This window comes from Pseudarthrobacter sp. NPDC092202 (assembly GCF_044755505.1).
Lineage (GTDB): Bacteria > Actinomycetota > Actinomycetes > Actinomycetales > Micrococcaceae > Arthrobacter.
Window position 1 is genome coordinate 513709 of the sequence record NZ_JBIVRG010000002.1, and the last position, 107052, is coordinate 620760.

Below are 107052 nucleotides of genomic sequence, written 5' to 3' on the forward strand. Positions count from 1 at the left end.
GAAGGAGGATCGCTGACACGTTACCTCGGTAACTTGTATAAGACTCTATGAGGGGCAGGGAACTGTTTCAAGTTGGCTTCCGAATTAAGACGCACTTTTACGTCCTGGTGGGGTGCCCCACGGAATTTTCTTCGTGCCGCTGCCCTACCACGGCCGGTCCGTGCCGGCAGAGTCGCCGGTGTCTTCCAGGTATTGCTCCCTTTCACGTCCGCTGTTGCGTTCACGCTGGGCCTGCCGGGCGCTGTCTTCCAGTTGTTCGAGCTTGCTCTGCCGGGCGGCATCCTGGCTGTCTTCACCCTGGCTTTCCTCCTGCCCGGTTTCCGGGGCGGGCTCCTGGTCCTGTTGCTGGCGGGTGCCGGCGAGCTTGTCCTGCAGCCGGGCTTCCGCTCCGGCCAGCCTGTCTCCCGTCCCTGCTGGAAGTCGGTCTGAAAAACAGCCTTCCGGCGCTGCTGCCACCGCTGCGAGCGCTTCCTCGAACAGGGCGGCGGCCGGGGCTTGGGCTCCCACGTCGAGCTTTTCGTCGCCGAGCCGCTCAATGGCCAGGACCAGATTCACCCTGATGGCGCAGGCCCCGGCCGATCCGGACTGGCGGGGCGGGACGAGGTGCAGTGCCTCCTCGAACCGGAGCCGCGCGGCGGCATAGTCCCCGGCGAGGACATGGGCGTCTCCGGCGGCGAAGGGGGCCTTGTGCGGTTCGATGAGGTTTGCGACGTGGAGGGCTTCGGCGGCAGAACGGACTGAGGCGGCATCGTTTGCTTCGTAGGCGCTGACCGCACGTGCTCCCAGCAGGCCAAGGCTCAGGAACTTGGCCGCCATGAACAGCACGAGGATCACAGGTATGGCGGACCACGCCAGGAGGCGGCGCCTTGCTGCCCCTCGGTCCGCGCCATCCTTGGCGGGCGTCACCGAATAACCGCCTTGTTGCCGTTGGATTGTTGGAAGCCGGATAGTCGGGGAGCCGCTGAAGCGGTGCGTGAGGCAGCTGCATGTGGAGAAGCCGTGTTTGAAGGAGGTCCGGCCGGGATCCTGCGGAGTTCGCGGAACTGGCGCAGGAGGAGGACCAGCTCCCCCAGGCCAAGGACGAAGGCCCCTGCTGCCGGAATCCAGTACAGCTGGGTCCGGGCAGCAAGGGAACCGTCCCGGCCATCGGGGCCGCCGGCATCCAGGGTGGCTGGGGTTGCGTCCTGCATCATCGGGGCGGATGGGTCCCCGGCCGAACGGTGCACGTACGGAACGCCCAACTGCCCTGAGATCTGCTGGAGCCGGCCTTCATCAATCCTGGACAGTGCATATCCGGCGCCGTCACCGCCGCCGTTCCGGAGATAGGGCGCCTCCGCTCCTGTGGAACCGGCGTCGTAATCCTCCCCGGTGTTCTCCCGCATCCTGCCGCCGCCGGCAGTGCCGTAGCCCAGCACCGCTCCCCCGGCCACCAGTCCATCCTCCAGGTCCATGGACTCCGGCGCTTTCGGGCTGGTCTGTTCGCCGTCGCCGAGGTAGTACACAAGCCGGGGCCGCCCGGGGTGGCTCTGCCGGGCAACGGTAAGGCGTTCAGACAACAGCTGGCGGGCCGCCGTGATGCTGCTTCCCTTTGCATAGGAGGTCACCTGCGGCTCGAGGACGGATGTGATGGTTTCAAGCGCCAGCGTATCGGTGGTCAGCGGCATCCGGACATGGGCAGTTGTGTCGAAGGTGATAACCGAGAAACGTGCACCGGGTAGTTCCTCGGCAATGGCCGCAATGTCCTGCCGGACACCCGCCATCCTTGGTTCCGCGTTGCCGTAGTCCTCGGCCACCATGCTGGTGGTGGTGTCCACCACGAAGAACACGTTGAGGTCAGCTGAAGCTGCCGGGGCCGTTCCCCCGGGGAGCCCGGGACGCAGCGCGGCCCCTGTAAGCAGCAGGACCAAGGTGGCGTGCCGAAGCCCGGCGCGGCGGCTTGATCCCATATGCCACTGCCGGCCTTTCCCCCGCCCGTCGTACAGCTGCCACCCCAGGAAGGCCATGGCAGCGGCGATGAGGGGAAGAAGCAGCCACCAGGGCAGCACCGGTTGGAAGGTCATGGCCGCAACCGCCAAACGGCGACCGCTAGGACCAGCCCGGACAGGAGGGCAGCGATCAGCGGCAGGCCAGGCTCATCGGACACAACTGCCCGGGGGGCGCCGCGAAGCGCTGCCTTTTCCGTTTCCTCCACACCGCGCACCACGCCCGGCACGGCTTCGGGGTTATCCAGCGCGTAGTAGGCCCCGCCGGTGGACTCTGCCGCGGCCCGCAGCTTCGCTCCGGGCTGGTCCGGGCCTGCGCCGTAATCGAGGTCCCCCGGATTGAGCGCGTACACGCGAACGGCCCTGTCCCGTGCCAGGGCTGCCGCTTCACCAAGGGTCATGATGGGCTCGCCGGAGAGGAAGTTGTCCGTCGCCAGGACAACAGACCGCGAGCGCGGCGGCTGCCCAGGACCCTGGGGAGAGGCAGGATCCTGGGCAGCGGCAGGGTCCTGCGCGGCGGCACCGTCCTTGCCTGCGGCAGAGTCCTGGGTGCCGCCGGGTACCGGGTCCCCTGCCTGGCCGGCGGTCCGCGGGAAGCTGTTGAGGCAGGATGCCAGGCCGTCCCCGATCAGGGAGGAACCGCGGCCGCTCCACGTTCCGTCCAGGAACCCGGAACTGCCGGGCTTACCGTCGAACGCGTCCCGCGCCAGCTGCAACTGCTCCTGGGCGTAGTGGTAGTCGTCGGTCAGCGGAAAGACCTGGATGGCCGTGCTGTCAAAGATGGTCAGGCCGATCCGCTCCCCGTCGAACTCCGCGGCAAGCTTCGAAAAGACATCCACCACCGCGGCGTCTGCGCTGCTCATGGACCCCGAGGTGTCCAGGCACAGCATGATGTCCCGGTTGTGGTGTTCGGGCCGCGTGGTTGCCACCCCGATTGGCCGGGCGGCTGCGACCGCCGTGGAGGCGAGCAGCGCGGCGCAGGCCAGCAGGGCGACGGCAAGCGAGCGGCGGTGCCGCCGCAGTGCCGCCTGGTATTCCGGAAGGAGGGTGAGCCGGTCCGCATGGGCCACCGGCCGCCGTCGTGCGTTGGCGTTCCCGTCCGTCCGTCCGGCCGCCCACCAGGCCGCGCCTGCCGCCGCCGCGGCGGGGGGAAGCAGCCACCACCACATCAGCTCCACGCCTGCACCGCCCTTCGGGCCGCGGCAGCGGACGAGGCAACGGAAGGAACGGGTTCGGGACCAAAGGCGGCGGGGTACAGCGCTCCGACGGCGGCCGCAGCCGCCGGAAGCGGATGGCTGGCCAGGTCCGCCTGCGTCATGCGGGGCGCGTCCACCCCCGTGGCGTCGCGGACGAACTTCCTCAGCAGGAGGCTGATTTCCTGGTGGGAGTCCCGGGCACCCCGCTTACCGGCGGCTGCGTCCCGTTCCACGTCATCGATCCGCTGCAGGTATGCCGCTTTCAGTGCCGCCAGGTCCGTCAGCTGGGCAGGACGCTTGACTTCCTGCGCCTCCCGGGGCCGGCGCGTGGCTGCAATTACGAAGGCGTACCAGGTGGCCACCAGGACCAGCAGCGCCACTGCCGCCCACATCCACACCGGGCCATACTGCAGCGGGCCGTAGAATTCGGGGTCAGCCTGCACGGCGGTGCCTTTCCAGGAGGGCGAACAGCGCGGCCAGGACGTCCTGACTGCCTGCCACCTCACCCTCCGTGATGCCGGCCTGGCGCAGCATGGCTTTCCGGCCGGCGTCGCGTTCGGCCATGGCTGTGGCGTAGGCCGAGGCAACCCCCGGGTCCCGGGCCAGGTGTGCAAGGAGCGGGTAGGAACCGGAAACGCTGTAGGAGTCCGCCTCCTGGTCCGGCGGCAGGAAGGGATCGTCCGGGACGAGCCCCGCATCGCGGACGGTGAGCCAGAGGATCTCGTGCTGGGCGCGCAGCCGGCGGAGCAGCTGGCCGGTCTCCAGGCCTGCCGCCACCTCATCGGCGACGACAAACAGCAGGTTGCGGCCCTTGACGGTCCGCGCCACGTGCTCCAGCTGGTCCTCGATCCTGCTGGGTGCGGCGTCCAGTGTTGCCGCCGAATCCACCTGCCGGAGGAGCCGTTCCAGGTGAGGCTCGCCGCCCTTGGCGGGCAACGCCGTGGTGCCCCCGGAATCGCCGGCCACCAGTCCCACCACGTCGCCGTGCCGGTGGGCGAGGTAGCCCATGACGCCCAGTCCCATCACGGCAATGTCTTTTTTGGTTTCCCCGCTGCGGGACGCCGCGGCCATGTTGCGGCCGGTGTCGGTGACAAGGATGACTGTCTGCCGGCGGACGGCCACGTAACGCCTGATCAGCGGCGAACCGTGCCGTGCGGACGCCTTCCAGTCAATGTCGCGGACCTCATCGCCCGGGATGTAGGCGCGGAGGTCATCGAAGTCCAGGCTGCGGCCGCGGAACACCGAACCGTATTCGCCGTCAAGCATGCCGCGGGCTTTGCGGTGCGCGAAGATGGCCATGCGGGATTTAACCCGCTGGAGGAGGCTGGTCACGCGGGCCTCAGGGGGTCTGGACGGCAGCGACGACGGCGTCAATCACCGTTTCCACCCGCACTTGTTCTGCCACTGCATCGAAGTTCAGGATCAGGCGGTGGCGCAATACCCGGTGGGCCAGCGTTTTGACGTCCTCAGGAATGACGTGGTCCCTGCCGTTCAGCAGTGCGACCGCGCGGGCAGCCTGGCTGAAGGCAATGCTGGCCCGGGGGCTGGCGCCGAACTCAATGAAACCCGCCAACCGGGAATCGATGTACTGGTGGGCGTTCCTGGTGACGAAGACCAGGCCCACAATGTAGTTGATCACGGCGGGATCGATGTACACCCGCCGGACCAGTTCCTGGGCGGCGGTGACGGCCTCCAGCGAGGCGGCAGCGGCCGGCACCTGATCCGGCGCGTACACCCCGGCATCGATGCGCCGGATGATTTCGGCTTCCTCTGCCGGGGACGGATAGTCCAGTACGTCCTTGAGCATGAACCGGTCCATCTGCGCTTCCGGCAGCTGGTACGTGCCTTCCTGCTCAATGGGGTTCTGGGTGGCGAGGACCAGGAAGGGCGAGGGCAGCCGGTGCTCCTGGCCGCCGATGGAGGTCTGGCGTTCCTGCATCGCCTCAAGCATGGCGCTCTGCGTTTTGGCGCTGGAGCGGTTGATTTCGTCCAGGAGCACAATGTTGGCGTGGACCGGGCCCAGCTGCGTGGTGAACGTGCCGTTGGCGGCATCGTAGACCTGGGTTCCCACGATATCGCTGGGCAGCAGGTCCGGGGTGCACTGGATCCGCCGGAAATCGGCGCTCACGGCCTCGGCAACGGCCTGGGCAGCCGTGGTTTTTGCCAGGCCGGGGACGCTTTCCAGAAGGATGTGCCCGCCGGTCAGCAGTGCCACCAGCAGCGATTCCCGCAGCCGGGACTGCCCCACCACCTTCGCGTCGAAGCTGGCGGCAATGTTCGCCGCCACCTGCTGCGCCCGGGCCAGTTCCGACGGTTCGATTCTGGCGGACGCACTGGTAGAAAGCACTGGTTTTCCCCCTGGTGGCTGAACTGGGCGTGGCTGCCGGCCGGCTGCACTCCGCCCGCCATCCTATCCAAGACCGGCCCGGCATTCGGGACAATGGGGACCCCTCCCCATCAGCGGTTGCCGGGTCTATCCTTTTGCCATGAGCGAGCTTCCAGCCAGTTACAAGGAGTTTCTCGCCGACAAGAGCGAGATGTTCATCAGCACCGTCAAGCCCGTCCTGCAGCAGTCCGCGGCGGACAGGCTTCACGGCGTCCGGGTGGTGTACAACCCGGGCTCCACCGGCCACCAGGCCCACCTCGACGATTCCATTCCGTTCGGAGTGGTGGTGGAGGACATCGACTGAAACCGTTCCTTCCCTTCCGGCAGCGGTGCCCGCTCAGCCCCGCACCGCTCCGGACAGGGCAAAGGAACCGCCGCCGCCCCTGGCCACAATGACGTAAAGAACCAGCACCGGCAGCGAATACAGGATGGAGAACGCGGCCAACTGGCCGTAGGCCACTGCACCATGCTGTCCAAAGAAACTGAAGATGGATACCGCTGCCGGTTGCCGAGCCTCGGAGAGGAGCAGCACGAACGGGACAAAGAAGTTTCCCCAGGCCTGGATGAACACAAAGATGAACACCACGCCGAGCCCCTGCTTCATCAGCGGCAGCACGATGGTCCGCAGTGCGGTCATCCGCGACGCGCCGTCTACCCAGGCCGCTTCCTCCAGCGACACCGGAACCCCCTCCATAAAGTTCCGGGTCATCCAGATGGCCATGGGCAAGGTGGTGGTGGCCATAAAGAAAATGGTGGCTGCCATGGAGTCGAGCAGTTCAAGCTGGACGAAGAGCCCGTAAACGGGGACCATGATGGCCGTGATGGGCAGGCAGGTCCCAAAAAGAACGGCGTACATGAACGGCCGGTTGAACCTGGACTGGTACCGGGACAGAGGGTAGGCCGCCAGGACGGCTGCCACGACGGTGACCGTGGCCGTTCCCCCGGAGAGCAGCACACTGTTCCACAGTGGGCGGAGCAGCAGCTCCGGCGTCAGCACCGCAGCGAAGTTATCCAGGCCGGCCCGGTCCGGAAGCTTCAGCTCATGTCCGGCTTCGGCGTCCAGGGAAGCCAGGATGAGCCAGAGCAAGGGCAGCAGGAAGCAGCCACCAATCAGCAGCAGCACCAGGTCAGCCGGAGTACTGCGGACGAGGCGCCGCCTGGCAGCCGCAGGCCGGACGGGAAGGGTGCGCAGCGTCTTCACGGGGGCGGTCACGGCTTGGGCTCCCGGAGCAGCCGCACGTAAGCCAGGCCAAACGCGGCACCAATCAGGATCAGCACCGATGCCACGGCCGTCCCGTACCCGATGTCCCCGAACTTGAAGGCCTCCAGGTAGGCAAGGACCGGCAGAGTGGTGCTGGCGTTCGCGGGCCCGCCCGCGGTCATCACCCAAACCAGTGTGAATACGGCCAGGGTCTGCAGGGTGATCAGCATCAGGTTGGTGGTGATGCTCCCGCGGATCATCGGCAGCGTAATGAACACAAACCGCTGCCAGCCGTGGGCGCCATCCATCTGCGCCGCCTCGGTCACCTCGGCCGGAACTTCATTCAATGCTGCCCGGTACACCAGCATGGAAAAGGCCGTCCCCCGCCACACGTTGGCGAGCGTCACGGCCACCATGGGAAAGGCGTACAACCAGTCCTGCCGGACAAGTCCCAGGCCGCCCAGCAGCTGGTTCAGGGTGCCGTCCCCGCTGAAGTAGGCATACGCGGCAAAGGCGGCCACGATTTCCGGCAGCACCCAGGCGGCCACCACGGCGGTGCCCACGACGGCGGACACCAGCGGCCGTGCCCTGCGCATCAGCACGGCCAGGGCCAGGCCCAGCAGGTTCTGGCCCAGCACCGCCGAACCCGCCACGAACACCACCGTGAGGAGGACGGACAGCGGAAACACCGGGTCCGCCAGCAGCCGCTGGTAGTTCTCCAGCCCCACCCACGAAGGATTGCGGGCACTGCGGCCGGTGAGGCCGGCGTCCGTGAGGGATGCGTGGAAGGCCCAGAGCACAGGGCCGGCAAGGAAGACGAGCAGGAGCAGGACAGCGGGAAGGACCGGAAGGTAACGGAGCAGTTGCCGTGCCGCCGCGGGAGACGCCACCCGCTACTTCCGGACGGTCTTGTCGGCGCCCACGATGTCCGCCACCGCGGCATCGTAGTCCGCCGCCGCCTCCTGGGGCGACCTGGTGCCTGTGATGACGGCCTCGGTGGCTTCCTGGACCGCGGCCGAAATGCGGGGGTAGTCAGCAGTTGCCGGGCGGTATCGGGTGACCGACACGAGCGCGGAAACATCCCTGACGAACGGGTTAGCGTCCAGGTAGCCGGGGTCCGCGGCCACGTCTTTCCGGACGGCAATCTGGGAACTTTCCACGGTGAAGGCGAGGGAGTTCTTTTCGTTAAGCGCCGTGGTCAGGAAGCCGAACGCCAGGTCCGGCTCCTTGGTCTGCGCCCCGAGTGCCAGCGTCCATCCTCCGGACATGCTCACAGCTCCCGGTGCCTGGCCGTCCCGGGTGGGAAAGGGGGCAACACCGATGTCCTGCTCGTAGCCCGGCCACTCATAGCTTCCACCGTCCTGCCAGAAGGACGGAGCGTAGGAGCCTTCCACGGTGGCGCCCATCTTTCCGTTCGGCAGCCACTCGCCAAACACTTTCTTCCACACATTGGCGTCCAGGGCCTCGGCCGGAGAAACGGCCAGCTGTTCGTCATAAAGGGTCTTGAGGAAGGCCAGCGAGTCCTGGAAGCCGGGCGAACCCACTACCCATTTCCCTGCCTCTTCGTCGTAGAGCGAGGATCCCGTGCCGTACAGCAGCTCGTAGAAGCTTTGCATGACCGTCCCCTCGCCGGTTCCCTTGCCCGCGTACATGTTGAACGGGATGACCGTGGGGTCGCTGGCCCTGATTTTCCTCGCGGTCTCCAGGATGTCCTGCCAGCTGCGCGGCTCCCAGGGAAGGGTGACCCCGGCAGCTTCGAGGACTTTGCGGTTGTACCAGATGGCGCGCGTGTCCGTGCCCAGGGGCACTGCGTAGGTCCCGCCGTCGTCCGCCCGCCCTGCCGCCTTGGCGCCGTCGTCGAACGTGTCCCATTCCTCCCAGCCCTCAAGGTGGCTGTCCAGCTTCAGGAGGTAGCCGGCGTCCACATCGGAGCGGACTTTGAAGGTGTCCTCGTAGAACACGTCCGGCGCCGTGGACGGCGAGCGGAGGGCAAGGGCGAGCTTGGTGCCGTAGTCGTCGTCGTTGGCCTGGATGGGCTGCAGCTCAACGGTCACCCCCTGGTTCGCCGCCTCAAACTCCTGTTTGGCGGCCTGGAGCATGGTATCCAGGGCGGTGAAGGAATCCGTCTTCTGGTAGGCCACTTTCAGGGTTGTGGACGACTCTCCGGGCTCGCCCGGGCTGCAGGCCGCCAAAGCTACCGTTGCCGCGGCAATCAGGGACATGGTCTTCAGTGCCCGGCGACGCATGGCGCTCCATTCGGTCGATGGCGGCGGCCCTGGTGTTGGCGGGCCCCAAACCGCACAGTATGCACATGCTAGATGGACGTCCTGCAGCAGGCAAGGTGCTGCCCGCTGCCGGTCCGGTCAGCTCTCGAGGAGCAGGCGCTGGGCCCGCGGCGCCAGCGTGTGTTCAAGGACCAGGGAGGCTGCCCCGATGGCGCCGACGTCCTCCCCCACGCCGGTGCCCACAACCTCGATGGGATGGATGAGGCGGGTGTCGCTGTGGGCATCCAGCAGCGCCGGCACCTTCTCGAGGTACCGGTCCGCGAGTCGGCTCCAGAACGGCCCGCCGAACACCACCCGTTCAACGTCCAGCGTGTTGGTCACCACGGCCACCGCGCGGGCCACCCGCACCGCCGACCTGTCGATGATGGCGAGGGCCTGTTCGTTGCCCTGGTCCGCGAGGTCGCACAGCCGGGAGAAGCTCTGCTGGATTTCCGCCCCGCTGTTTCCTGAACGGGAGCCGTCCAGGATGCCGGCATCTTCCGCTTCCGCCACCAGCACCTGCGGGATACACGTGGATTTCACGCAGCCGCGCAGGCCGCAGTCACAGGGGGCGCCGTCCGGGTCCACCACGATATGGCCGATCTCACCGGCATTTCCGGAGGTTCCCCGGACCACCTCATCATTGAGGACGATGCCGCAGCCTATGCCGGTGCCCATGTACATAAAGATGAAGCTGCCGGAACCGCTGGGGCCGCCGGCCCACGTTTCCGCGACGGCAGCGCTGGTGACGTCCTTGTCCACCAGGACCGAGTATCCGGTGGCCTCCGACAGGGCGCTGCGCAGTTCCACCCTGTCCCAGCCGGGAAGCAGCGGAGGATCCACCACAGTGCCGTTGTCCAGGTCGATGGGGCCGGGGGCGGCGACTCCCAGGCCGGCGATCCTCTCCCGGTCCACACCGGAAGCCTCCACCAACTGGTCGATCTCGTCCGCGATGGTGGTGATCACCGCAGAGGGGTCGTTGCCGCCGGGGGTCTTGATCCGCGAATGCCGTACCACCGAGCCCACGAGGTCCAGGACAACGAAGGTGGTCACCGCAGGATCGAGGTGGACTCCGAGGGCGAACACGCCGCCGGGGTTCAGCCGGAGGATGGTGCGCGGTTTACCCGGGCCGCTGCCTTCCTTGCCCGCCTCCACGATCAGGTTCTGGTCCAGGAGGCGCCGTGAAATGTTGGAGATGGTCTGCGGTGACAGGCCCACGATCTGGGCAAGTTCCACCCGGCTCAGGCCGCCGGAGGACCTGCGGATCGCATCCAGGATCACCGTGAGGTTGAAGTCCCCCATCTTGGGCAGGTTGGTTCCGCGCCTCGGTGAGGATTGGCGGATCTCAGTCACAGCGTCCCCTAAACGTCTTCGGCCACGTAGATATGGTGATGCTTGAATCGTACGTTACGCGTGGTCAGAGACCCATAGGAGGGTACGACGGCGCGGCGCGGCGGCAGTGCAGCGGGCAGGCCGCGTGCGGGCCAGGGCCTACGCCCCTGCCGGGCCCGTGATGCGGCGGGTGCTCAAGGTCACCGTGAACTTGGGGTTCCGGCCCTTCACCACGGTTGGCCCCACGTGCCGCTCCAGGGCCGGCAGGTAGGGCAGGTGGCGGTTGTAGACCGTCCACAGTTCCCCGTTGGGTGCGAGCACCCTGCCCGCGGCTTCAATCATTTTCAGTCCTGCTCCGGCATGGACGCCTGCCCCCACGTGGAAGGGCGGATTGAGCAGGACCAGGTCCACGCTGCCGTCCGCCATTGTGCTCAGGGCGTCGTCCTGCAGGACCGAGATGCGCCCCGCCAGGCCGTTGGCCTGCGCCGTGGCCTGGGCGGAGGCCACGGCGGCGGCGGACTGGTCCGTGGCGGTCACCTGCGAGCCGGGGTGCTGCCGCGCGTACATGGCCGCCAGGATTCCGGTGCCGCAGCCGAGGTCCACGGCGTGCCGCGCAGCTTTCATGTTGGGCAAGAACGTCAGTAGGAACCTGGTGCCGATGTCCAGTTTGGTGCCGGCGAAAACGGCACCGTGGGCAGCGACCCTGAGGTCCAGTTCGGTGAGGTGTTCGACCACGGGAAAGCGTTCCGGCTCCCCCGATCCTTGCGGCCCGTCCGCCAGGATGACCCGCGACTTCTGCCTGGCGAGCTGGGGCCGGACCGAGCGGAAGTGCCGTTCCAGCACGGCGTTCATGCCGAGCGACATGTGCTTGACCCGCCCGCCCGCGACCAGCGTGACGTCCGGGGCGGCATAGCGGGCCACGGCGGCAGCGATTTCGTCCAGTTCCGCCAGGGTCTTGGGCAGCTGCAGGAGCACGGCACCGGCGCCTGCCAGGAGCTCTGGGCCGAGCGGCACCTGCGTGAAGCCTGGCTCTTTCCCGGCGCCGCCGTCGGGCATTCCTGCTGTGGTGTCCGGCAGGAGGCCGGCGCTGCGGAGTGCGGCCGCGTTGAGCCGCAGGGCGCGTTCTCCGGTGACCAGGTCCTGGTGCACGCGCACCGCGCCCGGGCCGAGGGTGGCCAGGGCGCCGAGGGTCAGGGCGCCATACCGGTCCCCGATAACGGCGATGGTGCTTCCGCCCGGCACGAGTTCCACAGCTGTCTCCAGGAGGAGCCGGTCCGTGGCGTCCCACGCCTGGAGGTTGGGCGCTTCCACATCCGGCCTGCGCCGCAGTGCGCTGAAGACGTCATCAAGAGTGTCTGGTGACAATTGTTCCTGCCGCTTCCATTGTGGGCTTACTGTGTGCTTCTGCTTCCGGGCGTGGATCCGGCGCGGGGCCAAGGCCCCTGCCGTCAGCCCCAACTTACTGGTGTTGCCGCCGGACTGATCCCGGGCAGTTTCAGGATGGCCGCCACGGCGGCCCGTCCCGCCCGGTTGGCCCCGATAGTGGACGACGACGGTCCGTAACCTACCAGGTGGACGCGGGGTTCCGAGGCTACCCGGGTTCCTTCCATCACGATCCCGCCGCCGGGTCCCCTCAGGTGCAGCGGCGCCAGATGCTCCAGCTCCGCACGGAAACCGGTGGCCCACAGGATCGCGTCTGCCGGCTGGAAACCTCCGTCAGCGAGCCTGACGCCGCCGGGCTCTAAGGAGGTGAACATCGGCTGCCGGTCCAGGACGCCCCTGGCCGCTGCCGCTTTGAGTGCCGGCGTCCAGATCAGGCCGGTCACGGACACCACGCTCTGCGGCGGCAGGCCCCTGCGGACCCGTTCCTCCACCAGGGCCACGGCGTCGTGTCCTGCCTGGGCGTCGAACTCCTCGTCCCGCCACACAGGTTCCCGGCGGGTGAACCAGCTGGTGGTGGTGACGCGCGAGATCTCGTCAAGGAGGCCCACAGCCGAGATACCGCCGCCCACTACTATCACGTGCTGCCCGGTGAACTCCTCTGCGGAAACGTAGTCCGCCACGTGGAGCTGGCGTCCGCGGAAGGTGGACTGCCCGGGGTAGATGGGCCAGAACGGGCGGGTCCAGGTGCCGGTGGCGTTGATGACTGCCTTGGCTGTCCAGTCTCCGTCTGATGTGGAGATCCCCAGCAGGCCGGCGGGGTCTGCGTCCACCCGGCTGACCGACCGGACCTTCACGGGCCGCCGGACGGACAGCCCCAGCTCCTCTTCGTAGCCGCGGAAGTAGCGCGCCAGGAATTCCGAGCTGGGTTCCCGCGGATCAACCGCAGGCTTGGCTATTCCCGGAAGATCACTGATGCCGTTGACCGTTTCCATCCGCAGGCTCTTCCACCGGTGCCGCCACGCACCTCCGGGACCGTCCTCGGCGTCGAGGATTATGTGGTCCACGCCGCGGCGTTGAAGGTGGTACGCGGCCGAAAGCCCCGCCTGGCCTGCGCCAATGACCACGACGTCGGCTCGGGCGGAATTCACTCCCCCATGATAGTCGCGGGGCCTGTCCCGGCCTTAGTCTTGGCCCATGGAGACGGGAGGACCACCATGACCACAAGCAAAGGACACGCAGCGCGCCTGGCCCAGGCCCTGTCAGTTGTGCTGGGTACCGAAGAGATACCGTTGCGCCTGCGGGCCTGGGACGGATCAGAGGCAGGGCCGGAGGGTGCACCTGTGCTGGAGTTCCATTCCCGCCGCGCCCTCCGCCGGATCCTGTGGTCCCCGGGCCAGCTTGGCTTGAGCCGGGCCTACGTGGCGGGAGATATCGACTCACCCGGGGACATCTTCGCTGCCTTCACTGCCTTGAGTTCAGCGGGTAAGTTCGCGGAGCCCGGCCCATTCCGGCGGCCCACGGCCGGGGAAATATGGACACTGCTGCGCACGGCCGTCCGGCTGGGCGCGCTGGGCCCCCATCCGGCGCCGCCGCGCGAGGAAGCCCAGGTGGTAAAGAAAGGCAGGCTCCATTCGCGGCGGCGCGACTCGGCAGCCATCTCCCACCACTACGATGTGGGCAACGACTTCTACGCCCTGGTGCTGGGGCCCTCCATGGTCTACTCCTGCGCGGTCTGGCCGGACGGCAGCAGCGGCACGGAATCCGCGGAGCCCGGCAACCTGCCCGCCGCCGGGCTGGACGAAGCCCAGGAGGAAAAACTCGACCTGGTGTGCCGGAAGCTCGGACTGCGGCCGGGAATGCGGGTGCTGGACGTCGGCTGCGGCTGGGGAAGCTTCGCGCTCCATGCCGCCGGAAAGTACGGGGCAACAGTTGTGGGCATCACCCTTTCCACCGAACAGGCGAACCTTGCACGCAAGCGGGCGGCCGAGGCAGGCCTCACCGACCGGGTGGACATCCGGGTCCAGGATTACCGGGATGTCGGGGACGGACCCTTCGATGCCATCAGCTCAATTGGCATGTCCGAACATGTGGGCAAGGAGCAGACGCCGGCCTACGCGGCCGCGCTGTTCGGCCTGCTCCGGCCTGGCGGACGGCTTTTGAACCATGCGATTTCATGGAACGCCGGGCCTACCAAGCCTGATCCCGATTCCTTCCTTCCCCGGTACGTGTTTCCGGACGGGGAGATGATCAGCCTTGGCGAGATGGTGACCGCCCTGGAAGGCACGGGATTCGAGGTCCTCGATGTGGAGGCCCTGCGGCAGCACTATGCGCTGACCCTGCGTGCCTGGGTCAGCCGGCTGGAGGCCAACTGGGACCACGCCGTGAAGCTTACAAGCCTGGGCCGGGCACGGGTCTGGCGGCTGTACATGGCTTCGAGCGCGCTTGGCTTTGAAAGCGGCCTGACGGGCGTCAACCAGGTCCTGGTCCAGCGGCCCGGCGGTGATGAACCCCCGCTGCGGCGGACATCCTGGGTCTGATAGCCGGACGGCTTAACGCGGAAGGGACGGTCCCGATTGGGGACCGTCCCTTCCGATGCTCCTGCGCCTTCCGGCTTGTTGCAGGATGTGTGCCGGTGGAGCTGAGGGGACTCGAACCCCTGACCCCCTGCATGCCATGCAGGTGCGCTACCAGCTGCGCCACAGCCCCGGACGTGCCGCTCCCGGAGTAATTCCGCGAAGCAACCTGATCAGCTTAATGCACTTTCGCCCCGCACGCCAATCGTGGTGGAGTGCCGTTTGGCCAGGGTGGCGTTCGGGTCCTCAGCGGCGGCCCAACCAAAAAAATCCGCCGGAATCATGTGATTCCGGCGGATCATTTGGTGGAGCTGAGGGGACTCGAACCCCTGACCCCCTGCATGCCATGCAGGTGCGCTACCAGCTGCGCCACAGCCCCGAACTATTGCTGCCCTTGCGAGCTTTTTCGGCTTTCCCCGAAGCAACTCAAATATCTTAGAACAGCAATTCCGAAAATTCCAAATCGGGCATATTCCGCGCGATTCCGCCGATTTATTCGGTCTCGGACCCTGCCGCGGCTTTGGCGGATGCGTCGTCCCCGAGCTGCAGATCCACCACCGGGCAGTCCTTCCAAAGGCGTTCCAGGGCGTAGAACACCCGGTCTTCCTCGTGCTGGACATGGATGACGATGTCCGAGTAGTCGAGCAGCACCCAGCGGCCACCGGAACGGCCCTCACGGCGGACGGGCCTGAGGTCCTGCTTGGCGAGCTCTTCCTCAATCCCGTCAACAATGGCGTTGACCTGGCGTTCGCTGGGTGCCGAGGCAATGAGGAAAACGTCGGCCAGGGCGAGCCGCTCGCTGACGTCCAGGGCAACAATATCCTGGGCAATCTTGTCCGCGGCTGCCTTGGCGGCAGCGCGGGCTATGGTGATGGACGATTCTGATGCAGTCACGTGACTCCTTGTTGGGTTAAAGATGCGGGGGCCGGACCTTGCCGGCGGGCTGTTGGTGATCAGCGGGACATGCCGTTGATGATCAAGATGATTCCTGAGACCAGGGCCACGATGCCGAATGCCAGGATCAGGAACTGCAGGACCCTGGTCCTGTTCGCCCGGGCAAGTCCCGCCGTGGCCGCGTCCAGGGGATCCAGGCCATGTGCGGACGAGGCCGGGATCCGGGGCAGGTCTTCGAAGAGGTCGTCTCCGTGGTGCTCTTCAGCCACCGCCTGCTGCGGGCGCGCAGCGGCCCGGGCAGCAGCTTCGGCCCTCGCGATCACCTGCGAGCGGCCAGGGCCGGCATCCGCAGGGGCGGTGCGCTGGGATCCTTGGGAGCGCCGCTTCCTGGTGCCGGCCGGCGTCGCCTTTGTTCCCGGACGTGTGGTGACCGGGACATGGGAGGTGGCGGGCGGTTTCATGACCGGCCGGTCGATGCCGGGCACCTGCACAAACTCCAGCGGCGTGACCATGGCCAGGTTGCTGGCAGTGGAGGGTGCCGGACGCTGGCCGGGACCCGCCGGCTTCACGGCCTTGTCCTTCTTGCCTGCGTCCCCCGCAGGTTTTGCGGGGTCCCGCGGAGCTCCTTGGACGGCATTCTTTGGCGGGGCTGCGGGAACCGCCGGGGCCCCGGCCTGCTCGGCAAGCTTCTGCTTGGCCATGGCGCGGCGGTTCATGACAGCCGCGCGTTCCGCCAGGGCGATCTGCTCCGCCAGGATTTCCGGGTCAACCGCCTCAGGGTCCAGGGAGGCGATGTGCTCCATTTTGGCGATCTGGTTTTTGGCCTGCTCTGCAAGCAGGGCACGGGCCGCCAGCGCTTGTTCCACGGTCATGCCCTGGGAGGCCGGGGAGCCGGGTGTCACGCCAGGAGTGGATTTCCCGCCCTCAACGCACTGCTCCCCCGCACCTGCGTTTTTAACGACGGCTACTTTTCCGTCTGCATTTTTCCCGCCGGCAGACGGACCGCTGCCCTGGCTGATACCGCTTTGGCTCTTGTCCTGTTGGCTGCCGACGTCCTTTTGGCTGCCAACGTTCCGGGAACCTTCCGTTGGGCCTTGCGGAGCGCGGGCAGGCGGCACGATGGGGTTGGCCGCCGTCAGCGCCTGTTCCTTGAGCTGCTGGAGGCGGAGCTGGCGCCGGGTGGGAGGACCACCGGCGGCGAGCTGGCCTTCTTTTTCCTCCAGCTCCTTGATGGCACGCAGGGTTGCACGGTCCCGCGCCCGGATCTGGGATGACCTTTGGGCAGGGGCCTGCCCGGCTGCAGTTTCGGCGGCATCGGGTCCCGAGGGGGCAGCAGCAACCTTCTCTGGGGCAGGCGGGAGCTGCTCCGTGCCCTTTGAAGCAGCTTGCTGCTGGGCGTCCCTGGCCTTCCGGAGTTCCCGGCGGCTGCGGATGGGGGGCTGTTCCTGACTCATTGAGAACTCATTCAGTACTGGCTGGTTCACGTGCTAGGGACGGTGGGGCATCGGCTTCCGCGGCTTCTTCGTACAGGCCGTACTTGGCGATGTACTGGACCACGCCGTCGGGCACCAGGTACCAGACCGGATGGTTCGCAGCCACGCGCGCCCGGCAGTCCGTCGAGGAGATGGCCATGGCCGGCACCTCAAGGAGGCTGACGTCGTCGCGTCCCATGCCGTCTAGGACATGCCCGGGCCTGGTGACCCCGACGAAATGGGCCAGCGACCACAGTTCATCGATGTCCTTCCAGGAAAGGATCTGCGCCAGCGCGTCCGCGCCCGTGATGAAGAAGAGGTCGGCGTCGGGCCGCTGGGCCCGGAGGTCGCGGAGAGTGTCGATGGTGTAGGTGGGACCTGGCCGGTCGACGTCTACCCTGCTGACCGTAAAGCGCGGGTTCGATGCCGTGGCAATCACGGTCATCAGGTAGCGGTGCTCGGGTTCGCTGACGTGCTTGTGCGACTTTTGCCAGGGCTGGCCGGTGGGGACGAAAACCACCTCGTCCAAATCGAATTCCGCCGCCACCTCGCTGGCAGCCACCAGGTGGCCGTGGTGGATGGGATCGAATGTCCCGCCCATCACGCCCAGCCGCAGCCTGCCGCTGGCACCCGAGCGGTGCAAAACGCGGGAAATGTTAGTGGCCCTGCCCGTGATCGTGCTTGTTCGGGTGCTGGCGGTGCGGGTCCGCGTGCTCCTCCGTGGCTGTGTGGCGGTTGCCCAGGTTGGAGTAGGACAGCGTGATGAACATCATGACCAGCAGGATGGCGAAGATCACTACACCGAAGACCCACGGCTCAGCCCACAGCGGCGCGAGTTCGTGTTCTTCGCCTTCGGCGATGGACGTGGCAATCTGCTGGAACAGCATGTTCTCCCCTTGGGCTCAAACGATTGTGGCAGCGGAAAGCTCCGCCGTTTCTGGCTTCTGGTCTATGTTACCGTGCGCTACCCGCGGACCTGGCCCTCGCCCTGCACGATCCATTTCGTGGTGGTGAGTTCGGTCAGCCCCATGGGCCCGCGCGCGTGGAGTTTCTGCGTGGAAATGCCCACCTCGGCACCAAGCCCGAGCTCGCCGCCGTCGGTAAACCGGGTGGAGGCATTGACAATGACGGCAGCGGAATCCACCTCGGCGATGAAACGCTCGGCGTTGGAAAGGTCGTTGGTGAGGATCGCCTCGGTGTGGCCGGTGGACCAGGTGCGGATGTGCTGGACGGCTTCGTCGAGGCTGTCCACCGTGGCAACGGCAAGGTCGAGGTCCATGTACTCGGTTCCCCAGTCCTCGTCCGTAGCCGGTTCCGACTCGATGGAGTCAGGCAGGGCGGCGCGGGTGCGCGCATCGGTGTGCAGCCGGACGCCGGCCTTGCGCAGGGCGGCCGCCACGGCCGGGAGCACGCTTGAGCCGGAGTGGACCAGGAGGGTCTCCACCGTGTTGCAGACGCTGGGCCGCTGAGTCTTGGCGTTCAGGAGGATCTCCACCGCCATGTCCTCGCTGGCGGACTCGTCGATGAAGATGTGCACGTTCCCTTCACCGGTTTCGATGACGGGAACGGCGGAGTTGGTGACCACGGTCTGGATCAGCTCGCGGCCGCCGCGGGGAATCAGTACGTCCACCCTGCCGCGCGCCTTCATCAGGACGTTGGCGCCGGCGCGGCCGTACTGGTCCACCGTTTGGACGGCGTCAGCGGGCAGGCCCACGGATTCGAGAGCTTCGCGCAGAACCCGCACCAGCACCTCGTTGGTTGCCTGGGCGGCGCTGCCGCCGCGCAGGATCACGGCGTTGCCGCTCTTGAGGGCCAGCCCGGCGATGTCCACAGTGACATTCGGCCGGGCCTCGTAGATGGCCGCCACCACACCCATGGGAACGTTGACCTGACGGAGGCGCAGGCCGTTGGGGAGCGTCTGTCCGCGCACAACGTTGCCTACGGGATCGGGCAGGTTGGCCAGGTTTTCCAGCGCCGCCACGAGGCCCGCGATGCGTGTTTCCGTGAGGGTAAGGCGGTCCAGCATGGCAGCGGATGTGCCGTTGGCCTTTCCTGCTGCCACGTCCATGGCGTTGGCGGTGAGGATGGACTCCGTGTTTTCCTGCAGGGCGGTGCCTACTGCGCGGAGGGCACGGTCCTTCCAGGCACGGTTGGCCATGGCCATCCGCCGCGCCGCGTGGCGGGAACGGTCGGCGATGGCGTGCACTGCAGCCTCAACATCGCCGGAAGACAGGGGGACGTCAGCCGGGACCGGTGCTGCCGATGAACCAACGGGCTGCGTGGCAGCAGCAGTGTCTTCGGAATATGCAGCAGTCGTGTGGGTCAGGGCCTCAGTCATGTTCCAAGTTTAGGCGAGCGGGGAGCTCAGACCAGCACCAGGTCGTCAACATGAACAACTTCACGGTCATAGCCGGTTCCCAATGCTTCGCCCAGGTCCCTGGTGGACCGGCCCAGCATCTGGGGCAGTTCCGCGGACGAGTAGTTGACCAGTCCCCGTGCTACCACCGTTCCGTCCGCACCTGCTATTTCCACGGCGTCGCCCGCTTCAAAATCGCCCTGGACGGCGGAGATACCAGCCGGCAGGAGTGACGTGCGGTGGTGGCGGACAGCCTTCACGGCGCCGTCGTCCAGCACGAGCCGGCCCTGCACGGAAGCGACGTGCGCCAGCCACAGGAGGCGGACAGGCTTCCGGGCACCGTTGACCGTGAACCAGGTGCCCACGTCCTCGCCGTTAAGGGCAGCGGCGGCGTTGGGGGTGGACGTGACCAGGGCATGGATGCCGGACCCGGCCGCCATGGACGCTGCCTCCACTTTGGTGAGCATCCCGCCGGTGCCGACGCCGGCCTTGCCGGTCTTGCCGATGGAGACCCCGTCGAGGTCGCGTGGCCCCTCCACAAGAGGGATCCGCTTCGCGCCAAGCGACGGCGGGCCGTCGTAAAGGGAGTCGACGTCGGACAGCAGGACCAGCGCATCGGCGCGGACCAGGTGGGCCACCAGGGCAGCGAGCCGGTCGTTGTCGCCGAAGCGGATTTCGTGGGTGGCCACGGTGTCGTTTTCGTTGACGACGGGAACCACGCCAAGGCTGAGCAGCCGGTTGAGGGCACGGAACGCGTTGGTGTGCTGGCTGCGGCGCATCAAATCTTCAGCGGTGAGCAGCACCTGGCTGACCGTTACGCCGTGGGCCCCGAAGGCCTGCGTGTACCGGGCCATCAGCAGGCCCTGCCCCACGCTGGCTGCCGCCTGCTGGGTGGCCAGGTCGCGTGGACGCTTGGCCAGGCCCAGCGGTGCGAGGCCCGCAGCGATGGCACCGGAGGACACGAGGATAATCTCGGCCCCGCTGTTGCGCTTGGCGGCCAGCGCATCGGCAAGGGCAGTCAGCGCCTCTTCGGAAATCCCGCCCTTGATGCTGGTGAGGGAGGACGAGCCCACCTTCACCACGATCCGGTGGGCGTTCGCCAGCACGCTCCTGTCCACGGACCCGGCCAGCGGCTCCGCGGATGCAGCCTTAGAAGTCATCGTCTGCGCCCAGTCCACTCTCCTTGAGAGGCTTGGCAATCCTGCGGCTGCTCACGGATTCGGTCCAGATGCCTGCCTTGCGCTCCGCTTCCAGTTCGGCACGGGCAGCGGCCTTGGCGTCCTTGCGTTCCTGCTGCTCCTCGCGTTTCTGTCCACGTGTAGGGCGGTCGCCGATGTCCGCAAAACGGACGTCGGTGCCGCGCGGCGAGGCCAGCAGCTCGGCGCCCGCCATCATGGTGGGCTCCCAGTCGAAGACGACGCCGTCATCCTCGCCGATAACAACGGTGTCGCCGGGCTTGGCGCCCTGCTTGAACAGTTCCGTTTCCACCCCGAGCTTGGCCAGGCGGTCGGCCAGGTAGCCGATGGCTTCCTCGTTTGTGAAGTCGGTCTGCTTGACCCAGCGCACCGGCTTTTCGCCGAGCACGCGGAACAGCGGCTCAAGGCCCTTTTCCTCGCGGCGGATCCGGAAGCCGGTTTCGTTGACAGCACGGGGCTTGATGACAACAGGCTGGACCTTAGGCGGTGCGGCTGCCACTGCGTCCCGGGCCGCCTGGACAATTTCGGCCATCGCGAAGCCCAGCTGTCGCAGGCCCTCGTGGCTGGTTGCGGAGATTTCGAACACCCGGTATCCGCGGGACTCGAGTTCGGGGCGGACGAATTCGGCCATGTCCTTGCCGTCGGGCAGGTCCACCTTATTCAGGGCAACCAGGCGGGGACGGTGGTTCAGCGGAACCACCTCGCCGTCCTGGCCGGCGTAGCTCATGTCCACGGCGTACTTTTCCAGTTCGGCCTCGATGACGGCCAGGTCCGAGAGCGGATCGCGGTCGGCCTCGAGGGTGCCGCAGTCCAGGACGTGCACCAGGGCCGCGCAACGCTCCACGTGGCGCAGGAAGTGGTGCCCCAGGCCCTTGCCTTCGCTGGCGCCTTCGATCAGCCCGGGCACATCGGCAATGGTGAAGCGGACGTCGCCGGCCTGGACCACGCCGAGGTTGGGGACCAGCGTGGTGAACGGGTAGTCGGCGATCTTGGGCCGGGCCGCGGACATGGCGGCGATGAGGCTCGATTTTCCGGCGGACGGGAAGCCGACCAGCGCGATGTCCGCGATGGACTTCAGTTCCAGGACGACGTCGCTGGATTCGCCTTCGATGCCGAGCAGGGCAAAACCGGGCGCGCGGCGCTTCTGTGAAGAGAGCGCGGCGTTGCCCAGGCCGCCGATGCCGCCGGCCGCGGCCACGTATTCGGTGCCTTCGCCGACCAGGTCCGCCAGGACAGTGCCGTCCTTGGACTTGACCACGGTGCCGTCCGGGACGGGGAGGATGAGGGTCTCGCCGTTCTTGCCGCCGCGCCAGTCACCCATGCCGGGACCGCCGTTGGTGGCATGGCGGTGGGGTGCGTGGTGGTAGTCCAGAAGCGTGGTGGTCTGGTGGTCCACGCGAAGGATCACGTCACCGCCGTTGCCGCCGTTGCCGCCGTCGGGCCCTCCCAGCGGCTTGAATTTCTCGCGGTGGACGGAGACGCACCCGTGGCCGCCGGTACCGCCGGATACGTGCAGTACTACCCGGTCTACAAAGCTGGCCACGTGGATCTCCTCAGTGCTGTTTCCTGGACGCCCAAAAGCGCCAAGACGATTGTAATGCGGTTAAAAGAACAGTGGAGCGGACCATATGGCCCGCTCCACCGCTTCAGAACTGTTTGTTACTCTGCAGCTGCAGCAGCAACGATGTTGACGACGCGACGACCGCGGCGGGTACCGAATTCAACGGCGCCCGGGGTCAGTGCGAACAGGGTGTCGTCGCCGCCACGGCCAACGCCGGCGCCCGGGTGGAAGTGGGTGCCACGCTGGCGGACGATGATCTCGCCGGCGGAAACTACCTGGCCGCCGAAGCGCTTGACGCCGAGGTACTGTGCGTTGGAGTCACGACCGTTGCGAGTGGAGCTCGCGCCCTTTTTATGTGCCATCTGAAATGCCTGCCTCTAAATTCTGGGGAATCTGCTGAAAAACCTGAACAGTAACGGAAGGTTACTTGATACCAGTGATCTTGACCTTGGTCAGTTCCTGGCGGTGACCCTGGCGCTTCTTGTAACCGGTCTTGTTCTTGAACTTCTGGATCACAATCTTAGGACCACGGAGGTCCTGGAGGATCTCAGCCGTAACAGTTACCTTGGCCAGGTCAGCAGCGGCGGAGGTGACCTTGTCACCGTCAACCAGGAGCAGTGCGGGCAGCTGAATGGTGCTGCCAGCTCCACCGGCGACGCGGTTCAGGGTAACGAAGTCTCCAACGGAAACCTTCTCTTGGCGGCCGCCTGCGCGGACAATCGCGTACACCACTTGGGAACTCACTTCTCTCGACGTTTATTACAAATTTGCGTGCGGAACCCGGTTCCATAATTGGGTGGGCTCTCGCTGTGCCTCAACGCCGTGGGGTCATAACCCAAGTGTTGGCGTAAGCACCGAAGATCTAGAATACGCTAGTTTTGGCTTCGGCCGCAAATGAGGCTGGTTCCGGCGCGTTGTCTGTGATAGGAACCACAGCCCAGTCCGCACCCTTACCCGTGCCCCACCATAGTACCGGCGGGATGCCCGCCCCTGCGTCAGGAATGGAGGCGCGGCGCGTCGAAAAAGTCCACTTCGAGGCGGCAGGACTGCCTGAACGCCGTCACCATGGCGTCCCGGTCCGCCGCCGAAGCGCTGCGGCCGGCCCCGTCCACAATGGCGACCGCCCTGCGGGTGGCCGCCGCAAAGTCCTCGTCAGCGTACGTGCGCAGCCACTCTGCGTAGGGGTGGCCTGCCGGCTCCCCGCCGGCCACGAACTCGGCGTGCAGCGTTGCGCCCACCTCGGCGTACAGCCAGAAGCAGGGCAGGACGGCTGCGGCCAGGACGGCGTAGCTGCCGGAGGCCGACGCAGCGGCCAGGTGGTCCACGTAGGACTTGGTGACAGGTCCCAGCTGCGGCGTAACCGTCCGTGAACTGAGCCAGGAGCGGTGCAACTCGGACTCGACCTCCAGGCATTGTGCCGCGGAACGTGCCCAGAAGAGCTGCTCTGCCTCGGTGGGCGCCAGGGCACTGGTCCGCGCGAGCACACGTGAGTAACCGTTGAGGTAGATGGCATCCTGGGCGAGGTAGTAGGCAAAATCCTTCTCCGGCAGGCTGCCCGAAACCAGTCCGCGGATGAAGTCCAGCGCGTAGATGTCCGCCAGGTCCTTCCTGGCGTCCGCCCACAGCTGTGCAGCGAAGCTCGTCTCCCCATGCACTGCCGGCACGTGGTGGAAGTGGTGCACGGGTCCGTTGCCTGTCCCCACCTCCAGGGTTTCCGAGGCCTCCAGCGCGCCGGCCAGCCAGGGCTTGACCTCGCGGAGGGTGGCCTCCCAGTCCCCCAGCCGCGGCTGGACTGTGGCCATGGCCGAGGACAGCGAACAGCCGGTGCCGTGGCTGTTCCGCGTTGCCACCCGCGTCCCCGGAACCACCACCACTTCCCGGCTCAGCCTGCCGCCCGTATCGACCAATGCATCGGGGCACTGATCCCCTACCAGGTGTCCGCCCTTGACGAGCACGGTCGCCCCGGTGGCTGCCGAGAGCCGGCGTCCCTGTTCCAGGGCACCATCCCAGGTCTCCTGCACCTCGCCGCCAACCAGCATGGCGAGTTCAGCCAGGTTGGGGGTGATGAGGTGGGCCAGGGGCAACAGCTCGCGGAGGGCAGCCTCGGCGGATTCCTGGAGCAGCCGGTCACCGCTGGTGGCCACCATGACCGGGTCCAGCACCACGACGCCGGGACCCACCTTTTCGAGCCATGCCCGGACAGCTTCGATCACCGCGGCGTCGCCCAGCATCCCGATTTTTACGGCGTCGATGCTGATGTCGTCACTGAGGGCGTCGAGCTGCTGGGTGAGGAAGGCTGCGGGGGGAACATGGACGCCGCGCACGCCGCGGGTGTTCTGCGCTGTGAGTGCGGTGATGGCGGCCATTCCGTAGCCGCCGTGGGCTGCGATGCTTTTCAGGTCCGCCTGGATGCCGGCCCCGCCGGAGGGGTCGGAACCGGCGATGGCCAGGACCCGGGGCACGTCGCGGTACTGGCGTGCCTGCGCGCCAGGGGCAGAAGCAGCAGCAAATGCAGAAGAAGGCGCAGGTGTGCCCTGGAAGAAGGCAGTGGGCATTGCGAAAGTGGAAGACAAGAGACATCCCTTCGCCGGTGCTAGCCGGACAGGTTCAACGGGTCTGGATCTCAGCCGGCTCTCTGCGCGGCACCCCGTGTCGGTTCCCAAGCCTAGCTTTTTCGCGGTCCGCAGGGTGAAGGTGACGCAGTGCGGCCGCAGCGGGTTGAACGCGCAGTGTCCACGGCGGGTTGAACACGCAGCTTTAAGCAACGGATGCCCGGCCGGCCACTTCCTGTGGCTGGCCGGGCATCCGGTCAGTACTCCCTCTGCTGGAGATCCGGTACTTGGATCTCCGGTCCCTACAGCTCTGAGGCGGGAACCCCGACACCGAGGATGATCGGTGCCTCCGACGGCTTGTTGCTGGCCGGCTGGGAAGCAACCGCCTGGTCCGTTGCCGGTACCTTGGCTGCATGGGAATGCCCGGCCGCGGCGGCAGGAACATTTTCATGCTGCTGGACCGAGGTCTCGTTGGCGGCTCCCTGCGCGCGGCTGGCACTGCGGTTGCGGCGTGCCCTGCGCGGGCGCGACTGCTCCAGCGTGTGGTCCGAGTAGTCCTTCTCCGCCGCGGCAGGCGCCGGCGACTGCTGCCGGCCAGTTTCAGGCTCCCGCTGTTCCCTGTCCCGTTCGGGCTGGGGGGCCTGACGCGGAGCCTCTTCCGCCTCACGCCGGGCCGGCTGCCCTGCCGGCATTTCCGCCGGCGTTTCCACTGCCGTTTGGGCCGGCGTTTCAGCCGCCGGGGCGGGCTCGCCCAGCTGGGCGAAGGCCGCGGCAAGGCGATCCAGGGTAAGGGCAGGCTTTGCTTGCTGCTCCTCTGCGTGCTCCACGAAGGGCAGGACTACCTTCTCCCCGCCAAAGGTCAGGACGGCGGCGGGCCTGGACGCATCGCCGTCGTGCTTCTCCGTTTCTGCAGGCGCTGGAGGCTGGGCCTGCGTTGCCTGCCTGGCGGCAGCCAACTCATCGTCATGCAGGTGGGCAGCGTGCGCAGCCGCCGCGATGTTGGCAAGGGCCAGCCTGGTGGCCTCCGCTTTCGCGTGCCGCTCGGCGTCCGTCGGATCGGGGTGGACCGTGTGGACGTGGACGGCGACTGCCGGAGCGGCCTCCGGCTGCTGGCCGCCACGGCCGCGGCGGCGCTTCCGGTCAGGGCGGACACCGGGCTGGTTGCTGTCCGTGCGCTGGACCTCGGGGCGGTTGCCCTCGGCGCGTGCCTCCGGCCGGTGCTCGGAACGCTGCACGTGGTGCTCAGCGGCCACAATGTTGGCGCGGCGGTGCTCCACGGGGTCGTCATGGGTGACCACGCCACGGCCGGCACAGGCCTCGCACTGCTCGCCAAAGACCTCAAGGAGCCCCGTACCCATGCGCTTGCGGGTCATCTGCACCAGGCCCAGTGAGGTGACCTCGGCAACCTGGTGCTTGGTGCGGTCGCGGCCCAGGCACTCCACCATCCTCCGCAGGACAAGATCCCGGTTGGACTCGAGGACCATGTCGATGAAGTCGATGACGATGATGCCGCCGATGTCGCGGAGGCGGAGCTGCCGTACTACTTCCTCTGCGGCTTCCAGGTTGTTCTTGGTGACTGTCTCTTCCAGGTTGCCGCCGCTGCCGGTGAACTTGCCGGTGTTGACGTCCACCACGGTCATGGCTTCGGTCCGGTCGATCACCAGCGAGCCGCCGGAGGGCAGGAAGACCTTCCGTTCCAGGGCCTTATGGATCTGCTCATCGATCCGCCAGGCACTGAAGATGTCCTGGTCCTTGGTCCACTTCTCGAGCCGGCCCACCAGGTCCGGGGCGACGTAGGTGACGTATGCCTCGATGGTGTCCCAGGCTTCCTCGCCGGAGACGATCAGCTTGGAGAAGTCCTCGTTGAAGACGTCGCGGACCACCTTGATGGTGAGGTCCGGTTCGCCGTAGAGCAGCTCCGGGGCGAGGATCTTGGTGGACTTCGACTGGCTTTCGATGCCCTCCCACTGGGCACGGAGCCGGTTGATGTCGTGCGTCAGCTCTTCCTCGGACGCACCCTCCGCGGCTGTCCGCACAATCACGCCGGCGTGCTCCGGGAGGCGGTCCTTGAGGATCCGCTTCAGGCGGTTGCGTTCGACGTCGGGCAGCTTCCGGGAGATGCCGGTCATGGAGCCACCGGGCACGTAGACGAGGTAGCGGCCGGGCAGGGAGATCTGGCTGGTCAGGCGTGCGCCCTTGTGGCCCACCGGGTCCTTGGTCACCTGGACCAGGACGGTATCGCCGGACTTCAGTGCGTTCTCGATACGGCGTTGCTTGCCCTCAAGGTTAACGGCTTCCCAGTTCACCTCGCCGGCGTACAGGACGGCGTTGCGGCCGCGGCCGATGTCCACGAAGGCAGCTTCCATGGACGGCAGGACGTTCTGGACCTTGCCCAGGTACACGTTGCCGATCAGGGAGTCCTGCTGGGTCTTGGACACGAAGTGCTCGGCCAGGACGCCGTCTTCGAGGACGGCGATCTGGATTCTGTCGTCGCGCTGGCGGACGATCATCTGCCGGTCCACCGATTCCCGGCGCGCCAGGAACTCGGCTTCGGTGATGACGGTACGGCGGCGGCCGGTATCGCGTGATTCGCGGCGGCGCTGCTTCTTGGCTTCAAGGCGGGTGGAACCCTTGACGGATGTGACGCGGTTGTTCACCGCGGGTTCGCTCACGGCGCGCGGGGCGCGGACCCGTGTGACCGTGTTGGGCGGGTCGTCGTCTCCCCCGCCTGTCAGTTCAAGGTCCTGGTCGCCACGGCGGCGGCGACGACGACGGCGGGAGGTCACGCCTTCATCGGCGGGCCCGGCGGACTCCTCATCAGCGTCGTCGGCCTCGTCGCCGTCTGCGGCGCCGCCGGCATCTTCACCGTCACGCTCGCCCGTCCTGCTGCGGCCGCGGCGGCCGCGCCCGCGGCGCTTCCGGCGGCTGCCTGCGTCGTCTGAATCATCCTCGGCGTCGTCAGCCTCAGCCTCTTCGGCTGCTGCCGGTGCAGGCCGGACTACGGTACTCAGGTCCGGAGCCTGGAAGAGTACCGACGTGGCGGACCCTGGTTCCATGAACAGCGACCCAAACGGGCTGTTCGTGGCCGAAGCCGTGGTGGGCTCAGCGTCGGCTTCGGTGGAAGGCTCGACGGCGGAGGGTGCCTGCGCGGAATCGTCGGCGGCGGTGCCGGCTGCGGGCACCTGGGCTGCGGGCGCCTGGGCGGCAACCTCCGCTGTGGGTTCAGTGCCGGCGGGCGCTTCGGCGGGGGCCGTGCTGGCCGGCGCAGCGGGTGCGGTCTCGGCGGGGGCGGCCTCAGCTGAAACGGTCTCGCCAGGCGCAGCCGTCGCTGCCTGCGGTTCCGCTGCTTGGACGACGGCGGGGGCCGAGGTCTTGCGCGTGGCCACCCGGCGGCGCCGGACAGGCTTCGATTCCTCCGTGGCGGCCTCGGCAGGCGCCTGCTGAGCGCCGTCGTCGGTGGTGTTGGTGGTTGCCGGCGTTGCGCCGGCCTCCGCGGCAAAGACAGGAAGCGGTTCGGCGGTCTCCACCTTTTTCCGCGACCTGCTCCGGCGGGCGGGCGCCTTTGCCTCGGCTGCCTCAGCCTCTGCGCCTGGTGCGTCCACGGCGGCTTCTGCAGTTACCGCAGCAGGGGCGGCTTCGGCGGCCACCGCCTCGCCGGTTTTCGGAGCGGCCTTACGCCGCGTCCTCGTGGCCTTCTTCGGCGCCGAGTTGACATCCGCTGCTTCATCGTTAACGGCTAAAACTTGTTCATTATCCATATGTGGCAACACTCCTGCCCCTGACGTACCGCCACATCCGGCACCCATTGGGGCACATATTGTCAAAACCCGCAGGCGTTGACAGAAGTCAAGTGGATACCCCCAGGTTCGCACCGGCAGTGGGGTGCGGCAGCCCGTGGGGGCCGGCAGGATGTTCAAGAACCCGTTGTTCCACATGCCACAACCAGGTGCCGCCCAATGGAGTTGCGGGAGTCCGGATCGAAAATCCAAAGCCTGCGCTGCTCATCATTGGCGGTCTTGCGAACAAGCTGCCGGACCGGAGTCCGAATGTGGATCGGGTTCCAGCCACGTTCATTCTCTCATACCCCGGCTATTCCACGGCGGAAGCAGCAGCACTTGTTCCGTTCCCTGGAAGGTCTTCCCAGCGTCCGGCGTTACAATCGGGCAAGGACCACCCGACGAAAAGGACGCCTTGCCAATGCCCAGCATCTCCCCCTTGAGGGGCACCCACGCGCCCGAACGGACCGAGGATCCGGACAGCAGTGCAGCCGGAGCCCGTCCACCGATGACCCGCAACCGGCCGCTCGGCTGGTTGATGGTCATTACCGGGATCATCGGCTGGTTCGCCTCCGGAACGCTGGTCCTGGAGAAACTGGAGGTCCTCAAGGACCCCAACCACACCACCGTGTGCGACGTGAACCCGTGGATCTCCTGCGGCCAGGTAATGCAGACCTGGCAAAGCTCCCTGTTTGGCTTCCCGAATATGTTCATCGGAATCGTGGCATTCGCCATCACCATCACCGTGGGCATGTCGCTGCTGGCCGGCGCCAATTTTGCCCGGTGGTACTGGCTGGGCCTGCAGGCCGGCGTTACGCTCGGCTTCGCGTTCGTGGTGTGGCTGTGGTCCCAGGCCCTCTACGTCATCCACATCCTGTGCCCGTTCTGCATGGTTGTCTGGGCGGCCATGATCCCGCTCTTTGTCTGGGTGACCATCCGGAACATCAGTGCCGGGGTCATCCCCGTTCCCCCCAATGCGGCCCGCATCCTGGGCGACTCGGGCTGGATCATCACCGCCCTGCTGTATGTGGCCGTCATCGCCACCATCTTTTTCGCCTTTATCCAGGTGTTCGCCGGAACCTCAGGCTTCTAGGCCGGCTAGCAGCAAAAAGCCCCTGGTTCCGAAGAACCAGGGGCTTTTTGCTGTCCTTGGGCTGTTAGCCCTGGAACCAGATCTTGATCTCGCGCTCGGCGGATTCGGTGGAATCGGAACCGTGGACCAGGTTCTGCTGGACCTTCAGGCCCCAGTCGCGGCCAAAGTCGCCGCGGATGGTGCCGGGGGCTGCCGTGGTGGGGTCGGTGGTTCCGGCCAGCGAACGGAAGCCCTCGATCACGCGGTGGCCCTCGAAGATGGCCGCGACCACAGGTCCGGAGAGCATGAACTCCACCAGGGGCTCGTAGAAGGGCTTGCCTGCGTGCTCCTCGTAGTGCTGCTCCAGGAGTTCGCGGGAGGCGTCAACCTTCTTCAGCTCAGCCAGGGTGTAGCCCTTGGCTTCGATCCGGGCCAGGATGGCGCCGGTAAGGTTGCGGGCGACGCCGTCGGGCTTGATCAGGACGAGGGTGCGCTCAGTGGTCACAACTGCTCCAATGCGTTGGTAAGGGGTTTCGGGTCAAGTCTACGGGGCCTGCGGCTGCTGGCCGGGTCCGGACCCATCCGGGTGGGCTGCTTCCCAGGCGGCCTGCTCGCGGGCCCGTTCCCCTGCTTCCCGGTCCAGCCGGATTCCCGTGCGGATCCCGTACCACCACGCCGCTGCGAACAGGGCGCCCACCAGGAACATGGCCGGCTCGAAGATGCCGCTGAGGATCAGGACAAGCTGCAGGATCCATCCCAGCCCGATGCCCCAGGGCCTGGTAAGGAAGGCGCACGCGACGATCATCACCACGCACAGCGCAATCCCCACCCCCAGGATGACCACCGGCGGGAACTCCCCGCGCCGCAGGCCGAACACCGCAAGGGTGGCGAAGAACATCACGAAGGCTTCCAGCAGCAGGACCGTGGAAGCGAACATCACCTTGGTGGAACGGCGCTTCTTGGGCATGCCGGGGCGCCATTCGCGCTGCGCTTTGGTCAACTTGGCCATGGAATCAGGCCTCCGTCTTGCCGAGCAGGATCCGCGCCTCTGCCACCAGGGTGATGGAACCGGTCACCAGGACCCCGCCGGACAGATCGTCGTTCGCTTCGGCGCGTTCCACAGCCCATTCCAGGGCGTCGTCGAGCTTCTCCGCGATGTGCACGTTGTCCTCGCCAAAACCAAGCTCAACAGCCAGTTCGGCGAGTTCCGCGGCAGGCACGGCACGCGGGGAGTTGGACTGTGTGAAGCAGTACTCCTCAGCCATCCCGCCGAGGGACTCCTTGAGCTGGCGGAGGATCTCCTCGGCGTCCTTCTCTTTGAGCACTCCGACCACCGGGACCAGCCTGGTGAAGGTGAAGGCTTCCTGCAGTGCGGCGGCGGAGGCCTTGATGCCGTCCGGGTTGTGGGCCGCGTCCACCACGATGGTGGGAGCTGTCCGCACCACCTCAAGGCGGCCCGGTGAGGTGACATTCGAGAAGCCTTCCTGGAGCACCTCGAAATCGAGTTCCTTTTCGCCCCCAAAGAAGGCTTCGAGGGCCGCCACTGCCACCGCGGCGTTCTGCGCCTGGTGGGCGCCGTGCAGGGGAACCAGCAGTTCCGGGTAGCGGCCAGCGATCCCCTGGATGCTCACCACTTGGCCACCAACGGCCACGGTGCGGGATTCGACGCCGAATTCCACGCCTTCGAAGCGGAACGGCACCCCCACGTCCTTGGCCTTGTCCAGCAGGACCTGGGCGGCGTCCAGCGGCTGGGCGGCACTGATGAGGTAGCCGCCGGGCTTGATGATGCCGGCTTTCTCGTAGGCGATGTCCTCGGTGGTGTCACCGAGCAGGTCCGTGTGGTCCAGCGAGATGGGGGTGATGACGGAAACCTGCCCGTCGCCCACGTTGGTGGCGTCGGTGATGCCGCCGAGGCCAACCTCGATGACGGCCACGTTCACGGGCTGGTCCGCGAAGATCGCGAAGCCCAGGATGGTGAGGCATTCGAAATACGTGAGCCGGGGCTCGCCCGCAGCCTCCAGTTCGGAGTCGACAATCTGCAGGTAGGGGCGGATCTCGTCCCAGATGCGGACGAAGGTCTCATCCGGAACCGGGTGGCCGTCGATGCTGATCCGTTCCGTGACCTTGGACAGGTGCGGGCTGGTGTAGCGGCCGGTGCTGAGTCCATGCGCCCGCAGGACGGATTCGATCATGCGCGCGGTGGAGGTCTTGCCGTTGGTCCCGGTGACGTGGATGATCGGGAACGCCTTGTTGGGCTCGCCCAGCACGTCCATCGCCCGGAACAACGGGGCCAGCCGCGGCTCCATCTTGTTTTCCGGCGCCCGGCCCAGCAGCTCGGCGTAGACGCTCTCTACGGAAAATTCGTCTGTCATGGCTCAGGCCCCTACTTTTTCGACGGCGACGGCCGGCTCTGCGGCGTCCCCGGGTTCTGCCGTGAGTTCCACGGACAGGGTCTCGCCCTTCACCAGGGCGGCATTGGCCAGCAGGGCGTCGACGACGTTCTGCTGCGCGGTGACGGTGGTCCGGATCCGGTCGCTGACATTGAGTCCGCCGTCCTTGCGCGCCTGCTGGATGGCGCGGACCATGTCGCGGGCCAGGCCTTCCGCTTCGAGCTCAGGAGTGACCTCGGTGTTCAGGACCACGAACCCGCCGCCGGGCAGTACGGCGACAGCTTTGGCGGACGCGGCACGCCCCTCGGACTCAGCCACCACGGTTTCCAGCGTGTACTCCTGCGGCTCCAGCTCCAGGCCGCCGGCGGTGACCACGCCTGCCTCGGAAACGGACCAGTCACCGGACTTGGAGCCCTTGATGGCCTGCTGCACGTTCTTGCCCAGGCGCGGGCCCGCAGCGCGGGCGTTGACCACGAGCTTCTGCTGGATGCCGAACTCTTCCGGCGAGGCCGTGGCAGCATCGAGCAGCCGGACGGAGCGGAGGTTCAGCTCATCTGCGACGACGGCGGCGAAACCTTCGAGCGCATCCGCACCGGGTGCCACCACCGTGAGTTCCTGCAGCGGCAGGCGGACGCGGAGGTTTGCGGCCTTGCGGAGCGAAGAGCCCGTGGAGCAGATCTGCTGGACCTTGTCCATGGCCTGGACCAGGTCCGGGTTGGCGGGGAACAGTGCAGCGTCCGGCCAGTCTGCCAGGTGGACGGAGCGTCCGCCGGTGAGCCCGCGCCAGATCTCCTCCGAGACCAGGGGCAGCAGGGACGCCGCTGCGCGGGAAACAGTCTCCAGCGCGGTGTACAGCGCATCGAAGGCGTCCTGGTCCTCATCAAAGAAGCGCTGGCGGCTCCTGCGGACGTACCAGTTGGTGAGCATGTCCAGGTAGCTGCGCAGGGCATCGCAGGCACCTGAGATGTCGTATTCGTCGAGCCGTTCGGTCATGGTGCCGACCAGTTCGCCGGTGTTGGCCAGCAGGTACTGGTCCAGCGTGTCGGCGTAGCCGTCGTAGCGGAGCTTCGCGTCATACCCGTTGCCGCCGGCGGCGGCGTTGGTGTAAAGCGTGAAGAAGCTGTACACGTTCCACAGCGGCAGGATGACCTGGCGGACGCCGTCGCGGATTCCCTGCTCGGTAACCACCAGGTTGCCGCCGCGGAGGATGGGGCTGGACATCAGGAACCAGCGCATGGCATCCGAGCCGTCGCGGTCCAGCACCTCGGAGACGTCCGGGTAGTTGCGCAGGCTCTTGGACATCTTCTGCCCGTCCGAGCCCAGCACGATGCCGTGGCTGATGACGTTGCGGAAGGCCGGCCGGTCGAACAGCGCCGTGGAGAGGATGTGCAGCATGTAGAACCAGCCGCGGGTCTGGCCGATGTACTCCACGATGAAGTCTGCCGGGTTGTGGGTGTCGAACCAGGCCTCGTTCTGGAACGGGTAGTGGACCTGGCCGTACGGCATGGAGCCGGAGTCGAACCAGACGTCCAGGACGTCCTCCACGCGGCGCATGACGGACTGGCCCTCTTCGGGCGTGCGGGGATCGTCCGGGTTGGGCCGGGTCAGCTCGTCGATGAACGGCCGGTGCAGGTCAACCTGGCCGGCCTTGTTCAGCGGCAGCCGGCCGAAGTCCGCCTCGATCTCGGCGAGCGAGCCGTAGACGTCGGTGCGGGGGTACTCGGGGTCGCTGGACTGCCACACCGGAATGGGGCTGCCCCAGTAGCGGTTGCGGCTGATGGACCAGTCGCGGGCGTTTTCCAGCCACTTGCCGAACTGGCCGTCCTTGACGTTGCCGGGGATCCAGTTGATCTCCTGGTTCAGTTCGGACATCCGGTCCTTGAACTTGGTGACCTCCACGTACCAGGAGGAGACGGCGCGGTAGATCAGCGGGTTGCGGCAGCGCCAGCAGTGCGGGTAGCTGTGCTCGTAGCTGGCCTGCTTGACCAGCCTGCCCTGGGCGCGCAGCACCTGGGTGATGGGTTTGTTGGCCTCGAAGACCTGCAGGCCAACGATGTCGTGAAGGTCGCCGTGCTTGAAGAGCGGGAGGAATTTGGCGCCTTCGTCCACGGAGAGGACCACCGGGATGCCAGCTTCCTCACAGACTTTCTGGTCGTCCTCACCGTAGGCCGGAGCCTGGTGAACAATGCCGGTGCCGTCGGTGGTGGTGACGTAGTCGGCGACCAGGAAGCGCCAGGCGTTCTCCATGCCGTACTTTTCGTTGTCCGCGAAATCGCTCCACAGCGGCTGGTACGCCAGGCCTTCCAGTTCGGCGCCGGTGTGGGTGGATACAACAGCGGCCTGGGCGGCCTCGAAATCGTCATAGCCCAGGTCCTTGGCGTAGTTGCCCACCAGGTCCGCGGCCAGCAGGAAGCTGCCCGTGACGGGCGCGTCCGCGGCGGCGGCCTTGATGCCGTTGGGGCCTGCCGGCAGGACGGCGTAGGTGATGGAAGGGCCGACGGCGAGCGCGGCGTTGGTGGGCAGGGTCCAGGGCGTCGTGGTCCAGGCGAGGGCCTGGACACCGTCGAGCTGCTTGGACAGGTCCGACTCCCCTGCCGTGATGGGGAACGTCACCGTGACTGTCTGGTCCTGGCGGTTCTTGTAGACGTCGTCGTCCATGCGCAGCTCGTGGTTGGACAGCGGCGTCTCGTCCTTCCAGCAGTACGGCAGGACGCGGTAGCCGTTGTAGGTCAGTCCTTTCTCGTGCAGTTGCTTGAACGCCCAGAGGACGGACTCCATGTACTCGACGTTAAGCGTTTTGTAGTCGTTGTCGAAGTCCACCCACCGTGCCTGGCGGGTCACGTAGTTCCGCCACTCGTCGGCGTACTTCATCACCGAGGCCCGGCAGGCGTCGTTGAACTTGTCGATGCCCATGGCTTCGATCTGGGTCTTGTCCGTCATCCCCAGCTGCTTCATGGCTTCCAGCTCGGCAGGCAGGCCATGGGTGTCCCAGCCGAAGCGGCGCTCCACGCGCTTCCCGCGCTGGGTCTGGTAGCGGCCCACCAGGTCCTTGGCATAACCGGTCAGCAGGTGCCCGTAGTGGGGCAGCCCGTTGGCGAAGGGCGGGCCGTCGTAGAACACGAACTCGTTGCTGCCGGGCTCGCCGCCCGGCGCATCGGCGCTCCGCTGGTCGATGCTGGCCTGGAACGTGCCGTCCTGGTCCCAGTACTTCAGGATGCGTTCTTCGATCTCCGGAAACTTCACGGAGGCGGAAACGGTGGCGCCGCCGCTGGAGGAAGGTTCGGCGGAGGCTGAGGCCTTGGGGTAATACGACATGTCGACATCCTGGGTTGAGCTTGGCGAACTGCCGGCTTGCGCCTTCTGTTCCGTTCAGGATGCGAGGACGGCTGGTGTGGGTGTCCGTCCGGACCCCACGCTCACCGCGGTACCACCTCACTTACCGGCGTTGCACGCGTCCCCGGGGGAACATGTGCCGCGACGGCCACTCATTACTGCTGTGACGGGCTTACCCGTCCGGTTCTACTTGCGCGTGCCCACCTGCTGGTTCGCGTGTTCTTCCGGAAGCTCACCGGTGATTGCCGGGTCATAGCCTTTTTGAGTCTACTATTTCCGGGGCCGGGCCACCAATAATTGAACCTATGCAAGAGCACGGGGACGGGCGTCGAGGCGGTGGGCCACGCCCGCATGTGTCCCGGTGGTCCCTTGCAGCCGCCGTCCTGGCCCTGCCGGGTGCTGCGCTGGTGTTCCTGCGCCTGGTTCCCTGGGATGTCGGCACCCCATGGATCCAGATTTTGGCCCTGTTTCCAGCAGGGCTGTCAACAACGGCGGCGGCACTCGCTGCCGCCGTCGTCGCCTTTTGCCTCCGTGCCGAACCCCGCAGGGCTGTGTCTGCTGCCCTCGTAGCCATGCTGCTTGTCATCCAACTTGCTTGGGTACTGGACCGTGTCCTGCCTCCCGGCACCTCGGGTCCGGTGGCCTCCGGAAACATACAGCCGGCAACCGTCCAGTCCCCTGCCCCGTCCGGGGACCCGGCCCGGGAGCCGGTGGTGACGGTCATGGCGCTGAACGTGGGGTACACCGGAGTGGACCCCGGGGCCCTGCTGGCGGAGATCAGGAGCCGAAACGTGGACGTTTTGGCCCTGCCGGAGCTTGCACCGGCCAGCCTGAAGGCGCTCGACAGGGCAGGGCTGGCAGCCCTGCTGCCGTACCGGGCCACGGATGTGGACTGGGACAAGATTGGAAGCGCCCTTTTCTCGCGGTTCCCCCTCCAGCAGGTGGAGCGTGTGCCCGGTTCGGCGTTCCACCAGAGCCGCGCCGTGGCCAGCCTTCCCACCACCGCCGGGCCAGTGCACCTGACCGCCGTCCACGTCGACTCCCCGCGCCGGGGCCACATAGCGTCGTGGCGGGCCGAGCTGCGGCAGCTCGGCGAGCTGTGGCAGGCACTGCCGGACAGCCGGCATTCCATCCTGCTCGGCGATTTCAACGCGAGCGCGGACCATGGTGAGTTCCGGGAACTGCTGGCCACGGGGCTTTCCGACGCCGCGGAGGCGACCGGGAAGGGCCTGGCCCCCACCTGGCCGGTCAATTCACCGGCGCCGGCTTTCGTGGCCATCGACCATGTCCTGGTAAGCCCGGGGATTGAGGTGCTGGACTTCGACGTGGTGACGCTCCCGGGTACAGACCACGCCGCGGTGGCAGCGCGCCTGGTGCTGCCGTAGGTGCTAGCCCTTGCGGATGAGCTTGTAGTTTGAGGCCTGCGCCACCGGCCGGATGACGATCTGGTCCAGGTTTACATGGTGCGGAGCGGTGACGGCGTAGCGGACGACATCCGCCACATCACCGGCCGTGAGCGGCTTCTCCACCCCCTGGTAGACCTTGTCCGCTGCCTGCCGGTCACCGAGCCGGTTCAGGGCGAACTCTTCGGTCTGGACCAGGCCGGGCGCCACCTCGATCACGCGGACGTTATGCTCGGCTTCCTCCAGCCGCAGTGCCTCCGTCAGGGCCCGCTGGGCGAACTTTGCCGCGTTGTAGCCGCCACCGCCCTCGTACGACGCCAGCCCCGCGGTGGAGGTCAGGTTCAGGACCGTCCCCTCGCCGTTGGCCCGAAGCATCGGCAGGAAGGCTTTTATGAGTTTCATGGTGCCCAGCACGTTCACCCGGTACATCCATTCCCAGTCCCCGGCGCTGGCAGAGCTGATGGTGTCCGCGCCCCTGGCCCCGCCGGCAATGTTGACCAGCGTGTCGATTCCCCCCGCCTCCTTCACCTGCGAGACCAGCCGGGACACGTCGTCGTCCTCCGAAATGTCGGCGGGGAGCGCGACGGCGCCGGTTTCCTTTTCCAGTTCGGCCAGGCGGTCCGCGCGGCGCGCCACGGCAAAGACCTTCCAGCCTTCCGCCGCCAGGGCACGCACTGTGGCCTCCCCGATCCCGCTGCTCGCGCCCGTCACCAAAGCTGCCTTTTTCTGCGAAACGTCAGTCATGGCACCACCATAGCGGGACCGGCCGCCTGGCTGCCCCTGCCCGGTCCGCCCTCAGGATCGGTGCGGCCGGGGCCACCTGCGGCAGGCAGACATGCCCGGACATGAAACAATTGGCAGATGGCTGAAGACACGCAGGGTACAGACACGCCCACCACCGCCCCTATCAACGTTCCGGACAAGCCGGCCCTCGAAGGCCTCGAAGCTGCCCTCACGCAGCGGTGGCTGGCGGAGGGGACCTACAAGTTCGACCGCGAGACCACCCGGGACCGGGTCTATTCCATCGACACTCCCCCTCCCACCGCGTCCGGATCACTCCACGTGGGGCACATGTTCTCCTACACGCAGACCGACGTGCTGGCACGCTACCAGCGGATGACCGGCAAGAACGTCTTCTATCCCATGGGCTGGGACGACAACGGCCTGCCCACCGAACGCCGGGTGCAGAACTTCTACGGCGTCCGCTGCGACCCCTCCATCCCGTACAACCCCGACTACCAGCCGCCGGCGCAGCCCGCGAAGAACCAGCGGGACTTCGACGTCGTCTCCCGCCGGAACTTCATCGAGCTGTGCGAAGAGCTCGCGGTAGAGGACGAGAAGGTCTTCGAAAACCTGTTCCAGACGCTTGGCCTGTCGGTGGACTGGGAACTCACCTACCGCACCATCGATGACAACTCGCGGGCGGTCTCGCAGCGCGCCTTCCTGGCCAACCTGGCCGCAGGCGACGCCTACATGGCAGAGGCGCCCACGCTCTGGGACGTCACGTTCCGGACGGCCGTGGCGCAGGCGGAACTCGAGGACCGCGAGATGCCCGGCGCCTACTACCGCTACCCGTTCTTCACCGAGGACGGGGAGAAGATCTACATTGAGACCACCCGCCCGGAACTGCTGGCGGCCTGCGCCGCCCTGGTGGCGAATCCCGACGACGAACGGTACCAGCCGCTGTTCGGCAAGAAGGTCACGTCCCCCTTGTTCGGCGTCGAAGTTGAAGTCAAGGCGCATCCTCTCGCCAAGGCGGACAAGGGCTCCGGCATCGCCATGGTGTGCACGTTCGGTGACCTGACCGACGTCACCTGGTGGCGCGAACTGCAGCTGCCCACCCGGGCCATCGTGGGCCGCGACGGACGCATTGTCAGCGAGGCTCCCGAATGGATCACCACCGACATCGGCCGCGAAGCCTTCGCCGCCATTGCCGGCAAGACAGTCTTCAGCGCCAAGGAAGAGGTGGTGAAGCTCCTCACCGCCGCGGAACTGCTCGACGGCGAGCCCAAGAAGATCATGCACCCCGTGAACTTCTACGAAAAGGGTGACAAGCCCCTTGAAGTAGTCACCTCCCGCCAGTGGTACATCCGCAACGGCGGCAGGGACGAGGACCGCCGCGAACGCCTGATCGCACGCGGGCATGAGATCGACTTCCACCCGGCCTTCATGCGCTCACGCTACGAGAACTGGATTGCCGGCCTGAACGGCGACTGGCTGGTGTCCCGCCAGCGCTTCTTCGGCGTGCCCATCCCGGTCTGGTACCCGCTGGATGCCGACGGCAACCCGGACTATGACTCCCCCATCGTCCCGTCCGACGCGCAGCTCCCCGTGGACCCGGCCGCCGACGCCGCTCCCGGCTTCGACGAATCCCAGCGCGACGTTCCCGGAGGCTTCACGGGCGACGCCGACATCCTGGACACGTGGGCAACGTCCTCCCTGACGCCCAAGATCGTGGGCGGCTGGAAGCGCGACGAGGACCTCTTTGCCAAGGTGTTCCCCTTTGATGTCCGGCCCCAGGGGCACGACATCATCCGGACCTGGCTCTTCTCCTCCGTGGTACGCGCGGACGCCCTGGAGAACAGCGCACCGTGGAAGCACGCGGCCATCTCCGGCTGGATCCTGGACCCCGACCGCAAGAAGATGTCAAAGTCCAAGGGCAACGTGGTGGTACCCACCGACGTCCTGGAAGAGTACGGCTCCGATGCTGTGCGCTACTGGGCAGCTTCCGCAAAGCTCGGGGCCGATACGGCCTATGAGATTGCGCAGATGAAGATCGGCCGGCGCCTGGCCATCAAGCTCCTGAATGCGTCCAAGTTCGTCCTGAACCTGGGCGCCACGGAAGACTCCGTGCTGTCCACCGACCTTTCCGTCCTGGCCAACCCGTTGGACCGGGCTGTCCTGGCGCAGCTTTCGGAGGTGGTGGCCCAGTCCACCAAGGCCTTCGAGAACTACGACTACGCACGGGCGCTGCAGATCACGGAAAGCTTCTTCTGGCAGTTCACCGACGACTACGTGGAGCTGATCAAGGACCGGGCGTACGGTGCCGCCGGTGAGGCCGAACAGGCTTCCGTACTGGCAGCCCTGGCCACCACCCTGGACACCCTGCTGCGGCTCTTTGCGCCCTTCCTGCCCTTCGCCACCGAAGAAGTGTGGAGCTGGTGGCGCAAGGGCTCCGTCCACCGTGCCCAGTGGCCCGCGCCGCTGGAGGTCCCGGGCGGCGACACCGCCATGCTCGCAACGGTCGGGGTGGCCCTCAGCGGTGTCCGGAAAGCAAAGTCCGAAGCGAAGGTCAAGCAGCGCACCGAGGTTCTGACCGCGACCATCACGGCGCCGGAAGCTTTGACCGCGCAGCTGCAGGCCGGCCTGGCCGACCTGAAGGCAGCCTCCAACGCCCGCGAGATCATCCTTATGGTCGGTGAGGGCGAGCTGAGCGTCAGCGACGTGGCACTTGCTGCGACGGAAGAGCCCGCGAAGGCGTAGCCACACTTCGGGCCTCGTTTCGGGGCGCCCCGGTTTCAGGGCAAAGGGGAAGCCCCATCAGCGTTTTGCCGTTGGTGGGGCTTCGACTTTTCGGCCATCCGGTGACGTCTTGATGGTCTGGCAGGATCCGCTGATCTTCAGGTCTTCCTACCACGTCACTGGTAGCTTGCATCTGACTTTGCCGATGGCTGCGTCGGATGACATATCACTGAATCTTTGGTTCCTGCGTCCCGCTTCTTTCGAAGTGGGTAAGAACCATTGTTGTCCTGCCCGCCGGCATGCGCAAGAGCCCCGGAAGAACTACAAGAGGGTAGTTCTGCCGGGGCTCCTGGAGCCGTACAGTGCGGCTGGCCGGATTCGTCCTGGGCGGGTTGGGCCTAGCTGAATTCAGGCCGCTCTGTCCGGCTGCGCTTCAGCTCGAAGAAGTGCGGGTAGGCAGCAATCGCGGTAGTGGCGTCCCACAGCTTGCCGGCCTCCTCGCCACGGGGAATCCGGGTGAGGACGGGACCAAAGAAGGCGGTGCCGTTGAAGGCCACCACGGGAGTTCCGACGTCCTGGCCCACCAGCGAGATACCCTCCTGGTGGCTTGCCCGGAGCTGGTCATCGAAGGCGTCCGAGGAGGCTGCCGCGGCAAGCGTGGCGGGAAGCCCGCACTCCGCAAGCGCTTTGGTGATGACCAGGTCACGGTCCTGCTCGCCGGATTCGTGAATCAGGGAGCCCATGGCGTCGTAGAGCGCCTTGACTGTTGCATCGCCATGCTGTTGCTGGGCCGCAATGATCACGCGGACCATGCCCCAGGCGTTGTCCATGGATTCGCGGTAGGCAGGTTCAAGGTCGCGGCCCTCGTTGAGGACAGCCAGGCTCATGACGTGCCAGACCGTTTCGATGTCGCGGACGCCTTCGACTTCGCCGATCCAGCGGGAGGTGATCCAGGCGAAGGGGCACAGCGGATCGAACCAAAAATCGGCCCTGTTCTTTACTGGTTCAGTCATGGGATATTCCTTCGCTGGTTCCCGCGGCGCAGCATAGCCACGGTGTGGTCGGGTCTATAACGGGCGGGACTGTGCCAGGCCAATGAGCTGCGCCTGGGCCGCCCTGCGGACGAATCAGGCAGACTTACGGCGTTTGGTGACGTGCGGAACGATGGTGGGTTCGGCGCCCTTCAGGACAACGTCCTCCGTGATGACCACGCTGGCAACGTCCTCGCGGCTGGGAAGATCGAACATCACGGGCAGCAGGACTTCCTCCATGATTGCTCGCAGCCCGCGGGCGCCCGTTCCGCGCTCCAGGGCCTGTTCGGCGATGGCGTCAAGGGCGGTGTCGTCAAACACCAGTTCCACGCCGTCGATCTGGAACATCTTCTGGTACTGCTTCACCAGGGCGTTCTTGGGTGTGAAAAGGATCTGGATCAGGGCATCGCGGTCCAGGTTGGATACGGTGGTGATCACCGGCAGCCGCCCAATGAATTCGGGAATGAGGCCGAACTTCAGCAGGTCCTCCGGCATCACCTCTCCGTAGGAGTCCACCTTCTTGCTGGCCTCGTTGAGGGGGGCTCCAAAGCCGATGCCCTTCCGTCCGGACCTGGATCCGATGATTTCCTCAAGGCCCGCGAAGGCGCCGGCCACGATGAACAGCACATTGGTGGTGTCAATCTGGATGAATTCCTGGTGCGGGTGCTTCCTGCCGCCCTGGGGAGGAACGGAGGCAACGGTTCCCTCCAGGATCTTCAGCAGCGCCTGCTGGACGCCCTCGCCCGAGACGTCCCGGGTGATGGAGGGGTTTTCGCTCTTGCGTGAAATCTTGTCGATCTCATCGATGTAGATGATGCCCTGCTCGGCTTTTTTGACGTCGTAGTCCGCGGCCTGGATGAGCTTGAGGAGGATGTTCTCCACATCCTCGCCCACGTAGCCGGCCTCAGTCAGTGCAGTGGCATCGGCAACGGCAAACGGGACGTTCAGCCGGCGCGCCAGGGTCTGGGCCAGGTACGTCTTGCCGCATCCTGTGGGCCCGATCAGGAGGATGTTCGACTTGGCGATTTCGACGTCGTCATGGTGCCCGCCGTCAGCGAGGCTCCCGGACTTGGGTGCATGGCCGGCCTGGATGCGCTTGTAGTGGTTGTAGACGGCGACGGCGAGCGAACGCTTCGCGGGTTCCTGCCCGATGACGTATTCCTGCAGGAAATCGAAGATCTCGCGGGGCTTGGGGAGTTCAAAGCTCCCCAGGTCAGCAACTTCCGCCAGTTCCTCTTCGATGATCTCGTTGCAAAGCTCAATGCATTCATCGCAGATGTAGACACCGGGCCCGGCAATGAGCTTGCGCACCTGCTTCTGGCTCTTTCCGCAGAAAGAGCACTTCAGCAGATCCGTGCTCTCGCCAATCCGAGCCATATGTGAACCCCTTAGTATCTTGCTGCCAGGCAGCCTTGCACCGTTGCTGGAATCTCCACCAGCCTGCATGGACCGGTTGTGACAACATCCACTCTAGGTCACATTCGCTTCCCAGCGTGGAAGGAAAAGGCCGGTGGGGCCAAATGATTGGCTCCACCGGCCCATGACTTTACCGTGTGATTGCTTGCGGTTTGATCTTGCGCGAATCCAGGACCTGGTCGATCAGGCCGTAGGACTGGGCTTCCGCGGCCGTGAGGATCTTGTCGCGCTCGATGTCGTTGTTGACCTGCTCCGACGTCCGTCCCGAGTGGTGGGCAAGCGTGTCTTCGAGCCAGGAACGCATCCGCATGACCTCAGCGGCCTGGATTTCGAGGTCTGATGCCTGGCCGCCCTGGCCGCCGGACAGCGCCGGCTGGTGGATCAGGACGCGGGCGTTGGGCAAGGCAAGGCGCTTGCCGGGAGTACCGGCCGCCAGCAGGACTGCAGCGGCGCTTGCGGCCTGGCCAAGGCAGACCGTCTGGATCTCCGGGCGGATGTACTGCATGGTGTCGTAGATCGCCGTCATGGCGGTGAAGGAACCGCCCGGGGAGTTGATGTAGAGGGTGATGTCGCGGTCGGGGTCGGTGGACTCCAGGACCAGCAGCTGCGCCATGACGTCATCCGCGGAGGCGTCATCCACCTGGACACCGAGGAAGATGATGCGGTCCTCGAAAAGCTTGGTGTAGGGGTCCTGGCGCTTGAAGCCGTACGGCGTGCGCTCTTCGAACTGGGGCAGGACGTAGCGGCTGGTCGGAAGGTTACCGGCAGTCGATCCGAAGTTGTAGTTCATTTTTGGTGCTCCTGATCTAAGTGTTCTAAATGCCGGGTTACTTCTCGGACGCTGACTCGCCGGAGGAGGCATTCGCGGTTCCGCCGCCACCGGACACCGAACCGGCGTGGGCGGCGATCTTGTCGAAGAAGCCGTACTCGAGAGCTTCGGTCGCCGTGAACCACTTGTCACGGTCGTTGTCCTTGAGGATGGTTTCCACAGTCTGCCCGGTCTGCTCTGCGGTCAGCTCGGCCATAACCTTCTTCATGTGCAGGATGAGCTCCGCCTGGATCTTGATGTCCGAGGCGGTACCGCCGATGCCGCCCGAGGGCTGGTGCATCAGGACGCGCGCGTTCGGGGTGGCGTAGCGCTTGCCCTTGGTACCGGACGAGAGCAGGAACTGCCCCATGGATGCAGCCAGGCCGGTAGCAACCGTCACGACATCGTTCGGGATGAACTGCATGGTGTCGTAGATGGCCATGCCGGCTGTCACAGAGCCGCCCGGGGAGTTGATGTAAAGGTAGATGTCCTTGTCCGGGTTCTCAGCGGACAGGAGCAGAAGCTGTGAGCAGATGGCATTGGCGTTGTCGTCACGCACCTCTGAGCCGAGCCAGATGATCCGCTCCTTGAGGAGCCGGTTGTAGATGTAGTTGTCCTGGGCTGCAGGATCGACAGTCGCCATCCGGGGGGACTCGGGGTGCTGTGACATGTGTACTAACCTCTCGCTGGTGACGGTGACATCACTGAAAATCACTACTTGGACACTAACCGGTTTCACCGGCGTTTTGTTCGCACACCGGCGGCTGTTCGCTGACGGCGCACGATCGGCCGGGCCGGGCGGGCAGTGGCCGGATATTAACGCAGAGGGCCCCCGGATCGGGTGATCCGGGGGCCCTCTGGCGGCGCGTCCTAGAGCCTAGGCCTTGGCCTCTGCCTTGTCTTCGTCAGCGGCGGCCTCTGCGGTTTCAGCTTCCACAGCTTCGGCTGCAGGAGCTTCCTCTTCGCCGCCGGGGCGTACGAAGTCGCTGAGGTCAACGGCCTTGCCCTCGGTGTCGGTGACCTCGGCCTGGCCAAGGACAACGGCCAGCGCCTTGCGGCGGCGGACCTCGGAGACCATCATGGGCACCTGGCCGCTCTGGTCGATGATCTGGGCGAACTGGTTCGGGTCCATGCCGTACTGGCTGGCCGTGGTGACGATGTAGTCGATCAGCTCGTTCTGGCTGACATTGACTTCTTCCTTCTCGGCAATGGCGTCGAGGATGATTTCGTTCTGGAAGGCACGGGCGGTGTTGGCGCGGACCTCTTCGCGGTGCTCCTCGGTGTCGTGCTCGCCTTCACCGTGTCCGTTGCCCTCCTTGAAGTGGGCCTCGAGCTGCTCTTCGACCACGGAGTCCGGGACGGGAACCTCAACGAGCTCAACGAGCTTGTCCAGGACCTTGTCGCGGGCCTCTACGCCCTGCTCCACTACCTTGGAGTCGGCGGCCTGCTTGGCCAGGTCTTCACGGAGTTCGGCCAGGGTGTCGAACTCGGAAGCCAGCTGGGCGAAGTCGTCGTTGGCCTCGGGGAGTTCGCGCTCCTTGACGGCCTTCACTACAACCTTGACCTGGGCCTCTTCGCCGGCGTGGTCGCCGCCCACAAGGGTGGTGTTGAAGATGGCATCTTCATCGGCGCTGAGGCCGGTGACGGCTTCATCGAGCCCGTCGAGCATGGTGCCGGCGCCAACCTGGTAAGACAGGCCCGCAGCCGAGTCCACCTCTTCGCCGTCGATGGTTGCGGTGATGTCGATGGTGAGGAAGTCGCCGTCAGCAGCGGGGCGCTCGACCGACTTGAGCGTGCCAAAGCGGCCGCGCAGTTCGTCAAGGGCCTTGTCCACGTCTTCTTCGGACGACTCGGCGGCTGCAACCTCAACCTTGATGCCGGCGTAGTCCGGGAGTTCGATCTCGGGGCGGACGTCCACCTCGGCGGCGAACTTCAGGCCGCCGTCCGTAGCCGACGGGTCCGGAACCTCGGTGATCTCAACCTCGGGACGGCTCAGGGGGCGGATGCCGGATTCCTGCACGGCAGTCTGGTACCAGCCGTTGAGGCCCTCGTTGATGGCAGTCTCCAGGACGTAGCCGCGGCCAACGCGCTGGTCGATGAGCTTTGCAGGTACCTTGCCCTTACGGAAGCCAGGGACCTGGATCTGCGAAGCAACGGTCTTGTAGGCCGAGTCGATGCTGGGCTTCAATTCCTCAAAGGGGACCTCAACATTGAGCTTGACCCGCGTGGGGGTGAGGTTCTCGACAGCGCTCTTCACGGTCTAAGTACTCCTGGGTTTGTGGGATGGGTTTCTGCAAACGCAATGTTTTGTCCAGGCCAACAGGTCCGGGCCGCAGAGTCGGGGTGACAGGATTTGAACCTGCGACTTCCTGCTCCCAAAGCAGGCGCTCTAGCCAAGCTGAGCTACACCCCGTAAGTGCACAGGCAAGTCTACGGTCATACGCGGCGAGTTTGCACATTTGACACGTAGGCCATGGATTAGGTTTAGTTGTATCCGGCTTGAACAGCCAGCCCGAAGTCGCAGGCCTGCTAATGTTGCAGATGCAGCTTCCTCGGGGACGTAGCTTAATGGTAAAGCCTCAGTCTTCCAAACTGATTACGCGGGTTCGATTCCCGTCGTCCCCTCCAGACACAAAGGGCCCCTCATCCGAGGGGCCTTTTTTCGTGTATCGCGCCTTTTTGTGTATCGCCAGGACGCCGTGCCGGGAGGCCATCGCGGGGCACTTTGACGGCGCCGGGGCCCCAACCAGCGTCTGTGGCCGGAGTGTCCGCGTCGAAGTGCCCCGGTTCGGTTTGCCGTAAGCCGGCGGTCCTGTTCAGCTCTGGCAGTACGGGCACCAGTAGAGCTTGCGGCCCACCAGTTCTGCGGCCAGCACCGTGGTGCCGCAGACCCGGCAGGGCAATCCGTCACGCTTGTACACAAAATGCGCGTTGTCCCGGGCGGGGAAGGTTCCGCTCTTCATCGCGGCGGCTTCGGCTGCGGGTTTGGCCGCCCTGCCGTTTCCCGTCCAATACCTGGGCGTCGTAGTGATGATCCTGCCGTCGGCGACGCCATCGTTCATCACGGAGACGACGTCGCGCCACAGCTTCCGTGCCTCACCGTCATGGAGGTTGTTGCCCGGCAGCCAGGGGTCCAGCCGACGCCGGAACAGGACTTCCGCGCGGTAGACGTTCCCCACGCCGGCAATGATTTTCTGGTCCATGAGCAGCGCAGCCACGGGTGCCTTGCGGCTTTGGAGGTTGGCGGCGAACCGGCCGGCATCACCCCTGCGGTTGACCAGCGGGTCAGGCCCCAGCCGAGCCCGCACCACGTCAGTCTCGGCCAGGGTGATGGCCTCGCATGTGGTGGCACCCCGCAGGTCTGCCCAGCCGTTGCTGCTGGCCAGCCTGACCCGGACGGCACCCACCGGAGCCGGCGGTCCGGCATAGGAGCCGTCCCCGTCGCTGCCCGCGCCTGCGCCGTCGTCGCTTCCTTCCGCAAAGGTTTCCCGCTCCCCCACGCGGCGCGGCGCTCCAATGCTGGAAGAACCGGCGAAGGTGCTGTCACCGCCAAAGCTCCAGGCCCCGTACAGCCCCAAATGCACATGCAGCACCAGCGCGTTGTCGAAGTGCAGGAACAGGTGCTTGCCGTGCGCGTCGGCCGCGAGGAGGGTGTGCCCGTCCAGCAGCGCGGCGCCTGCGCTGAACCTGCCCTGCGGACTGGACACACTCAGCCGGCGGCCGCCGAAGACGTCCCCGAACTGGCGCGCGAGCCGACGGACGGAATGCCCTTCAGGCACTACTCGATGACCTCGCCGGTTGTTTCGTAGGCGGCAATCTTGCCGATGCGGCGCACATGGCGTTCGTCGTTGCTGAAGGGCTCCGCCAGGAAGGCCTCAATGAGCCCGGTTGCTTCCTCCACTGTGTGCTGGCGGCCCCCCACGGCAACAACATTGGCGTCGTTGTGCTCGCGGGCCAGGACGGCTGTGGAGTGGTTCCAGGCCAGTGCCGCACGAACGCCCTTGACCTTGTTGGCGGCAATCTGCTCCCCGTTGCCCGAGCCGCCGAGGACGATGCCCAGTGCGTGGACGCCTGCCTGCTGGTCCGCAACCACCGCAAGGGCGGCATTAATGCAGAACGACGGGTAGTCATCCTGCGCGTCGTAGGCCTTGGGACCGTGGTCCACCACCTCATATCCCTTGGCGGACAGGTGCTGCACCAGGTGGGCGCTGAGCTCCATGCCTGCATGGTCGGTGGCGATGTGGACCCGCGGGAAGGCAGGGGAAGAAGTCACGAGCAGAATCCGTTCGGTTGGGGCGCCGGCAGCCGGCCGGGACGGCGCAGGCCAGGGTCAGGACAACAGGGTCAAGGATACTAGGACTCCGGCGGAGCGGCTGGTGGCTGGCTTCCGCCTCCGCCGCGCGCCCTTGCGGCCACACGGGTCAGGACCTCGGCCAGCCTGGCAGCGGAAGCGGGGCTGCCGCCGCTCACCGCGAGGCGCTGGCCGTCAGTCCTGCTGACGACGACGGCGGGACCGCTGCTGACGAGCATTGCCGAAGTTCCACCGTGGTGCCGGTAGCCCCACCCGCCATAGTCTGCCGCCTTCACATCTGCCGCGGTGGCGCCGGAGATGGCTCCCGCCGGCACGTTCATGACCGGCACGATGCCGGCCAGGAGGACCTTCAGGCCCTCGCGGTCCGCTTTGATCCGCGCGAACAGGAAGGCGGCGCCCACCACCGCGAGGAGCACTAGGAGCATCCCGAGCCAGGGCACGGCGACGGTGATCAGCGCCGAGGGAAACAGCGACGCTATGGCGATCATGATGAACACCGAGCTGCGGGCGTGCACCCAGAAGCGGATGCTGTCCCGAGCCAGGTCCGGGTCCGCTTCCTTGGCCAGGGCCAGCTGGAGCGCGCGGTCGTCGTCGAGCGACCACTGCTGGTCGGCCTTGAAAACAAAGGCGATGATGACGCCAAGCGATACGGCCGCACCGCTGCCGAGGGCGAGGACGGTCATGTCCACGTGGGACTCACGGGCGTCGGCCAGTCCTGCCTGCCCCACCAGGCCTGCTGCGAGGGCGCTGGTGACGAAAAGGCTGAGGAACATTCCGGCGCCCATCATGATCCGGCGCATGATTGCAGGCCGGTTAAGAGTGACGGCCTGGGAGAGGACCAGCCAGCCCGCCACCACGATCGCCGCCGCGCCCACGCCCACATAGGTGCCGAAGGGCGCGAAGGCCGCGCCGCCGTCGTCCGTCCACCGGATGGCGAGCGGCTCCGGAAGGTCCGGCCGGAGCAGGAACGCGCATACGACAAAACCGGCGGCCAGGAGCACCGGGAACCCTGCGGCGAAACGCAGCGCCCTGGCGTCCACCGAATCCATAAGCTTGCCCATGCTCCAACGCTACTCCGGCAGCAGGCAGCTGGCGCCCTGCCCCTTTTCCCCATCCGCTGTGAGCCGCGCTACGTGCCCAAGGGCCAGGGAATGCAAGAATGAGCAGTGCCGCCGCTGGGCACCGCCAGCTGCGCAGACGCAATCTTTCTGGAGGGCCCACTGTGCCAGGTATGAATCTCACGCGCGTTGAAGCCAAGGAACGTGCCCAACTGATCTCCGTGGAGTCCTACGATGTCAGCCTGGACCTGACCCGGGGCGCAGACGAGTTCGGCACCAGCACCACCGTGAAGTTCAGCGCCAGGCCCGGATCCTCCACTTTCATCGATGCCGTCACCTCCGCAGTCCACAGCATCACCCTCAACGGCAGGAGCCTGGATCCTGCCACCGTGGCGGACGGCGTCAGGATCCAACTGCCGGACCTCGCTGAGCAGAACGAGCTCACTGTCGTGGCCGATGCGCCGTACATGAACACCGGTGAAGGACTGCACCGCTTCGTGGACCCGGTGGACAACGAGGTCTACCTGTACACACAGTTCGAAGTTCCGGATTCCCGCCGGATGTTCGCCGTGTTCGAACAGCCCGACCTGAAGGCGACGTTTACCTTCACGGTGACCGCACCCTCGCATTGGGACGTCATCTCCAACTCGCCCACGCCGGCACCGGTGGAAACCACGCCCGGCGATGACGGCGGCGCCCGCTCTGTCTGGTCCTTCTCCCCCACGCCCAGGCTGTCCTCCTATGTCACGGCCCTGATCGCCGGCCCCTACCAGTCCATCCGCAGCGAAGTGGTGAGCTCCGACGGGCGGACCATTCCGCTGGGCGTCTTCGCCCGGAAGTCGCTGATGCAGTACCTCGACGCGGACAACATTTTTGAGCTCACCCGGCAGGGCTTCGCCTTCTTCGAGGCGCAGTTCGGCTGCCCCTACCCGTTCGAGAAGTACGACCAGCTGTTTGTTCCGGAGTTCAACGCCGGCGCCATGGAAAATGCCGGCGCGGTGACCATCCTGGAAGGCTACGTTTTCCGCAGCAAGGTCACGGACGCCCAGGTTGAGCGCCGAGCCATCACGGTGCTCCACGAGCTCGCCCACATGTGGTTTGGGGACCTAGTGACGATGCGCTGGTGGAACGACCTGTGGCTGAACGAGTCCTTTGCCGAGTACATGTCCCACCTCGCGGCGGTGGAGGCGACGTCCTTCACCAGCGCGTGGACCACCTTCGCCTCCGTGGAGAAGTCCTGGGCCTACCGCCAGGACCAGCTGCCCACCACGCACCCGATTTTCGCCGAGATCAACGATCTCCAGGACGTGGAGGTCAACTTCGACGGCATCACCTACGCCAAGGGCGCCTCCGTCCTCCGCCAGCTGGTGGCGTGGGTGGGCCCGGAACAGTTCATGGCCGGCGTCCGTGAGTACTTTGCCAAGCATTCCTGGCAGAACACCGAACTGCGCGACCTCCTGGTGGAGCTGGAGAAAGCAAGTGGCCGCGACCTTGACGACTGGGGCCGGCAGTGGCTGGAAACCGCCGGTGTGAACACCCTGAAGCCGGAGCTTGAGGTGGACGGCGAGGGCCGCCTCACGTCCTTTTCGATTGTCCAGTCGGCCGTGGACGAGTGGCCAACCATCCGCCCCCACCGCCTGGCCGTTGGCTTTTACAACCTCAGTGGCTCCGGCAAGCTTGAGCGGGTGCACCGCGAGGAGCTGGATGTCGACGGCGGACGCACCGAGGTGCCCGGCCTGGTGGGGCTCGCTCGTCCGGACCTGATCCTGGTCAACGATGACGACCTCGCCTATGCCAAGGTAAGGCTCGACGAAAAATCCCTGCTGACGGCTACGGCGCACCTGAAGGACTTCAGCCAGAGCCTGCCGCGGACCCTGGTCTGGAACTCGGCCTGGGACGCCGCGCGCGACGGCGAGACCCCGGCACGTCGGTACGTTGACCTGGTCCTCGCCAATGTGGCGGCGGAGTCGGATTCCTCTGTGATCCTGGTCCAGCTCCGCCAGCTGGCCACTACCCTGAATTTCTATGTGGCGGAGAAGCACCGGGAAGCCACTACGGTGGCGGCGGCGGACCGGCTGTGGGACCTGGCGTCCGGGGTTGCCGGTGGATCCGATGCGCAGCTGCAGTTCGTCAAGACCTTTGCGCTGCTTGCACGCAGCGGGTCGCAGCTGGACCGGGTGACGGGTCTCCTGGAAGGTTCGGCCACGCTGGAGGGGCTGGCCGTGGACCAGGACCTCCGCTGGGAACTGGTGGCGTCCCTGGTGGCCGGCGGCCGCCTCGGCCAGGAGGGCATCGACGCTGAACTCCAGCGCGACAACACCTCCAGCGGCCAAAATGCCGCGGCCCTGGCCAAGGCAGCCATCCCCACCCCCGAAGCCAAGGCAGCGGCCTGGGACTCCATCGTGGTCAAGGGCGAGCTGTCCAACGCGCTCCAGGGCTCGGCGGTTACCGGCTTCATGCGGGTACTGGACCGCTCCCTGCTGGAACCCTACGCCGAAAAGTACTTCGAGGCCGTGCCGGGCATCGTTGACACCCGCACGCACGCACTGGCCCAGCAGATCGTCGTCGGCCTCTACCCTGCGCTGCTGACCACCCAGGCGACCATCGACCGCACGGATGGTTTCCTGGCGGCGCTTCCGCCGGCCAGCGCCGCGCTGCGGCGAATGATGCTGGAAAACCGCGACGGCGTTGCCCGGGCCCTGCGCGCCCGTGCGGCTGATGTCCTCCCGGGCGAAGCATAGGAGCGCCGGATGGGACTCAGCGAACACCGGTACGGGCTGACCGTCCAATGGACCGGCAATACCGGTGGGGGGACGGCGTCCTACCGGGGCTACTCCAGGGACCACGACATCCTTATTCCGGGGCTGCCGGTCCTGAAGGGCTCGGCGGACCCCACTTTCCATGGGAACAGGGAGCGCTACAACCCGGAGCAGCTGCTCCTTGCGGCCCTGGCCCAGTGCCACATGCTCTCCTACCTGCACGTGGCCGTGAAGCACGGCGTGGTGGTCACGGACTACCGCGACGAGGCGTCCGGGATGCTGAAGCTGAACCGGGACGGCAGCGGCCAGTTCGAGAGTGTCACGCTGCGCCCGACGGTTACTGTGGCGGATCCGGCGCACGTGGAGCTGGCCGGCCGGCTGCACCATGAGGCGAACCAGGTGTGCTTCATTGCCCGCAGCGTGAACTTTCCGGTGGAGCATGAACCCGTGACGCTCACGGCCTGATGCCGGACTTAAAGGCTCCGGGACAGCTTCTTGGCCAGCCGAGCCTCAGCCTCCGGGGACAGGCCTGCTTTTCGGGGCCGGTCGAGTCCGCGCGTGCGCTCGTCCGTCAGCGTCCCCGCCAGCGTTTCCTGCCAGGGCCGGAGCTGCAGGCCGGCGTTAATTGCTGCACTGTTGTTCCGGGCCATGAAGCCACCGTGCCCGGGCGGAAGCCACAGCGGCAGTGAATCCGGACCTGCCCAGTAGTTGACGCCCTGGCCGGCCAGCCAGGCTTCCGCTGCGGGGATCACCGGGCCGCGGTGGTCCGCGGCGTCCCTGCAAGCCGCAATAAACGTCCCGAAAGGCACCTGGCCTCCCACGGCATTCAGCGGCCCGGTTATGCCCTTCTCTGCGGCGAGCAGGATCCAGGCTGCCAGGTCGCGGACGTCGATGACCTGGACCGGGTGGTTTGCGATGGCCGGAACGACGACGGGCTTGGCGTCCCGGGCAAAGCGGGCGGGCCAGTAGCCGTAGCGGTCCGAGCTGTCCCCTGGTCCGGCGATCAGACCGGCACGGCACAGATGGACCCTGCCATCGGTTGCCGCGACGCTGGCATGCTCAATTGCCACCTTCGACTCCCCATAGTTTTCCCCTGTTGATTCTTTTCCGGGCGGCAGCGGGGGAAGAAGCTCCGCGTCCTCGTCCGCGCCGGGAACCGAAGCGTCCGCATACACGGAGCAACTGGAAATGAACGTCCAGTGTGCTGCACGGCCCGCGAGTGCCTCGAGCGCCTCGGTGGCAGGCACCGGGTCGCGGGCGACGTCGACCACCGCGTCCCATTCCCCCTCCGCATCCGCGTAGGCGTTCGCGCCCAGTGAACGGTCGGCCCTCAGCCAGGATGCGCCCGGCGGCGGAACAGCCGCGGAGCCGCGGGCCAGGCAGGTGACATCGTGCCCGGCCGCCACCGCGCTGCGGACGATTTCTGCGGAGAGGAAGGCCGTTCCGCCGAGGACAAGGATGCGCATGTTGAGAGGCTACGGCGATAGTGTTGAAGGAGAACAGAGCCGTCCGCGCCGGGCGTAACCGGCAGCACGGCCCCCCCCCTTCCCGGCACAGCAGGAGTACTCCCCCCTTATGGTCAGCACGTTGTCCATCCTTCCTTCCGCCGCCAGCGAGCCCGACGGCATCAGCGTCACCGGCATCGTGATCAGCCTCGGCGTCGGCGTTGCCGTCTGGTTGGTGGCCACCTTCGTCATCTCCCGCATCACCAAACGCGTGGCGGCAGGCAGCAACTTCTTCAAGAAACCCACGTTCCGGTGGGCCGCCCCGGCCTTCCGGGCGCTGGACCATGAACGGCGCGTACAGCGTGCGGAAACCATCGGTTCGCTGCTGAACAGCATCGTGGGAGTCCTGGTGGTGGTCATCACCGGCATGTACGTGCTGCAGAACCTGGACATCAATATCGCGCCCCTGCTCACCAGCGTCGGCATCCTGGGTGTGGCCATTGGCTTCGGCGCCCAGCAGCTGATCCGTGACTTCCTGGCAGGTATCTTCATTACGATTGAAGACCAGTTCGGCATTGGCGATGTGATCGAGACCAGCGAGGTGGTGGGCGTGGTGGAATCCATGGGGCTCCGGATCACCCGGGTCCGGTCCGACGACGGCGCCATCTGGTACCTGCGCAACGGTGAGATCCTGCGTGTGGGCAACCGCTCGCAGGGTACGTATGTGCCGCTGCACGAGTCGCCGGACGGCACCACGGACCAGGGCTCCGACCACGGTGCCGAGAACACGAAGACCGAGCAGAAAGCCGGAGAATAGCGATGACGATCCCCATCGAGCCGCAGCGGCCTCAGCTGATGCAGAACGATCCGTTCAGCAAGCCCGGCTACACGGACAACTTCTACGATGCCGTGGGCGGGCACGAGACGTTCGTGAAGCTGATCGACGTCTTCTACGACGGCGTGGCGACAGATCCGGTGCTGCGCCCGATGTATCCAGAGGAAGACCTTGAGCCGGCGAAGCGGCGCTTCCTGATGTTCCTTGAGCAGTACTGGGGCGGGCCCACCACCTACGGCGAGGAGCGCGGCCATCCCCGGCTTCGCATGCGGCACATGCCGTTCAAGGTGACTCCAGAGGCCAAGGACCGCTGGCTGTTCCACATGCGGACCGCCGTGGACGCCCTGGCACTTCCGCCGCTGTACGAGGGCACCCTGTGGGACTACATGGAGCGCGCTGCGCTGTCCATGGTGAACAGTCCCTCTGCACCCTGACCCGTCACGGAGTGACCGGGAACTAGAGGAGTCCGCTGCCGGTCCGCGCCAGGACGTGGCCACGGGTACCCGTGAGGCGGAACCAGCGGCCGGCCCGGTAGAGCTTCTGGTCGCCGTCGGCCAGGAATCCCAGGGCCAGTGCTGCGAAGGCGGCTCCGGCGGGCAGCCCTGACTCATCGAGTTCCCTGCCCCACACCGCAGAGCGGGCGTTATTGACGATCAGCGCGCCGGGCTTGTCCGGCACGATTCCGGCTACCTCGGCAATGCCGGCCTCGGCTGCTTCCCGCAACCCGGCGTCGGAGCGGGAGCCGATCAGCTCCCAGCCGCTGCGCGGGGCGCCCACTCCTGTCCAGGACTCGGTGATGGTGGACGGCGGCACGGGCAGTTCGACGTCGTCCTGGCCGGCGCGGGCCAAACGGTCCAGGACAGCGGACAGGGCCACCGTCACATCGGTCGCGGAGGGTTCTGCCAGGGCCATGGTCCGCAGCCCCAGGATCGTCGGGGTCGACTCGCCCAGGAGCCTCGGCCGGAGCACGCACACATACGCGGCGAGGACGGAACCTGCCGCCTGAAGCCGGATGGCGCCGTCGTCAATGGCTTTTGCCCGCGTGGCGAAGGTCTTCAGGTCGGCGAGGTCCTGGGAGTCGGCAAAACGGAAGGACGAGGTGAGGAGATCAGACACACCAAGAACACTACCGGCTGGGGCTTTGTTGAGCAGTGCCGGGGTGCCGTCTAGAGTCGAACCATGACTGAAGCCGACGCCGAACTGCTGGCGCTCCCCAGCGAAGACCCCACCGCATCACTCATCTCCCTCCTTGACCTTGGTGAGCTGGAGGGGGCACGGACGGATGAGGACATCTTCCTGGGACCTTCCCAGCAGCAGCCCCACCACCGGGTATTTGGCGGCCAGGTGCTGGCGCAGTCGCTCATCGCGTCCATCAGGACTGTGGCCCCCGACCGTTTTGTGCATTCCATGCACGGCTATTTCCTGCGCCCGGGCGACGCCAACAAGCCGATCACCTTCGGCGTCCAGCGGCTCCGGGACGGCCGGTCCTTTTCGGCACGCCGGGTCCACGCCTACCAGGAAGGCACGCCCATCCTGTCGATGATTGCCTCCTTCCAGGGCGAGGATGAAGGGATTGAGCACCAGTCCACGATGCCCAGCGGCATCCCGGACCCCGAGTCCCTGCCCAGTACCGCCGACCTGCTGGGCAAATTCGACCATCCCGTGGCGCGGCACTGGGCTTACGAGCGTCCTTTCGATATCCGGCATGTGGATCCGCCGCTGTACGTCTCCGCCAAGGGCCAGCGGGAAGCGCGCAATGCAGTCTGGATGAAGACTTTCGGGCCAATGCCGGAGAACCCCAACCTGCACCGGGCGGCGCTGGCATATGCCAGTGATTACACCCTTCTAGAGTCCATCCTGCGGCGCCACGGCCTGAGCTGGATTACCCCCGGAATGAACGTGGCCAGCCTCGACCACGCGATGTGGTGGCACCGCCCCGCGCGCGTGGACGAGTGGCTGCTGTATGTCCAGGAGTCACCGAGCGCGCAGGGTGCCCGCGGGCTGGCGACCGGGAAGATCTTCAACCAGGCGGGGCAGCACGTGGCCTCCGTGGCGCAGGAGGGCATGGTCCGGGTGCCCACGGACCTGAAAAACAAAGTGGTGGGCGCCTTCCAGTCCAAGGTGATGGAGCATCAGATCCGCAAAGCCGGACGGGACTGACCGGGAATCCCGCCGCCGGGCGTTAAACGCGGAACAGGCCGGCGCCCAGTGGGTGCCGGCCTGTTCCGTACTGCCTCTGCCTGTCAGTCGCGGGTGAGGCGGCGGTGCGTGACGCGGTGCGGCTTGGCGGCATCCGGGCCGAGGCGTTCCACCTTGTTCTCCTCGTAGGATTCGAAGTTGCCCTCGAACCAGTACCACTTGGAGGGGTTCTCCTCGTCGCCTTCATAGGCCAGGATGTGGGTGGCCACCCGGTCCAGGAACCAGCGGTCGTGCGAAACCACCACGGCGCAGCCGGGGAACTCGAGCAGTGCGTTTTCCAGGCTGCTGAGGGTTTCGACGTCGAGGTCGTTGGTGGGCTCATCCAGGAGCAGCAGGTTGCCGCCCTGCTTGAGGGTCAGCGCCAGGTTCAGGCGGTTGCGCTCACCACCGGAGAGCACGCCGGCCTTCTTCTGCTGGTCCGGGCCCTTGAAGCCGAAGGCGGCCACGTAGGCGCGGGACGGCATTTCGACCTGTCCCACCTGGATGAAGTCGAGTCCGTCGGAGACAACCTCCCACAGGGTCTTGTTGGGATCGATGCCGCCGCGGCTCTGGTCCGCGTAGGAGATCTTGACCGAGTCACCGATCTTGAGGTCTCCGCCGTCGAGCGGCTCCAGCCCAACGATGGTCTTGAAGAGCGTTGTCTTGCCGACGCCGTTGGGGCCGATGACGCCCACGATGCCGTTGCGGGGCAGGCTGAAGGACAGTCCGTCGATCAGGGTGCGGTCCTCGAAACCCTTCTGGAGGTTCTTGGCTTCCAGCACCAGGCCGCCCAAGCGGGGTCCCGGCGGGATCTGGATCTCCTCGAAGTCCAGCTTGCGGGTGCGGTCCGCTTCTGCGGCCATCTCCTCGTAGCGGGCCAGGCGGGCCTTGGACTTGGTCTGGCGGCCCTTGGCGTTGGAGCGGACCCACTCAAGTTCTTCGCTCAGGCGCTTGGCCTGCTTGGCATCCTTCTTGCCCTGGATTTCCAGGCGGGCACGCTTCTTCTCCAGGTACGTGGAGTAGTTGCCTTCGTACGGGTACAGGTGGCCGCGGTCTACCTCGGCGATCCATTCGGCCACGTGGTCCAGGAAGTACCGGTCGTGGGTGACGGCAAGGACAGCGCCCGCGTAGGAGGACAGGTGCTGCTCGAGCCACAGCACGCTCTCTGCGTCAAGGTGGTTGGTGGGCTCGTCCAGCAGCAGCAGGTCGGGCTTCTGCAGCAGCAGTTTGCACAGGGCAACCCGGCGGCGTTCACCACCGGAGAGGTTGGTCACGTCAGCATCCGCCGGCGGGCAGCGGAGGGCATCCATGGCCTGCTCCAGCTGGGAATCCAGGTCCCAGGCATCGGCGGCGTCAATGGCTTCCTGCAGTTGTCCCATTTCCTCGAGGAGGGTGTCATAGTCAGCATCGGGGCTGGCCATTTCCTCGGAGATTTCGTTGAAGCGCTGGATCTTGCCGTAGATCTCGCCGACGCCTTCCTGGACGTTGCCCAGAACGGTTTTTTCTTCGTTGAGCGGGGGCTCCTGCAGCAGGATGCCCACGGTGTAGCCGGGGCTCAGCCGGGCCTCACCGTTGGAGGGGGTGTCCAAACCAGCCATGATCTTGAGGATGGTGGACTTACCGGCACCGTTCGGGCCCACGACGCCGATCTTGGCGCCCGGGAAGAAGGACATGCTTACGTCGTCAAGAATTAGTTTTTCGCCAACGGCTTTGCGGGCCTTGGTCATTGTGTAGATAAATTCCGCCATGGTTCCAAATCTAGTGGGTTGGCAGGCATATCTCACATTCCGCGCGACTTGCTTAGGTGCCTACAAAGCACTTGCCGCTGGCAAGGACAGGCAGCACGGTCACCGCCACGGCTCCGTCGCGGACCTGGCCGATCACGCAGTCACCTCCTTGGAGCACTGCCGCCTCGATGGCATCTGCTTCCAGGCCGGTGGGGGTCCGGCTCTGAGAGACCTCAAGCACACCGGGTGCGATGCCCGCTCCAGTCAGCGCGTCACTTACCTGGGCAGTGGCAGGTTTGGGTGTTCCCGCCGCCAGCCGGCCCAGGGCGTCGCTGACGGTCTGGCGGACAGTTTCCGTGGCGGCAGCTTCAGCGGCAACGTTCGGGGCCCCCGCGGAGGTATCGGCCAGCGGCTCGGAGGCCTGAGGCCCGGGCGCGCCGGGGCCGGCCCCTGAATCTGCAGCGGCTGGGCCGCTGGCCTCTGGCGCTGCGAGTCCTGGCGCCGCTGATCCAGGTTGATTGACCGAAGGCGTCCCGCCCACGCAGCCTGCCAGCGATCCGGCCAGGACGGCGGCGGACAGCACAGCTAGAAAACGATGGGCCCGCCGCTGCGGTGACATCAGCACGGTTTTCCCTGAATCGGAGCGTTCAACCCGGGAGGCGCCGGCCGTGACAATCTGCCGGTGGTCGAGGGGAAGCTGCATGCAGTCATTCTGCCACGAGCCGCTGAATCTCCTTCACAACCTGGACGGGCAGGACACGGCCGGGGGGTGCCTGGTCCTGCCCGCCAAGGCGGCCATGGGAGCGACGACAACAGCTCTTCTACACTCCTGATCCGGCGAGCTCCCCCGTTTCAAGGTCCAGGGGGACCACTTCGCCGTTTGTGTCCTCGATGAAGGCAACAGCCGGATCCGCGTCGCGGTCCGGGTCTTCGTCGCTGTCTTCAGGTTCGTCCAACGGTCCGTCGGCGGCACGGTGTTCGCCCTCCGCCAGGGGAGGCGCCTGGTCCACGAGCGAGAGGATCGGCTTTACGGAGGAACGGATGAAGTTGGCCGTGCCCCATGTAAGGTCGTGACCCACGGCTTCGGCATCAATGGTGTGTGAGTAGTAAACCCGGCCATCCCTTTCCCAACTGCGGATCTTCAGCGTGCCGACCACTATGACGGGCTGTCCCTTCCTGATGCTGCAGCCTATGCTTCCCGCCAGGTGGCGATAGCCCTGGACAAGGAACCAGTTTGTGTGGCCATCCGACCAGGTGCCGGTCTCCTTGTCACGCCGCCGCGAGGTGGACCCCATCCGGAAGGAAGCGGTGGCCACTCCCCCTGGTGTTGTGGAGCTCTTGATCTCGGTGGCAACGAAGCCCCGGACCGTTATGGTGTCGCTCATCTCTACTTCCTGTCTTCAATGGTGGTGCCTCTACCAGGCAGAACCAGCATCTCCGTCGCCCTCTTCGGGGTCGAGGGCGCGGCGCATATATGTGGACAACCCGGCTAGAGCCCTGCCTGTGGAGGAAAAGTCGGCCGGCCAGCGGCGGTTGACTGTGCCGGCACTCCGGGCAATGTAAACTTTTTGAGGCGCCGGAGATCAGCTCCGGAAGGCCATGCCTCAGTAGCTCAGGGGATAGAGCAGCGGCCTTCTAATCCGCCGGTCGGGGGTTCGATTCCCTCCTGGGGCACCAAAAGGAAACACCCCGGTCCACAGACCGGGGTGTTTCGCTTTTCCCCGCTGACCTCGCTTTTACGGCGCCTTGAGGCGGCGGCGAAACGAAAATGAGTAACGCGCATCGGCGGGCGTGTTTCAGGCCTGGAGCCGGTGCGGCGCCTCCACCAGCGCGCGGACCACGCTGCCGGCCGCCCCCAGGAGTGCCCCGGCCTCCCCCACCGTGGACGTGATGACGTGCTCAGGGGAAAGTGCTCCGGGCGCGTACCTTGCCAGGCTTTCCAGGAGCGGCCCATGGAGCCACTGGTCAAGGACGGCGAAGTGCCCTCCGAGCACCACTGCGCGGACATTGACCACGCGGGATGCTGATGCCACGGCAACCCCCAGCGCCGTACCCGCACGCTGAACAGCTGTCAGCGCCGCAGGACTGCCGGCAGCCAGGGCGCCCAGCAGGTTCGCCATGCTTTCCGACCTTGACCGGCCCTTCACAGTGATTCCTGCGGCAGAAAATATCGCGTCCTGGCCGGCCACCGTCTCCAGGCACCCTGTCCCGCCGCAGGAGCAGGTGACGCCCCCCGGGTCCACCACAATATGTCCCACCTCGCCCGCGTTGCCTTCAGGACCAGTGAAAAGTTCCGAATTCAGGACCAGCCCGCCACCGACGCCCACTTCGCCCGAAACGAACAGGAAGTCCCTCCGTTGGGGGCCATGGGCAAGCTCTGCGAGCGCGGCAGCGTTGGCCTCGTTGAAGAGGGAGACTCCCAAAGGGACCCCCGGCAGCAGCCGGGCCACGTCCAGTCTGGTGTCCACCCAGCCCAGGTTGGGGGCAACGGTGACAGTCGAAATGCCGGCTTCAACAAGGCCAGGAACTGCAAGTCCTCCGCCCAGGACGTCGACCCCTTTGACGGAAGCCGCCTCCCGCACCCCCGATGCCAGCAGTGCGAGGGCGGACATCACGGCTTCGCTTGAGCTGTCACGGTTATCCCGCTCCCGGATCTCTTTCACCACCAGTTCCCCGGACAGGCTTGTCACGCCGGCAGCAATGTAGTCGACGTTGATTTCCATGCCCATGACGCCCCGCGAAGGATTCAGTTCCAGTCCCACGCCCGGCCGGCCCCGCTCCCCCTGCCTGCTCAGGCCGACCTCGCGGAGGATGCCGGCCTCCAGCAGATCCAGAACGATGCTCGAAACGGAGGCCTTAGTCAGCCCCGTGGCAGCGGCAAGCTGCGCCCGGGTGAGGTGGATTCCGGACGGTGACTGCGCCACCCTGGCCAGGACCAGGGCGAGATTGTTCCGCCGCACGTCCCCCATGTTTCCCGGCGCCCCGGCGTCGGACGGGGAAGTAGCAGATGCCGTACTCGCCATGGCGCTCTCCTTGGATTCGATGCGGGTCCGTCTCCGGCCCCTATTGACCCTAGCGTAATCACGCTTATATAGTTCAAGCGATAAACTAACTTGCCGAACCGGCGGCAAACTGACTGCAAGGACGCATCATGACTCTCACTCCGACGCCCGCTGACAAGTTCACTTTCGGTCTCTGGACCGTTGGCTGGACCGGCGCCGATCCGTTCGGCGTCGCCACCCGCGCAGCCCTGGATCCGGTGGAGGCCGTGCACCGCCTGGCCGAACTCGGCGCCTACGGCATCACCTTCCACGACAACGACCTGGTGCCCTTCGATGCCACGGTGTCGGAGCGGGAGCTGATCCTCAAGAACTTCAAGGCAGCCCTTGCCGAGACGGGGCTGAAGGTTCCGATGGTGACCACGAACCTGTTCAGCCACCCGGTGTTCAAGGACGGCGGCTTCACCTCCAACGACCGCTCCATCCGCCGCTTCGCCCTGTCCAAGGTGCTGCGCAACATGGACTCCGCGGCCGAGTTCGGCGCTGAAACCTTCGTGATGTGGGGCGGGCGTGAAGGCAGCGAGTACGACGGGTCAAAGGACCTCTCCGCAGCGCTGGACCGGATGAAGGAAGGCGTGGACACCGCCGCCGCCTACATCAAGGACAAGGGCTACAACCTGCGCATCGCCCTTGAGCCCAAGCCCAACGAGCCGCGCGGCGACATCTTCCTTCCCACCGTCGGCCACGGCCTGGCGTTCATCGCCCAGCTCGAACACGGCGACATCGTGGGCCTGAACCCCGAAACCGGACATGAGCAGATGGCCGGGCTGAACTTCACCCACGGCATCGCCCAGGCCCTGTGGGCCGGCAAGCTCTTCCACATCGACCTCAACGGCCAGCGCGGCATCAAGTACGACCAGGACCTCGTGTTCGGCCACGGCGACCTCACCAGCGCCTTCTTCACCGTGGACCTGCTCGAGAACGGCTTCCCGGGCGGCGGTCCCCGCTACGACGGCCCCCGCCACTTCGACTACAAGCCTTCCCGCACCGACGGCTACGACGGCGTCTGGGAATCCGCGAAGTCGAACATGTCCATGTACCTCCTGCTCAAGGAACGCGCCCTGGCCTTCCGCGCCGACCCCCAGGTCCAGGAAGCCCTCACCGCCTCCGGCGTCTTCGAGCTCGGCGAGCCCACCCTCGCCGCCGGCGAAACCACTGCAGACCTGCTGGGCGACGCCACCGCCTTTGAGGACTTCGACGCCGACAAGGCCGCCGAACGCTCCTTCGCGTTCGTCCGCCTTAACCAGCTCGCCATTGAGCACCTCATGGGCGCCCGCTAGAGATATGGCACTCGTAGCAGGCATCGACAGTTCCACCCAGTCCTGCAAAGTGGTGATCCGTGATGCGGACACCGGAGCAATGGTCCGCCAGGGCAGGGCCAGCCACCCTGAGGGCACCGAAGTCCACCCCGACCACTGGTGGACTGCCCTTCAGGAGGCAGTTGCGGCGGCAGGCGGGCTGGAGGAGGTGGCGGCAGTGTCCGTTGGCGGCCAGCAGCACGGCATGGTCTGCCTGGACAGCGAAGGTGGAGTCGTCAGGCCCGCGCTGCTGTGGAACGACACGCGGAGTGCCGGTGCGGCGCTGGAACTGACCACCGCCGCGGGCGCCGGCGACGCTGCCGCCGGCGCCCGCTACTGGGCAGGCGCCACGGGCACCGTTCCGGTAGCGTCGCTGACGCTGACCAAACTGCACTGGCTGGCTGCGAACGAGCCGGACAATGCGGCGAGGACAGCCGCCGTGTGCCTGCCGCACGACTGGCTGACCTGGCGGCTTCTGGGCCACGGCCCCGGCAGCGGCCCCGGAAACCTGGACGCCCTGGCAACGGACCGTTCGGACGCCTCCGGGACGGGTTACTACTCGACGGCGGAGGGCAAGTACCTGCCGGAGGTCCTGAAGGCCTCGCTCGGGCACGTTCCACACCTTCCCGATGTCCTGGGTCCGCTGGAGGTGGCCGGCAAGGCTTCCTCCGGTGCCCTCGTTGCCGCCGGGGCCGGAGATAACGCGGCGGCGGCGCTGGGCGTCGGCGCGGGCGTAGGCGATGTGGTGATGTCGCTGGGCACCTCCGGAACGGTCTTTGCCGTCTCCGGCACTCCGGCCGCCGATGCGTCCGGGCTGGTGGCCGGGTTCGCCGACGCCGCAGGGCACTACCTCCCCCTGGTGTGCACGCTGAACGCCACCCGCGTTTTTGATGCCACCGCTGCACTGCTGGACGTCAGCATCACGGAGTTCAACGACCTGGCGCTGTCCGCCGGAAGCGGTGCGGGGGGCCTGACCCTGGTGCCCTATTTCGACGGCGAGCGCACGCCGAACCTGCCGGATGCCACCGGCTCCCTGCACGGGATTACCCGCGGGAACTACACGCCTGCCAACCTGGCGCGCGCCGCCGTCGAAGGCGTCGTGTGCTCCCTGGCGGACGGGCTGGCGGCGCTGCAGGGCCAGGGGGTGGAGGCGCGGCGGATTATCCTGGTGGGCGGCGGGGCACAATCGGCTGCGGTGCAGGAGGTGGCGGCACAGCTGCTGGGGATCAACATCACCGTGCCGCGTCCCGGCGAGTACGTGGCCGACGGCGCCGCCCGCCAGGCCGCAGGGGTACTCACCGGGCACTTCCCGCAGTGGGCGCTTGACGCCGTCGACCTCCCCGCAGGCAAGGACGACGCCGGCGTGCTGGCCCGCTACCGCCGGTACGCCTCGCTGTACGCCTGACGACCCGAAACGTGAAAAGACCCGGACCGCACACGCGGTCCGGGTCTTTTTGGTGGGGCGCAGGCTCCTGCCGTGACGTTAGCAGGAGCCCGCGGTCTGGTCAGGACATCCAGAGTGGGTCAGGCGTACGGGAGGACAAGCTCCGCGTAGCGCTCCTTCACCGTGGACAGGACCGTGTTGCCGTCCGTGTCCCAGATGTCCTGGTTAAAGATTTCCACTTCGATGTCACCGGTGTACCCGGCGTCGCGCACCCAGGTGCCGATGGTGGCGAAGTCCACCACGCCGTCGCCCATGTATCCACGGGAAAGCAGCGGATCGGCGGCGATGGGCATGTTGAAGTCGCACACCTGGTAGGAAGCGATGCGGCCTTCCCGGCCGGCGCGTTCGATTTGCGCCTTCAGTTCGGGGTCCCACCAGACATGGAAGGTGTCGACGGCGACGCCCACGGTGGCGGCGTCGAACGGCGCCGCAAGGTCCAGGGCCTGGGCCAGGGTGGAGATCAGGGCGCGGTCCGCGGCGTACATAGGGTGCAGCGGCTCCAGGACCAGGCGGACCCCGTTCTCCTCTGCGAAGGGAACCAGGTCGGCCAGGCGGTCAGCGACCCGGCGGCGTGCAGCCACCACGTCCTTCTCTCCCGCAGCCAATCCGCCCACCACCAGGAACAGTTCCCGGGTGTCCAGCGCGACGGCTTCGAGGATGGCGGCCCGGTTGTCCGCCAGCGCCGCAGTCTGGCCCTCTGCGTCAGGTGCGGTGAGGAAGCCGCCCCGGCACAGTGAGGAAACCCGAAGGCCGGCGTCCTTGATCAGCCGGGCCGCCTTGTCCAGGCCGGCCTCCTCCACGCGGTCGCGCCAGGGACCGATGGCGGGGATCCCGGCGTTGACGCAGCCGTCAACCACCTGGGCGAGGGTCCACTTCTTGGTGGTGGCGCTGTTGATGGAGAGGCGTGAGAAGTCGCTCATACTCCCACTCCATTGATCCGCAGGTAGTCGGACATCCGGAACGCAGCCAGTGCCGGGTCCCGCAGCAGGCCGGCCTGGTCCGCCAGTTCGAAGGTTTTGGCCAGGTGGCAGACGGACCGTCCGGAGTGCAGGCCGCCCACCATTTGGAAGCCGGGCTGCTTGCCGTTGAGCCAGGACATAAATGCGATGCCGGTCTTGTAGTAGAACGTGGGGGCGCTGAAGATGTGCTTGCCCAGTTCGCGCGTGGAGTCCAGGATTTCGCGTGCCTTGGCGGTGTTGCCGGCGTCGTAGTTCTGCAGTGCAACCGAGGCTGCCGGGTAAATGGCTGCGAAGATCCCCAGCAGGGCGTCCGAGTGATGGGTGCCGTCGCCGTCGATCAGTTCGGGATAGTTGAAGTCGTCGCCGGTGTAGAGGCGGACGCCTTCGGGGAGGGCAGCCCGGAGGGCAACCTCGTGGCTGGCATCCAGCAGCGAGACCTTGACGCCGTCCACCTTGTCCGCGTTGTCCTTGATGAGGCCCAGGAACGTCCCGGTGGCGGTGGCAACATTGTCGGATCCCCAGTAGCCCGCGAGGGCGGGATCAAACATGGTGCCCAGCCAGTGGAGGATCACCGGCTGGTCCACTTCCTGCAGCAGGGTGGAATACACCTTCAGGTAGTCGTCAGGCCCGGTGGCAACCTTGGCAAGGGCACGCGATGCCATCAGTATGACTTTGGGACCGGCCTCGGTGATCACGGCAATCTGCTCGCGGTACGCCTCAAGCACAGCCTTGATGCCGGCTTCGCCGACCGGCAGGGAGTCGATGTCCAGCTGGTCCGTGCCGGCGCCGCAGGAAACCAGGTCCCGGACCGACTTCCCGGCTGTCGCCGCGTTTCCGGCCGCGACCACCGAGGCCGCTTCAACGCCGGTCCGCTTGATGAGCTGCTGCGTGGCTGCCCAGTCAAGGCCCATGCCCCGCTGGGCGGTGTCCATGGCGTCTGCCACACCGAGCCCGTAGGACCACAGCTCATGGCGGTAGGCCATGGTCGCGTCCCAGTCGAGCCGGGCCGGGGCTCCGGGGGTGTTGTCAGCGAGGACCTCGGGGATGACATGCGCGGCAGCGTAGGCGCGCCGGGCAGTCAGCGGGGCCGTCGGGCGGGCCCAGGAGGTGCCGCCCTGCAGCCGGTATTCGCGGGTGCCGCCGTCGTGGGAGGGAAGGATGAGCGAGGTCATTAGAGGGTGATCTCCGGGATGTCGAGGGTGCGGCGTTCATCGTTGGACTTCAGGCCGAGCTCGGCAAGCTGGACGCCGCGGGCGGCGGACAGCAGCCCGAAGCGGTGCTCGCGGCCGGCCACGACGTCGCGGAGGAACTCTTCCCACTGAAGCTTGAAGCCGTTGTCCAGCTCGGCGTTGGCGGGGACTTCCTGCCACTGGTCGCGGAAGGACTCGGTGACGGGCAGGTCCGGGTTCCAGACCGGCTTGGGGGTGTGGGCGCGCTGCTGGGCAACGCACTTGTTCAGGCCGGCGACGGCGGAGCCGTGGGTACCGTCCACCTGGAACTCCACCAGTTCATCGCGGTACACGCGCACTGCCCAGGACGAGTTGATCTGGCCGATGACTTCGTCGCCGCCCGGGGTCTCGAGCTCGAAGATGCCATAGGAGGCGTCATCCGCCGTGGCCTTGTATTCCTTGCCGGCTTCGTCCCAGCGTGCCGGGATGTGGGTGGCAGTCTTGGCATTGACGCTCTTGACCTTGCCGATGATGCCCTCAAGGACGTAGTTCCAGTGGCAGAACATGTCCGTGGTCATTCCGCCGCCGTCTTCCTTGCGGTAGTTCCACGAGGGGCGCTGCGCTGCCTGGATGTCGCCTTCGAAGACCCAATAGCCGAACTCACCGCGGATGGACAGGATGCGGCCGAAGAAGCCTTCGTCCACCAGGCGGCGGAGCTTGACCAGGCCGGGAAGGTAGAGCTTGTCATGGACGACGCCGGCCGTGACGCCGGCTTCCTTGCCGATGCGGGCCAGTTCGATGGCCTCTTCAAGGGTTTCGGCCGTGGGCTTCTCGGTGAAGATGTGCTTTCCGGCGAGCATTGCCTTCTTCAGGGTGGCTGCGCGGAGGCTGGTCATGGACGCGTCGAAGATGACATCCACGGTGGGATCGTTGATGACCGAGTCCAGGTCCGTGGTCCATTCAGCGACCTTGTGCTTTTCGGCCAGTTCGCGGATCTTGGCCTCATTGCGGCCAACCAGGATGGGTTCGACCTGGACGCGGGTGCCGTCCTCCAGGGTGAACCCGCCGGCATCGCGGATGGGCAGGATGGAACGCAGCAGGTGCTGGCGATAGCCCATCCGTCCGGTGATGCCGTTCATGGCGATGCGGATGGTTTTAGTTTCGAAGCCCATGTGTCCTCCACGGTGAGTGAGCAGTTGTACTCAAGCTGGTCTGGGAAAGCGCATTCCCGCTATGTCCATGATGCACCGTGCGGGTAACAGTTGGCAAGCGCTTTCCGGAAGAACTTCAAACTGCCATAATGTGGTGACCCCTTATTGGCCCCCGTTATCCAGGAGATCCCGTGGCTGCAAGTACCCTGACCGAGGTGGCCCGGCTGGCCGGAGTCTCCCCCGCCACCGCATCCCGGGTCTTGAACGGCTCGGCGCGCAAGCCCGGCAAGGACATTGCGGACCGGGTGCGCCAGGCGGCCGACTCCCTCGGCTACATTCCCAATGCCCAGGCCCAGGGGCTTGCGAAATCCAGCTCGGGCCTCATCGGCCTGATCGTCCACGACATTGCCGACCCCTACTTCGCCGCCATCGCCAGGGGCGTCCAGGCTGCCGCCCGGGAACAACGCAAGATGGTGCTCCTGGCCACCACCGGCGGGGCCCCCGGCGAGGAGCGCGAAGCCGTTGCAGCCTTCGCCGCCCGGCGTGCGGACTCGATCGTGATCGCGGGCTCCCGTTCCTGCAGGACCGAGGACCAGGGCGATAATGCTGAACTTGCGGCGGAGCTTGACCGGTACTGCCGCAACGGCGGCCGCGTGGCTGTGGTGGGGCACTCAGTGGTGGGCGCCACCGCTGCTGAGGGCTACCACGTGGTGGCCGTCCCCAACCAGGAGCTGGCAGGGGCCCTGGCCGGTGAACTTGCTGCCGGGTGGGACGGTGACTTCGTCATCATCGGCGGCCCTGAAGGCCTCCTGACATCCGACGACCGGGTCCGCGGCTTCCAGGAAGGCCTGGCCCGGGCAGGCCGCCCACCCGCCGAAATCCTGCGCACCGCATTCAACCGTGCGGGCGGCTATGAAGCCGGCCTCACCCTGGCAGCCAGGATCAAGGCCGGCGGGAAGGATGGTGAAGGGGCCGCGGCCCCAAAGCTGTGCATCTTCGCCGTCAACGACGTCATGGCCATCGGCGCCTCTGCTGCACTGCGCGCTGAAGGACTGCGGATACCCAGGGACGCCACGATCGCCGGCTTCGATGACATCGAGACCCTGCGGGACTTCCGCCCGGCGCTGTCCACCGTCCGGCTGCCGCTGGAGGAGATTGGCAGGCTTGCAACGCAGGCCACGGGACGCGCCACCGGCAGCAGCGATGCCGATGGGGACGAAGAGCAACCGACCGTCAGCGGTGAAGTGACGCTCCGGCGCAGCACCGAGGCGGTGGCCTAGGCATGGCGGCCGCGCTGACCGCCGTCCCCGCATTCAACTCCGCCGGACCCAAGGGTGCCGGGACGAACAGGCCAGCCATCCTGGTCCTGCCAGGCGGCGGCTATGCCCGCCAGGCGGACCACGAGGCGGAGCCGGTGGCCGAGTGGCTCGCCGCGCTGGGAATCCATGCATTCGTGCTGAGGTACCGCGTTGCACCGGACCGGCACCCCGCACCCTTGGAGGACGCCAAGGAAGCCATGCTGCACATCCGCAACGGAGCCCACGGCCTCGCCGTGGATTCGGACCGCGTGGGCGTCCTCGGATTTTCCGCAGGGGGGCACCTTGCCGCCACGCTGTCCACCGCCACGCCAACCGGAAGCACCCACCTGGACGTCCCGGAGGCCGTCCCGGCCCTAACGGTGCTGTGCTACCCCGTGGTGTCCTACACACAGTCCGTACACCAGGGCTCCGTGGACAACCTCCTCGGCAGCGCGCCGCCGTCGGACCTCCTTGCCCAACTCTCCGCCGAACAGCACGTGGGCGCAGCAACCCCTCCGGCATTCCTCTGGCACACGGCCGATGATGCCGCCGTCCCGGTCAGCCACAGCCTGGACTACGCGAGGGCACTCATGAGCGCCGGCGTTCCTGCTGAACTGCATGTCTTTCCCCGCGGGCGCCACGGCCTTGGCCTCGCGGTGGAGGAGCCCGGGCCGGACCAATGGACACAGTTGTGCGCCACCTGGCTGGACCGTGCGGGCTGGACCTCCGGACCTTCTACAGCGGACAGCCCGAACTAGGGCAGCCCGGACAAGGCCAGTGCCCTGATGGTCCAGGACGCCGCATGCGACTCCCCGGGCTTGAGGTGGAGCAGGTCGGTCCCCGAGTTGAAGGCATCCGGCGGGCAGGTCATGGGCTCCACGGCCAGTCCCAGCCGGTCCGGCCCCACGGGCTTGTCCGCGGTGTGGACCTGGACCCAGGGCCACTCGGCGCCCCACTCCAGTTCCACGCCCGTTCCCGCTGGATCCTGCACGCGGACGCGGGCCATCCCCTGCTGGTCCCGTGAGACTCCGGTGAAAGCGTGGTCGATCTTCAAGGAACCGATCCCGCGGGGGCTGCGGAAGTCGAACTCATGCCGCTCCACGCTCTTCATCCCCGTGGGGAGCAGCCTGTCCGGCGTCACCTCAAGGAATTCGGCTGCCGGCAGTTCAAGGATCCAGTCGTCCAGCTTTCCTTCCCCCGCCACCAGGTAGGGATGGGGGCAGGCGCCGTAGGGGGCGGTTGCCCGGCCAACGTTGATGGCCTCTACGGTGCTGCGCAGGCCGTCAGGACCCAGCGAATAGGTAACGGAGACCTCAAGGTCCGACGGATAGTGCGGCCCGGCTTCCACCCTGCAGGCAAGCACCACGGAGTCCGCGGCTGCCTGCTGCAACTTCCAGTCCAGTTCGGTTGCGAGCCCATGCAGGGCGGAGCCGCGCTCGGGTTCGTTGATCGCGGCTTCGAAGTCCTTGCCCGCGTAGGTGTACTTGCCGTCCGCCAGCCGGTTGGGCCAGGGCACGCAGATGACGCCCCGGTAGTCCGGGATACGCCCCTCCGAACCAAAGCCCACCACCAGGTCCCGTCCCTGGTGCCGCAGCTCGCGCAAAGCGCCCCCGCGGGTTGTCACCACCGCAGTATAGGGGCCATTGGCGATGCTGAGTTCCGTGGATGGCATGGGATTCCTCTTGGCAGCCGGTTCGTTGTTGTTAGCGCTAACCAGCCTAGCGTAAATCTTCTCCAGCGCGGATCTGCAGAACCGCCTGCCGCGGGAGCGCGGCGCCCGCTGCTGCCGCTCCCCTGCGCTGGCTAAGGTTGAATCATGAACCACGGGGAGGCCATGAATGGCCGCGTGCTCGCTGCCGTCCGCACCGGACTGCGGGAACGGGCCGATCCCGTACGGGCGGCCGGCGCGGGGGCCTACCTGAAATCCACAATTCCCTGCCTGTGCGCGTGCCCGAGGTACGGCATATCGTTTCAGCGGCGGCGGCCGGGGCTCCGTTCGACTCACCGGACCAGCTCCGGGCCACCGCCCTGGAGCTGTGGCGCGGCGCCGCTGCCAGGGAGGAGCGGTATGCCGCGATCGATCTCACCGCCAACCGCATGGTCAGCGGCGACATGGGGATGCTGCCTGTCTACGAGGAATTCATCCGCAGTGGCGCGTGGTGGGACCTTGTGGACGGCACAGTTGGACGGCTGTGCGGGCTTCTGCAGGCCAACCGCACCGAGATGACAGCAGTACTGCTTGGCTGGAGCACTGATCCTGACTTGTGGATCCGGCGGGCGGCCATCCTGTCGCAGCTCAAGGCGAAAGCTGCAACTGATGCCTCACTGCTGGCGCGCATAGTGGACGCGAACCTGGCAGACCCGGAGTTCTTTATCCGAAAGGCCATCGGCTGGGCGCTGCGCGAGTACGGCAAAACCGATCCTGCGTGGGTTGCCGCGTTTGTGGGTGCACACGCTGCCGCCATGAGTCCCCTGTCGCGGAGGGAGGCAGTCCGCCACCTGGCGCCTGTTAGATGACGGGGCGTTCGACGACGTTCTCGTGGGTCTTCCGGAACAGCCGGCGGGTGCGGGGATCCCAGAAGATCAGGTACAGGCCGAACAGCAGGCCGGTCACCGCAGCAGCCACGCGGGCCAGGGCGAGCGCAAATCCCAGGTCCTCGGTCTGCAGGTACGGGAAGACTTCCAGCTGGTCCGAGATGGCATAGATCATGAAGAAGGAAACAACAAAGTAGAGCGCCTTGACCTGCCAGTCGTTCCTGATTCCGGTGACGGCAAAGAGCGGTATCAACCACACGACGTACCAGGACTGGATCATGGGGGCAAGGAGGACCACCGCAGCAAAGGCAAGGGTGAGGCGGCGTATCAGCCGGTCATAGTCCCCACGGAAGATCTGCCAGGCGATGACGCCCACGGCCAGCAGTTTCCCGGCGTCGGACACAAACCCTGCCAGGGTGGCGCCGTCGAGCCCGAATGAGTTGGCCAGTGAGGCAACCACCATGCCGATCAGCCCCACCGGCGCATACCAGATGGAGATGCTGCCCGGCGCGGAGAGTCCGTTGATCCAGCCGAAGCCGAAACCGTTGACCATGCTCATTGCGGCCAGGATGCCCAGGCTTAGCGCCGCCGTCAGGCCCCAGAACGTGAACTTCCGGAGCCAGCCCGCGTCCTTGCCCGCCCACAGCAGACCAATGAACGGCAGGAACACGATGGTGATGGGCTTTACGGCGATGGAAAGGGTCACCAGGACAACGCCGCGGACAACCCTGTGCGTGGCGGAGTAATAGAGTCCGGCGAGCGCCAGTCCGATCATCAGTGCGTCGTTGTGGACGCTGGCGATAAAGTTCGTCAGGAACAGCGGGTTCGCGGCGGTGAGCCACAGGGCACGGTGCGGATTGACGCCGTGGAGTTCAGCGAGCTTTGGAACGTAGACAACGCACAGGACAACGCCTGCCAGCGCCACCAGGCGGAACAGCATCACGCTGGCTTCGGGCTGGACGTTGGTGGACCAGACAACCAGCTGCTCGATCCACAGGAACAGCTGGCCGTAAGGAACGGGGGCTTCGGTCCACATCTTGTCCGCGCCGAGCTGGAAGTAGTTGGACAGTGCCGAGATGCCGTTCTCGTACGGGTTGAAACCCTCCACCATCAGCCGGCCCTGCCCGATGTACGCGTAGACGTCCCGGCTGAAGAGTGGCACGCTGAACATCATGGGCAGCCCCCAAGCCACCACTGCCATCAAGGTAGCTTTGCGGGCCTCGTCGCCCCACACCCGGACCCTCTGCCCGAGCCTGAGCCAGGCCCGCACCAGGAGCATGCCTCCCACCGCCAGCAGGATGATCGAGAGCGCAACGCCGGCCGCTTCAGCACGCATCCAGATGAACAATGGCATCCTGCGGAACTCCGACACCGGAGCCAGCCAGCCCACTCCCAGGGATCCGATCAGCATGAACATGGATCCCACGAATCCGGCAAGGAGCGGGGAACGGGGATTATCCACTTCCGCACCGCCCGCTGCGGCAGTAGCGGCGGCCGCCGTCTCCCTCGTCGCAGGCACAGGCGCCGTCATCTCAGGAACGTCCAATCTTTCTCGTTTGCGGTTCCGCCTGGCGGGGAACCGGCCGGGGCGAGTCACCACGGGAGCGGCACGACCCGCCGCGTCTCCGAAATCCTAGCACCGGCCGGTGGCCGGGAGGTGAAACGGTAGGCTGGTCCGGTGCCTATATCTAACGAACGAATCGTCTGGATCGACTGTGAAATGACCGGTCTGGACATCAAGAACGATGCCCTGATCGAGGTGGCCGCCCTGGTCACCGATTCGGAACTGAACATCTTTGGCGACGGCGTCGATGTGGTCATCAAACCCGATGACGCCGCAGTGGCCCAGATGAACGACTTTGTCCGGGACATGCACACCAAATCAGGGCTCCTTAACGAGCTGCCGCATGGCAAGACGATGGCCGAGGCCGAAGCCGCCGTCATGGAGTACATCTCCAAGTGGGTCCCGGATCCGCGCAAGGCACCCCTGGGCGGCAACTCCGTGGGGACGGACCGCGTGTTCCTGTCCCGCGACATGCCCGCAGTGGTGGAGCACCTGCACTACAGGGTGATCGACGTCAGCACCATCAAGGAGCTTTCCCGCCGCTGGTTCGCCCGGGCCTACTTCCAGTCGCCGGCGAAGAAGGGCGGACACCGCGCCCTGGGGGACATCAAGGACTCCATTGACGAGCTCCGCTACTACCGCGAAGCTGTGTTCGTGCCTTCGCCCGGACCGGACAGCGCCACAGCCCAGCGGATCGCCAAGCGCATTACGGCGGCCGAAGATGCACCGGAAGCGTAATCTGCGCCACCTTTCACGGATTTTTCCGCGAAATCGGCCAAAGTGGACAAAGCACCCCTGAAGAGCAGGTAAGCTATATGAGTTGCCTTTCCAGAGGGCCGGTTCGCCGGTAAATCTGCAGGCACATGGTGGGCTTAGCTCAGTTGGCAGAGCGCCTGGTTGTGGTCCAGGAGGTCGCGGGTTCAACCCCCGTAGCTCACCCTCACGGGACGGTATGTGCAGCCGTCCGCACAGGAGGCCGCACCGGATATCCGGTGCGGCCTCCTTCTTTTTTTCACTGTTCCTGCACACTTTTCTTTGCACGAGAAACCGCCGAAGGACCACCTGAAGATGACCGTTCTGCCAATCACCATCTGGGGAGAACCCGTACTGCACCGCCGGGCTTCCGAGGTGGAAGTCTTCGACGACGAACTGCGCACCTTGATAGCGGACATGTTCGAAACGAACGACGCCGCCAACGGCGTGGGCCTCGCGGCACCCCAGGTGGGTGTGGGCAAGAGGATCTTCGTGTACAAGTACGCCAACGACGACAGCGCTCCCCCCACCGGCGTGGTGGTCAATCCCGTCCTGACCCTATCCAAGATTTCCGGTGCCGTGCCGGACCCTGACGAGGAAGAGGAAGGGTGCCTGTCCTTTCCCAGCGGCCAGTACCCGCTCAAGCGCGCGGAATGGGCCCGGGTTGAAGGGTTCGACGGGTTCGGGCAGCCGGTCAAGTTCGAGGCCACGGGCTGGTTTGCCCGCGTGATCCAGCACGAATATGACCACCTGGACGGCAAGCTGTACGTGAACCGGCTCATGGACCGGTACAAACGCAAGGCCATGAAGCTGGCGAAGAAGAACGGCTGGGGTGTTCCCGGCCTGACCTGGATGCCAGGCGTGGATCCGGACCCTTTCGGCCACTAGGCCCGACGGCGGAGCGGCCCGGGCGCCTTGGCCCGGCAGCGGCCGTGCTTGAACGGTAATGCGATCCAGCCGCGGTCACGGCTCAGCGGGCGGCAACAGTCTGTTGTCCGGGGCAGGATCCCAGGACACGCTTCATGGCGTCCTTTTCCGCTGCGGTGACCCAGAGCCCGTAGGCTGCCTTCACCGAAATCTGGCGCGCCACATAGTGGCACCGGATCGACTTGTTCTTGGGGAGCCAGGTGGCGGCGTCGCCGGCGCCCTTCTGCTGGTTTGCCGGACCGTCGGCGGCGATGAGGTTAAGGGGATCGTTGGCGAGGCTCTGCCGCTGCCCCGCCGCCAGGGCCTGGGCGCCCTTCTGCCAGGCGTCAGACAGGGCGACCACATGGTCGATCTGGACTGCCCGGCTGCTCTCGGAACCGCGGCGGAAGTCCACAAACTGTGCGGTATAGGGCTCCTGGAACGACCCCGCGGCCACCCGGCATTTGGAGCCTTCCGTCATCACCACGGCAGTGAGGTCGCGCCGCAGGATGTCGTTGCGGGTATCGCATCCGTTCCGGTCCACGTCCTGCCAGGCGGGGCCAAAGGCTTCCCGGCTGTAGTCCGATGAGGCGGCCCGTCCCTTCACGGCCAGCCCTTCCAGGGCGGCCAGGGCAGTACCTGGGGGCACCGGGTGGACAGGCTCAACGGGTTTCATCCACGCCGGGTCAAAAACAGGGGCTTCGGTGGGGCCGGAAACGGCAGGTTCCGCAAGGGCGAACTGCCCTGCGGTGAAGAACCAGAACAGGGCCGCCAGTGCAGACACTGCCGCTGCTGCCAGGATTCCCCACGCCTGCCGGGAACGCCGGCGCGCCCGTCTGTACGAGGACCAGCTCACGGTCATGCGGTTCCTGGGCTTCCGGTGTTCTCATGCACCAGAAGAGCCTAGGACACCCGCCCGGCATGCCCGCCGATATCCACAGTGTTGAGGGCGAGTGAAAGGTCACACCGGGCGGGACTACTGCTCCCGCATCACCCTTCGAAGGTCTTCCTCGGCTATTGCCAGCAGCCCTTCCAGCTGGCGCACCCGGTCCGCGCCGGCGTCGCCCGTTTTGTACGCGGCCCGGGCGCCCTCAAGCAGCCGGACCGCCTCTTTGTGGTTGGCTTTGGCGACGTCAAGGGCGTGCTCAAGGGTTGTCTCGTGCTGAAGCGTCGAATCATTTTCCATGCCACCAGTGTGGTCCCGTTTCCCGGCTGATTCCAGCACCATCAGCCGGGAAATCGGGAGCGACCCGAAGGGAGCCTAGACAGCGATGGCAGCGAGGGCTGCTGCGCTTTCCTTCGCCGGGAACGACGGCGGGTTCACGCCTGCCATTTCCTCCATGACGCGGACCACCTGGCAGCTGTAGCCGAACTCGTTGTCGTACCAGACGTACAGCACCAGGTTCTTGTCGTTCGAGATAGTGGCAAGGCCATCAACGATGCCCGCGCGCCGGGACCCGACGAAGTCGGTGGACACCACCTCGGGCGAGTCGATGTAGTCGATCTGCTTGCGCAGGTCCGAGTGCAGGGACATTTCCCGCAGGTAGTTGTTGACCTCGTCCTTGGTGGTCCCGTTCTCCAGGCTCAGGTTCAGGATGGCAAGGGACACGTCCGGGGTGGGAACGCGGATGGAACTGCCGGTCAGTTTGCCAAGCAGCTCGGGGAGCGCCTTCGCTACTGCCTTGGCGGCGCCGGTCTCCGTGATCACCATGTTCAGTGCTGCGGACCGGCCGCGGCGGTCGCCCTTGTGGAAGTTGTCGATCAGGTTCTGGTCATTGGTGAAAGAGTGGACGGTCTCCACATGCCCATGGACCACGCCGAACTTGTCGTTGATCGCCTTAAGTACAGGCGTGATGGCGTTGGTGGTGCAGGACGCTGCGGACACAATCTGGTCCGTGTCCTCGATGGTGCCCTGGTTGATGCCGTGCACGATGTTCTTCAGGTCGCCCTTGCCGGGGGCAGTCAGGAGCACCCGTGCAACACCCTTGCTCTGCAGGTGCTGGGAAAGTCCTTCGGCATCACGCCAGCGCCCGGTGTTGTCCACGACCAGGGCGTTGTTGATGCCGTAGGCGGTGTAGTCGATGGTTGCCGGGTTGTCGGAGTAGATGACCTGCACCTGGACGCCGTTGGCCGTAATGGTGTTGGCTTCCTCGTCAATCCGGATGGTGCCTTCAAAGGAACCGTGCACGGAATCGCGGCGCAGCAGGCTGGCGCGCTTGGAGAGGTCGTTGTCCGAACCCTTGCGCACGACGATGGCGCGCAGCCGCAGGCCGTGGCCGCCGCCTGCCTTTTCGATCAGGAGGCGGGCCAGCAGCCGGCCGATCCGGCCGAAGCCGTAAAGCACCACATCGGTGCTGGTGCGGTCATCGCCGCCCCGCTTGCCTACGACGTCGGCCAGTTCCGCGCGGAGGAATTCTTCCAGGGTGGCGCCGTTGCCCTCTTCCTTGAACTTCTGGTTCAGCCGTGCAATGTCGATCGCTGCCGCTCCGAGCTCCAGGGTGGCCAGGGTGTTCAGGAGCGGCGCGGTCTCCTCCAGGAGGAGTTCGTCCTTGCTCATGCGGCGCGCAAAACGGTGCGCCTTGAGGATGTTCATAGTGGACTTGTTGATCAAACTCCGGCCATGGATGCTGGTCACCACGTTGTTTTCGCGGTACAGCCGGCCGATCACCGGAATCATGGCCTCAGCGAGGGCCTCGCGGCCCATCCACGTATCAAGACAAGAATCTGACGTCTGGCTCACAGAAATACCTTCCTCGGTTCAGCCGCATACGTCCTCGTACACGGTTGTCGGCCACCACATGTTGTGCAGGGGCACCTGCGCCCACGGGGGTCGGCCCCCGGGCGCCTGGATTACGCAAAGAAAAACCGCCGGCTGCGAACGCAACTCCGGCGGAGGAACTCCTGCGTCCGGATCCATTCTAAGTTGGCTGGCCTCCGCAAAACGGCCCCAGTCGAGTGAAATCACTCACAGGGAGGTCCGCCGCGGCGGGACCTGTCAATTGTGGATGGCCGAATAGAGATTGAGGCTGGACGAAAAAACCACCCAGGACAGATAGGGAAGCATCAACAGCCCCGCGGCAGGGCTGACCGGACCGAACCGCAGGATGAGGAACGCAACAGATATCCCCAGGCCGCCAATCACCAGGAAAGCCGTCCAGAGGGCAGCGGCGCCGAACAACGGAAACAGCCCGAAGAACGCCAGCGGCCACGCGGCGTTGAGCACCAGCTGGATGAGGTAGCCCGCCAGGGTGCCTCCCGTGAGGAACCCTTTGCGCCAGACCAGCCAGGCGGCCACCGCCACCGCGACGTACAGCAGCATCCACATGCTCCTGAACATCCAGCCCGGCGGCATCCAGGGGGCCTTTACCGACACCGCAAACCAGCCGCTGGAATGCAGGATGATGGGGACCGACGCGGCGGCCCAGGCGGCCACCGAAAGCGAAAAGAATCCGGCAAGGGCAAGAGCCTGCTGACCACGTCCGGGAAGCTGCTGCGGAGCGGGAGCACCGGGGTTGTCTTGCGGGTCATCATTTGCGGGCACGGTTCAGCATCCCCAACCCATCGTCCAAGGTCAAACCGGGAAAGAATGGATGGGTTGACCGATACGCCGGGTTCTGTGCTCCCGTTCCGTTACCGGCACGGGAGTAGCGGCCATCCATCTACGAACGCCGTTGCCGGCGCCCTCCAGCGGCCTACCCGGACACTCGGGCGGGCAGCCCTCAAACGTGTCCTGTCTGGCCTTGCTCCGGGTGGGGTTTACCTAGCCTTCCCGGTCACCCGGGAAGCTGGTGGTCTCTTACACCACCGTTTCACCCTTACCTGGTTCGTGCCGCTTTCAAACCGGCGCGACCCAGGCGGTCTGTTCTCTGTGGCACTGGCCTGCGGGTTACCCCGAGTGGGCGTTACCCACCACCCTGCCCTGCGGAGCCCGGACGTTCCTCGAGCCACTTGCGTGACGCGCGGCCGCCTGGTCAACCCATCCACCCCCAGTCTACCGGCGAGCTGGGACTTTCCCGCCGCCGGTAGGATCGGACGGTGCTGATTCTGCTTCCCCCTTCCGAAGGCAAGACACCCGCCGGCAGCGGTTCCGCCGTCGACTGGCCTTCCCTGAGCTTCCCGGAGTTGAACTCCTGCCGCGCCAAAGTGCTTGAGGCGCTGGGAACGGTGAGCGCCCACGAGGATGCGCTCGCGCTGCTGGGTGTGGGGGCATCGCTGAAGGATGACGTCCGGCGCAACACCCGGCTTCATGCCGAACCGGCGGCTCCCGCCCACCGGATTTATTCGGGCGTGCTGTATGACGCCCTGGGCTACAAAACCCTCACGGCTGGGCAGCGCCGCAAGGCCAACGAGTCCGTGGTGGTGGTTTCCGCGCTCTGGGGCGCCATCCGTTTTGGCGACAGCGTGCCCGCTTACCGGCTGTCCATGGGCACATCACTGCCCGACGTCGGCCGCCTCGCCCCGTTCTGGAAGCCGCAGCTTAGCGGGGCCCTTGCCGCTGCAGTGGAAGGGCACCTGCTGGTTGATTGCCGCTCCAGCACTTACGCGGCGGCATGGGCGCCGCCGGCGGCGCAGACCGTCTCGGTCAATGTGTTTACCGACGTCAATGGAGTGCGCAAGGTGGTGAGCCACTTCGCCAAGCACACCCGGGGCGAACTGGCTAGGCATTTGCTGGTGCGGCGCGGAAAGGCCCCGGCAACGCCGTCGGAACTCCTGAAAGCGGCCCGCGAAAAGTGGGACGCTGAGCTGGTGGACGGTTCCGCCCGCAAGCCGCACGCCCTGAACATCATCCTGCCGGGCTGATTCCCCGCCCCTCCCCAACCAGGTAGCGCTAAGTGTCGTTATGAGCCGCCAAAACGACACCTAACGCTACTTACTTAAGTCAGGCCCACTCGTCGGACCGGACCAGGATGGCGCCGGAGTCCGGGCAAAAGACGATGTCGTCGGCAGCAGCGGCTTTGATTTCAGCAAGGTCGCCCGGGCTGAGCTTCATGCCCGACGCCTCGGAGGTGCCGTGGAAGAGCCTGGCGGCGCCAACCCCGCGCCTGGCCAATGTCTTTTCGTAGATCGCCAGCATGCCCGGCTCGAGGCCGGCAGCGAATTCGGTGCGCTGGGCGCGGAGACCGCTGGCTTCCGCCTCCACCGTGGCCAGGTCCGCGTCCAGTTCGGCGCGGATGGTACCGAAGGATCCCTGGATGTCGTCCACTATCCCCTGCTGCCGGGCCTGGGTGGCCCGCAGGGAATCAAGGCGCTCCATCACCTCAAGTTCAATGTCCTCCAGGTCCGAGCGCCGTTTGTTGAGCGAGGCAATGTCCTTTTGGAGGGCCACCAGGTCCTTGGACAGGCCGGTGCCGCTGTTCAGCCGGGCCTCATCCCGCTGGATGCGCGAGGCAACCTGTTCCACGTCCGCCTCGGCACGCTTGAGTTCGGCTTCGGCGTCGTGGACGGCAACTTTCGCCGCGCCCAGTTCACCGTTGGCCACGGAGAGGGCAGCTTGAAGGTCCCTGATGCGCGGATCGTTTTCCAGCGCGCGGCGGCGGTTCGCGAGCGACTTCAGTTTGGCATCCAGCCCCTGCAGCCCAAGCAACTTCAACTGTTCCGCCGGTGCTGCCTTCGCCACTGTTACCTCCGCTTGGTCCCTTCCGGCCGGAGCCGGGCGCCTGGACGGCGCTTCCTAGACTCTAGCGCCTGCCCTGCTCCCCCGCCTCGCCGCTTACCCACCGGCTCCGGGCTTAGCCCGGGGTAAGGATGAAGTCCCAGGGATCGCTGTTGGTGGTGCTGACCTGGATTTCGACGTCGTGGCCCTGGTCGGCGAGGACGTTGCCCAGCGCGGCTGCGGCAGCAGGCAGCCAGAGCCACTCGCTGGCGAAGTGCGAAACGTCGATCAGGTAGGGCCTGCCGTTCAGGGAAGCCTCCCGCGCCTCCGACGCCGGATGGTGGCGGAGGTCCGCGGTGACGTAGACATCTGCGTTGCTGGCCCGGACCTCGTTGAAGAGCGAGTCCCCCGCGCCGCCGCAGACGGCTATGCGCCGCACAAGGCCGTCCTTGTCGCCGGACACCCGCACTCCCCCTGCCACGGAAGGCAGGATGCCAAACACCCGGGCTGCGAAGTCCCCCAGGCTGATGGCCTCGGGCAGGTCCCCTACCCGGCCGATGCCCTCCTCCGGCAGGCCGTTTGCTGCCACGGTGAGCGGGGCCGCGTCCTGCAGGCCCAGGGCGTCGGCCAGGACATCGGAAACGCCGCCGACGGCGGAATCACCGTTGGTGTGGACCGTCAGGAGGGCTGTGCCGGACTCGATCAACCGGTGGACGGCACGGCCTTTGGGCGTGGTGGCAGCGACGGTGGTGACACCCTTCAGCAGCAGCGGATGGTGGGTAATCAGGAGTTCGGCGCCCCACTCCACGGCTTCTTCGATAACTTCCAGGGTGGGGTCCACGGCAAACATGACCTTCGTGACAGGAGTGGAGGGGTGTCCGGCCACCAGCCCCACCTCGTCCCAGTTCTCCGCCAGGGACTCGGGCCACAGTTCCTCCACGGCCAGGAGCATCTCGCCGAGGGTGGGCGCCTGGGGGTGCCCGGCGGCGGCGTCCTTGCCGGCCTCGTCCCTGCCGGCCGCCTCTTCGCCGGAAGGGGCCTCGCCGCCGCGAGGCCCGCCGTCGTGATTCTCGGGGCCGGTAACGTCGGTGTCCACAGGTTCCATAGTCTTAGTTTTACCCCATGGCACCGTCCGCGCCGCACGTTGACAGGCGGCGCCCGCGGCGTCCAGGGAATCATCCGGCGCCCCCAACCATTGAAGAGGTCATGAAAACTTTTGTTTTAGGCGGAGGCTGCTTCTGGTGCCTCGACGCTGTCTACCAGAAGACCAAGGGTGTCAGCGCCGTGGTGTCCGGCTACACGGGCGGCCATGACCCCAACCCCGACTATTACTCCGTGTGCAACGGCACCACCGGGCACGCCGAGGTGGTGGCTGTGACGTTCGACGAGGAGATCATCCCGGAAGAGGTGGTCCTTGACATGTTCTTTGCCCTGCACGATCCCACAACGCTGAACCGCCAGGGCTACGACGTGGGAACCCAGTACCGTTCCTCGATGTTCTACGAGACCACCGAGGAGAAGATACTGTTCGAGGAAGCGATCGACCGCAACCAGGCGCTCTGGACGCATCCGATTGTCACGGAGGTCAGCCGGCTGCCGCGCTTTCATGTGGCGGAGGACTTCCACCAGAACTACTACGCCAAGCATCCCGAGCAGGGGTACTGCCAGGTGATCATCAACCCCAAACTCGCCAAGGCCCGGAAATATTACTCTGCATGGCTTAACGCTTAGCCACCGTTACGCGGCCTCGTTAGGCTGACCTCAGTATTCACCCTTCAGAGATAGGCGTATGTACATGGCACGGATCTATGACGATGTAACCCAACTGGTCGGCGGCACTCCGCTGGTCAAGCTGAACCGGCTCAGCGAGGGGCTGGATGCCACCGTCGCCGTCAAGCTTGAGTTCTACAACCCGGCCAACAGCGTCAAGGACCGTATCGGCGTGGCAATCGTCGACGCCGCGGAGAAGTCCGGTGCCCTGAAGCCCGGCGGCACCATCGTTGAAGGCACCTCCGGGAACACCGGCATCGCCCTGGCCATGGTGGGCGCAGCCCGCGGCTACAAGGTCATCCTCACCATGCCCGAGACCATGTCCACCGAGCGCCGAGTGATGCTGCGCGCCTTCGGTGCCGAGATCGTCCTGACCCCGGGCTCCGAGGGAATGCGCGGGGCCGTGGAGAAGGCCCAGGAAATCGTGGCCAACACGGAAAACTCCATTTGGGCCCAGCAGTTCGCCAACGAGGCCAACCCCGAAATCCACCGAACCACCACGGCGGAGGAAATCTGGGCTGACACCGACGGCGCAGTGGACATCTTCGTTGCGGGCGTCGGCACCGGCGGAACCGTGACCGGCGTCGGCCAGGTCCTGAAGGAACGCAAGCCCGGCGTCCAGATCGTGGCGATCGAGCCCAAGGACTCCGCAATCCTGAACGGCGGCGCGCCCGGCCCGCACAAGATCCAGGGCATCGGAGCCAACTTCGTCCCGGAAATCCTGGACACCAACGTCTACGACGAGGTCCTGGACGCCACCCTTGAGGACTCAGTCCGCGTGGCCCGCGAACTCGGCGTCAAGGAGGGCATCCTTGGCGGCATCTCCTCCGGTGCCATCGTCTGGGGCGCCCTGGAGCTGGCGAAGCGCCCCGAAAACGCGGGCAAGCTGATCGTTGCCATTGTCTGCGACTTCGGCGAGCGTTACATCTCCACCGTGCTCTATGACGACATCCGCGGCTGATCAGGCCGCTGTTCGCCCGTTTCCTGTAGAAAGAACTCTGTGGGCTTTTTCGCAAGACTGAAGGAAGACCTCGACGCCGCCCGGTCGCACGACCCGGCGGCTCGAGGTTCTTTTGAGAACTTTTTCGCTTACTCCGGGCTGCACGCCATCTGGATCCACAGGCTGACGCACAGGCTGTGGCAGGATCCGGCGCTGCGTTTTCCGGCACGGCTGCTCTCGCAGCTGGGCCGGTTCATGACCGGGATCGAGATCCATCCTGGCGCAACCATCGGCCGCCGCTTCTTCATCGACCATGGAATGGGCGTGGTCATCGGGGAAACCGCCGAAATCGGCGAGGACGTGATGATCTACCACGGGGTCACCCTTGGCGGCCGGTCACTCGCGCGGATCAAACGCCACCCCACCATCGGCGACCGCGTGACCATCGGCGCGGGAGCGAAGATCCTGGGCCCGATCACCATCGGCCGGGACAGCGCCGTGGGTGCCAACGCCGTGGTGGTCAAGGACGCACCGCCGGAATCGATCGTCACCGGCGTTCCCGCGAAGTGGCGCCACCGTGACGCCCAGCGCGAGACCAAGCCTGCGGTGGACCCGGCGGAATACGACATCGAATACCGCATCTGACGGTGGCGGCCGGCCCTTGGGCCGTCAGCAAAAAGCTGCACACGAAGAAAAGGCGGGCAGTTCCCGGATCACCGGAAACTGCCCGCCTTTTGCATACTGCAGCGGAACCTAGTGGGTGTCTACTGCTTCGATTTCGGACTTGTCCTCGCCCCAGAGGGTGTGGAACGTGCCTTCTGCATCGACACGGCCGTAGGTGTGGGCACCGAACAGGTCACGCTGGCCCTGGATGAGGGCTGCCGCGACCCGCTTGCGGCGCAGGCCGTCGTAGTACGCCAGCGAGGAGGAGAAGACCGGGACCGGAATTCCCAACTGGACCGCGGTGGCCACCACGCGGCGCCAGGCCGGAAGGGCTGCGGCAATGGCTTCCGTGAAGGCCGGAGCAAACAGCAGGTTTGCCGGCTTCTCGTCAGCGGCGTAGGCCTTGGTGATGTCCTTGAGCAGTTCGGCGCGGATGATGCAGCCGGCCCGCCACAGAGAGGCGATCTCGTCCAGCTTCAGGTCCCAGTTGTATTCCTTGGCTGCGGAGGTGAGCATGTCCAGGCCCTGGGCGTAGGACACCAGCTTGGAGGCGTAGAGCGCCTGGCGGACGTCTTCAACGAAGGTTTCGGGGATTTCGACGTCGGCCTCGTTGCCTGCCAGCAGTTCCTGGCCGAGCTTGCGCTGGGCTGCCTGGGAAGAGAGGGCGCGGGCGAACACGGATTCGGCGATGCCGGAGACCGGGGAACCGAGTTCCAGGGCCGAGATGACGGTCCAGCGGCCGGTGCCCTTCTGGCCTGCGGCGTCCACCACGACGTCCACGAACGGCTTGCCGGTTTTGGCATCCACGTGGCCCAGGACCTCGGCGGAGATCTCGATGAGGAAGGAGGACAGCTCGCCCTTGTTCCATTCGGTGAAGATCTTGGCCTGCTCCGCGGGCTCGATGCCGGCTCCGGAGCGAAGCAGGTCGAAGGCTTCGCCGATGACCTGCATGTCAGCGTACTCGATGCCGTTGTGGACCATCTTGACGAAGTGGCCGGCGCCGTCGGTGCCCACCCAGGCGCAGCACGGCTCGCCGTCGACCTTTGCGGAGATCTTTTCCAGCAGCGGGCCCAGTGCCTTGTAGGACTCCTTGGAACCGCCGGGCATGATGGACGGTCCGTTGAGGGCGCCCTCCTCGCCGCCGGAAACACCGACGCCTACGAAGTGCAGGTCCTTCTTGGCCAGGGCGGCTTCCCGGCGGCGGGTGTCCTCGTAGTGTGAGTTTCCGGCGTCGATGATGATGTCGCCAGGTTCCAGGAGGGGTTCAAGCTGTTCGATCACGGAGTCGACCGGCTTGCCGGCCTTCACCATGATGAGTACCCGGCGGGGCTTCTCGAGGGAGTCCACCAGTTCCTGCAGGGTTTCGGTGCGGATGAACTCGCCATCCGTTCCGTGCTTGGCCAGCAGGGCATCCGTCTTTTCGACTGAGCGGTTGTGCAGGGCGACGGTAAAACCGTTCCGGGCCAGGTTGCGGGCCAGGTTGGCGCCCATCACCGCGAGGCCGGTGACACCGATGTGTGCAGACATCAAAACTCCAATTCGTACTGTGCGATGGATGTGCAGTGGCTTCCAGTGCGCGGAAGCACGATGCAGACCGAGGGTCTGAATAAAGCATATATATTCCTGAGGTCACAGGAAAGTAACGCCCACGTAATGGAACAAAATGTGTCACTGGCCGTCAAGGACTGCTGCTTTCCCACCCACCTGTTCCCACTAGGCTTAGCTGCATGACCAGCAGCCTGCACCACCGTGCCATTGAGAACTTGGGCACGCGCATTATCTCGGGCGAGCTTCCTGCCGGTCACATCATGCTTGCCGAAAAGCTGGAGGCTGAGCTCAAGGTCTCGCGCTCTGTGGTCCGCGAGGCCGTAAGGGTGCTGCAGTCCCTCGGCCTCGTGGAAACCACCAAGCGGGTGGGTATCCGGGTACTCCCGCCAAGCCGCTGGAACCCTTTCGACCCGCAGGTGATCCGGTGGCGGCTTGCCAGCAACGCCCGGGGGGCGCAGTTGCGCTCCCTTGCCGAGCTGCGCTCCGCAGTGGAGCCGGCTGCTGCCGAGCTTGCCGCCCAGAACGCCCCCGCTCCGCTGCGGCTGGAGCTTGTTGACGTCGCCCATGCAATGCGCGACGCCGGCCAAAGGGGGGAAGTGCCACGCTTCCTTGAGCTGGACATCCAGTTCCATTCGCTGCTGCTTTCCGGATCCGGCAACGAGATGTTTGCGAACCTCTCGGGGCAGGTGGCCGAAACACTGACCGGCCGGACGGTGCATGGGCTGATGCCGGACCATCCGCACGAGGCTGCACTGCAATGGCACGTGGACGTGGCGGAGGCAATTGCCCGGGGTGACGCCGGTGCCGCCCGTGAGGCCTCCGACAAGATTATGAGGCGGACAATGTCGCAGATGTCCGATACCTGGACGGAACAGCCGCGGGTTTTCATCCCTGTGAACCGCTGACTCCGGTCCATATCCGGAGCATTGACCGGCTGTGGTATTCCAAACTCCTGGCCGGGTTGGATGCGGGACCAGGGGTGCATGAGGACACAGCAGGAAACGACTTTTTGTTTCCGTAAGTTCACGGTATATTCAATTCAGGCCCTCCACCGCGGCATCCCCCAATAGTCGCGGTGGAGGGTTTTCCATTGCGGTTTTCCATTGCCCTGGCCGGCCTGTTCCGGCCGGTGGGCCTCCCCTAGGCGACATCCGCAACCGACTCCCGAAGCCGCCAGCCCCCGCCCAGCCCGTCGCGTTCCAGGAGCATGGTGGTGAGGGCAGAACCCGCATTCCGGCCCAGCCGGACCTGGAGCTGGAGGACCTCGATGTCCACCCTGCTGAACCCTTTGGGCATGCGGCGGCGCGTCTCCCACCAGTTGACGCGCTCAAACCACCTCACCGGCTCGGCACCCACAGCCCATTCCCTGCCGCTGCTGAGCACCGCCGTCGGCCTGCCGTCGGTGCCTGTCCTCACAATCACGTGTTCCATGCCTGCAAGCTATGGCAGGGGGCTGACATTCAAGCCGGACCGGGACAACAGGCAGGCAAGCCAGCACGCGACTGGGCAACAAAAAACCCCGCACTTTCCGCCTGAAGGCGGAAAGTGCGGGGTTATCCAGTGGGTCCTACCGGGATCGAACCGATGACATCCACGGTGTAAACGTGGCGCTCTACCAGCTGAGCTAAAGACCCATTGTTGCCGGATCAGGCGCTGCTGCGCCCGGACCAACGAACATAGACTCTACCCGACGCCGGGCATAAATTGCGAATCGGCGGGCCCGCCCTGCCCAATCCGCTGCCGGGCTAGACCGGCGGGAGCTCAGCAGCGAGCCAGGTCAGCGATTCGCTGACGCCCGCTTCGAGCTTGACGGTCGCTTTGTCGTCCCCGCGCGTGGCCCCACGGTTGATGATGACCACCGGTTTGCCGTCCTTCGCCGCGTGCCTGACAAACCGGAGGCCGCTCATTACCGTGAGGGAGGAGCCCGCAACCACCAGCGCAGCGGCGTCGTCGACCATACGGTAAGACGTTTCCACCCTGTCCTTGGGCACGTTCTCCCCGAAGTACACGAAGTCCGGCTTCAGCGTCCCTCCGCAGGCGGGGCACACAGCAACAACGAAGCTGCTGATCAGGGCCTGGTCCTCCACCGTGGAATCGGCATCCGGCGCCATTTCCACCAGGCCGGATTCCTTCGCCCGGTCAAGGAAGCCGGGGTTCAGCTCCTCCAGCATTCCTGCGAGCAGGCGGCGGGAGTAGGTCCGGTGGCAGTCCAGGCACACTATCTGGTCATACCTTCCGTGGAGGTCCACCACATTGACGCTTCCGGCATCCTGGTGGAGCCGGTCCACGTTCTGTGTAATGAGGCCCGTCAGGTGGCCACGTCGTTCCAGTTCGGCAGCGGCGCGGTGTCCCTGGTTGGGATCAGCGTGGCGGAGGTGTGACCACCCGATGTGGTTCCTTGCCCAGTAGCGCTGGCGGTTCGCGGCAGCCTTGACGAACTCCTGATATGTCATCGGTGTCCGCGGCGGCGAGCCTGGTCCGCGATAATCCGGAATGCCCGAGTCGGTGCTCAGGCCCGCGCCGGTAAGGAGGGCAAACCGGGCCCCTGCCAGCAGGTCCCTTATCCGCACCAGGACCTCCAGCTCGTCGGCGGAAGGCAGGGCTGTGGGAACGGGCGGCATGCTGGCGAAGCCCGTGAGGCCCACGCCATGCCGCCGCTCAGCCATGATCCGTCAGGCCTTATCCAGCTCGGCCAGTGCCTTGCGGTACTCGCCGAGGTCCCGGGCCTGGCCTCGGGGGTTCACCACGGTGTAGCGGATGGTACCGCCGGCATCGATGATGAAGGTGCCGCGTTGCGCCATTCCGCTCTCGGTGTCGAAGACGCCGTAGAGGCTTGCCGCAGCTCCGTGGGGCCAGAAATCCGCCAGGAGGTCGAAGGTGTACCCCTCCTGCCCGGCGTAGGCCCGCAGGGTGAACTTGCTGTCAACCGAGACCGCAAGGACAACTGCGTTCGTGTCTTCGAACAGGGCCAGGTTGTCCCTGATCTCACAAAGCTCGCCGGTGCAGATGCCGGAGAACGCAAAGGGGTAGAACACCAAAACCACGTTCTGGCCGCGGAAGGCGGATAACCTGACCGGCTCGCCGTACTGGTTGACCAGCTCAAAGTCGGGTGCCGGGCCGCCAACGGCGGGGACGGCAACGGAGGCAGCGGCAAGCGCTGCCGTCACTTGTTCTTCCTGCTCACCAGCCGCGTTGCGCTCCAGTCCTTGGACACGCCTGCCGACGTCGTCACGTGCAGTCCGGCGGTTGGCGCGGCCTCCTGGATGTCCGCCGGGGAGACGTATCCAGCCCTTCCGGACTTGGGTGTCAGGACCCAGACGACGCCGTTTTCGCTGAGGGTGGTCAGCGAATCCATGAGGCTGTCCACCAGGTCCCCGTCGCCGTCCCGCCACCACAAAACGACGGCGTCCGCCACTTCGTGGTCGTCCTCGTCCAGCAGCTCGGAACCGGTGAGGTCCTCAATATCGTCACGCAAGTCGAAATCGACGTCGTCGTCGTAACCGAACTCCTGAATCAGATCCCCATTCTTGAAACCCAATTTTTCCGCCACATTTACCGAAGTGGCGGCGTCGGCCTCGCTCACGTGTACCTCCAATGCCTTTTACGCGCAGTGCGCATAGTGATTTCCATTACTCCCAGCCAACACCCTTTGTGCCTGAGCTTCAAGCTGCCGCCCCCGTGATGAGGCATATTCTGCGTCACACCAGGATCCGCCAACCCGCAGCACAGCGGCTTTTCGTCACACAACCAGTATGACGGCGAAATACAACAGAGCCGCCCAAGCCGCGGCTACGCATCGCGTTGGGGACAGAGTTAGAGTGGCAGGTGACAACTATGCCTGCGGGGCAACAACCCTGTAACTCCAATGCAGACGTAGGAATGCTAGGACCCTGCCCGGCACACATGACCGGGCTGTTGTAACCGATACGTCGCACACGGCGTATGTACGCCGGGCGGTCACCCTGCCCGGCCTGAGTGCGCCATCAATGCGCGCAAAGAGAGGTTGGACGTGGCTGCAGGAGAAGATACCTCCCATATCCTCAGCGGGTTGACTAACCAGCTGCCTGATCGTGATCCGGAAGAGACTGCCGAGTGGGTTGAGTCCCTGGATTCGTTGATCAGGGAACAGGGCACTGAGCGTGCCCAATTCATCATGCGGAGCCTGCTGCAGCGTGCGGGTGCGCAGAGCGTCGGGGTGCCGATGGTGACCACGACCGATTACGTGAACACGATCCCGGTGGACCAGGAAGCCGAGTTCCCCGGGAACGAGGAGTACGAGCGCCGGTACCGGGCGTACATGCGGTGGAACGCCGCGGTGATGGTCCACCGTGCGCAGCGGGCGAACATCGGTGTGGGCGGGCATATCTCCACCTACGCCGGTGCTGCGACCCTGTACGAGGTGGGCTTCAACCACTTCTTCCGCGGCAAGGACCACCCCGGCGGCGGTGACCAGGTCTTCTTCCAGGGCCACGCCTCCCCCGGCATGTACGCCCGCGCGTTCATGGAAGGCCGGCTTTCGGAGGAGGACCTGGACGGGTTCCGGCAGGAAAAGTCCAAGGAAGGCCACGCGCTCTCGTCCTACCCGCACCCGCGGCTGATGCCGCACTTCTGGGAATTCCCCACCGTGTCCATGGGCATCGGGCCGATGAACGCGATCTACCAGGCCCAGTCCAACCGGTACCTGCACAACCGGGGCCTGAAAGACACCTCTGACCAGCAGGTCTGGGCGTTCCTGGGCGACGGGGAAATGGACGAGCCCGAATCCCGCGGCCTGCTCCAGCTCGCCGCGAACGAGAACCTGGACAACCTGAACTTCGTCATCAACTGCAACCTCCAGCGCCTGGACGGCCCGGTCCGCGGCAACGGCAAGATCATGCAGGAACTCGAAGCGTTCTTCCGCGGCGCGGGCTGGAACGTCATCAAGGTCGTCTGGGGCCGGGAATGGGATGACCTGCTCGCCCGTGACACCGACGGGTCGCTGGTGAAGATCATGAACGAAACCCCCGACGGGGACTACCAGACCTACAAGGCCGAATCGGGCGGGTTCGTCCGTGAGCACTTCTTCGGGAAAGACCCGGCCACCAAGGACCTCGTCGCGGACCTGAGCGATGACCAGATCTGGAACCTCAAACGCGGCGGCCACGACTACCGCAAGGTCTACGCCGCGTACAAGGCAGCGACCGAATTCAAGGGCAAACCCACCGTCATCCTCGCCAAAACCGTCAAGGGCTACGGCCTCGGACCACACTTCGAGGGCCGCAACGCGACCCACCAGATGAAAAAACTCACCCTGGATGACTTGAAGAAGTTCCGCGACCACCTGCGGATCCCCATCACGGATGACCAGCTCGAAAAAGACCTGTACCAGCCCCCGTACTACCACCCCGGCACGGACGCTCCGGAGATCAAGTACATGATGGAACGCCGTGCAGCCCTGGGCGGTGCGGTCCCCGAACGCCGGTCCAAGCACGCCGAGATCACCCTGCCCGACGCCAAGTCCTACGAGGTCGCCAAACGGGGCTCGGGCAAGCAGCAGGCCGCCACCACCATGGCCTTCGTGCGCCTGCTCAAGGACCTGATGCGGGACAAGAACTTCGGCAAGCACATCGCCCCGATCATCCCGGATGAGGCACGCACGTTCGGCATGGATGCGTTCTTCCCCACGGCGAAGATCTACAACCCCAAGGGACAGAACTACCTCTCGGTGGACCGCGACCTCGTCCTGGCCTACAAGGAATCCGCCCAGGGCCAACTGATCCACCCCGGCATCAACGAAGCCGGCGCCGTGGCAGCGTTCACCGCCGCCGGCACCGCCTACGCCACCCACGGCGTGCCCCTGGTCCCGGTCTACGTGTTCTACTCCATGTTCGGCTTCCAACGCACCGGCGACGCCTTCTGGGCCGCCGCGGACCAAATGACCCGCGGGTTCATCATCGGCGCCACCGCAGGACGGACCACCCTCACCGGCGAAGGACTCCAGCACGCCGACGGCCACTCCCCCCTCCTCGCCTCCACCAACCCCGCCGTGGTCACCTACGACCCCGCCTACGGGTACGAAATGGGCCACATCATCCGCGACGGCCTCGAGCGCATGTACGGGCCGGAGTCGGAAGACCGGAACCTCATGTACTACCTCACCGTGTACAACGAGCCGATCACCCAGCCGGCCGAACCGGAGGAACTGGACGTCGAGGGTGTCATCAAGGGCATCTACCTGCTGGCACCGGCAAAGATCGACGGTCCCCGCACCCAGATCCTGGCCTCCGGCGTGTCCGTGCCCTGGGCCCTCGAAGCCCAGCGGATCCTCGCCGAGGACTGGTCCGTCTCCGCCGACGTCTGGTCCGTGACCTCCTGGAACGAACTGCGCCGCGACGGCCTCGCCGCCGAAGAGGAAGCCTTCCTCAACCCCGGCGAACCCGCCCGCGTCCCCTTCGTCACCCAGCAACTCGAAGGAGCCACCGGCCCCGTCGTCGCAGTCTCCGACTACATGAAAGCCGTCCCCGACCAGATCCGCCAGTTCGTCCCCAACGAATTCGCCACCCTCGGCGCAGACGGCTTCGGCTTCTCCGACACCCGCGCAGCAGCCCGCCGCTTCTTCAAGAACGACACCCACTCCATCGTGGTGCGTTCATTGGAGATGCTCGCCCGCCGCGGCGAGGTGGATGCGCAGGCTCCGATCAAGGCGATTGAGAAGTACAGGCTTCACAATGTCAATGCGGGCACCACGGGCAACGCCGGCGGCGAGGCCTAGCCTGTTTCCTAAGTAAAGACGCGACGGCGGCTCCCTCCTAAAGGCGGGGGCCGCCGTCGTCCGTTAAGGCCCTGGGCCATGTGACGCAGGGCAAACCAGATTGTAGCCTTTGCACAAATGGAGGTTGGGGGACGCTGCCCGTATGCTCAAAGAATGCCAGCACCTGCCACCCCGTCCGCCAAGCGCAAACCTTCCACTCCGGGGGTCACTCCGGAGAAGTCGGAGACCCTCAAGAAACTGCGGGCAAACGTGGGTCAGCTGTCCACCACCACCATGCGCGAGCTGGAAAAGTCCCTGCCGTGGTACAGCCGGCTCAGCTCGGACGAACGCTCAGCGCTGGGCATGGTGGCACAAAACGGCATCGCGGCTTTCGTCACGTGGTACGAGAGGCCCAGCTCCCCGTCCTGGATCCTGACCGACGTCTTTGGGACGGCACCCACCGAACTCACCCGCTCCATCAGCCTGCAGAAAGCGCTGCAGTTGATCAGAATCGTGGTGGAGGTGGTGGAGGACCAGGTTCCGGTCATTGCACCGGAGGCTGACCAGCCGTCCCTCCGTGAAGCCGTATTGCGCTACTCGAGGGAGGTTGCCTTCGCTGCCGCCGACGTCTACGCGCGTGCCGCGGAATCGCGAGGGTCCTGGGATACCCGGCTCGAGGCCCTGATCGTCGACGCCATCCTCCGCGGCGAAAACACGGACGCCCTGCGTTCCAGGATCGCGGCGCTGGGCTGGAAGGCCCAGGAGCGTTTCACGGTGATGGTTGGCAACTCACCTTCGGAGCCCAGTGCCAGCTACGTCAGCGAACTGCGCCGGATGGCAGGACGGTACGCGGAGGACGCACTGGTAGGCATCCAGGGCGACAGGCTCATCCTCATCCTGGGCGGAGTCCAGGACAGGGAAACCGCGTATGTGAAGCTCAGCGAAATGTTCGCTCCCGGCCCCGTGGTCTACGGCCCCGAGGCCGGCTCGCTGCTGGAAGCCAGCGGATCCGCCCAGTCCGCTTTCGCCGGCCTGACAGCGGCGAGGGCGTGGCCGTCCGCGCCACGTCCCGTGGCTGCCGACGATTTGCTGCCCGAACGCGTCATTTCCGGGGACGACGCCGCCCGCCGTTCCCTGGTCAAGAACATCTACCGCCCCTTGCTGGCCGCGTCCAACGGGCTGGTTGAAACCCTAAGCACCTACCTGGAACTGGGGCATTCACTGGAGGCGACAGCGCGGGAACTCTTCGTCCACGCGAACACCGTGCGGTACCGTTTGAAGCGCGTCTGCGACGTCACGGGCTGGGATCCGCTCCTGCCGAGGGAGGCTTTCGTACTGCAGGCCGCGCTCGTTGTGGGCCGGCTTTCGACGCCGCCGAAAGCTGCGGCCGAACGCCAGCCGTCCCGGAATCAGCCCTGAGGCGTTGTAGACTTCCTACAACCTGACCCCGTGAGCTTGGTGCGGACAAACACCGCTGAATCACACAGTAATTTGGAAAGCTGGATACGTGCTTGCAATAGTCTGCCCTGGACAGGGCTCACAGACCCCGGGTTTTCTGGCCCCTTGGCTGGAACTGCCCCCGGTGGCAGGCCAGCTGGCCTCCCTCAGCGATATCGCGGGCATTGACCTGATCGCCCACGGGACCACCTCGGACGAAGAAACCATCAAGGACACGGCCGTAGCGCAGCCCCTGATTGTTGCCGCCGGCCTGGTAGCGGCTGCGTCCCTGTTCGACGTTGAACTCGGCTCCCTTCCGGTCATCCTGGCAGGCCACTCCGTTGGTGAGATCACCGCATCCGCCCTCGCCGGCGTCCTCACCGAGCAGGAGGCCATGACCTTCGTCCGTGAGAGGGCCAACAGCATGGCCGCAGCCGCAGCCGTCACCCCCACGGGCATGAGCGCAGTGGTCGGAGGGGACCCCGCCGAGGTCCTGGCGGCCATCACGGCCGCGGGCGCCACCCCGGCCAACGTCAACGGCGCCGGCCAGACCGTTGCCGCCGGCACCATTGACCAGCTGAAGGCCCTTGCCGGGAACCCGCCGGCCAAGGCCCGGGTTATTCCCCTGAAGGTGGCAGGCGCCTTCCACACCAGCCACATGGCTCCCGCAGTCAGTGCACTCAAGACGCTGGAACCGCAGCTTAAGCCGCAGGCACCGAAGGTGCCCCTGCTGTCCAACTACGACGGCGGTGAAGTCACCGACGGCCACGCCGCCGTCGAAAGCCTCATCGCTCAGGTCTCACGCCCCGTCCGTTGGGACCTGTGCATGGAGACGATGGTTGCACGGGGCGTCACCGGCGTCATTGAACTCGCGCCTGCCGGCACGCTTGCCGGCCTCGCCAAGCGGGGCATGCCGGGAGTCAAAACCGTTGCGGTCAAAACCCCGGACGACCTTTCCGCCGCATTGGCGCTTTTCGCAGAACTGGAGGGCAACGCATGAGCGTTCCCACGCTGAAACAGGCCCCGATTCAGGAGCACACCCGGATCCTCGGCCTGGGAGCCTACAGGCCGGACGTCATCGTCACCAACGAGGACGTCTGCCAGTGGATCGATTCCTCGGACGAATGGATCCGCCAGCGCACCGGCATCGTGACCCGGCACCGGGCACCGGCCGAAGTGAGCGTCATCGACATGGCCGAGGGCGCTGCCCTGGAGGCCATGGAAAAGGCCGGCATCCAGGCTTCTGACCTGGGCGCCGTCATCGTTTCCACCGTCACCCACCCCTACGCCACGCCTTCCGCCGCGGCCGCCCTGGCTGACCGCTTGGGCGCCACCCCCGCACCGGCCTTTGACATCTCCGCAGCCTGCGCCGGCTACTGCTACGGCATTGCCCAGGGCGACGCCCTGGTCCGGTCAGGCGCAGCCAAGTACGTCCTGGTGGTAGGCGCGGAGAAGTTGTCAGACGTTATCGACAACCGCGAACGCACCATCTCCTTCCTGCTCGGGGACGGTGCCGGCGCCGTCGTCATCGGCCCCTCCGACACTCCCGGAATCGCGCCGTCGGTCTGGGGGTCGGACGGCAGCAAGTGGGACGCCATCGGAATGACCCGTTCAATGCTCGATGTCCGGGACCTTGGCCTGGCTGCCCGGCAGTCGGACTCGACAGGGGACCTTGCCCTGCTTGAGGAAGCCCAGGAGCTTTACCCCACCCTTCGCCAGGACGGCCAGACCGTCTTCCGCTGGGCCGTGTGGGAAATGGCAAAGGTGGCCCAGCAGGCCATGGACGCCGCCGGCGTGCAGGCGGAGGACCTCGTGGCATTCATCCCCCACCAGGCCAACATGCGCATCATCGACGAGATGGTCAAGAAGCTGAAGCTGCCCGAAACGGTTACAGTGGCACGGGACATCGCCGATGCGGGGAACACCTCCGCAGCGTCCATCCCGCTGGCCACCCACCGCCTGCTGGCCGAAAAGCCTGAACTGAGCGGCGGACTTGCCCTCCAGATCGGCTTCGGCGCCGGGCTTGTCTTCGGCGCCCAGGTAGTTGTCCTTCCTTAGGAACGCCCCAACAGGCCGCAACCGCGTCCTGAACCATTTCCGGCAGCCCCTGCCGGCAATACAAGAAAAGGAGCCATCAATGGCTAGCAACGAAGAGATCCTGGCCGGCTTGGCTGAAATCGTCAACGAAGAAACCGGCCTGGCCCCCGAGGCCGTGGAGCTGGACAAGTCCTTCACCGAGGACCTGGACATCGACTCCATCTCCATGATGACCATTGTGGTCAACGCAGAAGAGAAGTTCGGCGTGCGCATCCCGGACGAAGAGGTCAAGAACCTCAAGACCGTCGGCGACGCCGTCAGCTTCATCGCTGGAGCACAGGCCTAGCCAGGGCTTCTGCCGTTCATCGGCACGGCAGGGCTGCCGGTCCGGACGACCGGGCCGGCAGCCCGCCGCATTTTTCCGGCATCCAGCCCTGCACGCCAGCGTTCATCCGGCGCTGTCCCTGGCAGCGTTGTTGCTTGCAGCAGGATGCCGATCATCAACACGCGGGACCTCCGGCAGACGGATTCCCCACCGACGAAAGAGTGATCCCATGACACGCAAAGTAGTCATTACCGGTCTGGGCGCCACCACGCCCATTGGCGGCGATGTACCCACGATGTGGAACAACGCGCTCAAGGGGGTCTCCGGTGCCCGCACCCTGGAGGACGACTGGGTAGCCAAGTACGAGCTCCCCGTCCACTTCGCCGCGCGCTGCAGCACCCCTGCCCTGGAGGTCCTCAGCCGCGTCGAGGCCAAGCGGATGGACCCGTCCACGCAGTTCGGCGTCATCGCAGCCCGCGAAGCCTGGGCCGATTCCGGCATCACGGACTTCGACAAGGACAGGCTCGCTGTTGCCTTCGCCACCGGCATCGGGGGTGTCTGGACGCTGCTTGATGCCTGGGACACCCTCAAGGAAAAAGGCCCCCGCCGGGTCCTCCCCATGACCGTACCCATGCTGATGCCCAACGGTGTTGCCGCAGCCGTCAGCCTGGACCTCGGTGCCCGGGCCGGCGCCCACACCCCGGTTTCCGCCTGCGCGTCCGGCACCGAAGCGCTGCATCTGGGGCTCGACCTCATCCGCTCAGGCAAAGCAGACGTGGTGATGTGCGGCGGCGCCGAAGCCGCCATCCACCCGATGCCCCTCGCAGCCTTTGCTTCCATGCAGGCGCTTTCCCGCCGGAATGACGAGCCGGAGCGCGCCTCCCGCCCCTACGACACGGGCCGCGACGGCTTTGTCATGGGTGAAGGCGCCGGCGCGCTGGTCCTCGAAGCCGAGGAGCACGCCCTGGCCCGCGGAGCACGCATCTACGGCGAACTGGCGGGAACGTCCGTCACCGCTGATGCATACCACATCACCGCTCCCGACCCCGCGGGCCTCGGTGCCACCCGCGCACTGAAAGCCGCAATGTTCGATGGCAGGATCCAGCCGGAGGACGTGGTGCACGTAAACGCGCACGCCACATCAACCCCGGTTGGTGACAAGCCTGAGTACACCGCCCTCCGTGCTGCACTGGGAAGCCACGTGGACAACGTAGCCGTATCCGCCACAAAGTCCCAGATGGGGCACCTCCTGGGCGCCTCGGGTGCCGTCGAGGCCGTGCTGACAGTGCTGGCCGTTTACGACCGGAAGGCGCCTGTCACCATCAACCTGGAAAACCAGGACCCGGAGATCCCGCTCGACGTGGTCACCTCGGCACGCGACCTGCCTGCCGGCAACATCGTGGCCCTCAGCAACTCGTTCGGCTTCGGCGGCCACAACGCCGTCATCGCAATCCGCAGCGTCTGACCTTCAGGACTTCATCCCGGTCACAAGAGGAGGCCCCGCCATTTCGGCGGGGCCTCCTCTTTGCTATGGAGAAATGGAAGGTCGACGGCGGTCAGCCCACCTGGTGGAGCCAGCGGACAGGCGCGCCTTCAGCGGCGTGCCGGAACGGCTCGAGCTCCTCATCCCAGGCTTCGCCAAGGGCGAGCGAGAGCTCATGGTAAACAGCGGCGGGATCGCCGGCTCCCGACTCGTAGGCGTAACGGATCCTGTCCTCGGAGACCATGATGTTGCCGTGCACGTCGGTGACGGCGTGAAAGATGCCCAACTCAGGGGTGTGGGACCAGCGGCCGCCGTCGACGCCCTGGCTCGGCTCCTCCGTGACCTCATAGCGGAGATGCGCCCATCCCCGCAGGGATGACGCCAGCTTTGAGCCCGTACCGGGGGTACCGATCCAGGACAGCTCTGCCCGGAACATTCCGGGCGCGGCAGGCTGCGGGGTCCACTCAAGATCCGTCCGCTTGTCCACGACGGATCCGATAGCCCATTCAACATGGGGGCACAGAGCCGTAGGGGCCGAGTGAACGAACAGCACACCGCGGGTCATTGCAACAGACATTCCATCCTCCATAGCTCTAGGTACGTCTTCCCCAACGACCTCTGCCTGGATGGAACTTCCGTGCGCTGCTCTGCGGCTGTGGTTCCTGCCTGCGTATTCAGATGTATCAGATAAAGCAGTGTCCGGACTTACTGTGGCGCGAAAAGCTGTTAGCTTCAAGCGGGACTTGAAAGTTTCCGGACGTGATTCTTATTGTGCCGTACGGCACCAAATTACGCCAGTGCGATTCCAGGCGCCTGTCTTACGCCCTTGGGTGGGCCTGCTGGTAGCTCTTCCGCAGCCGGTCAACGGAGACGTGGGTATAGATCTGCGTGGTGGCCAGGCTGCTGTGGCCAAGGATTTCCTGGACTGCCCGCAGGTCGGCCCCGCCGTCCAGCAGATGCGTGGCCGCTGAATGCCTGAGCGCGTGCGGGCCTGACGCGGAAGTGTCACCGAGACCGGCGAAAAGGTCGTTGACCAAAGTGCGGACCTGCCGCTGGTCCACCCGTCCGCCCCGTGCCCCCAGGAAGAGGGCCGGCCCGCTGTTGTCCCTGGCCAGCAGGGCCCGGCCGCGCCGCAGCCAGTCATCCACGGCGACGGCCGCCGGAACACCATACGGGACAGTGCGTTCCTTGTTGCCCTTACCTATGACTCGCAACGTCCGCCGGTCCGGGTCCAGGTCATCAATATCCAGCCCTGCCAGTTCGCCCACCCGGACCCCGGTGGCGTAGAGCACTTCCACGATGGCACGGTTCCTCAGGGCAAGCGGCGCACCCTCGGCCGCCGCTTCTTCCAGGGTTGCCAGCAGCCTGGTCAACTGCCCGGCCTGAAGGACGCCCGGCAGGGACTGTTCGCGTTTCGGAGCCTTGAGCCGTAGCGCGGGATCGATGGCAATACGCTCCTCCGCCAAGGCCCAGGCCATGAAAACCCTGACGGAGGCGGACCGGCGGGCCAGCGTGCTGCGTGCCGCGCCGTCCTGGCTCTGGGCCCCAAGCCAGCGCCGGAGGGTTCCGAGTTCCAGGTCCTGGAGCCGGCCGGCGCCTTCAGCGGCAGCAGACTCCAGCAGGCCGCGGACATCACCCAGGTACCCGCGGAGCGTGTGCGGTGAGACGGCACGTTCTGCGGAAAGGTACCGCCCGAAAGCGGCAAGCGCCTCGCCGAGCTCCGCAGGCAGGTGTTCATTCTCCACCCATCTACTGTCCCAGCTCCAGCATGGAAAGGACGGGTGACACGCTTCGTTCCAGCCGGTGCCTGTATCTTCCCGTGCCGGACGGCCCCGCCCTTCCTGGCAAGGGCATCAGCCCGTTGCCTTGCCGCGTTTCCAGCCTCCCCGCTCTGAGACGGCCAGGCCCAGCAGGCCCAGCCGGCCGAGCCCGGCCCGAACTGACTCCTGGCTCAGGCCGGCCACAGCTGAGAGTTTTTCGACGGACGTGGTGGACCGCAGCGGCAGCGCGTCCAGGAGGATCAGGTCCTCGAGTGTCAGGCCGTCCTGCACCGCAGACTTCCCTTGTCGTGGATCAGGGAGGGCGGAGCCGCTGGGGCCGGCCAGCTCGGCAATCTCGGCAGCATCCGTCACGCAGACGGCTCCCCCGTCCCGGAGAAGCCGGTGGCATCCGGCTGAGTTGGCGCTGTGCACGGAACCGGGAACAGTCCCGACGGCACGCCCAAGGGTCTCCGCGTGATGGGCGGTGTTCAACGCCCCGGACCGCCACCTGGCCTCGACCACCACGGTCACGGCGGACAGGGCTGCAATGATGCGGTTACGCTGGCAGAAACTTAGAATGTATGCGTGACAACTACCGCCGCCATCTACGCCCGCCAATCCGAAGACGTCGCCGAAGGCATTGGCCGCCAACGCGAACGTTGCCAAGCCCTGATCGCTGCCCGAGGTTGGACCACTGGCCGTGTCTACGAGGACAACGACACGAGCGCCGCGAAGCGGCGGGGCCCCGGCACCGCCTGGCACCGGATGCTCGACGACCTCCGCTCCGGCGCCGCCGACGTCGTCGTCGCCGTCGACCTGGACCGCCTCCTCCGCTCTACCCGCGACCTGATCGAGATCACCGATACCGGCGCGCGCGTGCTTACGGTCGACGGTGAGATCGACCTGACGACGGCCGACGGCGAGTTCCGCGCGACCATGCTCGCCGGTATCGCCCGCTTCGAGGTCCGGCGCAAGAGCGAGCGCCAGCGCAGGGCCAATGAGAGCCGCTCGGCCAGCGGTCGCCCCGTTCCCGGCCGCCGCCGCTACGGTTACGAAACTGACGGAATCACGCCGCGCGAGGCAGAGGCCGTCATTGTCCGGCGCCTTTTCGCGCACGTCGCCGATGGCGGCTCCGTCCGGTCTGCCGTCGCCTGGCTCACCGAGGAAGGCGTCGACCCGGCGCCCGGAAAAATCTGGGTCCCTCGCCGAGTCCGAGATCTTCTGCTCAATCCACATTACGCCGGGAAGATTAAGCACCTCGGCGAGACGATCGAGTCCGACGTCGTTACACCGATCGTCGACCCCGACCTCGCCGAGGAAGTAGCGGCTATTCTAAATGACCCCTCGCGGCGCACGTCGCCAGGACCGAAGCCGAAGCATCTGCTTTCCGGCCTAACCAACTGTGGCGTCTGCGGCGCACCTATCTTTTACATGCGGACTTACCTCTGCCGCGTCTCGGCTGGACATACCTCGATCACCAAGGACCGGCTGGAAGCCCGAGTCCTCGACGAGATCGCCAAAACTTTTATCTCCGGTGGCCCGGATCTCTTCCCTGAGCCCGGCAACGGCGCAAACGTCCGCGCTCTGGTCGCGGCGCACGAGAAGAACGCCGCCGCCGTTGCCGCCACAATGGCCGACCGCGACGAGGGCCTCGTCCCGGCGAACGTCGCCAGAGCCCGCCTGATCGAGCTCCGGGATGCCCGCGAGGCTATCGAGGCCGAACTGGACCGCGCTCGCTCCGAGAAGGGAACCGCCTCGGCGTTGCTGGAGATAGCCCAGGATCTGATCGTGAAGCCCTCCTTCGAAATGCACGAGTACGCCGAAATGAAGCGGATCGTCCTGGAGCGTTTCGACGCCCTCGACCTGGACCGCCAGCGCGAGATTGTCCGCGCCCTCCTGTATATCCAGGTCAATCCTGGCCGGGACATTAGCCGTGTCTGGATCGAGCACAAGCTCGCCACTCACTTGAATCCGGACGCCGAGAGCGACGCCCGTTATTACGACGATTGAGCGACGCTACGCCCCGCCTTCACCATGTGCGAGGCGGGGCCTTTTGCGTTTACGCCGAGCAAGACGCCGGAGGCGAAGCGTGTAAACGCACCAGGGGACGCCGGAGGAGAGGCCGGAGGCCCTCTTCGAGTGACGAAGTGACGTTTCTAGGCGTCGCTCCCCTTTGTTGTTAAGAAGTCTCTCGCTCTTACAGCAAATAGAAACACAGCGTCATTCCGTCACTTCGTCACTTTCCGCCACAGGGCAGCCCGCCCGCTTCCGGTGCCGCCCGTCCGGCGACCCGCTCCGGAGCCGCTCCGTCGTAATCTTTATCACAGCCTCGACTACCTCTCCACGAAATCCCCGCCATTACGCGGATCTCGTTCCTAAGCGTTAACAACGCTGGCCCTCTCCTCCATTGAAGGGGAAAGATCCCCCGCTCTCCCTTTCACCTGGCCGCTTGTGTGGATACGCGCCTCACTCCTGCCCGCGCAGATATCCCGCAAGCGGCCGCCTCGCTCTCCGTCGTCGTCTTCCCTTTCATTCGACGACGGTCGCGCTCCCAGGAACAGGAGGGGTTCTGCACCCTGGAGCGCACCTGGAAGACGTCGGGCCCCGCTGGCTCCGCGATTTGCTCTCTGGCCGCGTTGCGTTCTGAGCCCCGTCCGGCGTCTTCCGCCTCCCTCCCCAAAGACTTCCCCCGTCGCCGCCGCGAGCCAGGTGCTCGCCACGGCGACGAAGGGGCCGCCGTGTGAGCCAGGTGCTCGCGAAGGCAAACCCCGGCGCCTCTGGCGTCGCCTTTTGACCTCTCCCCGCGTGGCAGTGCCTCGCGACCGGCGAGGTCCCGCGAGATGCGGATCTCTCCTTTCCCCTTCTTCCGCTCACAAAGGAGCTCACCTTGACTAACTCTTTCCTCACTGCTGAAAACGTCGCCCGTACTGCCGCCGCGATCGTCGGCCAGGACCTCGGCCTCGCCGGTAAGGTCTTCCGCGACCTGGAGGCGGACTTCGCCGCTGGCAAGGGCAACACCGTGAAGGTCCGAGTCCCCGGCGCCGTCATGGCGCAGACCCGGAGCATTTACGACACGTCGACGCCGCTCGTGTCCGACGAGATCGCCGAGCAGAGCATCGACGTAGCCCTGACGGATCACGTTTACGACAACGTGGTTCTGTCTGAAGGCGACCTTGACCTGGAAATTAAGGACTACGCCGCCCAGGTGCTCCGCCCCCAGGCGACCGCAATCGTGAAGCACATTGAGAAGGCGGTCGCGACCGCCATGAGCGCCACGCCGGAGGCGACCACGATCGCCTACGATCCTGCCGCTCCCGCGAAGGCTTTCACGCAGATCCGTAAGGCCCTCCGCGACAATGGCGTCCCGACTGAGACGCCGCTCGTTGCCGCCGTCGGCTCCGGCGTGTACGCCGACCTCCTGGACGGCCCGGCCGGAACCTGGGACGAAAACGGCAAGGTGCGCGGCTTCGAGATCATCGAGTCGACCCGCCTCGCTTCCGACGAGATCGTCGGCTTCGTGAAGGAAGCCTTCGCCCTCGTGGTCCGCGCGCCTCGCGTGCCGGACGGCGCTCCGTTCGGCGCGAGCGTCGCTCAGGACGGCTTCGCCCTCCGCTACATTCGCTCCTTCGACGGAACCGTCGCCGCTGACCGCTCGCTCGTGTCCGCTTTCGTCGGCGTCCAGTCAATGCCGCTTGCCGTGGACAACGAAGACGGCACGATCTCCCTCGTGGCCAACGGCGGCGCGGTGCGCGTGCTGACCTCTACCGCCGTCGCCTAGTCGCTGGCCCGGCTGGAGCTCTCCTCGCCGTGAGGAGGGCTCCGGCCTGGGCCTATCCTCGCTCGGCGAGCCGGTCGTCCCGCTCTTCAAACTTCCCCACGGCGTCTTTTGCCATTTACCCGTTACTAACGAAGGAGACGACATGGAAATGACCTGTCACTTTTGCGGTTCGACCTTCGCCGCTACCCGCGCGGACGCCCGCCATTGCTCAACCAATTGCCGAGTCAAGGCCCACACCGCCAAGCGCGGCAAGGCCGCCGAGCTCCTGCGGCAACAGACACGAGCGATCATCGACGGCGCCGACCCCGCCGTCCTGGCCGCGATCGCCAGGCAAGCGGAAGTGCTCCTCCGCGACTGACGGCGTTTACACGCCCAACGCCGGAGAGGGCGGCCCGCCCAGGTGCCGGGAGCTTCGCCGAGAGTGACTTCGCCACTCACTGAATGGTGAAAAGTTCGTGTTTGTGTTCCATTCCGTCACTTTTACATCTTTTCTTCGAGCTCTCTTCTTCTCGAACAAGTAATAGAAGAGTGACGGAACAGACCCCTGAACAGAACTTTTCACCATAGCGACGCCTCCGTCCCGCTCCCCGGCGCTGGCTTGAAGCCCGCCGTCACCGGCCAACACAGCCCCACAATCGCGCCGCACTCCGGCGCCTTCTACACGACAAAAGGACCCCATGCTTACCCCTGCCCAGACTTCTACACTCCTCCACCGCCGCGCCGCCGACGTCCTCCAGGGCGAGGACGTGATCGCCGCCCGCGCCGTCGCCCGCGTGCTCGCCGATCTCCTGGCCGCCGAAGGTTACGCCCAGGCTTACGCCTCGACCGCCGACGGGATCGTCGTCTACCGTACCGGTGCCGAGCCTGGCCGCGTCCCGATCCGCGACTTCCGCGAGGAGATCCACCCTCGCGCCTTGGCTGTCCTGGAGGCCGCCGCCTCCGCCGAGCCTGGCTCTGGCGCCCGGCGAGCCGCCACCACTCGGCGCCTGATCGTCGAGGGTGCTCGTGGGACGTCGTCCTGGCTCCGTACCGTGGCCCTCGTGGCCCGCGAGCTCCTCCCGGACCTGGACGTCGCTGAGCAGGACGAGATCGACGCCCTGGAAGCCCAGGCAAAAGCCGCCCGCCGCCCGTCCTCGGCGCCGAGCCCGTCGGCCCTGGCCGAGCGCCGCCAGGCCCGGCGAGAAGCCCAGGCCGCCGATAGCGTCGCGCTCGTGCGGACCTGGATCGCTACCCTCCCTGGAGGACGGCACTCTCTGGCCGACGTCTGGGACGCTTTCCAGGTCGCCCGCGAGCGCTCCCGCGACCGTATCGCCCAGGTTCATCCCGGCGCCCTGGCCCTGGGCCGCACCGGATTTTACCGTCTGGCCGCTGAGCTCGCCAAAGTGACGACGGGCCACGCCCGCGCGCGCTTCGTCGAGGTCCCTTCGTACCTCCGCGAGCGCTCCTTCCTTCGGCGTAGGAAGTACGCCGCCGCCCTCCTCCTTCAGCGTGAGCGCTTCGCCGCCCGCTAGTCCCTCCCCTTGCCACTCCCCAGGAGCTTCTACAAATGACCTCACCCCATACCCGCAACGTTCCTTCCGACGCCGATCCGGAGGTCCTTTGGACCGCCGTAGAAAAGCGCACCCGCCCGGAGTTCGTGGAGCGCGAGGGCTTCTCCAGGTGTCCACGCTGTAAGCGTCTCTGGCCGGACGCGGACTTCCGCCCAGATCACGCCACGTTCCCACCTGTCGCACCCCAGGCGCGTTGCCTGGACTGCCGTAAAGGTCTGAAGCGCGCGCTCCGCCAGGCGGCGCGCGAGCAAGGCATCTGTGAGGCGTATGGATGCGCCGAGCCCGTCCATCGTAAGTACAAATGCCGGGAGCATTACCGCCTTTCCTGTGAGGCTCACGCCCGGCGCAACGCCGCCGCGACCGTCTAGGAAGGGCTCCCGTCATGGCTAACTCTCACGGTGTACGGCGCCCGCTCACGCTCTCCCAGCTTCGCCACCAGGTCGAGCGCGGAGCGGAAGCGAGACTCGCGGGGCTTGCTCCTTTGATCGTTGACCGGCCTAGAGCCACTCCGGCCGCACTTCGCAAGCCATATAACGTGGCCTCCTGGGCGGCGCTGACGCCGGAGGCGAGGATCGCTCACGCCCGGAAGCTCATAACCGGCCAGGTCTTCGACGCCTTCGTCGCGGCGCACGAGATCACGGAGGACATACGGGGCGGCGACTACTTCCCTCCCGTCCCTGGAAGCCGGACGCAATGGACTAAGGCATACAAGGCACACCTTCACGACCTGGTCAATTCCTTGGTTCACTTCACCGACGAGGACGCAACCTCGACGCCTTCGGCGCTCCGAGCTCCTCACTCGTCCGGCGAGTGGCTGGCCCTGGGCGCGGACGCCCGCCTTCGTCATATCCGCGAGAAGGTGAAGGCGGAGCTCCTGGAGATCCTCCCGCCCCGCCCGGCGCCGCTGGCTCGTGATCCCTACGCGGCGCCCCGCTGACCCCTGCCCCTTGCCTGGCCGTCGTCCTCTCCCCTGGGTGGCGGCCTGGCTATCCCTGAAGGAAAGTAACCATTGCCTGAGAAGCTCCCCCCTTTCACCCCTGAAGAACTGGAGCGCGCGATCCGGCGCTCCGCTTCCCGGAGCCTGAAGAGGCTCGCGCCGCTGATCGCCGACGAGCCAGGGCGGACGCCGCGCGGACTTCGCACGCCGTATCGTCCCGATGCCTGGGCGGCGCTGACGCCGGAGGCGAGGATCGCTCACGCCCGGCAGATCCTGAAGGCGCAAGCCTTCGACGAGCTCGTCTCCGCTCGCGGCGTGACCCTGGGCGACGGCGTCGTCGCCTGACGGCTGCCCCCTACCTGGGGAGGGACTCCTAGGCCGCCCTCCCTCTCGCCCGGAGCGGCACAGCGCCGCGCGGTGTGCGTGCGTGCCGTGATTTCGGCGCGCAAATCAATCATCCCCAGGCGGCCGCCTCGCGGCCTCGCGGAGGCGTCACTTCCCGCTCTTCCGCCCTCGACTACAGCGCCGCCATAGCCCTCATTTCGCATTTGTCAGCCCCTCTTGAAAGGCACTCTCTTGCCCGAACCCGAAGCCTACGAAGTCCCCGCCCACCTTGGCGACTCCGGCGCCGCGCTCTACCGCTCCGCCGTCGAGGAATACGACCTAAGCATCCCGGAGGCGGCCGCGCTTCTCCAGGCGGCCGAGACGATCGACACGCTACGCACCATCGAGGACTCGATCCGTGAAACTGGCCCTGTCGTCGGCGGCCGCCCCTCGCCGCTCCTGGCAGAAGCCCGCCAGCAACGGGCAATCCTGGTCCGGCTCCTGGGCCTCCTGGATCTCCGCCTGGAGGAGCCGGAGACGCCGGGCGAAAATGGCGTCCGGCCCTCCGTCTCCCGCGCCGCCCGTAAGGCCGCCCGCTCCCGCTGGAGCCGCTGATATGGCGATTAAGAAGCAAGCTTCCTCTCCAACGCCGCTCGTCGGCCGCGCCGAAGAGCATCCGCTCGATGCCGTCGGCCCTCTGGCGCTCTCAGCCGCCACCGTCGCCAGCGAGGGTATCGTCCGCGCCGCCTTCGACGCTGTCCGCGAGCATCCCCTCACGGCACGCTCAACGGCGGCCGCCCGCGCCGCTGGCCGCGAGGCTATGGAGCGCCACATGGCCGCGACCGCGAGCCTCGCCCGGCGCTCCGCCGAAGCGCACGCCCGGAGCGTCGCTGCCTTCGTGAAGCCCGATCGAGCGAAACCTACGCCCCCGCCATTCTGACCCGCTAACTCATAGGAGCCCGCCCTTTGACCAAGACCAGCGTCCGTGACCGCCTGGCCCTCGTCGTCGCGAAATATGACGGCGAGGACGCCCAGGCCGCCCGGCTCCTGGAGGACGCTCTCGCGCGGCTCTCCTGGCGCCTCCGACACTCTGGGAAAACTTGCTCGAAGTGCCAGCTAGAGAAGCCCCTGGGCGCGTTTACACGCGATCGCCAGCGCCCCGACGGCCTCTCTCCCTGGTGCCGTGTCTGCCACGCCCTGCGCCGGGGCGGCCACGCCGTCGCGACGCGAGAAGCCGACTAATCCTCCCCCTGCCGTTTACAACAGAAGGTCCCTCTCTAAGCCCAGGAAGTCATTTCCCGGCCACGAGAGGGGCCTTTTTGTATTTGTGCGCCTATTGCTTAGCAAAGGACGGCTGCCGGGATAAGATCCGGCTATTGCCTATATTTCATTCCTGGGGGAACCATCAAAAAGCTACTCGCGCCGCTGGCGCTGTCCGCGCTATTCCTAACCGCCTGCGGCGGGGCCGCCGCTACGCCCGCGACCAAGAGCCCAACGGCCACGCCGAGCGCCGACAAATACGCCCAGACCTGGACTAAGACCTACTCGAAGACCACCTGCTCGGACTGGTTGAAGACCATGACGCCCGCCCAGCAATTCGCGGCCGCTGCCGACATACTCACCAGTGGTCGAAACAAGATCGACAACGGCACCGGGATGCCCTCGGACTCCCTAATCAAAGACTTCCAGGCCGCGACCACTGAATACTGCACCATCCCCAGCATGACGCTGACCGACGCTACCTACGCGGTCTATATGGACGGGAAGAAGTACCGGCCGTGACCTCAGAGCGCCCCAGGACCGTACACCCAAATAGAAGAATTACGGCAGAGATCATATGGCCGGACGAAACTGAGTTGCGTTTGCGGTTTCCGCCGCCCTATATGGAACTCGCCATTAGGCCGTCGGAATTTGAAAACTACTGGAGACAACTTGGATATGCGTTCGGTCTTCCGGACCCCAACCTGTTTCCGGCGCTGAAGCTTCCTCTGAAGGACGCAGATCGCAATGCGATCGCAAGATACGTCGAGTCGTGTCAAGAGCTAGCCACCTACTCCCTCCTGGCAAGTGATCGACACCAACGCCTCAGCAAGGCCGAAGGCAAGCCCGTGAGCCTGGACTACACCATGCCACCGAAAGAAATTCTGAGGGGCTATGCAATCCTTTTCCGCCAGCTTCACTCCAAACAAGATGAAGCTAGTTACGAGGTTGTGAAGAACATCTTGGCGTTCAGCCTCAAGCGGGAAGACGACGCCGTCCGCTCCCTCGGTCTTGACTACATCCGACAGTGGTCTCGCGCTCGCGCCAAGCTGTTGCAGTTCTCACTCATGGAGATCGTCCAGATGAAGGTGCTGCAAGCGGAGCGGCCAGGTTCCGACGTGCCACCTCCGGAGAACACCCACACGCCGAGCGAGCTAATTTCGATGTTTCAGTATGGGGAATACATTCACTGGGGCAACAAACGCGAGGAGCACGCGGCTATTCTCCAATTTCCTGTGTACGCCAAACTTCTTGAGCTGAAGTTTCATGAAATCCAAATTGGACTCTCACACTTTTACTTCGGCTTTGCGAAGTTGGCAGAGGCTGCTCTTAGCCTCGATCCACCGATGAGCTTGGGTGACAAGCGGGTGCCGTGACGCAGAAATGCCCCTCTGATCAGGAAGAATAGTGATTGTCTAGACCGCTGTT

The 107052-nt window shown here is 65.9% G+C and carries 98 protein-coding genes, 7 tRNA genes, 1 other RNA gene, 1 pseudogene and 1 riboswitch; of the genes and pseudogenes, 41 read left to right on the plus strand and 66 right to left on the minus strand.

Going from position 1 to position 107052, the window contains the following annotated elements:
• Nucleotides 1-144: 144 nt before the first annotated feature.
• From ACIQF4_RS05790 to ACIQF4_RS05815, 6 genes are read right to left on the minus strand one after another with little or no spacing between them, the layout of a single operon-like run.
• Nucleotides 145-906: a hypothetical protein gene (locus ACIQF4_RS05790; protein WP_400514490.1), complete on the minus strand. Its 762-nt coding sequence runs from the start codon at nt 904-906 to the stop codon at nt 145-147.
• Nucleotides 903-2060 (minus strand): VWA domain-containing protein, encoded by a 1158-nt coding sequence (locus ACIQF4_RS05795; protein WP_400514492.1) that lies wholly within the window; start codon nt 2058-2060, stop codon nt 903-905. The genes ACIQF4_RS05790 and ACIQF4_RS05795 overlap by 4 nt, the downstream gene beginning before the upstream one ends.
• Complete coding sequence (locus ACIQF4_RS05800) at nt 2057-3160, minus strand: VWA domain-containing protein (protein WP_400514494.1); 1104 nt, start codon at nt 3158-3160, stop codon at nt 2057-2059. Before ACIQF4_RS05800 ends, ACIQF4_RS05795 begins: the two co-directional genes overlap by 4 nt.
• Nucleotides 3151-3621, minus strand: coding sequence for a hypothetical protein (locus ACIQF4_RS05805; RefSeq protein ID WP_400514496.1), 471 nt, complete (start codon nt 3619-3621; stop codon nt 3151-3153). Before ACIQF4_RS05805 ends, ACIQF4_RS05800 begins: the two co-directional genes overlap by 10 nt.
• Nucleotides 3611-4510, minus strand: coding sequence for a DUF58 domain-containing protein (locus tag ACIQF4_RS05810; protein ID WP_400514498.1), 900 nt, complete (start codon nt 4508-4510; stop codon nt 3611-3613). The genes ACIQF4_RS05805 and ACIQF4_RS05810 overlap by 11 nt, the downstream gene beginning before the upstream one ends.
• Before the next feature lie 7 nt (nt 4511-4517).
• The gene (locus ACIQF4_RS05815) at nt 4518-5525 is read right to left on the minus strand and encodes an AAA family ATPase (protein ID WP_400514500.1); all 1008 of its coding nucleotides are present in this window, start codon (nt 5523-5525) and stop codon (nt 4518-4520) included.
• 139 nt (nt 5526-5664) lie between these two features.
• On the opposite strand from ACIQF4_RS05815, the gene ACIQF4_RS05820 reads away from it, so the two are divergent.
• On the plus strand, nt 5665-5868 hold the full coding sequence (locus ACIQF4_RS05820; RefSeq protein WP_066276588.1) for a hypothetical protein: 204 nt from the start codon (nt 5665-5667) through the stop codon (nt 5866-5868).
• 33 nt (nt 5869-5901) lie between these two features.
• Here the strand turns inward: ACIQF4_RS05820 and ACIQF4_RS05825 are convergent, their stop codons facing one another.
• From ACIQF4_RS05825 to ACIQF4_RS05850, 6 genes are all read right to left on the minus strand, one after another.
• Nucleotides 5902-6777 (minus strand): carbohydrate ABC transporter permease, encoded by an 876-nt coding sequence (locus ACIQF4_RS05825; RefSeq protein ID WP_400514503.1) that lies wholly within the window; start codon nt 6775-6777, stop codon nt 5902-5904.
• On the minus strand, nt 6774-7655 hold the full coding sequence (locus tag ACIQF4_RS05830) for a carbohydrate ABC transporter permease (protein WP_400514505.1): 882 nt from the start codon (nt 7653-7655) through the stop codon (nt 6774-6776). Before ACIQF4_RS05830 ends, ACIQF4_RS05825 begins: the two co-directional genes overlap by 4 nt.
• Nucleotides 7656-7658: 3 nt before the next feature.
• Entirely contained in the window at nt 7659-9011 is a 1353-nt protein-coding gene (locus ACIQF4_RS05835; RefSeq protein WP_400514508.1) for an extracellular solute-binding protein, read from the minus strand.
• 117 nt (nt 9012-9128) lie between these two features.
• Nucleotides 9129-10331, minus strand: coding sequence for an ROK family transcriptional regulator (locus tag ACIQF4_RS05840; protein WP_231456000.1), 1203 nt, complete (start codon nt 10329-10331; stop codon nt 9129-9131).
• Between the two features lie 189 nt (nt 10332-10520).
• On the minus strand, nt 10521-11726 hold the full coding sequence (locus ACIQF4_RS05845; protein WP_400514510.1) for a class I SAM-dependent methyltransferase: 1206 nt from the start codon (nt 11724-11726) through the stop codon (nt 10521-10523).
• 83 nt (nt 11727-11809) lie between these two features.
• A complete protein-coding gene (locus tag ACIQF4_RS05850; protein ID WP_400514512.1) occupies nt 11810-12892 on the minus strand; it encodes an FAD-dependent oxidoreductase in 1083 nt (360 codons plus the stop codon).
• 66 nt (nt 12893-12958) lie between these two features.
• Here ACIQF4_RS05850 and ACIQF4_RS05855 point away from each other — a divergent pair, with 66 nt between their 5' ends.
• Nucleotides 12959-14281 (plus strand): class I SAM-dependent methyltransferase, encoded by a 1323-nt coding sequence (locus tag ACIQF4_RS05855; protein ID WP_400514513.1) that lies wholly within the window; start codon nt 12959-12961, stop codon nt 14279-14281.
• Nucleotides 14282-14377: 96 nt separating this feature from the next.
• Here the strand turns inward: ACIQF4_RS05855 and ACIQF4_RS05860 are convergent.
• From ACIQF4_RS05860 to ACIQF4_RS05920, 13 genes are all read right to left on the minus strand, one after another.
• A tRNA-Ala gene (locus ACIQF4_RS05860) sits at nt 14378-14450 on the minus strand.
• Between the two features lie 170 nt (nt 14451-14620).
• A tRNA-Ala gene (locus ACIQF4_RS05865) sits at nt 14621-14696 on the minus strand.
• Nucleotides 14697-14809: 113 nt separating this feature from the next.
• Nucleotides 14810-15211 carry a ribosome silencing factor gene (gene rsfS / locus ACIQF4_RS05870; protein WP_231455944.1) on the minus strand — a complete coding sequence of 134 codons (402 nt, stop codon included), beginning with the start codon at nt 15209-15211 and terminating at the stop codon, nt 14810-14812.
• A 59-nt stretch (nt 15212-15270) separates the two neighbouring features.
• Nucleotides 15271-16665, minus strand: a complete 1395-nt coding sequence (locus ACIQF4_RS05875) for a hypothetical protein (protein WP_400514516.1) — start codon at nt 16663-16665, stop codon at nt 15271-15273.
• 7 nt (nt 16666-16672) lie between these two features.
• Nucleotides 16673-17326 carry a nicotinate-nucleotide adenylyltransferase gene (gene nadD / locus ACIQF4_RS05880; protein WP_286132754.1) on the minus strand — a complete coding sequence of 218 codons (654 nt, stop codon included), beginning with the start codon at nt 17324-17326 and terminating at the stop codon, nt 16673-16675.
• Between the two features lie 13 nt (nt 17327-17339).
• Entirely contained in the window at nt 17340-17570 is a 231-nt protein-coding gene (locus ACIQF4_RS05885; protein ID WP_231455946.1) for a hypothetical protein, read from the minus strand.
• A gap of 77 nt (nt 17571-17647) precedes the next feature.
• Nucleotides 17648-19021, minus strand: a complete 1374-nt coding sequence (locus tag ACIQF4_RS05890) for a glutamate-5-semialdehyde dehydrogenase (RefSeq protein WP_400514519.1) — start codon at nt 19019-19021, stop codon at nt 17648-17650.
• 26 nt (nt 19022-19047) lie between these two features.
• Nucleotides 19048-20199, minus strand: coding sequence for a glutamate 5-kinase (gene proB / locus ACIQF4_RS05895; RefSeq protein WP_400514522.1), 1152 nt, complete (start codon nt 20197-20199; stop codon nt 19048-19050).
• Nucleotides 20189-21778, minus strand: coding sequence for a GTPase ObgE (gene obgE / locus ACIQF4_RS05900; RefSeq protein WP_400514523.1), 1590 nt, complete (start codon nt 21776-21778; stop codon nt 20189-20191). The genes proB and obgE overlap by 11 nt, the downstream gene beginning before the upstream one ends.
• 116 nt (nt 21779-21894) lie before the next feature.
• On the minus strand, nt 21895-22158 hold the full coding sequence (gene rpmA / locus ACIQF4_RS05905; RefSeq protein WP_009372867.1) for a 50S ribosomal protein L27: 264 nt from the start codon (nt 22156-22158) through the stop codon (nt 21895-21897).
• A gap of 61 nt (nt 22159-22219) precedes the next feature.
• Nucleotides 22220-22528, minus strand: a complete 309-nt coding sequence (gene rplU / locus ACIQF4_RS05910; protein ID WP_066276623.1) for a 50S ribosomal protein L21 — start codon at nt 22526-22528, stop codon at nt 22220-22222.
• Nucleotides 22529-22791: 263 nt separating this feature from the next.
• Nucleotides 22792-24351: a bifunctional hydroxymethylpyrimidine kinase/phosphomethylpyrimidine kinase gene (gene thiD, locus ACIQF4_RS05915; protein WP_400514792.1), complete on the minus strand. Its 1560-nt coding sequence runs from the start codon at nt 24349-24351 to the stop codon at nt 22792-22794.
• 7 nt (nt 24352-24358) lie between these two features.
• A riboswitch (TPP riboswitch) is annotated at nt 24359-24456 on the minus strand.
• A gap of 194 nt (nt 24457-24650) precedes the next feature.
• On the minus strand, nt 24651-28106 hold the full coding sequence (locus ACIQF4_RS05920) for an Rne/Rng family ribonuclease (RefSeq protein WP_400514525.1): 3456 nt from the start codon (nt 28104-28106) through the stop codon (nt 24651-24653).
• Nucleotides 28107-28545: 439 nt separating this feature from the next.
• On the opposite strand from ACIQF4_RS05920, the gene ACIQF4_RS05925 reads away from it, so the two are divergent.
• Entirely contained in the window at nt 28546-29217 is a 672-nt protein-coding gene (locus tag ACIQF4_RS05925) for a vitamin K epoxide reductase family protein (RefSeq protein ID WP_350002498.1), read from the plus strand.
• 64 nt (nt 29218-29281) lie between these two features.
• Here ACIQF4_RS05925 and ndk read toward each other — a convergent pair whose 3' ends face one another.
• The 4 genes from ndk to ileS are packed head-to-tail and all read right to left on the minus strand — an operon-like array spanning nt 29282 to nt 34901.
• Complete coding sequence (gene ndk / locus ACIQF4_RS05930; RefSeq protein WP_350002499.1) at nt 29282-29701, minus strand: nucleoside-diphosphate kinase; 420 nt, start codon at nt 29699-29701, stop codon at nt 29282-29284.
• A 39-nt stretch (nt 29702-29740) separates the two neighbouring features.
• Nucleotides 29741-30205, minus strand: a complete 465-nt coding sequence (locus tag ACIQF4_RS05935; RefSeq protein ID WP_400514527.1) for a DUF4233 domain-containing protein — start codon at nt 30203-30205, stop codon at nt 29741-29743.
• A 4-nt stretch (nt 30206-30209) separates the two neighbouring features.
• Nucleotides 30210-31568, minus strand: a complete 1359-nt coding sequence (locus ACIQF4_RS05940; RefSeq protein WP_350002501.1) for a folylpolyglutamate synthase/dihydrofolate synthase family protein — start codon at nt 31566-31568, stop codon at nt 30210-30212.
• A gap of 3 nt (nt 31569-31571) precedes the next feature.
• Nucleotides 31572-34901, minus strand: a complete 3330-nt coding sequence (ileS, locus tag ACIQF4_RS05945) for an isoleucine--tRNA ligase (RefSeq protein ID WP_400514529.1) — start codon at nt 34899-34901, stop codon at nt 31572-31574.
• 323 nt (nt 34902-35224) lie between these two features.
• On the opposite strand from ileS, the gene ACIQF4_RS05950 reads away from it, so the two are divergent.
• Nucleotides 35225-36304, plus strand: coding sequence for an endonuclease/exonuclease/phosphatase family protein (locus ACIQF4_RS05950; protein WP_400514531.1), 1080 nt, complete (start codon nt 35225-35227; stop codon nt 36302-36304).
• 3 nt (nt 36305-36307) lie between these two features.
• On the opposite strand, the gene ACIQF4_RS05955 is transcribed toward ACIQF4_RS05950, so the two are convergent.
• A complete protein-coding gene (locus tag ACIQF4_RS05955; protein WP_400514534.1) occupies nt 36308-37066 on the minus strand; it encodes an SDR family oxidoreductase in 759 nt (252 codons plus the stop codon).
• A 117-nt stretch (nt 37067-37183) separates the two neighbouring features.
• Here ACIQF4_RS05955 and valS point away from each other — a divergent pair, with 117 nt between their 5' ends.
• Nucleotides 37184-39805 (plus strand): valine--tRNA ligase, encoded by a 2622-nt coding sequence (valS, locus tag ACIQF4_RS05960; RefSeq protein ID WP_350002505.1) that lies wholly within the window; start codon nt 37184-37186, stop codon nt 39803-39805.
• Nucleotides 39806-40182: 377 nt separating this feature from the next.
• Here the strand turns inward: valS and ACIQF4_RS05965 are convergent, their stop codons facing one another.
• The 6 genes from ACIQF4_RS05965 to ACIQF4_RS05990 form a co-directional block, all read right to left on the minus strand.
• Nucleotides 40183-40797 carry a DsbA family protein gene (locus ACIQF4_RS05965; protein ID WP_350002506.1) on the minus strand — a complete coding sequence of 205 codons (615 nt, stop codon included), beginning with the start codon at nt 40795-40797 and terminating at the stop codon, nt 40183-40185.
• Nucleotides 40798-40911: 114 nt separating this feature from the next.
• Nucleotides 40912-42192, minus strand: a complete 1281-nt coding sequence (gene clpX / locus ACIQF4_RS05970) for an ATP-dependent Clp protease ATP-binding subunit ClpX (protein ID WP_400514538.1) — start codon at nt 42190-42192, stop codon at nt 40912-40914.
• Between the two features lie 169 nt (nt 42193-42361).
• Nucleotides 42362-43021 (minus strand): ATP-dependent Clp protease proteolytic subunit, encoded by a 660-nt coding sequence (locus ACIQF4_RS05975; RefSeq protein ID WP_231455973.1) that lies wholly within the window; start codon nt 43019-43021, stop codon nt 42362-42364.
• A 37-nt stretch (nt 43022-43058) separates the two neighbouring features.
• Nucleotides 43059-43682 (minus strand): ATP-dependent Clp protease proteolytic subunit, encoded by a 624-nt coding sequence (locus ACIQF4_RS05980; protein ID WP_350002662.1) that lies wholly within the window; start codon nt 43680-43682, stop codon nt 43059-43061.
• A gap of 234 nt (nt 43683-43916) precedes the next feature.
• On the minus strand, nt 43917-45296 hold the full coding sequence (tig, locus tag ACIQF4_RS05985) for a trigger factor (protein ID WP_400514540.1): 1380 nt from the start codon (nt 45294-45296) through the stop codon (nt 43917-43919).
• Between the two features lie 81 nt (nt 45297-45377).
• Nucleotides 45378-45452 (minus strand) — tRNA-Pro (locus ACIQF4_RS05990).
• Between the two features lie 141 nt (nt 45453-45593).
• Here ACIQF4_RS05990 and ACIQF4_RS05995 point away from each other — a divergent pair.
• Nucleotides 45594-45667: transfer RNA gene (locus tag ACIQF4_RS05995), tRNA-Gly, on the plus strand.
• Nucleotides 45668-45855: 188 nt separating this feature from the next.
• Here ACIQF4_RS05995 and ACIQF4_RS06000 read toward each other — a convergent pair.
• The 3 genes from ACIQF4_RS06000 to ACIQF4_RS06010 all read right to left on the minus strand — a co-directional run bounded on the left by ACIQF4_RS06000 (nt 45856) and on the right by ACIQF4_RS06010 (nt 48412).
• Nucleotides 45856-46818, minus strand: a complete 963-nt coding sequence (locus ACIQF4_RS06000) for an Fpg/Nei family DNA glycosylase (protein WP_400514542.1) — start codon at nt 46816-46818, stop codon at nt 45856-45858.
• The gene (locus ACIQF4_RS06005) at nt 46818-47312 is read right to left on the minus strand and encodes a ribose-5-phosphate isomerase (protein WP_231455978.1); all 495 of its coding nucleotides are present in this window, start codon (nt 47310-47312) and stop codon (nt 46818-46820) included. Before ACIQF4_RS06005 ends, ACIQF4_RS06000 begins: the two co-directional genes overlap by 1 nt.
• A gap of 80 nt (nt 47313-47392) precedes the next feature.
• Complete coding sequence (locus ACIQF4_RS06010) at nt 47393-48412, minus strand: hypothetical protein (RefSeq protein WP_400514544.1); 1020 nt, start codon at nt 48410-48412, stop codon at nt 47393-47395.
• Nucleotides 48413-48582: 170 nt separating this feature from the next.
• Between ACIQF4_RS06010 and pepN the strand changes: the two genes are divergently transcribed.
• Both pepN and ACIQF4_RS06020 read left to right on the plus strand, forming a co-directional pair.
• Nucleotides 48583-51150: an aminopeptidase N gene (pepN, locus tag ACIQF4_RS06015; RefSeq protein ID WP_400514547.1), complete on the plus strand. Its 2568-nt coding sequence runs from the start codon at nt 48583-48585 to the stop codon at nt 51148-51150.
• Between the two features lie 9 nt (nt 51151-51159).
• Complete coding sequence (locus ACIQF4_RS06020; RefSeq protein WP_400514548.1) at nt 51160-51633, plus strand: OsmC family protein; 474 nt, start codon at nt 51160-51162, stop codon at nt 51631-51633.
• Between the two features lie 8 nt (nt 51634-51641).
• Here the strand turns inward: ACIQF4_RS06020 and ACIQF4_RS06025 are convergent, their stop codons facing one another.
• Entirely contained in the window at nt 51642-52634 is a 993-nt protein-coding gene (locus ACIQF4_RS06025; RefSeq protein ID WP_400514549.1) for an NAD-dependent epimerase/dehydratase family protein, read from the minus strand.
• Nucleotides 52635-52743: 109 nt separating this feature from the next.
• Between ACIQF4_RS06025 and ACIQF4_RS06030 the strand changes: the two genes are divergently transcribed.
• Both ACIQF4_RS06030 and ACIQF4_RS06035 read left to right on the plus strand, forming a co-directional pair.
• Nucleotides 52744-53430: a mechanosensitive ion channel domain-containing protein gene (locus ACIQF4_RS06030; RefSeq protein ID WP_350002512.1), complete on the plus strand. Its 687-nt coding sequence runs from the start codon at nt 52744-52746 to the stop codon at nt 53428-53430.
• A gap of 2 nt (nt 53431-53432) precedes the next feature.
• Entirely contained in the window at nt 53433-53882 is a 450-nt protein-coding gene (locus ACIQF4_RS06035; protein WP_400514552.1) for a globin, read from the plus strand.
• A gap of 22 nt (nt 53883-53904) precedes the next feature.
• Here ACIQF4_RS06035 and ACIQF4_RS06040 read toward each other — a convergent pair whose 3' ends face one another.
• Nucleotides 53905-54564 carry a hypothetical protein gene (locus tag ACIQF4_RS06040; RefSeq protein WP_400514554.1) on the minus strand — a complete coding sequence of 220 codons (660 nt, stop codon included), beginning with the start codon at nt 54562-54564 and terminating at the stop codon, nt 53905-53907.
• A 63-nt stretch (nt 54565-54627) separates the two neighbouring features.
• Between ACIQF4_RS06040 and ACIQF4_RS06045 the strand changes: the two genes are divergently transcribed.
• Nucleotides 54628-55608, plus strand: a complete 981-nt coding sequence (locus ACIQF4_RS06045) for an acyl-CoA thioesterase II (protein WP_350002515.1) — start codon at nt 54628-54630, stop codon at nt 55606-55608.
• 83 nt (nt 55609-55691) lie between these two features.
• Here the strand turns inward: ACIQF4_RS06045 and ettA are convergent, their stop codons facing one another.
• The 3 genes from ettA to ACIQF4_RS06060 form a co-directional block, all read right to left on the minus strand.
• A complete protein-coding gene (gene ettA, locus ACIQF4_RS06050; protein ID WP_231455992.1) occupies nt 55692-57374 on the minus strand; it encodes an energy-dependent translational throttle protein EttA in 1683 nt (560 codons plus the stop codon).
• A gap of 52 nt (nt 57375-57426) precedes the next feature.
• On the minus strand, nt 57427-58056 hold the full coding sequence (locus ACIQF4_RS06055; RefSeq protein WP_350002516.1) for a DUF6993 domain-containing protein: 630 nt from the start codon (nt 58054-58056) through the stop codon (nt 57427-57429).
• 118 nt (nt 58057-58174) lie between these two features.
• A complete protein-coding gene (locus ACIQF4_RS06060) occupies nt 58175-58738 on the minus strand; it encodes a single-stranded DNA-binding protein (RefSeq protein WP_350002517.1) in 564 nt (187 codons plus the stop codon).
• A gap of 216 nt (nt 58739-58954) precedes the next feature.
• Between ACIQF4_RS06060 and ACIQF4_RS06065 the strand changes: the two genes are divergently transcribed.
• Nucleotides 58955-59030: transfer RNA gene (locus tag ACIQF4_RS06065), tRNA-Arg, on the plus strand.
• Nucleotides 59031-59149: 119 nt separating this feature from the next.
• On the opposite strand, the gene ACIQF4_RS06070 is transcribed toward ACIQF4_RS06065, so the two are convergent.
• On the minus strand, nt 59150-60376 hold the full coding sequence (locus ACIQF4_RS06070) for an ROK family protein (protein ID WP_400514558.1): 1227 nt from the start codon (nt 60374-60376) through the stop codon (nt 59150-59152).
• A gap of 128 nt (nt 60377-60504) precedes the next feature.
• Here ACIQF4_RS06070 and xylA point away from each other — a divergent pair, with 128 nt between their 5' ends.
• Together xylA and ACIQF4_RS06080 are read left to right on the plus strand one after the other, a co-directional pair.
• Nucleotides 60505-61692, plus strand: a complete 1188-nt coding sequence (gene xylA, locus ACIQF4_RS06075) for a xylose isomerase (protein ID WP_400514561.1) — start codon at nt 60505-60507, stop codon at nt 61690-61692.
• Nucleotides 61693-61696: 4 nt separating this feature from the next.
• Nucleotides 61697-63115 (plus strand): xylulokinase, encoded by a 1419-nt coding sequence (locus ACIQF4_RS06080; RefSeq protein ID WP_400514563.1) that lies wholly within the window; start codon nt 61697-61699, stop codon nt 63113-63115.
• 119 nt (nt 63116-63234) lie between these two features.
• On the opposite strand, the gene ACIQF4_RS06085 is transcribed toward ACIQF4_RS06080, so the two are convergent.
• Genes ACIQF4_RS06085 through ACIQF4_RS06095 form a run of 3 tightly spaced genes read right to left on the minus strand, consistent with a single transcriptional unit; the run spans nt 63235 to nt 66454 of the window.
• Nucleotides 63235-64074, minus strand: coding sequence for a sugar phosphate isomerase/epimerase family protein (locus ACIQF4_RS06085; protein ID WP_400514565.1), 840 nt, complete (start codon nt 64072-64074; stop codon nt 63235-63237).
• Nucleotides 64071-65285, minus strand: a complete 1215-nt coding sequence (locus tag ACIQF4_RS06090) for a dihydrodipicolinate synthase family protein (RefSeq protein ID WP_400514567.1) — start codon at nt 65283-65285, stop codon at nt 64071-64073. The genes ACIQF4_RS06085 and ACIQF4_RS06090 overlap by 4 nt, the downstream gene beginning before the upstream one ends.
• Nucleotides 65285-66454, minus strand: a complete 1170-nt coding sequence (locus ACIQF4_RS06095; RefSeq protein WP_231457809.1) for a Gfo/Idh/MocA family protein — start codon at nt 66452-66454, stop codon at nt 65285-65287. The genes ACIQF4_RS06090 and ACIQF4_RS06095 overlap by 1 nt, the downstream gene beginning before the upstream one ends.
• 170 nt (nt 66455-66624) lie before the next feature.
• On the opposite strand from ACIQF4_RS06095, the gene ACIQF4_RS06100 reads away from it, so the two are divergent.
• Nucleotides 66625-67713: a LacI family DNA-binding transcriptional regulator gene (locus tag ACIQF4_RS06100; RefSeq protein WP_400514570.1), complete on the plus strand. Its 1089-nt coding sequence runs from the start codon at nt 66625-66627 to the stop codon at nt 67711-67713.
• A 2-nt stretch (nt 67714-67715) separates the two neighbouring features.
• Complete coding sequence (locus ACIQF4_RS06105; protein WP_400514572.1) at nt 67716-68489, plus strand: alpha/beta hydrolase; 774 nt, start codon at nt 67716-67718, stop codon at nt 68487-68489.
• Here the strand turns inward: ACIQF4_RS06105 and ACIQF4_RS06110 are convergent.
• A complete protein-coding gene (locus tag ACIQF4_RS06110) occupies nt 68486-69403 on the minus strand; it encodes an aldose 1-epimerase family protein (protein ID WP_400514575.1) in 918 nt (305 codons plus the stop codon). The genes ACIQF4_RS06105 and ACIQF4_RS06110 overlap by 4 nt on opposite strands.
• Before the next feature lie 275 nt (nt 69404-69678).
• Between ACIQF4_RS06110 and ACIQF4_RS06115 the strand changes: the two genes are divergently transcribed.
• Nucleotides 69679-70248 (plus strand): DNA alkylation repair protein, encoded by a 570-nt coding sequence (locus ACIQF4_RS06115; protein WP_400514577.1) that lies wholly within the window; start codon nt 69679-69681, stop codon nt 70246-70248.
• Here ACIQF4_RS06115 and mptB read toward each other — a convergent pair.
• The gene (gene mptB / locus ACIQF4_RS06120; protein ID WP_400514579.1) at nt 70241-71797 is read right to left on the minus strand and encodes a polyprenol phosphomannose-dependent alpha 1,6 mannosyltransferase MptB; all 1557 of its coding nucleotides are present in this window, start codon (nt 71795-71797) and stop codon (nt 70241-70243) included. The two genes, ACIQF4_RS06115 and mptB, sit on opposite strands and share 8 nt — an antisense overlap.
• 147 nt (nt 71798-71944) lie before the next feature.
• Between mptB and orn the strand changes: the two genes are divergently transcribed.
• The 3 genes from orn (at nt 71945) to def (ending at nt 73471) form a co-directional block, all read left to right on the plus strand.
• Nucleotides 71945-72568, plus strand: a complete 624-nt coding sequence (gene orn / locus ACIQF4_RS06125; protein ID WP_400514581.1) for an oligoribonuclease — start codon at nt 71945-71947, stop codon at nt 72566-72568.
• A 128-nt stretch (nt 72569-72696) separates the two neighbouring features.
• Nucleotides 72697-72769, plus strand: a tRNA-His gene (locus tag ACIQF4_RS06130).
• A gap of 129 nt (nt 72770-72898) precedes the next feature.
• Nucleotides 72899-73471, plus strand: a complete 573-nt coding sequence (def, locus tag ACIQF4_RS06135) for a peptide deformylase (protein WP_400514583.1) — start codon at nt 72899-72901, stop codon at nt 73469-73471.
• 82 nt (nt 73472-73553) lie between these two features.
• Here the strand turns inward: def and ACIQF4_RS06140 are convergent, their stop codons facing one another.
• From ACIQF4_RS06140 to rnpB, 5 genes are all read right to left on the minus strand, one after another.
• Nucleotides 73554-74351: an HNH endonuclease family protein gene (locus ACIQF4_RS06140; protein ID WP_400514585.1), complete on the minus strand. Its 798-nt coding sequence runs from the start codon at nt 74349-74351 to the stop codon at nt 73554-73556.
• Between the two features lie 114 nt (nt 74352-74465).
• The gene (locus tag ACIQF4_RS06145; protein WP_231457728.1) at nt 74466-74675 is read right to left on the minus strand and encodes a hypothetical protein; all 210 of its coding nucleotides are present in this window, start codon (nt 74673-74675) and stop codon (nt 74466-74468) included.
• A 75-nt stretch (nt 74676-74750) separates the two neighbouring features.
• Complete coding sequence (locus ACIQF4_RS06150; RefSeq protein ID WP_400514588.1) at nt 74751-76229, minus strand: glyceraldehyde-3-phosphate dehydrogenase; 1479 nt, start codon at nt 76227-76229, stop codon at nt 74751-74753.
• 255 nt (nt 76230-76484) lie between these two features.
• Entirely contained in the window at nt 76485-77030 is a 546-nt protein-coding gene (locus tag ACIQF4_RS06155) for a TspO/MBR family protein (RefSeq protein WP_400514590.1), read from the minus strand.
• A 46-nt stretch (nt 77031-77076) separates the two neighbouring features.
• Nucleotides 77077-77468, minus strand: an RNA gene (rnpB, locus tag ACIQF4_RS06160) — RNase P RNA component class A.
• A 56-nt stretch (nt 77469-77524) separates the two neighbouring features.
• Here rnpB and ACIQF4_RS06165 point away from each other — a divergent pair.
• The gene (locus ACIQF4_RS06165; RefSeq protein ID WP_400514592.1) at nt 77525-78289 is read left to right on the plus strand and encodes a YaaA family protein; all 765 of its coding nucleotides are present in this window, start codon (nt 77525-77527) and stop codon (nt 78287-78289) included.
• Between the two features lie 79 nt (nt 78290-78368).
• Here the strand turns inward: ACIQF4_RS06165 and ACIQF4_RS06170 are convergent, their stop codons facing one another.
• Together ACIQF4_RS06170 and ACIQF4_RS06175 are read right to left on the minus strand one after the other, a co-directional pair.
• Entirely contained in the window at nt 78369-79106 is a 738-nt protein-coding gene (locus tag ACIQF4_RS06170; RefSeq protein ID WP_400514595.1) for a zinc ribbon domain-containing protein, read from the minus strand.
• Nucleotides 79107-79218: 112 nt separating this feature from the next.
• On the minus strand, nt 79219-80187 hold the full coding sequence (locus tag ACIQF4_RS06175) for a Nif3-like dinuclear metal center hexameric protein (RefSeq protein ID WP_400514597.1): 969 nt from the start codon (nt 80185-80187) through the stop codon (nt 79219-79221).
• Between the two features lie 101 nt (nt 80188-80288).
• Here ACIQF4_RS06175 and msrA point away from each other — a divergent pair, with 101 nt between their 5' ends.
• The 3 genes from msrA to epsC all read left to right on the plus strand — a co-directional run bounded on the left by msrA (nt 80289) and on the right by epsC (nt 82437).
• Nucleotides 80289-80813, plus strand: coding sequence for a peptide-methionine (S)-S-oxide reductase MsrA (msrA, locus tag ACIQF4_RS06180; RefSeq protein ID WP_350002536.1), 525 nt, complete (start codon nt 80289-80291; stop codon nt 80811-80813).
• A 64-nt stretch (nt 80814-80877) separates the two neighbouring features.
• Nucleotides 80878-81813 (plus strand): cysteine synthase A, encoded by a 936-nt coding sequence (cysK, locus tag ACIQF4_RS06185; RefSeq protein WP_231457723.1) that lies wholly within the window; start codon nt 80878-80880, stop codon nt 81811-81813.
• Between the two features lie 39 nt (nt 81814-81852).
• Entirely contained in the window at nt 81853-82437 is a 585-nt protein-coding gene (gene epsC, locus ACIQF4_RS06190) for a serine O-acetyltransferase EpsC (protein ID WP_350002537.1), read from the plus strand.
• Nucleotides 82438-82545: 108 nt separating this feature from the next.
• Here epsC and gndA read toward each other — a convergent pair whose 3' ends face one another.
• On the minus strand, nt 82546-83982 hold the full coding sequence (gene gndA, locus ACIQF4_RS06195) for an NADP-dependent phosphogluconate dehydrogenase (RefSeq protein WP_231457721.1): 1437 nt from the start codon (nt 83980-83982) through the stop codon (nt 82546-82548).
• A 200-nt stretch (nt 83983-84182) separates the two neighbouring features.
• Between gndA and ACIQF4_RS06200 the strand changes: the two genes are divergently transcribed.
• Nucleotides 84183-84908: an FCD domain-containing protein gene (locus tag ACIQF4_RS06200; protein ID WP_350002538.1), complete on the plus strand. Its 726-nt coding sequence runs from the start codon at nt 84183-84185 to the stop codon at nt 84906-84908.
• 235 nt (nt 84909-85143) lie between these two features.
• On the opposite strand, the gene ACIQF4_RS06205 is transcribed toward ACIQF4_RS06200, so the two are convergent.
• From ACIQF4_RS06205 to ACIQF4_RS06225, 5 genes are all read right to left on the minus strand, one after another.
• On the minus strand, nt 85144-85434 hold the full coding sequence (locus tag ACIQF4_RS06205) for a hypothetical protein (RefSeq protein WP_400514601.1): 291 nt from the start codon (nt 85432-85434) through the stop codon (nt 85144-85146).
• A 130-nt stretch (nt 85435-85564) separates the two neighbouring features.
• A tRNA-Val gene (locus ACIQF4_RS06210) sits at nt 85565-85637 on the minus strand.
• Between the two features lie 111 nt (nt 85638-85748).
• The gene (locus ACIQF4_RS06215) at nt 85749-86669 is read right to left on the minus strand and encodes an NAD-dependent protein deacetylase (protein WP_350002540.1); all 921 of its coding nucleotides are present in this window, start codon (nt 86667-86669) and stop codon (nt 85749-85751) included.
• A 6-nt stretch (nt 86670-86675) separates the two neighbouring features.
• Nucleotides 86676-87170 (minus strand): peroxiredoxin, encoded by a 495-nt coding sequence (locus ACIQF4_RS06220; RefSeq protein ID WP_400514603.1) that lies wholly within the window; start codon nt 87168-87170, stop codon nt 86676-86678.
• Entirely contained in the window at nt 87167-87586 is a 420-nt protein-coding gene (locus ACIQF4_RS06225) for a DUF3052 domain-containing protein (RefSeq protein WP_400514605.1), read from the minus strand. Before ACIQF4_RS06225 ends, ACIQF4_RS06220 begins: the two co-directional genes overlap by 4 nt.
• A gap of 426 nt (nt 87587-88012) precedes the next feature.
• Between ACIQF4_RS06225 and aceE the strand changes: the two genes are divergently transcribed.
• The 6 genes from aceE (at nt 88013) to ACIQF4_RS06255 (ending at nt 95997) form a co-directional block, all read left to right on the plus strand.
• Entirely contained in the window at nt 88013-90754 is a 2742-nt protein-coding gene (gene aceE, locus ACIQF4_RS06230) for a pyruvate dehydrogenase (acetyl-transferring), homodimeric type (protein ID WP_400514606.1), read from the plus strand.
• A 153-nt stretch (nt 90755-90907) separates the two neighbouring features.
• Nucleotides 90908-92152 (plus strand): PucR family transcriptional regulator, encoded by a 1245-nt coding sequence (locus ACIQF4_RS06235; RefSeq protein ID WP_400514608.1) that lies wholly within the window; start codon nt 90908-90910, stop codon nt 92150-92152.
• 88 nt (nt 92153-92240) lie between these two features.
• On the plus strand, nt 92241-93170 hold the full coding sequence (locus ACIQF4_RS06240; RefSeq protein ID WP_400514610.1) for an ACP S-malonyltransferase: 930 nt from the start codon (nt 92241-92243) through the stop codon (nt 93168-93170).
• Nucleotides 93167-94228 (plus strand): beta-ketoacyl-ACP synthase III, encoded by a 1062-nt coding sequence (locus ACIQF4_RS06245; RefSeq protein WP_350002545.1) that lies wholly within the window; start codon nt 93167-93169, stop codon nt 94226-94228. Before ACIQF4_RS06240 ends, ACIQF4_RS06245 begins: the two co-directional genes overlap by 4 nt.
• Before the next feature lie 79 nt (nt 94229-94307).
• Complete coding sequence (locus ACIQF4_RS06250; protein WP_009359314.1) at nt 94308-94553, plus strand: acyl carrier protein; 246 nt, start codon at nt 94308-94310, stop codon at nt 94551-94553.
• Between the two features lie 208 nt (nt 94554-94761).
• Nucleotides 94762-95997, plus strand: a complete 1236-nt coding sequence (locus tag ACIQF4_RS06255; protein ID WP_400514612.1) for a beta-ketoacyl-[acyl-carrier-protein] synthase family protein — start codon at nt 94762-94764, stop codon at nt 95995-95997.
• Nucleotides 95998-96088: 91 nt separating this feature from the next.
• Here ACIQF4_RS06255 and ACIQF4_RS06260 read toward each other — a convergent pair whose 3' ends face one another.
• The 3 genes and pseudogenes from ACIQF4_RS06260 to ACIQF4_RS06270 form a co-directional block, all read right to left on the minus strand.
• Nucleotides 96089-96592: a DUF3145 domain-containing protein gene (locus ACIQF4_RS06260; RefSeq protein ID WP_400514614.1), complete on the minus strand. Its 504-nt coding sequence runs from the start codon at nt 96590-96592 to the stop codon at nt 96089-96091.
• Between the two features lie 241 nt (nt 96593-96833).
• Complete coding sequence (locus tag ACIQF4_RS06265) at nt 96834-97760, minus strand: tyrosine recombinase XerC (RefSeq protein WP_400514616.1); 927 nt, start codon at nt 97758-97760, stop codon at nt 96834-96836.
• 108 nt (nt 97761-97868) lie between these two features.
• A pseudogene (locus tag ACIQF4_RS06270) lies at nt 97869-98348 on the minus strand (DNA-processing protein DprA); the annotation flags it as partial.
• A gap of 12 nt (nt 98349-98360) precedes the next feature.
• Here ACIQF4_RS06270 and ACIQF4_RS06275 point away from each other — a divergent pair.
• From ACIQF4_RS06275 to ACIQF4_RS06320, 10 genes are all read left to right on the plus strand, one after another.
• Nucleotides 98361-99785, plus strand: coding sequence for a recombinase family protein (locus tag ACIQF4_RS06275; RefSeq protein ID WP_400514618.1), 1425 nt, complete (start codon nt 98361-98363; stop codon nt 99783-99785).
• Between the two features lie 877 nt (nt 99786-100662).
• Nucleotides 100663-101553 carry a P22 phage major capsid protein family protein gene (locus tag ACIQF4_RS06280; RefSeq protein ID WP_400514620.1) on the plus strand — a complete coding sequence of 297 codons (891 nt, stop codon included), beginning with the start codon at nt 100663-100665 and terminating at the stop codon, nt 101551-101553.
• Nucleotides 101554-101695: 142 nt separating this feature from the next.
• Nucleotides 101696-101911 carry a hypothetical protein gene (locus tag ACIQF4_RS06285; protein WP_400514622.1) on the plus strand — a complete coding sequence of 72 codons (216 nt, stop codon included), beginning with the start codon at nt 101696-101698 and terminating at the stop codon, nt 101909-101911.
• A gap of 319 nt (nt 101912-102230) precedes the next feature.
• The gene (locus ACIQF4_RS06290) at nt 102231-103064 is read left to right on the plus strand and encodes a hypothetical protein (RefSeq protein WP_400514623.1); all 834 of its coding nucleotides are present in this window, start codon (nt 102231-102233) and stop codon (nt 103062-103064) included.
• Nucleotides 103065-103638: 574 nt separating this feature from the next.
• Complete coding sequence (locus ACIQF4_RS06295) at nt 103639-104040, plus strand: hypothetical protein (protein WP_400514625.1); 402 nt, start codon at nt 103639-103641, stop codon at nt 104038-104040.
• Between the two features lie 72 nt (nt 104041-104112).
• Entirely contained in the window at nt 104113-104385 is a 273-nt protein-coding gene (locus ACIQF4_RS06300) for a hypothetical protein (RefSeq protein WP_400514627.1), read from the plus strand.
• Between the two features lie 231 nt (nt 104386-104616).
• Complete coding sequence (locus ACIQF4_RS06305; RefSeq protein WP_400514629.1) at nt 104617-104979, plus strand: hypothetical protein; 363 nt, start codon at nt 104617-104619, stop codon at nt 104977-104979.
• Between the two features lies 1 nt (nt 104980).
• Nucleotides 104981-105304 (plus strand): hypothetical protein, encoded by a 324-nt coding sequence (locus tag ACIQF4_RS06310; protein ID WP_400514631.1) that lies wholly within the window; start codon nt 104981-104983, stop codon nt 105302-105304.
• Nucleotides 105305-105942: 638 nt separating this feature from the next.
• Nucleotides 105943-106146 carry a hypothetical protein gene (locus ACIQF4_RS06315; RefSeq protein ID WP_400514633.1) on the plus strand — a complete coding sequence of 68 codons (204 nt, stop codon included), beginning with the start codon at nt 105943-105945 and terminating at the stop codon, nt 106144-106146.
• A gap of 101 nt (nt 106147-106247) precedes the next feature.
• On the plus strand, nt 106248-107000 hold the full coding sequence (locus ACIQF4_RS06320; RefSeq protein WP_400579859.1) for a hypothetical protein: 753 nt from the start codon (nt 106248-106250) through the stop codon (nt 106998-107000).
• Nucleotides 107001-107052: the final 52 nt, after the last annotated feature.

Bases quoted from the DNA above. Each gene is read 5' to 3' on its own strand.
- ACIQF4_RS06285 (WP_400514622.1), top strand. From the start codon at position 101,696: ATGGAAATGACCTGTCACTTTTGCGGTTCGACCTTCGCCGCTACCCGC.
- ACIQF4_RS05975 (WP_231455973.1), bottom strand. From the start codon at position 43,021: ATGAACTACAACTTCGGATCGACTGCCGGTAACCTTCCGACCAGCCGC.
- ileS (WP_400514529.1), bottom strand. From the start codon at position 34,901: ATGTCGTATTACCCCAAGGCCTCAGCCTCCGCCGAACCTTCCTCCAGC.
- ACIQF4_RS06070 (WP_400514558.1), bottom strand. From the start codon at position 60,376: ATGGCGAGTACGGCATCTGCTACTTCCCCGTCCGACGCCGGGGCGCCG.
- ACIQF4_RS05980 (WP_350002662.1), bottom strand. From the start codon at position 43,682: ATGGCGACTGTCGATCCTGCAGCCCAGGACAACTACATCTACAACCGG.
- pepN (WP_400514547.1), top strand. From the start codon at position 48,583: ATGAATCTCACGCGCGTTGAAGCCAAGGAACGTGCCCAACTGATCTCC.
- rpmA (WP_009372867.1), bottom strand. From the start codon at position 22,158: ATGGCACATAAAAAGGGCGCGAGCTCCACTCGCAACGGTCGTGACTCC.
- thiD (WP_400514792.1), bottom strand. From the start codon at position 24,351: ATGCCCACTGCCTTCTTCCAGGGCACACCTGCGCCTTCTTCTGCATTT.
- ACIQF4_RS05875 (WP_400514516.1), bottom strand. From the start codon at position 16,665: ATGAGTCAGGAACAGCCCCCCATCCGCAGCCGCCGGGAACTCCGGAAG.
- ACIQF4_RS05950 (WP_400514531.1), top strand. From the start codon at position 35,225: ATGCAAGAGCACGGGGACGGGCGTCGAGGCGGTGGGCCACGCCCGCAT.
- gndA (WP_231457721.1), bottom strand. From the start codon at position 83,982: ATGTCTGCACACATCGGTGTCACCGGCCTCGCGGTGATGGGCGCCAAC.
- ACIQF4_RS06250 (WP_009359314.1), top strand. From the start codon at position 94,308: ATGGCTAGCAACGAAGAGATCCTGGCCGGCTTGGCTGAAATCGTCAAC.
- ACIQF4_RS05935 (WP_400514527.1), bottom strand. From the start codon at position 30,205: ATGGCCAAGTTGACCAAAGCGCAGCGCGAATGGCGCCCCGGCATGCCC.
- ACIQF4_RS05820 (WP_066276588.1), top strand. From the start codon at position 5,665: ATGAGCGAGCTTCCAGCCAGTTACAAGGAGTTTCTCGCCGACAAGAGC.
- ACIQF4_RS05795 (WP_400514492.1), bottom strand. From the start codon at position 2,060: ATGACCTTCCAACCGGTGCTGCCCTGGTGGCTGCTTCTTCCCCTCATC.
- ACIQF4_RS06315 (WP_400514633.1), top strand. From the start codon at position 105,943: ATGACGCCCGCCCAGCAATTCGCGGCCGCTGCCGACATACTCACCAGT.
- mptB (WP_400514579.1), bottom strand. From the start codon at position 71,797: ATGACGGCGCCTGTGCCTGCGACGAGGGAGACGGCGGCCGCCGCTACT.
- ACIQF4_RS06310 (WP_400514631.1), top strand. From the start codon at position 104,981: ATGGCGATTAAGAAGCAAGCTTCCTCTCCAACGCCGCTCGTCGGCCGC.
- ACIQF4_RS05925 (WP_350002498.1), top strand. From the start codon at position 28,546: ATGCCCAGCATCTCCCCCTTGAGGGGCACCCACGCGCCCGAACGGACC.
- ACIQF4_RS05965 (WP_350002506.1), bottom strand. From the start codon at position 40,797: ATGACTGAACCAGTAAAGAACAGGGCCGATTTTTGGTTCGATCCGCTG.
- ACIQF4_RS06245 (WP_350002545.1), top strand. From the start codon at position 93,167: ATGAGCGTTCCCACGCTGAAACAGGCCCCGATTCAGGAGCACACCCGG.
- ACIQF4_RS06145 (WP_231457728.1), bottom strand. From the start codon at position 74,675: ATGGAAAATGATTCGACGCTTCAGCACGAGACAACCCTTGAGCACGCC.
- ACIQF4_RS06030 (WP_350002512.1), top strand. From the start codon at position 52,744: ATGGTCAGCACGTTGTCCATCCTTCCTTCCGCCGCCAGCGAGCCCGAC.
- ACIQF4_RS06205 (WP_400514601.1), bottom strand. From the start codon at position 85,434: ATGGAACACGTGATTGTGAGGACAGGCACCGACGGCAGGCCGACGGCG.
- ACIQF4_RS05890 (WP_400514519.1), bottom strand. From the start codon at position 19,021: ATGACTGAGGCCCTGACCCACACGACTGCTGCATATTCCGAAGACACT.
- ACIQF4_RS05940 (WP_350002501.1), bottom strand. From the start codon at position 31,568: ATGACAGACGAATTTTCCGTAGAGAGCGTCTACGCCGAGCTGCTGGGC.
- proB (WP_400514522.1), bottom strand. From the start codon at position 20,199: ATGACTTCTAAGGCTGCATCCGCGGAGCCGCTGGCCGGGTCCGTGGAC.
- ACIQF4_RS06200 (WP_350002538.1), top strand. From the start codon at position 84,183: ATGACCAGCAGCCTGCACCACCGTGCCATTGAGAACTTGGGCACGCGC.
- ACIQF4_RS06255 (WP_400514612.1), top strand. From the start codon at position 94,762: ATGACACGCAAAGTAGTCATTACCGGTCTGGGCGCCACCACGCCCATT.
- ACIQF4_RS06290 (WP_400514623.1), top strand. From the start codon at position 102,231: ATGCTTACCCCTGCCCAGACTTCTACACTCCTCCACCGCCGCGCCGCC.
- ACIQF4_RS05885 (WP_231455946.1), bottom strand. From the start codon at position 17,570: ATGCTGTTCCAGCAGATTGCCACGTCCATCGCCGAAGGCGAAGAACAC.
- ettA (WP_231455992.1), bottom strand. From the start codon at position 57,374: ATGGCGGAATTTATCTACACAATGACCAAGGCCCGCAAAGCCGTTGGC.
- ACIQF4_RS06085 (WP_400514565.1), bottom strand. From the start codon at position 64,074: ATGAGCGACTTCTCACGCCTCTCCATCAACAGCGCCACCACCAAGAAG.
- ACIQF4_RS06090 (WP_400514567.1), bottom strand. From the start codon at position 65,285: ATGACCTCGCTCATCCTTCCCTCCCACGACGGCGGCACCCGCGAATAC.
- ACIQF4_RS06175 (WP_400514597.1), bottom strand. From the start codon at position 80,187: ATGGAACCTGTGGACACCGACGTTACCGGCCCCGAGAATCACGACGGC.
- ACIQF4_RS05840 (WP_231456000.1), bottom strand. From the start codon at position 10,331: ATGGGGGACTTCAACCTCACGGTGATCCTGGATGCGATCCGCAGGTCC.
- cysK (WP_231457723.1), top strand. From the start codon at position 80,878: ATGGCACGGATCTATGACGATGTAACCCAACTGGTCGGCGGCACTCCG.
- ACIQF4_RS06235 (WP_400514608.1), top strand. From the start codon at position 90,908: ATGCCAGCACCTGCCACCCCGTCCGCCAAGCGCAAACCTTCCACTCCG.
- xylA (WP_400514561.1), top strand. From the start codon at position 60,505: ATGACTCTCACTCCGACGCCCGCTGACAAGTTCACTTTCGGTCTCTGG.
- ACIQF4_RS06025 (WP_400514549.1), bottom strand. From the start codon at position 52,634: ATGCGCATCCTTGTCCTCGGCGGAACGGCCTTCCTCTCCGCAGAAATC.
- def (WP_400514583.1), top strand. From the start codon at position 72,899: ATGACCGTTCTGCCAATCACCATCTGGGGAGAACCCGTACTGCACCGC.
- clpX (WP_400514538.1), bottom strand. From the start codon at position 42,192: ATGGCTCGGATTGGCGAGAGCACGGATCTGCTGAAGTGCTCTTTCTGC.
- ACIQF4_RS06110 (WP_400514575.1), bottom strand. From the start codon at position 69,403: ATGCCATCCACGGAACTCAGCATCGCCAATGGCCCCTATACTGCGGTG.
- ACIQF4_RS06060 (WP_350002517.1), bottom strand. From the start codon at position 58,738: ATGAGCGACACCATAACGGTCCGGGGCTTCGTTGCCACCGAGATCAAG.
- ACIQF4_RS06035 (WP_400514552.1), top strand. From the start codon at position 53,433: ATGACGATCCCCATCGAGCCGCAGCGGCCTCAGCTGATGCAGAACGAT.
- valS (WP_350002505.1), top strand. From the start codon at position 37,184: ATGGCTGAAGACACGCAGGGTACAGACACGCCCACCACCGCCCCTATC.
- ACIQF4_RS06215 (WP_350002540.1), bottom strand. From the start codon at position 86,669: ATGGCTGAGCGGCGGCATGGCGTGGGCCTCACGGGCTTCGCCAGCATG.
- ACIQF4_RS05835 (WP_400514508.1), bottom strand. From the start codon at position 9,011: ATGCGTCGCCGGGCACTGAAGACCATGTCCCTGATTGCCGCGGCAACG.
- ACIQF4_RS05955 (WP_400514534.1), bottom strand. From the start codon at position 37,066: ATGACTGACGTTTCGCAGAAAAAGGCAGCTTTGGTGACGGGCGCGAGC.
- ACIQF4_RS06010 (WP_400514544.1), bottom strand. From the start codon at position 48,412: ATGGGCAAGCTTATGGATTCGGTGGACGCCAGGGCGCTGCGTTTCGCC.
- msrA (WP_350002536.1), top strand. From the start codon at position 80,289: ATGAAAACTTTTGTTTTAGGCGGAGGCTGCTTCTGGTGCCTCGACGCT.
- ACIQF4_RS06055 (WP_350002516.1), bottom strand. From the start codon at position 58,056: ATGCAGCTTCCCCTCGACCACCGGCAGATTGTCACGGCCGGCGCCTCC.
- ACIQF4_RS06020 (WP_400514548.1), top strand. From the start codon at position 51,160: ATGGGACTCAGCGAACACCGGTACGGGCTGACCGTCCAATGGACCGGC.
- ACIQF4_RS06320 (WP_400579859.1), top strand. From the start codon at position 106,248: ATGGAACTCGCCATTAGGCCGTCGGAATTTGAAAACTACTGGAGACAA.
- ACIQF4_RS06095 (WP_231457809.1), bottom strand. From the start codon at position 66,454: ATGGGCTTCGAAACTAAAACCATCCGCATCGCCATGAACGGCATCACC.
- ACIQF4_RS06140 (WP_400514585.1), bottom strand. From the start codon at position 74,351: ATGACCGTGAGCTGGTCCTCGTACAGACGGGCGCGCCGGCGTTCCCGG.
- ACIQF4_RS06260 (WP_400514614.1), bottom strand. From the start codon at position 96,592: ATGTCTGTTGCAATGACCCGCGGTGTGCTGTTCGTTCACTCGGCCCCT.
- ACIQF4_RS05855 (WP_400514513.1), top strand. From the start codon at position 12,959: ATGACCACAAGCAAAGGACACGCAGCGCGCCTGGCCCAGGCCCTGTCA.
- ACIQF4_RS06105 (WP_400514572.1), top strand. From the start codon at position 67,716: ATGGCGGCCGCGCTGACCGCCGTCCCCGCATTCAACTCCGCCGGACCC.
- ACIQF4_RS06045 (WP_350002515.1), top strand. From the start codon at position 54,628: ATGACTGAAGCCGACGCCGAACTGCTGGCGCTCCCCAGCGAAGACCCC.
- ACIQF4_RS05920 (WP_400514525.1), bottom strand. From the start codon at position 28,106: ATGGATAATGAACAAGTTTTAGCCGTTAACGATGAAGCAGCGGATGTC.
- ACIQF4_RS06080 (WP_400514563.1), top strand. From the start codon at position 61,697: ATGGCACTCGTAGCAGGCATCGACAGTTCCACCCAGTCCTGCAAAGTG.